Source organism: Clostridium sp. (assembly GCF_029267215.1).
Taxonomy (GTDB): Bacteria; Bacillota; Clostridia; order Clostridiales; family Clostridiaceae; genus Sarcina.
Genome location: NZ_JARIDH010000081.1, coordinates 1 through 104335 on the forward strand (window position 1 = coordinate 1; position 104335 = coordinate 104335).

Here is a 104335-nt window from a genome sequence, read left to right on the forward strand (position 1 = left end):
AGAGGGAGGAGGTGTAAATGATGAGAAAATATGAAACTATATTCGTAGCTCACCCATCATTAGACGAGGAAGCTGTTAAAGCTTTAATCGAAAAATTCAAGGGTGTTATAGAAAACGGAAATGGTACTGTTGACAACGTTGATTTCTGGGGTAAGAGAAAATTAGCTTACGAAATCGCTAAAGTTAACGAAGGTTTCTATACTTTAATAAACTTCACTGCTAACACAGAATTACCAAAAGAGTTAGACAGAGTATTCGGAATAACTGACGGAATAATCAGACACATCATCGTTAAAGAAGAGCAATAAGAGGTGATCGTAAATGAATAAAGTAGTTTTAATTGGTAGACTAACAAAAGATCCAGAGCTTAGATTTGCGGCAGGAAGTGGAACAGCAGTTGCTAGATTCACATTAGCTGTAAACAGACAATTCAAAAAAGATGAGACTGATTTTATCAGTTGTATCGCTTTTGGAAAGACTGGTGAAACTATCGCTCAGTATATAACTAAAGGTAGACAATTAGCTATCTCAGGAAATATTAGAACTGGTAGTTATGAAGCTCAAGATGGAACTAGAAGATATACTACTGATGTAGTTGTTGAAAGTTTCGACTTTATCGATTCAGGAAATGGTGGAGCAAGAGGAAACTCAGGTTTTAACCAAGGAAATGATTTCGGTGGTTCTTTCGGAATGCCAGATAATTCATTTAGTGATTCATCATTCAATGGTAATGATGATATGACACCAATTGATGATGGAGATATTCCATTCTAATTCATAATTTAGGTAAGGAGGGAAATAGTGATGAGTAACGTAAAAAGAGGCGGAAAATTCAGAAGAGCAAGAAAAAAAGTTTGCATATTCTGTGTTGATAAAGCTGAATCAATAGATTACAAAGATGTAGCTAAATTAAAGAAGTACATCACAGAAAGAGGTAAAATATTACCAAGAAGAATTTCTGGAACTTGCGCTAAGCATCAAAGACAATTAACAGATGCTATCAAGAGATCAAGAAATATCGCATTATTACCATTCACAACTGAGTAATGGTTGCAAAACCCCTGATATTTTCAGGGGTTTTTTTTATATAGTCATTATTATATAAATTCATTTTATTGCATATGGGTATGAAAATAAATAAAATAAAAGTATATAATTAAAGGGTATAATTGGGAGGGGAGACTATGAGGAAAGATAATTTTAATATCATGGGGGATATAAAGATTATTGAAGAAATAAAAGCTCAAGTTATCTGTATATTAGGCGAGTTATTTACGCTTTTAACAAGAGGAAGTAATGTTGCAAAAGATGCTATAGTAAATTGTATAGCATCCCTAATGATTTTACTATACATTTTAGCTGATAAATTAGGACATTCTGCTGTAGAAGTAGATGAGACTATAAAAAAAAGTTTAAAAATTGGTATAGTTGAAGAAGATAAACTAGAGAAACAAGGAGGTAATTTAACTAAGTTATTTAACCATTTAAAAGAAAGAAGATAGATTTTGGAGGAATATATGGAACATAAATTAAAAAGTAAGTCTATAGTTGAAGCTGGTATTATGGCTGCTGTTATTTTTATTTTAATGATGCTTACTACCTTACCTGGAATAGGACTATTAATTTCTTTTGCCGTTCCAATCCCAGTAGCTATTCTATACTTAAAATATAATCTTAAGACATCTATATGTTCTGTTATTGTTGGTGGAATCATAGTAGGACTTTTTATGGGGCTTATTTATGGAGTTCAGGTAATAATAACTAATGGTATTATAGGTACTGTTTTAGGAATATGTGTTAAGAAAGGTTTTACGGGAATAAGGTCATTAGTTTATTTGTTTTTAGCTAACATAATTGGTACAATTGTTGAATTAAGTTTATTATTTTCTGTGTTCACAGGAATCACTTTTAATGATTCAATAAATCAAATAGTAGAAGTTTTTCATGAATCAGCTAATATTACAGAGAAGTTGGTTGGAAATATGCCTAATGCTAATACTCAGATGTTAGAACTTATGAAAAGTATTGATGCTGAAGCTATTATGACTATGGTACCATTAGCAGTTACAATGTTTATAGTTATTAGAGCTTTACTAAACTTTTTTGTTGGAAAAGCAATATTAAAAAAGATGGGATTTAAACTAAATAGTTTACCTCCATTTTCAAATTGGTTTTTTAACCCAATAATAGTAACAGCGGTTGTATTAGTAAATATGGGAGTAATTTTTTTAACAGTAAAAGGATTTATATCTAATAAAGGTTTTGTTTATACAACTCAGAATATCTTAATATTAATGCTACTTATACAAGGGGCATCTGTATTATCAAATACATTAAAAAATAACTTTAAAATGAATGGAGTAATAGTTGGATTTATCATTGCATTTTTAGTTACATCATCTATGGCATTGGGAATTGCATTATTAGGATTGATTGATGTTATTTTTGATATTAGAGGAGTTGATCCAGATAGCTTTGGAACGTATTTGAAAGGAAAAATAAAATCAAAGTTAGGATAACTAATGAATATATAAGGAGCTGTTAAAATGAAGTCAATATTAGGATGTTGTAATAAAATTTTAGCTTGCTTTTTAGTTATAATTTTATTATGCTTAGTTCTTTGGAACTTAAATTTAAGAATTTTAGCTCTAATAGTACCTTTTTTATATATAATTTATTTAATATATAAAATATTTAATTTCTTAAAAGACGAGAAAAAAGAAGAAAATAAAATAGATAAATTATATAAAGAGATTGATGAAAGAATTAAAAACAATGTATTTAATTTAATTTTCCCAATAACAATATTAAATTCGACTGGAGAAATTATTTGGTATAATAATAAATTTGCTAAACTTACAAATACTGAAGAACCTTTAGAAAATAATTTAGTTTCAGTCATAAAAGGTATAGCTCTAGATAAAGTAATTAGAACTGGAAAAGAAAATTCTCAAAATATTAAAATAAAAGGATGTATTTATGAAGTTTATAGTGAAACCATAAACTTAGATGATAATGAAGAAAAATATTTCTTAGTTTATTTTAATGATGTAACATATTTAAAGAAGGCTACTAAAGAAAGTACAATGCTTTTAGAAGTTGATAACTTTAGTGAAGTTTTAAAAACAATCAAAGATGATACAAAACCATTACTTATAGCAGAAATTGAAAGAACCATAAAAAATTATGGTAATTCTTTAAATGCCATGATAAAAAAATATGACAATAGTAAATATATTTTATCTGTAGACGATGCAATTATAAGTAAGGAAATTTCTAAAAAGTTTGATATACTAGATACTATAAGAGAAATTAATTTAGGAAATGAAATTGAAGTTACTTTAAGTATTGGTGTTGGAAGAGGTGGGGAAACACCTTCTGAAAATCAAGGATATGCAACTAAGGCTAAAGAACTAGCTTTAGGAAGAGGTGGAGACCAAGCTGTTGTTAAATCAGGAAAAAATATTGAATTCTTTGGTGGAAATGCTAAGGAACTTGAGAAAAGAACAAGAGTTAAGGCAAGGGTTGTAGCTCATGTTTTAAAAGAATTAATTTATGAAAGTAGCACAGTTTATATAATGGGACATAGAAATCCAGATATGGATTGCTTTGGAGCTTCATTTGGTCTTGCATCAGTAGTGAAGAAGTTAGGAAAAAATGTTAATATAGTATTAGAAAAAGATACTAATGCTATAGAATTTTTCTTGGATAGAGTTAAGGAAAAAGAAGAATATAGTAACTTATTCATATCTACTGAAGATGCAAAGAAAAATATAGATGATAATACTTTATTAATAGTATTAGATGTTAATAGTGCAAACTATATTTTAGATAGAGAGCTTACTGAAATGATTGAGAGATTAGTTGTAATTGATCATCATAGAAGAAGTCCTGAGGAAATAAAAGGAGCATTATTAAACTATATAGAAGTATATGCATCATCAACATCAGAGCTTGTAACTGAAATGGTTCAATACATGCTAGATAAACCTAAACTTAATAGAATTGAAGCTGAGGGACTTTTAGCTGGTATTTATATAGATACTAAAAACTTCTCATTTAAAACAGGAGTAAGAACCTTTGAAGCTGCTTCATTCCTAAGAAGATTAGGCGCAGATACAGTAGAGATTAAAAAGATATTTAGTAATAACTTAGAAAATTATATAGCAAAAGCAGAGGTAATAAAATCTGCAAAGGTAGAAAATAATATTGCAATAGCTGTTTGTCCAGACACAATTACAGATAATATAGTGGCTGCACAGGCTGCAGATGAATTACTTAGTATCACAGGAATTCAAGCTTCATTTGTATTAATAAAGATTGGAAATGATATTGTAATAAGTGCAAGGTCATTAGGTGATATTAATGTACAGCTAGTATTAGAAGAATTAGGTGGTGGTGGTCATATGACTATGGCTGGTGCTAAACTTAAGAATTCAACTGTGGAAGAGGCTATAGAAAAAATAAAAGAAGCTATTGTTAAAAATTCAAGGGAAGGTGAATAAAATGAAAGTAATATTACTTCAAGACGTTAAAAAATTAGGTAAAAAAGGCGATGTTATAAATGCATCAGATGGATACGCAAGAAACTTTTTATTTCCAAAGAAATTAGCTCAGGAAGCTACAGATAACAATCTTCATATTTTAAATAATAAAAAAGAAAATGAGAGAAGACAAAAATTAGCTGAGTTAGAAGCTGCTCAAGCTTTAGCTGCAAGTTTAAAAGATAAAGTTATAAAAATAGATGGTAAAGCTGGAGAGAATGGAAAGTTATTTGGAGCTATAACAAGCAAAGATGTAGCTGGACTTATCAAAAAACAATTCAATGTAGAAGTTGATAAAAAGAAAATAGTTATGGAAACAATAAAAATTGCAGGAACTTACAACATAGAAGTTAAACTATATCCAGAAGTTTCAACAAAAATGAAGGTTATGGTTGTTCCTGTTCAATAAGAGGAGGATTCTATTTTGAAATCAATTAGAGAATTAGAGGTTCTACAAGATGTTATGAATAGTGAGCTTGGAGTAGAATCTCAAGTTGAAGCACTAAAAGGAATAATAAACAATATATTAGACGAAGGTGCATTCAGAGCTAGAGTAATAAGATTTAAAATTCAAGAATATATAAATTCAGAAAATCCATATGAAAGACTTTATGGATTAAGTAAAATAGTTTCAGAAGGAAAGGGATTAAGTGAAATTCCAACAGATGAAAATATTAATGAAGCCTTAGAAGATGTTTGTGCTATGATATCAGATGCTATTGCTAGAAGATATGTTCAAAATAAAATTGAAAAAGAAGTTGAACAATTCTTAATGGAAAAGCAAGAGAAATATGTAGATGAACTTAGAGTTAATATCATGAAAAAGAAAAAAGGTCCTGAGAATGCTAAGACAGAAAAGAAACTTGAGGAACTTCAAAATTTAGATAATAGAGTTCCAAATAAGAATATAATGTCTTTACTAAGACCAGATTCTTTTGATGAAGTTGTTGGTCAAGAGAGAGCAATAAAATCATTGCTTTCAAAACTTGCTTCACCATACCCTCAACATATTATTCTTTATGGCCCACCAGGGGTTGGTAAAACAACTGCTGCTAGAATAGCCTTAGAAACTGCTAAGAAATTAAAGTCTACTCCATTTAATGATGAATCAAAATTTATAGAAGTAAATGGAACAACTTTAAGATGGGATCCAAGAGAAATAACAAATCCACTTCTAGGCTCAGTTCATGATCCTATCTACCAAGGTAGTAAGAGAGATTTAGCTGAAATAGGAGTGCCTGAACCAAAACCAGGTTTAGTAACAGAGGCTCATGGAGGAATATTATTCATTGATGAGATTGGTGAGTTAGATGAAATTCTTCAAAATAAACTTTTAAAAGTTTTAGAAGATAAGAGAGTTGAATTCTCATCATCATACTACGATCCAGATGATGAAAATACTCCTAAATATATAAAATATCTTTTTGATAATGGGGCACCAGCAGATTTTGTTTTAATTGGAGCCACAACAAGAGAACCAGGAGAAATAAATCCTGCTTTACGTTCAAGATGTACAGAGGTTTATTTTGAACCACTATCATCAAGAGATATTGAAAAGATAGTTTTAAATGCAGCTAAGAAGCTTAATGTTAAACTTGAAGAGGGACTAGAGAAAAAGATAGCTTCATACACAATAGAAGGTAGAAGAGCTGTTAACATATTAGCTGATGCATATGGTCATGCTATATATGGATTAGAAGGTGAAATTCCAGAAGACTTAGAAATAACTTCAAAAGATTTAAATGAAGTTATAAGTATAGGAAGATTTACTCCATATGAAATTTTAGAAGACTTAGATACTAAGGAAGTAGGACACGTTTATGGACTTGGAGTTTCAGGATTTTTAGGTTCAACAATAGAAATTGAAGCAACTGCTTTCAAAGCTAAGAAAAAGGGTGCTGGAAGAATAAGATTCAACGATACAGCAGGTTCTATGGCTAAGGATTCAGTATTTAATGCTGCATCAGTAATAAGAAAACTTACTGATAAAGATATACATGATTATGATATACATGTTAATGTAATTGGTGGTGGAAAGATAGATGGACCATCTGCTGGGGCTGCCATAACAATATGTATAATGAGTGCTTTATTAGAGAAGCCAATAAGACAAGATTTAGCTATAACTGGAGAAATTTCTTTAAGAGGAAAGATTAAACCAGTTGGAGGTATATTTGAAAAAATATATGGAGCTAGAAGAAAAGGAATTAAGTTAGTAACTATTCCTATGGATAATAAAAATGATATTCCTAATGGATTAGAAGATATAGAAGTTAAAGCAATTAGTTCAATAGAAGAGCTTATGGACATAGCATTTAACTAATACAAATAAATTGAAAACCTAGAGTTATTCTCTGGGTTTTTTTATTTAAGCTTATATAAAATATATTTATACAATTTATATAGAGTAAAAAATAATATAATTCTCTAAAATTACATGGTATAATTAAAAACTATATGTTTTTAATTGGATTTAAGGTATTATATATATTGTGTTTATAAATAAATTTATATATAGCTCTAAAATTCAAATGCATAAACAAATTGTATAAAGTGAATTGTTTGGGTTATATTGGATAGTAACGATTAATTTATAGTTAAATATTTAAAAAAAGTAAGATGGTTTATTAGGTTAGTTAAATCTTATAAACTTTTAATAATATTAGAAATTTATTTTGGGGGAAAGGAGGAAAATAAGGATTAATGGAAGCACCAGTAATGAAGAGTTTGCCACAAAGTATAGAAGCAGAGCAATCTGTTTTAGGGGCAATGATAATAGATAGAACTACCATAGCCCAGGCTGCTGAGGTTTTAAATAAGGATTCATTTTATAGAGATGCTCACAAAGTGATATTTCAAAGCATAATAGAAATGTATCAAAGAGATCAGGCTGTAGACCAATTAACTTTACTAGAGTATTTAAAATCTACTGATAGACTTGAAAAAGCAGGCGGTATAAGTTATGTAACAGAGATAAGTGCATCTGTATTAAGTACAGTTAATATAAAATCATACATAAAAATAGTTGAAGAAAAAGCTACTCTTAGAAGACTTATAAAATCTTCTACTGAAATAATAGAAAGTTGTTATAACAATCAAGATGATGTTTCAAAAGTTGTAGATTCAGCAGAAAAGAAAATATTTGATTTAGCTGAGAAGAGAACATCAAGTGATTTTGAACCTTTAAGAGATGTTCTTGAAAGAGGTTTTGAACAAATAGAAGCTATATTTAATAACCAAGGAGAGGTTAGTGGAGTTTCTTCTGGATTTAAAGATTTAGATGAGATGACAACAGGATTTCAAAAGGGTGATATGATTCTTATAGCTGCTAGACCATCAATGGGAAAAACAACATTTGCTCTTAATATAGCTGAGCATGCTGCATTAAGAGAAGGAAAGAGTGTAGTTATATTCTCATTAGAGATGTCTAAAGAACAATTAGCTTATAAGTTATTATGTTCAGAAGCTAATGTTGAGATGCAAAATCTTAGAACTGGTAAGTTAAGCGATGAGGATTGGGACAATATAGCAAGAGCATCAGCACCACTTGCTTCATCAAAGATTTATATAGACGATACTGCTGGGGTTTCTATAATGGAGATGAGATCAAAATGTAGAAGACTTAAAATGGAGCATGGAATAGACCTTATACTTATTGACTATCTTCAACTCATGAGTGGTAGTGGAGAAAGTAGACAACAAGAGGTTTCTGAAATATCAAGAAATATCAAAGCTATAGCTAAGGAAATGGAGTGTCCTGTTATAGCCTTATCACAGCTTTCTCGTGCGCCAGAGCAGAGAGCAGATCATAGACCTATGTTATCAGACCTTAGAGAATCAGGTTCAATAGAACAGGATGCTGACCTTGTTATGTTTTTATACAGAGATGAGTATTATAACAAGGAAACAGAAGATAAGAACGTAGGAGAATGTATAATAGCTAAACAAAGAAACGGTGCTGTTGGTACTGTTAAGCTTTCATGGCTTGGACAATACAGTAAGTTTGCAGATTACGAAGCTATTCATAAAGATGCTTAATATAAAGGATGTATTTTGTTTTAGATAATTTAGAATAAAATACATCCTTTTTTATAAGGTTCTTTTTTAAAACTAGTGTTGATTTTAGCTAGTTTTTCAGACTTACTTAATTTCACAGAAAGTTTAAATTAACATTACCTTAAAATATAATATTTTATAAAATAAAAGAAGATATTAAAAAGTTTATAAATTAAGTTTCCAAAAATATTATTTTGAGTTTTTATTAAAAGGTATATAATAATAACAATATTATTTTTGTTTTAACTTAATTTCATATTTAAGAACTAATAAAATTTTTTATTTGGGAGAGGAGAGATATACATGAATAAAAAATTAGGATTCATAGGTTGTGGAAATATGGGAAGTGCAATGGTTGGAGGAATAATAAATTCTGGACTTCTTAAAAAAGAAAATATAATAGCTTCATGTTCAAGAGAAGAAAGTGCAAAGAAAATAAGTGAAAAATTAGGAATAAAAACAACTCTTAATAATAAAGAGGTATGTAAGGAAAGTGATATAATATTCCTTGCTGTTAAGCCATATATGTATGAGAAAATTATAAAAGAAATAAAAGATGAAATTGGGTTAGATAAGATTGTTGTAACAATAGCTGCTGGAATAAATTTAAAAGATGTTGAAAAATGGTTTGATAAGAAGACTAAGATAATTAAAACAATGCCTAATACACCAGCATTGGTTGGAGAAGCAATGAGTGCTATTTGTCCAAATGAACTAGTTTCAAAAGAGGAATTAAAAGAGGTTATGAGTATATTCGATGCTTTTGGAAAATGTGAAGTATTGTCAGAGAAAGACTTTCATGGATTTATAGCCCTTTGTGGTTCATCACCTGCATATGTTTATATGTTTATAGAGGCAATGGCTGATGCAGCTGTTAGAGAAGGTATAACTAGAGATAAAGCTTATAAATTAGCTGCGCAATCTGTTTTAGGTTCAGCAAAGATGGTTTTAGAAACTGGAGAACATCCTGCTAAATTAAAAGATAATGTTTGTTCACCAGGTGGAACTACTATTGAAGCTGTTTTAGAACTAGAAGAAAAAGGCTTTAGAAATTCAATTATAAGTGCAATGAAGAGTTGTGCAAAAAAATCTAAAAAAATGTAATTTTATATATTGACAAAATAATAAAAAGAACATATACTTTAAGTATGATAATCATTATCAATTACGAAGTGATTATTACTCAGAACTGATTAAAAACAAACAAACATAACAAACATAATAAAAACTCCTAAGAAAACTTCTAGTATTAACTAGAAGTTTTTTATTTACTTATATTTCCTACCTTAAATTTTACCCTATAAAAATATTAATAATTACTTTGAATAAATTAAATTTTTAAGAATATAAATTTACTAATATAGAATTTTATAACTAAAGATGAAATAAAGTGTATGATAACTAAAACTATTGCAATGGTTAATCAAAATTTTAAAATTTAAATACAAATGGTAATAATAACGTTAACTTTTATAAAGATAATTTACTAGTTTAGTAAATAAATTATTAAAAATAAGGTTAAGGGGGATTATATATGCCAATAGTACATTTTAGAGTTGATGGAAGATTGATTCATGGGCAAGTTGCCTTAGCTTGGTCTAAGATGACAAATCCAAATCATATTATAGTTGCTAATGATATGGTTGCAAAAGATCCAAATCAACAAGCTATTTTAAAATTAGCTGCTCCAAAGCAGGTAAGATTATCAATGCAACCTGTTGATAAGGTTATTGCATACTTAAATAGAGGGCTTGCTCCTAATGAAAAGGTCTTTTTATTAGTAAAAGATGTAGTAGATGCTAATAGAATCTATGAAGGTGGTTTCAATTATATGGACCTAAATATAGGCAATATGACATATAAACCAAATTCTAAAAAATTAAGTGAAAAGCTATTTGTAACAGAACCAGAATTTGAGGCTTTAAAAAGTTTATTAGCTAAAAATGTTAATTGCTATTTTCAAATGATTCCAGCAGATGGGAAACAAGATATCAGACCTTTGGTAGAAAATTTAAAATAAGCAATTTATTTTTTTAGAGTAAAATTAAATATTTTAGGAGGATATGTTTATGCAAGAAATAGGAATTATTCAAGTTTTATTATTATCTGTATGGGCTTTCCTAAGTATAAATGAAATGTTAGGTACTTATCTTGGTCTATGGCACAGACCATTAATAGCTGGTGTTGGAGCAGGTATTATCTTAGGAGATATTAATACTGGTTTATTCATTGGTGCGACATTAGAAATGATGTCATTAGGTGTTCATTCATATGGTGGGGCTGTTGTACCAGACTATACAACTGGGGCTATCCTTGGTGTTACTTTTGGACACTTAACAGGAAGTTATGAAAGTGGTATTGCATTGGGAGTTCCAATAGCTTTATTAGGATCTTATCTAGATGTTTTAGCAAGATTATCTACTGGAATATGTGCTCATAAAGCCGATGGACATGCTGCTAATGGAAACTTAAAAGGTATGTGGAGATGGCACTTATTTGGATCAGTTCCATGGGGATTATCAAGAGCTATACCTGTTTTCGTAGGTGCTTATTTTGGATCAGAAGTTGCAACTGCATTTATTGAAAAGGTTCCTGTTTGGTTAACTGATGGATTTGCTGCCGCAGGACGTGCAATGCCTGCATTAGGAGTGGCTATTTTATTAAACTATTTACCAATAACTAAGCAATGGTATTTTGCTATAATGGGATTTATTTTAGTATGTTTCTTAAAGTTACCAATGATTGCTGTTGGATTAGTAGGTCTTATAACTGCTATTATTTACGTTGAATTATACAATAAAAATGATGGACCTTCATCATCAAATAATGATGAAGATTTTGAACAGATAGGAGGCGAATTCTAATGGAATCTAAAATAACTAAAAAGGATTTATGGCAAGTCTTTTTAAACCATTTATTATTACAAATTTCTTGGTCATATGAAAGAATGCAAGCTTTAGGATTTGCTATATCTATATCACCTATTTTAAAAAAAGTTTATAAAGATGATCCAGAAGGAATGAAGAAGGCATTAACTAGACATATGGAATTCTTCAATACTTGTCCTAACTATGGTGCGACAGTTATATTAGGCATAGTTGCTGCATTAGAGGAACAAAAAGCTGACCCAGATCTTATAAGAGGTATTAAAACTGGTATGATGGGACCTTTGGCTGGTATTGGTGATAGTATGATGTTTGCTATCTTAGGACCATTATTAATATCTATCCCAGCTTCTATGGCTTTAGCTGAAGATTTTACAGGGGCATTAATTGCTCTTGTTATAACACAAATAATATTCATTGGTTGGAACTTTTTTATAAAGTGGAAACTTATAACTTTAGGTTATCAAAAAGGTGCTGATTTAGCTTCAAGCTCAGCTGGAATGATGGAAAAAATAACTTTTGGTGCTGGAATCTTAGGATTAATAGTTGTTGGAGGAATGGTTGGTTCAATCATAAATATTACAACTCCAATCCAAGCTAATTTTGGAGGATACGAGTTTGTTCTTCAAACAACTTTAGACAGTTTATTCCCTAAATTACTTTCAGTTTTAGCTGTTTCAGGAGTATTTTATTTATTAAGAAATAAGAAATGGAGTCCAGTTAAAATCGTTATTTGTATGTTTGTATTATTTACTGCTTTAGGTGCTTTAGGAATAGTTGCATAGTAAGTTAATTAATTATTAATTATAGAATATATAATAGCGAGGATTATCTAAAGCTTAGTTAAACTTTGAATTTATGAGTTTCCATCTTTAATTAGATGGGAACTCTATTAATAAAGAGAGTTTTTGGAGGAAAAATTTAATGATAGGTGTAATATTAGTAACTCACGGTGGAATGGCTAGTGGAATATTTGATGCAGTAGAAATGATATGTGGGGAACAAGAAAAGTTTGAAGTAGTTTCATTGCAAAGAGGACAAGATGCTGAAAGCTTAGGGAAAGAGGTATCAGAAAAAATAGAAAAAATGAATGATGGAGATGGAGTGGTAATTCTTGTTGATTTACTAGGAGCAACTCCAATGAATCAATCAGCTTTAAATTTATTTAAATGGGATAATGTAGAAGTTATTACTGGTGTTAATCTTCCAATGGTTGTAACTGCAACAATGGAAAGGGATTCTTTTAATGATATAAAAGAATTAGTTGATAAAATTAAAAGTGATGGAAAAGAAAGTATTTGTAGTGTAAGAGAAGTATTAAACTTATAGGAAAGTGGGGATACTGATGAAAGGCTTTATGATTGTTTTATTAGTGTTATTATCTGTATTTTTAGTTTGGTATATAGTTAGTTTCAGAGGAGTTAATAAGGATAAAGCAAGGCTAATAGAACAACAAACAAATCTTGTAGTGGGATCTAATGTTGTTTTGAGTAGTGGAATTTATGGTAAAATTTCAAAAGTTAATAAAGAAACTGTAGAGGTAGTAGTTGATAAATCTAAAAATATTGTCTTAACTGTTGAAAGATTTTGTATCTCTAAAGTTTTATAAATTTGAAAATAAATTAATTTTAATATAACCCACAGTATTACTATGCTGTGGGTTAATATTTTATAAAGAAAAATATTGAAAATAAAGTAAAAATATGATAACACTATAAGCGTAGTATATTAGGATGTAGAGGTGACGGAATGTTTAAGAGAAGCAGAGGTATAGCGCTTTATCATCAATTAGAAACTGAATTAATAGACCTTATAAATAAGGGAGATATTAAAGAAAATGACAAATTACCATCTGAAAGAGAAATATGTAATCAATATAATGTAAGTAGAACAACAGCTAGACAAGCTATTGGAGAATTAGAGAGAAAAGAATATGTTTATAAGATTCATGGCAAAGGTACATTTGTATCACCAAAAGTTTATAAACAACAGTTATTAAAATTTTATAGCTTTACAGAGGAAATGAAGAAGCTTGGCAAGAAGCCATCTTCAGAAATTTTAGGATTTGAGTTAATAAAAGCTAATGAGAAAATAGCCATTAAATTAGGAATTAATAAAGACGAAAATATATATAAAATTTTAAGACTTAGAATAGCTGACGGTATTCCTATGATGCTTGAATTTACTTATTTACCTGAATATAGATTTTTAAAATTACAAGATAAGATGCTTAGAGAAAGACCTATGTATGATATATTTAGAGAAAAGTATAATGTAAGTATTACAAAGGCTAAGGAAAGTTTTAAGCCCGTATTAATAAATAAAAATGATGCTAAAATACTTAACGTAAAAGATGGAACAGCAGCTATGAAGATTGAAAGAATTACATATGAAGATGAAAATATTATAGAGTATACAGTAAGCATTTCAAGAGGAGATAAATTTGAATATAATGTTGTTTTAGAAGAATATTAGTATTTTATATTAATAAAAAATAGCAAAAGGCTAAGTTAGAATATAGCCTTTTGCTATTTTAATTTTATAATGAATTGAATTTTCTTCAATGGAATGGTGAGTTGCATAATTGTAATTTTCTATGAAATCTTTAACTCTATATTTAAAATCTATTGTCTTAATTCCAGGATAACCACCAAATTGATTAACTTGAGTTGCTGTTGATTCTATAAGTAAGAATTCATCATTATATAAAGTATTTTTCATAGCTACTTCTGTAATATAATTGTTAGAAGAACAAACTGAATATATATCAGTTGGTATTCAAGCTTTTTGCTTTTTTATAATTTATTTTATTGGGTGTTGTAATAAATTAAAACCTGCTTAATTATAAAATGAATTAAGCTTTACCATTGCTACCACAAAGTAGAATTTTATGTCTAACAATTTTTTTCATTGCTTCTTTTCCAGGAGTCATATACTTTCTTGGATCATTAGCTTTTGGATTTTCATTGAAATATTTTTTTACTGCATCAGAGAATGGAATTTTTAAATCAGTGGCTACATTGACCTTACAAATACCAAGATTTATAGCTTTTTTTACTAATTCATCTGGTACATCAGAAGCGCCATGTAAAACTAGAGGAACTGATACCTTTTCTCTTATTTTAACTAATCTATCAAAATCTAATTTAGGAGTTCCTTTATATAATCCATGGGCAGTTCCAATTGCTATTGCAAGTGAATCTACACCTGTTCTTTCAACGAATTCTTTGGCTGAGTCAGGATCAGTATAAGCTCCTTCACTTTCATCAACAACTAAATGATCCTCAACACCAATAAGTTTACCAAGTTCAGCCTCAACAGTGGCATCATATCTGTGAGCAAAATCTACAACTTTTTTTACTATATTTACATTTTCATCAAATGAATGATGAGAAGCATCTATCATACAAGATTTAAATCCAGTTAGTATATGATTATTTATAAGTTCAGTATCTTCAAAATGATCTAAATGAATTGCTATTGGAATATCATATTTTTCTGCAGCAACCTCAGCCATAGAAACAATGTAGTCTGGACCAGCATAATCTATTGTCCCAGGAGTACCTGCAATTATAACAGGAGATTTTAATTCATAGGCAGTTTCAACAACTACTTGAAAAGTCTCTAAGTTGTGTATGTTGAAAGCAGGAATTGCATATCCTCCTTTTTGAGCTCTTAAAAGCATATCCCTAGTAGATTTAATTTTATTCATAAAAACACCTCTCAAAATAATCAAAATTAATAGTTTTTCACTTTTATACCTATTTACTTTTTTATTATTTATACTCGTGTATTGTTACACCTTGAACAACTCTATTAACTGTTCCATCAGGTCTTGGATTATCAGGAGAAATTCCAAGTCTTAATGAGTTGAAGAAGGAAATCATTTGTCCAAAAATTATATAATTAAATGCTGAGAATGTATCATTTAAATCAGAGCCATTAGAAGTTATATACTTATGAGAAATTTCTTTTAAATCTTCTTTGTTAGCATAGCTTAAAACAGCAATTTTTTGATTTCCTTCATCACTATAAACTTCTTTTATAAGATCATAGTCATAAAGTGCAGTATATTCATTTGATGAACATAAGAATATAACTAAAGTATTATCATTTATTATTGATTTAGGACCATGTCTAAAGCCTAGTATTGATTCACAAACAGTAACTTGTTTTCCAGAAGTTAGTTCTAAATTTTTTAGTGCCATCTCATGACAAAGACCTTTCAATGAGCCAGAACCTATATAAACAATTCTTTCAGCTTCTAAATCAGAAATTGCTTTTGCATCTTTCCATTGATTATCAAGAGAAGATTGTCCTTTTTGAATTAATTCATCAACTATTTCTTTATTCTTTTCTAAATTATCTATATCAAAAAGAAGTAGAGTGGCTAATGTCATGCAAGTAAATGAACTTGTCATAGCAAAACTCTTATCATTTGATTTTTCAGGCATTAATAAAACCAAGTTACTTTCTTTTTCTTGTGATTTTTTAGCAAGCTGACCATCTTTATTACAAGTAACAACTATGTGAGCTAAGTTAGGAACTTTCTTTTCAAATAAATCATAAGTTCCAACACTTTCTGGACTGTTTCCAGATCTAGCATAGGAAACTAAGATGGTAGCACAGTTTTCATCTATATATTCATCAGGATTGGATACAAAGTCGGTTGTTGCAATAGCTTCAACTCTTTTTCCAAGTTCTTTTGATAGGTAAAGATATATAGTATCTCCAACATAAGCAGATGTACCAGCACCAGTCAAAATTATTCTTACATTTTCTTTAGCAAGATTCTTATTTAAGAAGTTTTTTATTAAATTTTTATTATTTTCTATTATTTCTAAAGTTTCTTTCCAAAGCTTTGGTTGTTGATATATTTCAGAAGCAGTATATATTGCTTTTAAATTTTTTAAAGATTCTTCTGTAAAACCAAAAATTTTATTCATAAATTCTCACCTCTAATTATCATGTCATCATTACCAGTTAATAAAAAATATGCTGTTAGTAATGATGTTATTACAAGTTAATAATATAATAAAAATGGAATTAATGTCAATAATTTACTTTAAAGCGTGTGAGTTTATTAAATTGCAATAAAAAGAAGTTACTAAAAATCAGTAAAACCAATAATTTAAAAATAATAACTAATGATTTATACTAAAATTTATAGTAACTTCTAATTTTTAATTAATAATATTAATCTTCTTTTCCAAAAACTTTTTCCTTTAATTCAAGACCAGTTTTAGTTATTGCTAATCCACCTAAAGCTGTTTCTCTAAGTGTGGCAGGCAGTGATTTACCTACTCTATACATAGCTTCCACAGTGTCATCAAATGGTATCTTACTATGAATGCCAGCCATGACTAAATCAGCCGTAGTTAAGGCACTTACAGCCCCAGCGAAATTTCTTTTTGCACAAGGTACCTCAACTAATCCTGCAATTGGATCACAAACAAGGCCTAATATATTTTTTAGTACTATTGCACCGGCATCTAAGGCCATATCAGGAGTACCACCCATCATTTCAACAGTGGCAGCGGCACCCATTGCAGCGGCTGATCCACATTCTGCTTGACATCCACCCTCAGCACCAGCCAAAGTGGCATTTTGAGCGATAATCATACCTACTGATGAAGAAGCTAATAATCCCATGATAAGTTCATCATCACTTAGATTTAATTTCTCACCAACTGTTAAAATAACAGCAGGTAATATTCCACAAGAACCAGCAGTAGGAGAAGCGACTATTCTTCCCATGGATGCATTAACTTCTGAACATGATAATGCTTTAGCCATTGCACCTACCATAACGTCCCCAGTTAATGTTTTTCCATTATTTAAATATTTTCTTAATCTATAAGCATCTCCGCCTATTAATCCACTAACAGAGTGAACTTCTTTTTCTTGTCCTTCCTTAGCTGCTTCTTTCATAACATGAAGAACTTTTTCCATACCTTTAATAACTTCTTCTCTAGTACAATTTTTATTTTCCATTTCATGTTGTATAGCATACTCAGCTAAGGAAAAATTATTATCTTTACATATTTGCAATAATTCAGCACCATTTCTAGCAATCATATTATATATCCTCCTTTACTGGATTTATAACAACTATTTTTTCAACGGATTCAACTTTTTTTATCTCATCTACAAGGTTTTTAGTAAGAGGATTATCTAATTCAAATACCATTCTTGCGGCTTTACCTCTTTCTGTTCTAAATACTTTCATGAAAGCTATATTTATATTATGTTCATAGACAATGGCAGTTACTTTTGAAACAGCACCAGGAACATCTTTATGAGAAATTATTAATGTTGGATATTCACCAGTAAACTCAACAACACTTCCATTTACCTCAGTAATTTTAATACTTCCACCACCAATTGATGAACCAACTATTTCATGGAATACTCCATCTATATCTTCAATTATAAATTTAACTGTATTAGGATGTGCATCTCCTAGATTAGCTTCTTTAAATTGTATTTCAATGTTGTTTTTCTTAGCTATTTCTAAAGAATTTCTAAGTCTTGTATCAGAAGGTTCCATGCCTAATATGCCTGCAACTAAGGCCTTGTCAGTACCATGTCCTTTATATGTTTTTGCAAATGAACCATGAAGTAAAAATGTAACTTTCTTTATTTGTTTACCACATATTGCTCTAGCAACTTTTCCAAGTCTTGCAGCGCCTGCAGTATGAGAGCTTGAAGGACCAATCATTATTGGACCAAGAATATCGAAAACACCATATGTATTCATTTTTATTCTCCTTTGATATTTAATAAAAATTAAGATAAATAGATTTTTTTATGTACGTGTTTTATTGCTTATAGTATAACATTTTTTTCTTACTTACTTAAAAATTTTCATTAAAAAATACGTAGATTAAATAATAATATTTTTTAAAATTTATATATAATATGAAAATAATTTTTGTTAAAATCTTATTTTATTGTTAAGAATAAAGAATGAGTAGTTAAATTAGAAAATGTTAAGAATTTTGACGAAGAAATATTATTTAATTAAACATTTTATAATTAAATTAAATAAAACGAATTTAAAAATGAAAAAAATGTTATAATATTCGTTTTTATTACCTTGACCTTAAGGTTTTACTTTGATAATATGGTATAGGACAATGAAATTTATAGTAAAAACACTTATAAATACGAATATTAGTCCTTTAATAAATGTATATTAGCCGTTAAAGCGGTAATAAAAGAATGTTAATGTTCTTTTTATGAGGAGGAAATTATAATGTCAGCATTTGTTGTATTAGGAGCTCAATGGGGAGACGAAGGAAAAGGAAAAATGACAGACTACTTAGCAGAAGAGGCAGATGTAGTTGTTAGATTCCAAGGAGGAAATAACGCTGGACATACAGTTGAAGTTGAAGATAAACAATACAAATTACACTTAATACCTTCAGGAATATTACATGATGAAAAATTAAACGTAATAGGAAATGGTGTTGTAGTAGATCCTAAAGCACTATTTACAGAGATAGATTATTTAGAAGATTTAGGAGTAAAAGTAACTCCAGAAAAATTAATAGTTAGTGATAGAGCACATCTTATAATGCCTTATCATATAACTTTAGATAAATTAAAAGAAAAAGCTAGAGGAAAAAATGATATTGGAACTACTTGCAAAGGTATAGGACCATGTTATACAGATAAATTTGAGAGATCAGGAATAAGAGTTTGTGACCTTATGCATAAAGATTCTTTCGCAGAAAAATTAAGAATAAACATAGAAATGAAAAATGGATACATTAAATTATTAGGTGGAGAAGAGTTAAACTTTGATGAAATCTATAATGAGTACATGGCTTTTGCTGAAAGATTAAGACCATACGTTAAAGATACTTCAGTTGAAGTATATAATGCTATACAAGCTGATAAGAATGTATTATTTGAAGGTGCTCAAGGAATGCTTCTTGATATAGATTATGGTACTTATCCATATGTTACTTCATCAAACACAACTTCATGTGGGGTTCCAAGTGGAGCTGGTATAGGACCAAATATGGTGACTAATGCTGTGGGTATAGCTAAAGCTTACACAACTAGAGTAGGTAAAGGACCATTCCCAACTGAGTTAGAAAATGAAACTGGTGAGTGGATAAGAGAAAAAGGTCACGAATATGGAGTAACTACTGGAAGATCAAGAAGATGTGGTTGGTTAGACATAGTTATATTAAAAACTACAACAAGAGTATGTGGTTTAACTTCATTAGTAGTAACTAAAATAGATACATTAGCTGGCTTAGATAAAATACAAATGTGTGTTGGATATGAGTTAGATGGAAAAGTTATAGATTACTTCCCAGCTAGTTTAGAAGATTTAGCTAAGTGTAAACCAATATACGAAGAGTTCGAAGGATGGGGAGAAGAAGTTGCTGATGCAAGAAGCTACGAAGAACTTCCAGAGAACGCTAAGAAATATCTAAGAAGAATAGAAGAATTAACAGGAACTAAGGTTTCAATAGTTGGTGTTGGACCAAAGAGAAACCAAACAATAAGAGTAACAAAAGAAATCTAATACTTAACATATATACCTATAAAATAGCTTGAGATTTAATCTTAAGCTATTTTTCATATTTAAAGTATAATAAATATAAATTAGTGAGAAAATTTCTTATATAAGATTTTATTGTAAATAGATTTTAAAGCATTTTTAATGATTAAGTTTTATTTAAAAGTTATTTCTAAGTTAGTTAAAATAATTTTATTTTAAGTGATTTTTAGTATAGTTTAAATTGGTTAAAACAATTTAGTTTTAAAATAAATAATTAGGTTATATTTAAAGGAGAAAAATTATGGGATATATTATGGATTTGAGGAAAGAGTTACCTAATCCACATAGACCTCTTATAATGTGTTCAGCTGGCGTTATAATAATAGATAATTTAGGAAGAGTATTATTACAGCAAAGAACAGATAATAATATGTGGGGACTTCCTGGTGGAAGCTTGGAACTAGGAGAAAGTTTTCAAGAAGCAGCTATAAGAGAGGTTTATGAGGAAGTAGGTTTTAAAATTAGCACATTAGATTTATTTAACGTTTATTCTGGTGTGAATTGCTACAACAAATATCCAAATGGTGATGAAATATATAATGCTTCTTCAATATTTGTTACTTCAAATTATGAAGGAGAGATGGTTCTTCAAGAAGAGGAGAGCATGAGTGCAAAATTTTTTTATAAGCATGAAATTCCTAATTTAGAAAATATTAATCCACCGGATAGAGTTGTTATTAAGGATATAATAGAAAATTTAGAAATAAATAAGTATTTATAATAAGGTTTATTTTACCATAATTAATTCAGAGTTAAATACTTGAGTTTAAAAATTAATCAGCGTATAATTAAAAATATAAAATTTAATCTAAGTATAGTTTAAGAGAGGTGTAGTTAAAATGATAACTAAAGACATGACAATCGGAGAAATAATAAGAAAAATACCAACAGCTACTGAGGTTTTAATGAGCTTTGGAATGGGTTGTGTTGGTTGTCCATCAGCTCAAGCTGAAACGTTAGAAGAGGCTGCAATGGTTCATGGAATAAACTTAGATGACTTGATAGCAGCAATAAACAATATAGAATACTAATTTATTTAATTATATTAAAGTACGAAGAATTCTTGATGAAGGCTTCGTACTTTTTTTGTTTGATAAAAATAGTCTCTGTTTTAAAATATCATTGATTTTATATAGAACAGTAGTATCACTTTAATAAACTATTAAAACAGAAGCAAAAAATAAAATTTTAAAAAATTAAAAAATAATTCAAATAACTATTGCTAAACAATAATAATTATTATATAATAATATCATAAGGTTGAGGAAAATAAAAAATCAACTAATAAATGACTAGAGATTAAGACTTTAAAAGATTATATAAATTAAAATTAGATAAAGAAATTGTTTGTTTGTAGGAGGAATATATTATGAAAAAATTTGTTTGTACAGTATGTGGATATGTTTATGAAGGAGAAAAAGCACCAGAAAAATGCCCAGTATGTGGTGTTGGAGCTGATAAATTCATGGAACAAAGTGGAGAATTAAACTTTGCTGATGAGCACAGAATTGGAGTAGCTAAAGGTGTTGATGAGAGAATAATCGAAGGATTACAAGCTAATTTTGCTGGAGAGTGTACAGAAGTAGGAATGTACTTAGCAATGTCAAGACAAGCTGATAGAGAAGGATTCCCAGAAGTTGCAGAAGCATATAAAAGAATAGCATTTGAAGAAGCAGAGCACGCTGCTAAATTTGCTGAAATGTTAGGAGAAGTTGTGGAAGCTGATACAAAAGCTAACTTACAAGCTAGAGTAAATGCAGAGCACGGAGCTTGCCAAGGTAAAAAAGATTTAGCTACTTTAGCTAAACAATTAAATTTAGATGCAATCCATGACACAGTTCATGAAATGTGTAAAGACGAAGCTAGACATGGAAAAGCTTTTGAAGGATTATTAAAAAGATATTTTAATTAAGATTAAATAAAAAAGTGGTTAGGAAAAATTCCTAACCACTTTTTTTATTTTCATATATTTGTTGAAACAAATTGGCTTTTTATGATTATTATTAAACTTTCAATGAAACTCTAAAATATTTATTTTCTTTTAGAAAATCTAAACAAAATATAAATTAAAAATCGATTAAAATATTCGCAACAATTTTTTTGGTAAAACTATATATGTTAAAAAGAAATATAAACACAAAAAAAGACTGTGAAAATTAATTTGAATATTTGTATATGTTTTTAATGAAAAAGATTTCAAAAGAATATTCTATTAATCAAATAATCTATATTAAATTCAAGAAAATCTTAATTATAACATATTAATAAGGAAAAATAAATTAACAAATTGTTAATAATAAATATAAATATTGAATATTTTTTGAGTTAATGTTAATATTTAGGAGTGGAAACGATTTTAAAACTAAAATTAATATTTTTAAAGTAATAAAAAGGAGAAATGAAATGAAAATATTTATTGATACTGCTAATGTAGAAGATATAAGAAAAGCTAGTGAATTAGGTGTCATATGTGGAGTTACAACAAACCCTTCATTAATAGCTAGAGAAGGAAGAGATATAAAAGAAGTTATAGAAGAGATTTGTAGTATAGTTGATGGACCTATCAGTGCAGAAGTTATGGCTTTAGAATGTGATGAAATGGTTAGAGAAGGAAGAGAGTTAGCTAAAATCCACAAGAATATAGTTATAAAAATACCTATGTGTGAAGAAGGATTAAAAGCTGTAAAAATATTAGCTAAAGAGGGAATAAGAACTAATGTTACTTTAATATTCTCACCATTACAAGCTTTATTAGCAGCAAGAGCTGGAGCATCATTTGTAAGTCCATTCTTAGGAAGACTTGATGATATAGGAAATCCAGGAATAGAAATAGTAAGTCAAATAGCTGAAATGTTTAATATACATGGAATAGATACTGAAATAATCTCAGCAAGTGTTAGAAATCCAATGCATGTTTTAGACTCAGCTATGGCAGGATCACACATTGCAACAATACCTTACAATGTTATTGTTCAAATGGTTAAGCATCCTTTAACTGATGCTGGAATGAAGAAATTTATTGAAGATTACAACAAAGTATTCAATAAATAAGAAATTTTATTTTTAAAATACAGGTGTAAATTTAGTTTATAAAGTATTAATACTTTTATAAAATATGATAATACAATTAATTTTATTTATCATATTATAAAATTAAAAACAGTCAACAATTAACCCTTAAAAGAATTATCTTTTTTAGATAATTCTTTTTTTATTTTTATATGTATGCTGAAAAAATACTACATTAATTAATACTTATAAATATTTAGAATATATTATGATTTTTAAGAATAATATTACTAAATAAAAAACAGTTACATTATAAAAATAAAGGTATATAAATATATTTTTATAATAATTTAATTTTAATTAGGTATTGTAAATAAAATGCATAATAAGGTATGAAATATACATGTTTTTTATTTATATTAAAAGATAAAATTATAAATGTAAACATTGTCATAAGTATGGGGGAAAAAATGAGAAGAAAATCTATGAACAAGAAAATTTCTGCAATAATAGCAGCTTCTTTTATTGGAGGACAATTACCAATTTCAGTACTAGCTACATCTGTTACTGAGGATAGCATTGAAACTAGCAATGAAGAGAGAATTGAAGATAGTGTTGAAAATAGTACTGAAGAAAACTCTGAAACTAATAGTGAGGAAAATTCTGAAAATAATAAATCAGAAGAAGATGATAAAGATTTAGAAGAAAATTTAACTAATAAGGATGAAGATTCAGAGATTTATATTCAAAATTATGATAGACTAGAAGGAATTACTTGGACAAAATTATCAGGTTCAGGAAATACTGAAGTTATTGATGGATTTTTATCAGTTACAAATAATGGTGACTATAGAATTGTTGAAGACCAATCACCAAACATAAAAAATGGTCAATTAGAAAGCAGATTTATAGTTGGAGGGTCTCAAACAGGAATAATATTCAGAGCAAATGAATCAAATTATGGAATGATTAACTATAATTCAGGCAAGGGTTGGGTTATAGAAAATAAAAGTAAGTGGGAAGATATTTCAGGACCAACCTTAAATAAGGGTGATGAGGTAATAGTTAAGGCCACATTTGTAGACAAAAAATTAACTGTTAATGTTTCTGTAAATAATGGAGAATTTGAAACTATATATGATAAAGAATCAGATTTAATTCCTTTACAAGCTGGTAAAGTTGGATATAGAGGTTGGGGTGCTTCTAAAACTACAAAATTTGATTATATTAAATATTCTTCTATTAGTGTAGAAAATGGGCCTATAGTTTCAATAAATGAAGTTAATGTAGAAACTTATCCAAGAGTTAAGCCTAATTTGCCATCAAGTGTTACAGTAAATTATGAAAATGGTATGTCTAGTATTAAAGAAGTTTCTTGGAATTATATACCTAAAGAAAATTATTCAAAACCAGGCACATTTAAGGTAGAAGGAATTGTTGAAGGAACAGATATAAAAGCTGTAGCTAATGTAACCACAAAATCTGATTTATCACATTATGAAATTAATTTTGATACAGAAGAAACAAGGGGAGATTGGCAATTTACAAAAGGTAGTGGCTCTCCTAGTTATGAAAATGGAAAATTAAATTTACCTATGAATGGGATATCTACGGTTGTTGATATGAATTCACCAGATTTAAAGAATTTTACTTATGAAACAGATTTTTCTGTTGATAATGATGAAGGAAGAATAGGATTGTTATTTAGATATGTTTCAGAAAGTGAATGGGCAGCTATATGCTATGATAAAAATTCTTGGGTATGGAAAACTGGTGATGGTAAATATGGTGCATTTCCAGGAACATTTAAAATAGAAAAAGGTAAAAATTATAGAATAAAGCTTAAAGTAGAAGATACTAATATTACTATGTGGATTGATGACGAAAAAATAGGACAGACTTCAGTAGGAAATTTACCAGATGTAAGAGGAAAAATTGGATTAACTGGATGGTATAGTAATAAAAATGTTACTTTAGACAATATTATTGTTGAAGAATTAGGTGAAATAATAGCGCCAGAAACAGGAACATTAGAAGAACAAAGTATAGAGTCAAATTTTATGAAGGTTGTTTTAGACAACAGATTTCCAACTGTTATTAGATATGAGTGGAAAGGAACTGAAGATATTTTATTGGGGGCAGAGGTAGATGATTTACAAGCTCAATATATGGTTGAAATTAACGGTGAAAAAAGAATTCCAAAAGTAACTAGTGAATTTAATAATAATGAAGGAATATATACATTAAATTTTGAAGATATAGGAATGATTATTACGTTAAAAATAACTGTTAATGAAAATAAATTAAGAATGGAAGTTACAGATATTAAAGAAGGTGATGTTAAACTTCAAACTTTAAATTTTCCAAATCATAGTTTAGCCTCAGTAAGCAGTTTGAATAATGGTAAAATAGCATCTGTTTTAACAACTGGTGATTGGAATAATATACAGGAAGAATTTATAGATGTTGCTAAGGAAAGACCTGGAGTTAAGGGGAAAACTTATGCCTTTATAAATGATGATAAGTTTGCTGTTACAATAAATAATAATACTATTGAAGGAGGAAATAGAGTTGTATTAACAACTGAAAATGATGTTCTTCCAGACAATACTAATTATAAAAAAGTTGGAATTTCTAATGGTACTTGGACTTATAAAGAGATACTTCAAGAGGCTACAGAGCAAGGAAGTAAGCTATATCAAGGTGAAAAGCCATGGTCAGAAGTGATTATAGCAAGAGATGAAAATGAAGATGGACAAATAGATTGGCAAGATGGAGCTATTCAGTATAGAAAAAATATGAAAATCCCAGTAGGTGGAGATGAAATAAAAAATCAAATGTCATATATTGATTTTAATATTGGATATACTCAAAATCCATTTTTAAGATCATTAGATACAATTAAAAAACTTTCAAATTATACAGATGGATTTGGACAACTAGTTCTTCATAAAGGATATCAAGCAGAAGGACATGATGACTCTCATCCAGATTATGGTGGACATATTGGTATTAGACAAGGAGGTAAGGAAGATTTTAATACTTTGATAAAACAAGGTAAGGAATATAATGCTAAAATAGGTGTCCATGTAAATGCAACTGAATATACAATGGATGCATTTCAATATCCAACTAAATTAGTTAATGAAAAACATCCAGGATGGGGATGGTTAGATCAAGCTTATTATGTTGATCAAAGAGGAGATATAACTAGTGGTGAATTATTTAGAAGACTTGATATGTTGATGGAAGATGCTCCAGATTTAGGATGGATTTATGTTGATGTTTACACAGGTAATGGATGGAATGCTCATCAATTAGGAGAAAAGATAAATGATTATGGAATTATGATTGCAACTGAAATGAATGGTCCTTTAGAACAGCATGTTCCATGGACTCATTGGGGGGGAGACCCTGCATATCCTAATAAGGGAAATGCAAGCAAAATAATGAGATTTATGAAAAATGATACTCAAGATTCATTCTTAGCAGATTCATTAGTTAAAGGTAATAAACATTTATTATCAGGTGGATGGGGAACTAGACATGATATAGAAGGAGATTATGGAATAGGAGTATTCTATAATCAAGTATTACCTACTAAATATTTGCAACATTTCCCAATAATTAAGATGAGTGAAAATGAAGTATTATTTGAAAATGGTGTTAAGGCTGTTAGAGAAAATTCTAATATAAATTATTATAGAAATGATAGATTGGTTGCTACTACTCCAGAAAATTCAATTGGAGAGACTGGTATAGGGGATACTCAATTATTTTTACCATGGAATCCAGTTGATGAGGCAAACAGTGATAAGATATATCATTGGAATCCACTTGGAACTAATTCAAAATGGACTCTTCCAGAAGGATGGAATTCTAATAAAAAAGTTTATTTATATGAATTATCAGATTTGGGAAGAACTTTGGTCAAGGAAGTAAAAGTTATAAATGGAAAGGTTAATTTAGACGTAAAACAAAACACTCCATATATAATTACTAAGGAAAAAGTTGAAGAGAAGAGGATTAGCGATTGGGGGGATGGATCAGAAATAAAAGATCCAGGATTTGACTCTCAAACTTTTGATAAGTGGAATAAGGAATCTACTGCTGAAAATACAGAGCATATAACTATTGAAAATGAAAATATTGAAAAAAGATTAGGAAATGATGTTCTTAAAATAAGTGGAAATAAAGGTGCTGATGCTAAAATTTCTCAAAATATAAGTGGGTTAAAAGAAGGATTAACTTATTCTGTATCTGCCTGGGTTAAAAATGATAATAATAGAGAGGTTACATTGGGAGTTAATCTTGATGGACAAGATTTTACTAATGTGATAACAAGTGGTGGAAAAGTAAGACAAGGAGAAGGTGTTAAGTATTATGGAGATACTTTTGTTAGAATGGAAGTAGAATTTACTGTACCTAAAGGAGTAAATTCAGCTAATATTTATTTAAAAGCTTCAGAAGGAGAGTCTGACTCAGTTGTATTAGTTGATGATTTTAGAATTTGGGATCATCCAGGACATACTAATAGAGATGGATATGTATTTTATGAAGACTTTGAAAATGTAGATGAAGGTATATCACCATTTTATTTATCTCCAGGAAGAGGAACTTCAAATAGAACTCATTTAGCTGAAAAAGATATATCTATAAATGGAAATCAAAGAATGAACTGGGTACTTGATGGAAGATTTTCATTAAAATCTAATCAACAACCAAATGAAACTGGTGAAATGTTAACCACAGATGTTTCATCATTCAAATTAGAGCCTAATAAAACTTATGAACTTGGATTCTTATATTCATTAGAAAATGAATCTCCAGGATACACTGTTAATATTAAGACTAGAAATGGAGATAAGATTTTAAATATTCCTTTAGAAGCTACTGGTTCAAATTATGAACAAAATATTTTCACTAAAACTAAATCTGTAACTCATGAGTTTTCAACTGGAGAACTTGACGGAGATTATTATATTACTTTAGAAAAAGGTGAGGGATTTAAAGAGGTAATATTAGATAATATCTATGTTAAAGAAATTGATAAGTCAGTTGAATCAGCAGAATTAGCTTATGTAAATTTAAATGTAGTTAAAAATCATTTAGAAGTTGGACAAAGAGTACCATTTTCTATAGAGGCATTGATGAATAATGGTGAAAAGGTTAATTTAGAAGAAGCTGAAATTGAATATGAAATTTCAAACCCAGATGTTTTAAGTATTGAAAATAAAATGATGACTGGAATTTCTGATGGGGTTACAGATGTTAAAGTTAATATTACACTAAATGGAAAGAAAATTTCTTCAAATATAGTTAAAATTGTAGTTGGAAAAGTTTCTTCAAATGAAGGTAGTTCATCACCTTCAGTTATAAATAGTATTCCAGAAATAAATGCTAAAGATGTTGAATTAAAAATTGGAGATAAGTTTGATCCAATGGAAGGGGTAACAGCAGAGGATAAGGAAGATGGAGATATAACAAAAAATATTGAGGTTATAGAAAATAATGTAGATACAGAAAAAGCTGGAGATTATAATGTAGTTTACAAAGTAACAGATAGTAATGGGGCATCAAGCACTAAGAAGATAAATGTTAAAGTGAATGAAAAAGAAACAACTCCTTTAGAAGAGATTAAGGTAACTGGTATAAAGTTAAATAAAAACAATTTAAATCTTAAAAAAGGTGAAAAATATACTTTAAAAGCTGAAATAAGTCCAAAGGATGCAACAAATAAGGAGGTTATATGGATATCAAGTAATCCAAATGTTGTATCAGTTGATGAGAATGGAAATATAGAGGCTAAATCAGTAGGAGAAGCTGAAATAACAGTAACAATTAAAGATGGAGGCTTTAAAGACACATGCAAAGTTATTGTTACTAAGAGTCAGTCACAATCTGGTGTGTTACCTAGCACTGGTTCATTGATAGGAAGAATAGCCATGTCAATAATAGGTGCTATAGTTGCTGGAATAGGTGTGGCGGTTGTTTTTTACAAAAAAAAAGATAATTAAAAAATAGAATATAAATTATAGAAATATTTTGTTATAATTTATTTTGTAGAACTCATTAAATTGAGTTCTATTTTTTTTAAAATTATAAATTTAGCATTTTTAAATTAGTGATAGGGTATAATTTAGATTTTTTAATAATTTTTATAATCTTATGTTATAGTTAAAATAAAATGTTAAAATAAAAGAAAGTCATTATATAAAGATATTATTTTATAACTTATAGTTAAAATAAAAGGGAATGATAGGTAACTAGTTAATTTTTAGAGTTAACTTAATAAGTTTAACTAAATGAAAAGATTATTAGTTATTTTTAGTTTTTACAAATAAAAATAGAATTTAGAAATTTAAATATATAAGTGTAGAATATATAGCATGATAAAATTTATTTTTTTAGATTATTATAGATATGGATAAATAAATTTGAAAGTGGGGTGAAAAACCGTTGTCAATTTAAAAAGAGAAATAATATTATAAAACTTGAAAAGTAAATAAGTTTATTTTACAGAAGATTAGGGAATATAATAAGAATTTAAACAAGATTTATAAAGTTTTGGCAACGGGTTAAATTATGATAGTTGTTTTAAAACCTAAAACCAAGGAAGAGGAGATTATTAGATTGATAAATAAAATAGAGGCACTTGGAGTAGAAGCTAAAAATATCTCAGGAAAAGATACATGTGTAATTGGGTTAGTAGGTGATACTAGTAAAATAGAAACATCTAAGTTAGAAGGAAATAATAATGTAGAAAAAATAATACATGTACAAGAGCCTTTTAAGAAAGCTAATAGATTATTCCATCCAGACAATACAATAGTTGATGTAAGAGGAAATAAGATTGGTGGAAATAAAATTACTTTGATTGCAGGGCCATGCTCTGTTGAGAGTGAGAAGCAGATTACTGAGATTGCTACTGAAGTTAAAAATTTAGGTGCAGGATTTTTAAGAGGAGGGGCATTTAAACCAAGAACTTCTCCCTATAGTTTCCAAGGTTTAGAACTTGAAGGATTAGAATTACTTAAAATTGCAAGAGAAAAAACAGGACTTCCTATTGTTACTGAAATAATGTCAACTAGTATGATAGATAAATTTATTGAGGATGTTGATATTATACAAGTTGGTGCAAGAAATATGCAAAATTTTGATCTTTTAAAAGAGCTTGGTAAAACAAATAAACCAATTCTTTTAAAAAGAGGATTATCAGCAACAATCGAAGAGTTAATAATGTCAGCAGAATACATAATGGCCGGTGGAAATGAGAATATTATTCTTTGTGAAAGAGGAATAAGAACCTTTGAAACATATACTAGAAATACATTAGATTTAAGCGCAATTCCAGTTATTAAAAAACTAAGTCATTTACCAGTAATAGTTGATCCAAGTCATGCAGCAGGAAAAGCATGGATGGTAGAACCTTTGTCAAAAGCTGCCATAGCAGTGGGTGCAGATGGATTAATAATAGAGGTTCACAATGACCCTGCTAATGCTTTATGCGATGGGCAGCAGTCTATTACGCCTGAAAACTATGGAAATCTTTTGAAGGACTTAAAAAATATAGCTAATGCTATTGGTAGAGAATTATAAAATTTTTGAAGATTATTTCTTAGATTTTAGTCATGGGATTAAATGAGTTAAGTCCTTTCTTCTTTTAGGTTGTATTATTTTTAGAAGAAAGGGCTTAAGCTATTTTTAAAAGTTTTGGGAGTGAGAAAAATGAAAGTTTTAAGAGTTAATTTAGATGAGAAAAGTTATGATATAGTTATTCAAAAAGAGTTGAAGGAATATTTTGGAGAATATATAAAAACAGTCTTTCATGGAAAAAAAGTAGCTATAATAACAGATGACAATTTAAATGACATATATGGAAGTTTCATAAAAGAAAATTTAGAAAATGAGGGGCTTTTGGTTAAGATTATTTCTCTAAAACCAGGAGAAAAGAGTAAGTCCTTTGATACATTGCCTAGATTATATAATGAACTTCTAGATTTTAAGTTAACAAGAAGTGATTTAATAGTAGTCTTTGGTGGAGGCGTTGTAGGTGATTTAGGTGGATTTGTTGCATCAACATTTTTAAGGGGAATAGATTTTATACAAATTCCAACCTCATTACTTGCTCAGGTTGATTCAAGTGTTGGAGGAAAGGTCGCAGTTGATTTAGAAAGAGGAAAAAATTTAGTTGGAAGTTTTTATCACCCTAAAATAGTTTTAATAGATCCTAATTTATTAGGCACACTTGGTGAGAAATATTTTAATGATGGCCTTGGAGAAGTAATAAAATATGGATGTATAAAAAGCAAAACTTTGTTTGAAAAGTTAGAAAGTTTTAAAAATAAAGAAGAGCTAAAAGAGAATATAGGAGAAATAATATATGAGTGCTGCAATATAAAAAGAGAAGTTGTTGAAAATGATGAAAAAGATTTAGGAGAAAGAATGGTTCTAAATTTTGGACACACTTTAGGCCATGCCATAGAACAGCTTTATAACTATGAAACTTATTCACATGGGGAAGCAGTTGCTATAGGAATGAATATGATAACAAAAATTTCTGAAAGTAAGGGGCTAACTAAAGAAGGAACTTCAAAAAGAATTGAAAACTTATTAAAAAAATATGGATTAGAAATAGAGGTTAATCTTAAAGACAGAAGCTTATTAGAGAATGCTATTAAATTAGATAAGAAAAACTTAAATGGAGATTTAAAAGTTATATTGCTAAAGGATATAGGAGAAAGCTATATACATAACACAACAATAGACTTTTTTAAGTAAATATGTTTATTAAGATGGTCATAAAGTTTATCTAAAATCAACAATAGTTTAAAATAGAGCCTAAATATATAATTCTAAGTCATGCTTATTAAGATGTGCTTTGGGTTATATATTTAAAATAAAAGATAATTAATAGGTTTAAATAAATATTAAGTTTTTAGTGAATAACTAGGTTTATTTGTAAGGAAAAGATGATTTAGAATAGTAAGTTTTAAGGAGGGATTGTAGGGTGAAAAAGATTAAGATAACTCCTAGTAAAATAGGAGGAGATATTAAAATACCTCCTTCAAAGAGTATGGCACATAGAGCCATTATTTGTGCAGCTTTGAGCAATGGAGAAAGTAGAATTAGAAATATAGATTTTTCAGATGATATTATTGCAACCTTGGAGGGAATGAAAGCTTTAGGGGCAAAGATTAGAGTTGAAAAAGAGGAACTTATTATAAATGGGGAAAATATTTTTAGAGATTCTAAAGAGAAGAAGATTGATTGTAATGAATCAGGTTCTACCTTAAGATTTTTAGTTCCTATTTCTTTAATTAAAAATAACAAGGTTAATTTTATTGGAAGAGGAAATCTAGGTAAAAGACCTTTAAATACTTATTATGATATATTTGATAAACAGGGAATAAAGTATTCTTATAAAGAAGGAATCATGGATTTAAAGATAGATGGAGAATTAAATGGGGGAGAGTTTAAGGTTAAGGGAAATATAAGCTCTCAATTTATAAGTGGATTATTATTTACTCTTCCATTATTAAAAGAGGATTCTAAAATAATTATAACAACTGAAATGGAATCTAAGGGATACATAGATTTAACCTTAAGTATGATGGATAAGTTTGGTGTTAAGGTTTTAAATAATAATTATAAAGAATTTATTATAAAGGGAAATCAAGAATATAAGCCTAGAGATTATAAGGTTGAGGGAGATTATTCTCAAGCAGCTTTTTATTTTTCAGCAGGTGCCTTAGGTAATCCTGTTACATGTTTAGACTTAGATTTAAATTCTTATCAGGGAGATAAGGAATGTATTGAAATTTTAGAGAGAATGGGTTGTGAAGTTTTAATAAATTCTTTTAAGTCAGATAAAGAGGTTTGTGAAAATGAATTTTTAAAAAAAGAAAATATATTATATGGGTGTAGTTATACAATAAATAATGACTTTATAGATGAAAATACTTCATTAGAAAAAGTTAAAAAAGAGATTACTAATTTAAATGAAATAAAAAGAGAAAAAATAAAAATTATAGGAAATAATCTTAAAAGCACAGTTATAGATGCATCTCAATGTCCAGATATAATACCAGTATTAACAGTAGTTGCCGCCTTAAGTTCTGGGGAAACTAGGATTATAAATGGGGAAAGACTTAGAATAAAGGAATGTGATAGATTACATGCTATTAAAACAGAGCTTAATAAATTAGGTGCAAATATAAAAGAACTTAAGGATGGATTAATTATAAATGGAGTTAAAGAATTTCATGGAGGAGAGGTTTATAGTCATAAAGATCATAGGATTGCTATGAGCTTAGCTATTGCTTCAACTAGATGTAATGGAGAGGTTACTATTTATGAACCAGACTGTGTAAAAAAATCATATCCAAGTTTCTGGGAAGATTTTAAGTTTTTAGGTGGTAAGTTTATTTAGAAAGGTGGAAAGATTATGAGTGGAGTATGGGGGAACAAGATAAAATTATCCATATTTGGTGAGTCTCATGGAGAAGGTATTGGTATTGTGGTTGATGGAATAGAACCTGGAATAAGTATCAATATGGAGAATATAGAAAAGGATATGGAGAGAAGGGCACCTGGAAGAAATAATTTATCTACTCAGAGAAAAGAGAAAGATAAGCCAGAGGTTTTAAGTGGAATTTTCAATGGATTTTCAACAGGTGCCCCTATTTCTATGATTATAAGAAATAATGATAATAAATCTAGAGATTATTCTAAGATAAAGGATGTAATAAGACCTGGTCATGCTGATTTCCCAGGGTATGTTAGATATAAAGGGTTTAATGATTATAGAGGAGGGGGACATTTTTCAGGAAGAATTACTGCCCCTTTAGTCTTTGCTGGTGCTTTGGCAAAGGAAATATTAAAGGGGAAAGGAATTTTTGTTGGCTCTCACATTAAACAGGTTGGAAAAGTTAAGGATTCTTCTTTTGATTATCTTAATTTAAATAAAGATGATTTAGAGAATTTATTAAAAAAAGAACTTCCATTAATAGATGATTCAAAAATTGAAGTGGTTAAGGAAGAAATAATTTCACATAAAATGGATGGTGATTCTATTGGAGGAATAGTTGAGTGTGGAGTAGTTGGCTTAAAAGCTGGAATTGGTAATCCATTTTTTGATTCATTAGAGAGTACAATTTCTCACTTAGCTTTTTCTGTGCCTGCAGTTAAAGGAATAGAGTTTGGAAAGGGTTTTGACTTTGCTAATATGAAAGGTTCTGAAGCAAATGATGAATATTATTTAGAAGAGGGAAATATAAAAACATACTCAAACAATAATGGAGGAATAACTGGGGGAATTTCAAATGGAATGCCTCTTATATTTAGAGTTGTTATAAAACCAACTCCATCAATTTTAAAGGAGCAGAGAACTGTTAATATAAATAAAATGGAAAATGAAATATTAAGTGTAAAGGGAAGACATGATCCATGCATAGTTCAAAGAGCATTAGTTGTTATTGAGGCCATCGCAGCACTTTCTATTTTAGAGCTTATAAATTATTAGTATTTAAATTTAAAGTTTTGATTTAAGGAAATATTGATTTTAACTATCTTTTACGACCTGCTTAATTTTGCAGAGAGTTTCTATCTAAAATCAAAACTAGTTTAAAATTTATTAAGTAAGGAAAGAGGTGAATTTGTGAGTGATAAGTTAATTCAGTGTAGAAATAGAATTGATGAAATAGATAAGGAGCTTATGAAACTTTTTGAAGAGAGAATGAAGGTTGTTTTAGATGTTGCTCAGTATAAGAAAGAGAATAACATGCCTATTTTTCATAAGGAGAGAGAAAATCAAGTTATAGAAAAAAATTTAAATAGGATTGAAAATAAAGAATTACTTCCATATGCTGAAGAAATGTTACATATATTGATGGATATAAGTAAAAAGTATCAGCATAATAAGATTAAAATTATGGAAAATACTTTAGATAAATAAAGAATAGATTTAGAAAAAGAAGTTACATAAATTTTTTAATAGTTAAAAGGAAAAGACACTTAGCTAAAAAGCTAAGTGTCTCAAATGAATTTGTGTATTTAATTATATTTAAACAATAAAACTTAAAATAATTATTAATCTTTTGACAGGGGATGTTAAAAGATTAGTTAGGTCAATTAATTTATAAGTTTTGCCTATTAATTAAAACATAGAAATATGAAAAAATTATGGATTTTTATTTTTAGAGGTGTAAAAATATGAAGATTTTTGGGTTAATTGGAGAAAAATTAGGACATAGCATGTCACCTTATATACATAATAAGATTTTTAATCATAATAAAATAAATGGAGTTTATAATTTATTTTCTGTAAGTCAAAAAAATAAAAATAATATAGTTGAAAGTTTAAAAAACTTAGGTATAAGTGGATGTAATGTTACTATTCCATATAAGGAAGTTGTAATGGAACAATTAGATTTTATTTCAGAAGAGGCAAAAAAAATTGGATCAGTAAATACAATATTGCTTAGTGATGGAAAAGCTTATGGATATAATACTGATTATTATGGATTTGGAAAAATGTTAGAGAGAAAAGATGTAAAAACACATGGAAATAGCTTTTTTGTATTAGGAGCAGGGGGAGCTTCTAGAAGTGTTTTAAAATACTTAGAAGATAATGGAGCAAAAAAAATAGTATTAGTATCTAGAGATAAGGAAAAAGCTAAAAGAAGATTTAAAAATTTCAATGTTGATTTTATGGGTTATGATGAATTAAATAGTATTGAAAAAGAATTTGCAATTATTAATACAACACCTTGTGGAATGTATCCTAATGTTGATACAATGGCTATTTCAAGAGAGGTTTTGAAAAAATTTAATGTGGCAATAGACATTGTATATAATCCACTAGAAACAAAGTTTTTAAAGAATGGAAAAGAATTAGGTCTTAAAACTGTTAATGGGTTATTTATGCTTGTTGGGCAAGGAGTAAAGGCCAATGAAATATGGAATGGAATAAAAGTTGAAAAGTCAACAGAGGAAGAAATATATAATGAATTAAAAAAGAGATTTTAATTAATAGCTTTGTTTTAAACAAGTGTTGATTTTAGATAGAATTTTACGCCCCTCTTAATAAGCAGTTTAAATTTTCATTCTCTTAAAATAGAACCTAATTAATAAGATAATATAAAATATATGGAAAATAGGAGTTGTTAGATATGAAGAAAAAAGGTGTGCTTTTAATTGGAATGCCAGGAGCTGGCAAAACAACTGTGGGAAGAATTCTTGCTAAGGCTTTAGGAATGAATTTTGTTGATATAGATGAGTTTATAGAAAAAAGTACAGGAAAAGAGATTAAGGAAATTTTTTCTCAGGGAGAAGAGGGGTTTAGAGATCTTGAAAGTAAGAGTTGTGAGCTTTTATCTGGGTTAAAAAATGTTGTTATATCTTCTGGTGGTGGAGTGGTTAAAAGAGAAGAAAACATTGAATACTTTAATGAATTCATAAAGGTTTTCTTAAATAGACCATTAGATTTAATAATGGAGGATATAAACACAGAAACTAGACCTCTTTTATGGGCTGGAAAAGAGAGACTTACTAATTTGTTTAGAGAGAGAATTGATTTATATAAAAAGTATTGTGATATAGAAGTTATAAATGATGGTTCTATTGAAGAAGTTGTAAAAAATATTGCATATGAAATAAAAATTTTTTCAGAAAAAAATAATAATATGTAATTTAAGAAAGCTATTTAAATGGAAGGATGTGAGGGATAGTAAACATTCAAATTATATTTTAAAAATATTATTTAAATGTTTAACTAATAATACTATGAAAATAATGGTTATAAATGGACCAAATTTAAATCTTTTAGGAATAAGAGAAAAAAATATATATGGGGCAAAAGACTTTAATTATATTATTAATTATATAGAAGAAGAGGGGAGAAAGTTAGGTTTAGAAATTGATTGTTTTCAAAGCAATATAGAAGGAGAAATAATTAATTTTATTCATAAGGCATATTTTGAAAAGTATGATGGAATTATAATAAATCCAGGGGCATACACTCACTATAGCATAGCAATTTATGATGCTTTAAAAGGTGTTGAAATTCCAACTGTTGAAGTGCATTTAAGCAATATCCATAAGAGAGAAGAATTTAGACATAAGTCAGTTACAGCAGCTGCTTGTATAGGACAAATAAGTGGATTTGGTGAGTATGGATATATAATGGGATTAAATGCATTGATTAATCATTTATAATTAATATTTTGATGAAATATCAAATATAATAAAAACTTCTCTCTTTAAATAAACTATTTTTTAAAGAGAGAAGTTAAGTCAATTAAAATTTAAATTTTTTAACTTTTCCTTTTCTATATTATTTAAAACCTTAATTAGGTTATATAGGTCATATTTGACTCCTAAATATGTAAATTTAAAAATCTTAGTTGAAATACTACATGGAAGTACATCATCAATATTTGACACTATTAAATCATATTCATTTAAATTCTTCTCAGAAAAAATTTCAGTTTGGACATTAAATTTTTTAATTAAGATGCTATTGAAATCCTTAAGTAGAATTTTTAGTATGGAACTTTCTGTTTTAGATAAAATACCTATTTTTATTGTGTATTTACTTTCTTCATTTATGTAAGATAAATTTAATACCATTAATAATTTAAAATATTTGAAATTTAAATTATTTAATGGAAAACATGATTTTATTTCTTTAAATAAATAAAGTATAAATTGTTCTTTTAAAAAGCTTAAATGGTTATTTAAATAAAAATTCTTAGTGTTTTGATCAATAGAATAAAACACTCCTTTAAAGTAAAATTTTTTATTGCAATAAGACAAAATATTACTTTTAATAACATTATCGAATTCAAAATCTTTATTTGAAAATAAAGACTTCATTTTTAATAAAATAAATTTATGTAAATCAAAAGGAAGTGTTGTATTTATTTTATTTTCAATTTCTAAAATACCAAAAGTTTTTAAAAAGCACATAGTTGCATAAGCTAAATATTTTTTATTGTCTGGAAATTTTGAATAAAATAATTCAAGATCTTTGAAAATTGTGTCATTTTTAAATTTATCTAAATTTTCTTTAGTAAAACTATCTGAAAAATTTTCTTTAATAAATTTATATCTTTGCTTTATAATAATTTTTGACCAAACACAAAGACTTAATTTTTGAGTATAATCAAATTCTATAGAAGAAGATTCTTCTAAAAATTTTACAATATCTTTATCATAAAAATTTTGCATATCCTCTTTTTTTGTCCTAACATTTATAAATAAAGAATGATAAAAATATGCATTTTGAAGAGGTGAACCAATTAACTCAAATTTTTTTATTGTTAAATCAAATGAACTTAATAGTTTGTTACATTCATTAATTTTTCTATTAAGAGTTGATAAGCTTATATTTAAAGCATCACATAATTTAAAACTAGTTAGATTTTTGTTTTGGTAAAGAATACATAGTAATTGATACTTTAATGAATTTTCTATATATATAGAAACAAAATTATCTAAGCTTATATTATTAATATATTTTAAAAGTATATTTTCATTATTTACATAAATATGAACATCATTATTATAGTGATTTAAAAACATTAAATTTATATTTTTTATGTAAACTTTTAATGTTGGAAAAGAAATTTTAAGCTCTTCACAAAGCTTGTATTTTGAAAAGACACCATTATTAATATAGAGCTTTTTCAAAATTTCAATTTCAATTTTTTCTGATGATTCAAGTAAATTTTCTTTAAACATAACACTCTCCATTTAAAAAAATAAATTTAAAATATAAGGTAAATTAATTTTATGTATTTTTAGAAATTTTGAATATTAATGTTAATTAGTTAATTAAAGAATATACAAATTAAAATTTAAGATTAACAGTTTTTAATAAAACTTAAACATTGATGTTTTCTTATTATCTTATAAATTATAAAGTTTTTCAATATATATTTAAAAATTTTTTTAACATTAATTTTCTTAAATGAAAAGTAAATTTTTGAAATATCAAAATTACAAAAAAAAACATCGAAATCACAAAAAATATTGTTTGCTTTAAAATTAATTTATATAATGTTATAAAAATATAAGGTTAAAATTTTATTAATAAGAATGAAAAGTAAATTAGTTAATTCTAAATACTATATAAAAATTAATGTAAGCATTTTATTAATATTTAATTTAAAAATTGATGAAAATAGAAATATTTTAATAAAAAATGTACGTATTAGTTAACATTAAAAAAGAGGTTAAAATATATAATTTGATATAGTTTAATTAAATATGGAATAAGTGAACATAAGAAAAATATTGTATGTATGAAAAAATATAAAATAAATTAATTTAAATTATAAAAAAAATAAGGATTTGAAAGGGCTTGTATAAGTCCTTTTTTTTTTATTTAATTTATATAAAAACAATTGGAAATTTTTGAGATGGTTTAATTGATTATAAAAGTTTATTAAAAAATTAGAACAAATTAGAATTTATGAGTGGTATTATATAATTATAAAATATAAATTTAAAATTTAATATTATTTTAAGGGTGAATGAAGATGAGTATATTTAATATTGCCATATGTGAAGATGAAAGTATTCAAATTGAAAAAATATATGAAATATTAAAAAAATTTGAATTGAATGAAGGTATTAAGTTAAATATTGATACTTTCTCTTCAGGAGAAGAATTTATTGAAAATAATTTTGAAAAATATGATATAGTTTTTTTAGATATAAAAATGAAAGAATTAACAGGTATAGAAATATCTAAAATTATAAGAAAAAGTAATGAAAAAATAAAAATTATATTTATAACAGCATTAGAGCATTATTGGCCAGAGGGGTATACTGTAAATGCGTATAGATATATTATAAAGCCTATAAAAGAGAATGAATTATATAACATAATAAAGGATTTAATAAAAATAATCAATAAAAATAAAGAGTTTATATTATTAAAAAAAGATGATGTTTTAGAAAAGGTATTAATTAATGATATTAAATATTTAGGTATAGAAAATAGAAAAGTATTAGTACATACAATTAATGGAGTATATTCTACATATATTCCTTTAGGAAAATGGGAAAGCGAACTTTATGGGCATGATTTTTATAAACCTCATAATAGTTATTTAGTTAATTTTAAATATATTAAACAAATAAATAAAAATCATGTAGTACTAACTGATGGTGAATTAGTATATGTTTCTCAACGTAAATATAAGGAGTTTAAGGATAACTTTATAAAATATGTAAATGGAATTCGTTAACCATATATTTAAATAAGAGGATTTAGATATGAATAATGTAAAAAAAAGATTTAAGATTTATCTAAGTGTTTTGGTATTATGCATAATCTCAATAGGGGTTTTAATGTATAAATATTTTTTAGATAATAAAAGGGATTATAAAGAACGATTAAAAGATGTTAATGAAATTGTTATTGACACTCAAAAGAAAAGGATTAAAGAAATTGTAGATAATACAATAAATAATATTGAATTAGATCAAGAAAGAGTCATAAGTACAAAAGAGAAAGAGATTGAGGGTATTTTACTTCTTTTTGATAATTTAGGTAAAGACTTAAGCACAAAAAAGATAGTTAATATAGTTCAAAAAATTGGAAATAAATTTGATGAAAATTCAAAAATAAGATTAATTGTATGGAATGTAGATAAAAAGAAGATAGAATACTCAAATGATAAAAATATAGATACTAACAATATAGATAAAGAAGATGTTTTAAGATATACAAAAGATAACTATGAATTAAGAAAAATTAAAAATATAGGAAGTTCTAAAATATTAATTTTGGGAGTGAGTAAAAAAGACATAGATGATAAAGTAAAGCAAATTTCTATTAAGCGGATAAGAGAATCTAAATTAGATGATTGTGGATATATATGGATTAATGAAATAGTAAATTATAATGGAGGAGAAAATTATGCTAAAAGATTAGTTAATCCAAATTTAAAAGATAGAGAAGGCGAATTTTTATCAACAAATCTTAAAGATTGTGATGGAAGAAGACCTTATTTAAAAGAACTAGATGATATAAAGGAAAAAGGTGAATCATATAATGAATATAATTTTAAGAAGCCAAACTCAAATGAGATAGGTTTAAAATTAAGCTATGCTAAACTTTATAAAAAGTATAATTGGATAATAGCAACTGGAGTATATTTAGATGATTTACAAAGTTATAATAAAAAATACAACAAAGAATTTCAAGAAAAGTTTAAAAAACAAGAGGTAGTAAGAATGATTAATATTTTACTATTATTTATTTATGCTATTATTACAGGTGGAATAATTTTCAATTATACTACAATGAAAAAAAAGATAATAATTAAAGAAAAAAATAGGTTGTTAAAATCTCATTATGATATACTCTCTCATAAGAATGATGAGGCTAATAAAATAATTCATGATATCAAAAATCACTTAACAACTATGTATGCATTAGCAAAAGAAGATAACAATAACTTAGTAGAATATTTAAATAGTGTAGATAAAGATATACATAAATATGGAAATAAAGTTATAACTGGAAATAAAATTGTGGATATTGTTTTAAATGAAAATATGGAATTGATGAAAAAAAAGAATATAAATTTCATACATAGTATTGAAAAAATAAATTTAGATTTTATAGAAAATAAAGATTTAGTAGGTATTTTAAGTAATTTATTTAATAATGCAATTGAAAGTGTAGAAAAGTGTAATGAAAAAGAAGTAGAATTTATATTATATAGTTTTAATAATGGCTATGTAATTATTAAAATGGTTAACACTTGTGAAAAGGAGCCTGTTGTTAAAGGTGGTAAACTAGTTACAACAAAAGCAAAGAAAGATCATCATGGATATGGTGTTGGAATAGTAGAATCAATAATAAAAAAATACAACGGCGATTTAGAATGGGAATATAATAAAGAAAATGAGCTTTTTAGTATTTTAATAATGATTCCTATTAAAGAGGATTAGTTAATGCCCCATTGTAATTTTTATAGAAGAACTCAAAAAAGAGTTCTTCTTTTTTTATCAGAAATTTAACTTTATGTTACATCATTTTTTTGTTTTTTTTAGAAAAATGTTGACAAAAAATTTTGTTGCAAAAATATATAATGAAAATATAAAATAGTGTACTTTATAAATTTATAAAAAATGTATCAAAGAAGGGCGGAATTTATATGAGTAAATTAAAAAACAAAATAGCTAAGACAATAACGGCCACTGTAACAACGACTGTAATAGCTACAGGTGTATATGCTCCTTTTAGCAGTTTAACACAAGTTTCAGCAGCTCAGTTAAGATTAACAGATGAAGAAATTATGAACATTCAAAAAGATAGAGAGATAACAGAAATAATAAATAGTAAAGAATATAAAGAGTTGGTGAAGAGTATAAATCTTGCTGAAAGAATATCTGGGTCAAAGGATGCTGATTCTATATACACAAAAGATTCATTGAAAAAGTTAAGGGATGAAATTAAGAATTCAAAAAAAGTAGTAGATGAAAAGCAAAATTTAACAAAAGAATTAGTTCAAAAAACAAGAGATAAGTTAGATTTAGCTATAGTTAATATGATTAAATTAAAAGATCTTAAACCTGAAATAAAGAAACCAGAGGTAAATAAACCTGAAACAAAGAAACCAGAGGTAAATAAACCTGAAATAAAGAAGCCTGAGGTAAATAAACCTGAAACAAAGAAACCAGAGGTAAATAAGCCTGAAATAAAGAAGCCAGAGGTAAATAAGCCTGAAATAAAGAAACCAGAGGTAAATAAGCCTGAAATAAAGAAGCCAGAGGTAAATAAGCCTGAAATAAAGAAGCCAGAGGTAAATAAACCTGAAATAAAGAAGCCAGAGGTAAATAAGCCTGAAATAAAGAAACCAGAGGTAAATAAACCTGAAATAAAGAAACCAGAGGTAAATAAACCTGAAATAAAGAAGCCAGAGGTAAATAAACCTGAAACAAAGAAACCAGAGGTAAACAAACCTGAAATAAAGAAGCCAGAGGTAAATAAACCTGAAACAAAGAAACCAGAGGTAAACAAACCTGAAACAAAGAAACCAGAGGTAAAGAAAGTTGATAAAAGTGAAAGAGCAATTCCTAAAACTGGGGATTCAGGGGTATTAGGATTTGCAACTTTAGGATTTACGAGTTTGTTAGGACTTGTTTTAAATAAATTTAAATTTAGAAAAAATAACTTTTAATATTTATAGTTAAAGTTTATTTTTGTAAATATTTAAAAAGCTCAAAAGTTTTTTAATTTTAATAAAAAAAAGATAAGTCAACTTTGTTTTATGTATGATACTATTAAATTAGCTACTTAAATGTGGCTAAAAACACTTCAAATTATGTATATTTTTTAATTAACTAACTAACTAACAATTAAAATTTTCATTACCTAAAAGATTAAAAAGCAGATAGTTCAAAATCAAGTCAAAGTCAAAATTAAGTTTAGAGTGTCTGAAAATAGACACTCTTTTCTTTTTAAACAAAATAAAATTATGTGATAAAAATTTAATAAAAACTATTTGTAATAAATTTACATTAAATTAATAGAAATAAAAGGAAAAAACTTAAAGAAAAAGGTATTATTGTATTGTAAGAGTTTATTCAGGAATTTAACTATGAAAAGAGAAATTTATTTATATGATTAAAAAAGGGGAATTGAAATTTATGGAGGATAGAATAGAAAACTTACAAACAATAATAAAGAAGATTCTAGCCACTACAGATGAACAGATTAACGGGGATTTAAAGGAATCCTTAAGATTTAGAATGTCAGTAGCAGAGAATATGCGTGGTGAGGTTAGACATTTAAAATGCTTAAGGGAGTTAGCAGAAAATAAGCTACAGGAATTTTTCTTGAAGGAGGATTTCCCTAAAAATTATAATAATTTCTTAAGAGTTTGGGGTGAACTTAGAGAGAAAGCTAAAGATTTTTGCAATGATCCTAAGTATGATTATACTGAAGAAAGATATAAGTATGAGTTTATATATTATGAGGTTTACTGTAATGTATATTTAAGGTATTCTTTAGGGGTACTTTTTAATGGATATAATCAGCTTATAATTGATGAATTAAAAAATTATAATTATTTAGAGATAATTCAAATGTATAGATATTATCTTCATAAAATAACTCTTAGAAAATTAGAGAAGAGTTTTAAATTAGAAAAAGTAAATATTTAGTATGATTTTTTAATAGAGTTTTTTCAGAGCTTATAAGTAAATTTATAAATAAGTTAGTTATTTAATTTCACCAACAAATTTATAAGTTTGATTAAGGGGGTGAGAAAACTCTTTTTTACTATTCCATAATTTTATAGGTTTAATTAGTAATTGATTTGTACCAAGTTCTATAGTTAAAATAAAAGATTTTTACTCAGGATTAAAATTTACAATAAAAAGTAGGTTTAAAATTATTAAATTAGATTAAATAAAGATTTTAACTAAACACTATATTTAAAAAATGGTAAAATAATGTTATTATTTTATTAACAAAATTATCTAAATAGAAAGAGGGGATTGAGAATATATGAGGATTGAAGCCAAAGAAATAAGTAAGTCATTTGGAGATGTTAAGGCTTTGCAAAGTTTAAGCTTTACAATTGAAAAAGGAAAGGCTTTAGGATTACTTGGGAGAAATGGTGCTGGAAAAACAACAGCTATAAGACTTCTACTTGGTATAATTCCAAGTGATACAGGAAAAGTTTTAGTAGATAATAAAAAACTAAATTTTGAGGATAAGTCTTTTGGATATTTACCAGAGGAAAGAGGGCTTTATCTTAAATACAAAGTTAAAAACCAACTTATGTACTTTGCATCTCTTTATGGAATTAAGAGAAAGGATGCTTTAAAAAGTATTGAGTATTGGCTTGAAAAATTTGAGATAAGCGAGTATTTAAATAAAAAGGTTGAAACTTTATCAAAGGGGAATAAACAAAAAATTCAACTTATAATCGCACTTATGCATGATCCAGAAGTAATAATTTTAGATGAGCCATTTAGTGGACTAGATCCAGTAAATGTGGAACTTTTCAAAAGTGTAATTAGAGAACTTCTTCAGCAAGGAAAAACTTTGATTTTTAGTAGTCATAGAATGTCTGATGTAGAAGAGTTTTGTGATGATATTATAATGCTTAAAAAGGGTGAAACAATTCTTCAAGGAAATCTTAATAAGATAAAAGAAGAGTATGGAATTAAAGGACTTGTTGTTGAAGGAAAAGAAGAGGTTAAAACATTCTTAGAGAGTGAAGGATTTACTCCTTTTGAATTTAAGAAGGGGAGTTATAGAATAGATCTTAAGGATTTAGAAAAAGCTAAGGAACTTCTAAGAAAAATCACCAATTCTAATATGGATATAATAGGTTTTTACTTTGAAAGGCCTTCATTAAATGATATCTTTATAGAAAGGTTAGGTGATTAATATGAAGAAGTTTTGGAGTATTTTTGCTTTTACTTATAAAGAATTTATAAAGAATAAAGGACTTATAATTTCCACAATAATTACATTAGTTTTAATGCTTGGATTTTTTAATGCTAACAAGATAATTGGATTATTTAAAGGAAATTCTTCTAAGGACTTAATTATGGTAAGTACACAAGCTAGAGAAGAGGTTTTAAATAAGGATGTATTAAGTAGATTAAATGATCATGGCTTTGAAATTCAATTAACTAATAATGAGGATGAAGCTTATAAGATTAAAAAGGAAATTAAAAATGGAGATTCAAAATATAAAGCTTTGCTTGAGATAACAGAAGGAAAAGAATTAACAGGAAAACTTTTTGTAAATGAAATACCTAAAGAATCTTTAACTAAGAAGATTAATACAATTTTAAACGATGCTAAATTTACCTTTACTATGCATAAATATAATTTAACTAAAGATGAGTATGAAAATATAATGAGTCCTGCTAAATTAGAGATTATTCAAAGTGGTAATGCATCTCATGAAAGAATGATCTTAGTTTATGCTCTTGTATTTGGAATATATATGATAACTCTTACTTTTGGAAGTATGGTTGCAAATTCAGTTGTAGAAGAGAAAAGTAATAGAATAATGGAAACATTAATAACAATGGCTAAACCTATGGAATTATTCTTTGGAAAAGTATTAGGAGTTTGTGCAGTTGGACTTACTCAAATTGCTATTTTTTTAGGATTTGGCTTTATAATGCTTAAGACATCTGGAATAAGTTTAGAAGCAATAAGTTCATTAAACTTAAATGCAGGAATAATATTTTCTTTTATTTTTTACTTTATTTTAGGATATTTAACATTTTCAATGCTTTATGCAGCAGTTGCCTCCCTTGCAACAAGTTCGCAGGATGTAAACTCATCAATGGGGGCAATAACATTTATTTTTGTAGGAGTTTTCATGCTTGCAATGAATTGTATGTTTAATATTGAATCAACCTTAGCAAAAGTATTTAGCTATGTTCCATTTGCTTCCCCTTTAATAATGTTTGAGAGAATAGTATTATCTAAGGTTACATTTATGGAAATATTAATAACTACCATAATAAACGTAGGTTTCATATTAATAGTTGGATATTTCAGTAGTAAATTATACAAAAAAGGATCTTTACACTATGGTAAAAAAGCTTCTTTAATTAAGATGATTAGAGGAAAAGAGTAAATTGTGATGAAATTTTGGTGTTTGTAAAATAATAGTAAGTGTGGTATTATTCATCAATAAGAAATATTATGGGAGTGATTTTTATGTGTACAAGCTTAACATTAGAAACAAAAGATGGATTTCACTTATTTGGAAGGAATATGGATTTAGAATATTCATTTAATCAGTCAATAATATATATACCAAGAAATTATAAAGCTATTAATAAAGGGGATAATAATAGGGAAACAAAGACTAAGTATGCAATATTAGGAATGGGTACAACTTTTAATAATTATCCTACCTTTGCAGATGCTATGAATGAAAAAGGGGTAGCCTGTGCAGGGTTAAACTTTCCAGGATATGCTAAATATTCAGAGGAAATAGTAGAAGGAAAAAATAATGTTCCAGTATATGATTTTCCACTTTGGATATTAGCTAATTTTAGCAGCTTAGAAGAGGTTAAAAAAGAATTAGAAAATACAGTTATAGTTGATATACCAATAGATAAAAAGATACAAAATACAACTATGCATTGGATGGTAACAGACAAAACAGGTAAATCAATAGTAATTGAGAATACAATAGATGGCTTAAAGGTATTTGATAATAAGGTGGGTGTTTTGACAAATTCACCATCTTTTGATTGGCATATGACAAATTTACGTCAGTATATATCAATGAATAATAATCATGTTAGTTCAAATAAAGTTGGAGAGGAAGAATTAACAGCTTTAGGAGTAGGAACTGGATTAATTGGTTTTCCAGGAGATTTTACACCAGCTTCTAGATTTGTGAGAACAGTTTATTTAAGAAATGCCATGATGACAAATGCAAAAGAAACAGCTGATATAATGGGCTTTTTCCACATACTAAATAATGTGGCCATGGTAAAAGGTTCTGTAATGACTAAGGATAATAAAATTGATATGACACAATATACAAGTTGTATGGATTTGGAAAATAAAGTTTATTATTATAACACTTATGATAGCAGTCAATTAAATGCAATAGATATGAAAAAAGAAGATTTAAATGGAAAAGAAATAAAGATTTTTAAATATAACACAACTTTAAAAATAAATTATGAAAATTAGTGTAGTATTATAATTCAATGTGAAATTAAATCTTGTTTTAAAACTTTGAGTAAATATTTTCTATATGAAACTAGAAAATCATATTAATTTAGCATTAATTTTAAATAAAAATATTGAAAATATTAAAAGTTGAGTATATAATATAAAAAAATGAAAACAAATTAAAAACTATGAAAAGAAATAGTAGATTAAGTGGACTTTTCAGAGAGCTAATGGTTTTGGTGTGAATTTAGTAGGAAAGCTTAGTTGAAGCAGTCTTGGAGTTTCTTGTTGAGAACTAAAAGTTTAAATAATTTTAATAGCTAATTTTACTTAATATTAGTTTTAATAAATACTATTTAAAAATTTTTAAGAAAAATGATTTATAACTTTTAATTAGATTAAGACGAGTTCCTCCCGTTATAGAGGATGGAAATTAATTGAGATATTAGTAATCAATATTTAGAATAATATTTTTTGTGTTGCTAATAATATTAATAGATTTCCAACTGAGGTGAGTAAACATAAGTTTTTACTTATTAGGGTGGTACCGCGAAGTAGTTCCTTCGTCCCTTTTTGGGATGATGGAACTTTTTTTATTTAAATTTAAGATTCTTTTTTAAGATGGTCCAAAAGTTCTATCTAAAATCAACACTAGTTAAAACAGAGATAAATTTAATTGACTAATAAATTATTATTATATGGGGATAGGAAATATCCTATAAGCTTTGGTAAACTTAAACATTAGTTATATTAACTAAGAAGCACCAACTTCTGTAAGTGGTGAGTAGTTCACAATACAAATAAATTTCTATAAAAATAAGAAATAACAAGGGGGCAGATTTGTCATGGAAGAAATTTTAGAAATATTAGAAAAAAACAGTAGATATAGTGATGAAGAAATAGCTGTTATGACAGGTAAAAAGGTTGAGGAAGTTAGAGAGGCTATAAGAGATTATGAAGAGAAGAGTATTATTGCAGGATATACTACACTTATAAATTGGGAGAATACGGGAAAGGAAACAGTTACGGCCTTAATAGAAGTTAAAATTACTCCTCAAAGAGGGGTTGGATTTGATAAGGTTGCTGAAAGAATATATAAGTTTCCACAGGTTAAAGCATGTTATTTAATGTCATCTGGTGGTTTTGATTTAACAGTTATTGTCGAAGGAAAAACAATGAAAGAGGTTGCTATGTTTGTTTCTGATAGACTTGCAATACAAGAATATGTGAAAGGAACAGCCACACATTTTGTATTAAAAAAATACAAAGATCATGGAACTATATTCAGAGAGAAAAAAACAGATGATAGGGAGATGTTATTTATATGATGCTAGAAAATATGATATTAGATAATGTGAAAAATATGCCACCATCAGGTATTAGAAAATATTTTGACTTAATAAATGAGATGGAAGGTGTTATTTCTTTAGGGGTTGGGGAGCCTGATTTTATTACTCCTTGGAATGTGAGAGAAGCTGGAATATATTCCTTAGAACAAGGACATACTCATTATTCATCAAATGCAGGTTTTATTGAATTAAGAGAAGAAATTTCAAAGTATTTAAACAGAAGATTTGATTTGAAATATAATCCAAAGGATGAAATTTTAGTTACTGTTGGAGGAAGTGAAGGAATAGACTTGGCTTTAAGAGCCTTAGTTGGTCCTGGTGATGAGGTTATAATTCCAGAGCCAAGTTTTGTAGCATATAAAGGGTGTACAGCATTTACTGGGGCAACTTCAAAAATAATAAATTTAAGAGCTGAGGATGATTTTAAACTTACACCAGAGCTTTTAGAAGAGGCAATCACAGAGAAAACTAAGGTTGTAATAATTCCTTTTCCTAATAATCCAACTGGTGCAATTATGAATAGAGAAGAACTTAGAAAAATTGTGGATGTTTTAAAGGAGAGGGATATAATAATACTTTCTGATGAAATATATGCAGAATTATCTTATGGAGAAGAACATGTTTCTATTGCAAGTTTTGAGGAAGTAAAAGAAAAAACCATAGTTATAAATGGATTTTCTAAATCTTATGCTATGACAGGATGGAGACTTGGATATGTTTGTGCCCATAAAATATTAATAGATGCCATGAAGAAAATACATCAATATGGAATAATGTGTTCTCCAACAATAGCTCAATATGCTGCAATTGAAGCCTTAAAAAATGGAGATGAAAGTGTTTCTGAAATGGCAAGAGAATATAATAGAAGAAGAAGAGTATTAGTTGAAGGATTTAGAAATATGGGATTAGAATGTTTTGAGCCATTAGGTGCTTTGTATGTTTTCCCTTGTATAAAATCAACAGGAATGTCTTCTGATGAGTTTTGTGAAAAACTTCTTCTTGAAGAAAAAGTACTAGCTGTTCCAGGGAATGCCTTTGGTCAGTGTGGAGAAGGATTTATAAGAGCTTGTTATGCAGCATCAATGGAAGATATATTAGAATCAATAAAGAGAATAAGAAGGTTTGTAGAAAAAAATAAAGTTTTATAAAGTTATTTTAGTTTAAAAACAAAAGGGAAATATCAAAAGATGCTTCCCTTTTATAAGTTTATACAAAGAACTTTTCCATGAAGAGCTTCTAAAAGCTTCTTTTTATTTGAATAGCTAAGTTTAAAATAAAGTGTAGTTTTCTTTGTATATATTGTTGTATGATATTTATTTTTTGTTTTTCTGATTTCTATTTTACTTATATCTTTAAAAAAATAAGTATTATAACCAAAGATTATTGCATCATCTACTACATATAAACAAATAAATTTATATGATATAAATATTAAAATTAAGAAATATAAAAGTGGTACAAATTTATGTAGAAAAGATTCATGTTTCAAAAAAGCCATGGCAGAAGAAGCAAGTATTAGTAATGATAATAAGAACATTATGATTGATATCAAACTTACTATTCTTAATGTTTTAACTTTTTTTCCTTCCTTAAATCTTTTTGTTCTATATAGAAGTATTAAATTTATTAATACATAAATTCCTAAAATGATAAGTGCCAAAAAAATCACCCTTATAATTATATTTTATATAAAGTTTACAACAATTTTTTTGCCTAGTCAAAGAGAAAATTTAAATAAGATTTTATTTATGAGAATTTGAATTTAGGTTACCCTAAACACTTTATTAAAATATAGATTTTTTAAATATTTATATAAACTTCTTGTAGTTTTATAAAGATATTTGATATATTAGCTTACTATAAACAAATTATTAGAAATAATATTTGTGAATAATTTGTTTGTTAATAATTGTTAATTTGAAAAGAGAATTTATCAGTTTTATAAAGTTTACAAAAAAATGCAAAGGGTTATAATAGTTTTAAATATTATAAAGCAAAGTGTTCAAATTTAAAGAATATTAAAGTTAATTGAAAGGTTTTATAAATAATTAAAAGTAATGAAAGATTATGACCTTTTAATATGGTATTTTATACTGGATAACTTTGGGTTATAGATGTAAAATTAAATTGTAATGGGGGGAATTAATTATGAAAGACTTAAGAATAAGAAGATTTGAAAATAAAGATGCGAAAGATGTTTCAAATATAATATGTAGAAATTTTTTAGAAGTTAATATAAAAGATTATTCTGAAGAAAAAATGAAAAAGCTATCAGAAGAATTTACAGAAGATAAAATTTTAGCTCGTTCTGAAATTTCCCATATGTATGTTGCTACAGTAAGGAATGAAGTTGTTGGTTGTGGTGCTATTTCAAGTTATTTTGGAAAAGAAGATGAGAGTATTTTGTTAAATATTTTTGTAAAACCAGAATTTCAAGGAAAAGGTGTAGGGAAAAAAATTATTGAAGCTTTAGAAAAGGATGAATTCTTTTTAAGAGCTAGAAGAATAGAAATACCAGCATCAATTACTGCTTGTGAATTTTATAAAAAGCTAGGTTACAGTCATAAGTATAATCTTAAAGAATTAGACAAAGAAGGAAACTATAGATTAGAGAAGTTTAGATATAGACTTCAATACGATCAAAATTATAGATAATAATATTAAGGTAAAGGTTATAAGTCATTAATTTGATTTATAACCTTTATTTTTAACTAAATTTTATGAAACTCTTAATATTGAGTAAATCATGAATGTACAGTTAAATATTAAATTTTAACATATTATTTTGTGAAAAATCACTATATAGAGAAAATAAAGCTTCAGATAAACATTAAATATTAACATATATTTTTTATACAAACTTCGCTATAATATATTTGATACGGTTTTTTAAAAAGACTTTGTTTTAAGGGAGTTTTGATTTTAGATTTAAAGTCAAAATTAGCTTAAAAGAGAGGCAAAAAATTCATATATGAGTTTTATAAAATAAAGTAAGTTTGTGGTGAAAATATTAAAAGCTTTTACATATAGATTTATAAAAAATAAGCTATTATAAGCTATATAACTAATATAATGGATAATTTCAAAATCACATAAATAATAAATAAAAATCACATAAATAATAAATAGGATAATGAGGTGCAAAAAGTAGTATGATAAAACTTTATTATGAAGATCAATACATAAAAGAGTTTCAATGTGAAATACTTGAGGTAAAAGAAGTAGATTTAAAATATCATGTTCTTTTAAATCAAACAGCCTTTTTTCCAGGGGGTGGAGGCCAACTTGGAGATAGAGGAGAAATAGGTGGAATAAAAGTTTTAGATGTTTATGAAGAGGGTGGAAATGTCTATCACGTTTTAGAAAAGGAACCTAAAAAACTTAAGAATATTAAAGGGGTTTTAGACTGGGAAAGAAGATTAGATGGTATGCAACAACATTTAGGACAACATCTTCTTTCAGGTTGTTTTTATGATTTATTTGGAGCAAATACCTGTGGCATTCATTTAGGAGAAAAAATAAGTACAGTTGACATTATAGGATTTTTAGATGAAAAGACCATAAGAGAGGCTGAAAAGGAAGCTAACAGATTAATATTTGAAAGTTTAGAAGTTAAAAGTTATGCTCCTTCTAAGAAAGATTTAAAAAAGATAAAAACAAGAAGAGATTTACCTAAAACTAATGAAGAAATTAGAATAGTTGAAATAGTAGGTTTAGATATAAATGCATGCTGTGGAGTACATCCTAAAAATACTAGAGATCTTCAGGTAATTAAAATAAGAAGATGGGAAAAACACAAAAATGCTACAAGAATAGAGTTTGTAGCTGGTAGAAGAGCTGTTTTAGATTTATTCTTAAAGGATAATATATTTGAAAGTATATGTAAGATTTTAAAGTCTGGAGAAGGAGATGCCTTAAATGCTGTTAAGAATATTTTAGATAATAACAAATCTCTTTCAGAGGAAAATAGAAAGATAAAAGCAGAGATTGGTGATTATAAAATAAAAGATATGATAAATAACTCTGAAACCATAAAAGATTTAACTTTAGTTAAGGAAGTCTTTGAAGAGGGAGATATTAAGCATATAGGAAAATTAGCAAATAAAATTACTGAAGATTATAATGCCATTGTATTGTTTGGGGTTAAAAACGAAGGAAGAGTTAACTTAATATTTAACTGTTCAAAAGGAATAAAGAAAGTCAATATGGGAGAGTTATTAAAGGATTCCATAACATTAATTGATGGAAAAGGTGGAGGAAGTCCATTTTTAGCTCAAGGTGGAGGAAAGAATAATGGAAACACCGAGGTTGCTATTGACTACGCAATAAATAAGTTAAGAGGTATTTTATAAGGAAAATATTCTAAAGCCTAATAAAAAGGAGCTTACTATAAGATAAATTCTTATTTAGATTAATATTAGGATATTTAAAAGGAAGATGACATATGAGTAATAAGTTTTTAAGTATAATAATTCCTGCATATAATTCAGAGAAGTATATAGAAAAAAACTTAATGTTTTTAGAAAGACAAACTTCAAAGAATTTTGAGGTTATAGTTGTTGATGATGGATCAACAGACAATACTTTTGAAGTGAGTAAAACTTGCTTAGAAAAATTTAATATTGACCATAAAGTTATAAGGTGTGAGCAAAATAAAGGGCAAAGCACTGCAAGAAATATAGGAATAAATCATTCAAAAGGAGAATATCTTTTATTTTTGGATTCAGATGATTTTGCTGAAAATAATCTAGTTCAAATTTTAGAGGCGTCATTGGAAGATAAGCCTGATATAATATTTTTTGATCATAAAAGAATAAAAGAAGATGACAGTATAAACTTTAAAAAAGAGCAAAACTTTGAATTTGGTAAGCTTAAAAAAGGAATTGATGTTTTCTATGGTTATAAAAATAACAATATAAGACTTTGGACTGGAAGTTTAATATATAATAAAAAGTTTTTAAAAGAAAGAAACTTAAAATTTTTAGAAGGGGCTCATGGAGCTGAGGACTTAAACTTTATTTTTAAAGCCTTATTAAGTTCTAATAAGGTTAAAGGATTAGAAGAATGTCTTGTTTTTTATTATCAGAGAAAGGATTCTCTTACAAATAAACCTGATATCTATAAAAATATAACTGTTGTAAAATCCATGGAGGATCTTATAGCTTTTATAAAAGAGAAAAATTTAGAGGAAAATCTTAAATATATAGTAGAAAAGGAATTTATGGTTGAACATATAATGTATCAAATTTTAGGGTATTTAAAAAGTGATACAAAAGAAGACACATTAAAAGTCTTAAAAGACAATAAGGTAAGAAGATATTTAAAAAAAGCTACTTCAAATACTAATAGATATGGTAGAAGTATGTATATGTATGCAAAGCTTTCGGGATATTCTCCTAAACTATTTGTTAAAATCTATTTAAAAAAGACTGGTAAATAAAAAATAGGTATTTAAAACCATATAAATATGTTAACAAAGGTTAAAGTCTAGTATACTGACTAAAATAATTATAGTTACGGGGGATAGAGTATGTTTTTTAATGATAAGAAATTAAAAGGTGCATTGATTGTTGTTACCTATGGAATTGTTCTTGGATTTATACTTATGAAATATTCAACTGTATTTGGGGGAGTTGGATATGTAACAAGTTTAATCAAGCCTCTTATTTTAGGGATAGCAATAGCCTTTATTTTAAATATTCCTATGAAATTTTTTGAGAGAACTTTATTAAAAAAATTAGATCATAGCAAGAAATCATGGGTTAGAAGTTTAAAAAGACCTCTTGCTATTACCATAACAATTGTAGTTGTTTTTGGAGTTATAAGCACAATAATTTTATTTGTAGTTCCACAACTTACATCAAGCATAATAAAGCTTACAGAAAGTGTACCAGATTATTTAAAAACTTTTGAGATTACCATGAGTAAATTTGCAGGGTCAACAGTTTTACTAAGTAAAGTTTGGAATCAAATAATGAATGCATGGCAAGAAATATTAAAAACATTCACCCATTTATTTGGTGGATTAGCTTCCTATGTTCTTAGTTTAACAATGGGAATTACATCAGCAATAATTGACTTTTGTTTAGCTTTTGTTTTAGCTATTTACATGCTTTCTAGTAAAGAAAAATTAACATGCCAAGTTAAAAAGGTTATATATGCCTTTTTAAGAAAAGATATGGCTGACAAAATAATGAATGTTGGAAATTTAGTTAATAGAGTATTCTCAGGATTTATTATTGGTCAATGTACAGAGGCTCTTATAATAGGAAGCTTATGCTTTTTAGGGCTTTTAATATTAGGAATGCCATATGCTTTTTTAATAAGTATATTAGTGGGAACAACAAGTTTAATTCCTATTTTAGGGGCATTCATAGGAACAATTCCATCTTTCTTTTTAATACTAATAATAAATCCAATAAAAGCATTTTGGTTTGTTGTATTTATTTTTATACTTCAAAGAATTGAAGGAGATTTAATTTATCCAAGAGTTGTTGGTGGTTCAGTTGGATTATCATCATTATGGGTAATGCTTGCAATTATGATTGGAGGTAGTGCCTTTGGATTTATTGGAATGTTAGTAGGTGTTCCAACTGCTGCTGTTTTATACTTCGTCTTTGGAGATATTACAAATAGTAGACTAAGAAAAAAAGGTATATCAGTTAAAGAGTAAATTATATTTAAAATGAACTGAACCAAATTAAGAATAGTTTAGTTTTTAAAGCCACACACCTAAATTCAATTGGTGTGTGGTTATTTAGTTTACTTTGAAATATTTATTTGGCTTGTTATTATGCAAAAAATTATTTATTACTATTATTTTGTTTTAGTATACTGTTGATTTTATCTATACTTTCAAGTCTACTATTATAAATAAAAATAGACAAGTTATATAAATAAATAGTAATATAGAAATAATTAAATATATCAGTATATATATAATTGGGAAAAACATAGGGATTTTATGTTTTTTTATACTTAGGAGGGGTGTACATATATGATAAAATTTATAGCAACAGACATGGATGGGACTTTATTAAATAGTAAGAAAGAATTAAGTCCAGAGTTTTATGATGTCTTTGAAGAATTAAAAAAGAGAGAGATACTTTTTGCAGCAGCAAGTGGAAGACAATACTACACTTTAGCTGATGAATTTAAAGATATAAAAGAGGACATGCTATTTATAGCTGAAAATGGAACTTTTGTTGTTTACAAAGGAAAAGAGCTTGTGGTTAATGGACTAGATAGAGATCTTGCAAATGAGCTTATAAGAATAGGAAGAACCATAGATAATACAAATGTTGTTTTATGTGGAAAGAATTCAGCTTATGTTGAGAGTGATGATGAGAAATTTTTAAGTGAAGTTAGAAAGTATTATCACAGATGTGAAATTGTAGATAACTTAGAAAATGTAGATGATACAGTTTTAAAGGTAACTATGTGTGATTTTAATGGAGCAGAGAAAAATAGTTATAAGTATTTTGAAAAATATAAGGATGAACTTCAAGTTGCAATAGCTGGAGATATTTGGCTTGATATAACTTCAGGTGGAGTAAATAAAGGAGTTGCAATTAAAGAAATTCAAGAACTTTTAGGCATTGATTTTAAAGAAACTATGGTTTTTGGTGACTATTTAAATGATTTAGAAATGATGGATAGTGCACACCATAGTTATGCCATGGAAAATGCCCATGAAGATATAAAGAAAGCTGCAAGATTCATGACAAAGAGTAATGATGAAGATGGTGTTATGTTTAAAATTAAAGAAGTTATAGGATTATAATTTATATAATCATGTTTAATTTAGTTTCATCACTTTAAGTAAAGATAATATAAAAGATTATATAAAATTTACTTAAGGTGGTGATTTTTTATTAAGAAAAATTATTTAGATAAGTTAACTTAGTGTGTTTAGAGTATATTGAGCTATTTGTTTTTGGAGGTAATGGTTAAGTGAAAATTAAAAAAATAAATATTCTAAGATTTATTTTGATAATAACTTCGTTAATTTATATTTTTTATTTAATTTCACGACAAGTATTATCAACTTATGGATTAGAGTTTAGACAGGATTTTAAAGATTTTATTACCTTAGATAAACTTATATTTATAGTGGTTTGGGGACTAATAGCTATTAAAAAAATTTGGAAGAATAGAGATAAAAAAATATTAAATAAGATTTTTTATACATTTTTATGTTTTTTAAATTTTTTTGGTATAGTAGTTGTTATTGTTCTTATTCCATATGCTTTGGATGAAAATAGAGAAGATTTAGCATATAGAGATGGGAATTTAGTGTTAGCTGTATCTACCTCTTCAATTCATCACTCATGGGTAAACTTTTATGAGCCTGTGAATGCTATTGTTAAGAAAAAGCTTAATATTAAGGAAATACTTGATGCAGATTATTATTATAGAGAATCTAAATTTTTAGAAAATCCAGATTTTGATATAAGTGAAGAATTTAATTTTAGAGTTTTAAATCCATGGAGTGCAAAGAAAAAATTTAGTCATAAAGTATTTAAGTATTTAGGAGACAAAACTTATGATTTTGGTGATATAGTAATTAAATTTAATAAAAGAGAAACATGGGTTAAAGAAGCTTTTATAAAAAGAAAGATAGTTAATTATAATGGTGTAAATATAATAGGTGAAAATATTAATACTATTAAAGAAAATATAAGCAAATTACAAAAAAGCAATAATGATATTATTATATACAAGGAATTTTTAGATGAAAAAGGTAACAGGAATGTTGAACTTATTAATAAGTATAGATATACCGCTAAGGATGAGTATAGCCTACGTTATTATAACACTACTTTAATTCTTGATAATAATGGAATAGTTACTTCAGTTAAATATTTAAATGATTTTTGGGAAGATTTAGATTAGGAGTTATAGACTTATTAAATAAAATTGAGAGTGTGGTGAGAAATAGTTGTCAATTCAAAAAGAGAAAAAATATGATAAAACTTGTGGTAAGTATGGAACTATCAAAAAAAGGTTTAAAGTTAAAGATTTTTTTAGATTTTTGGAAATGGTGAGTTGAAATGAAGGACAGATTAACAGTTGGTGAGTTTGCAAAGCTTAAAAATATTACGGCTGAAACTTTAAGGTATTATGATAGAGTTGGACTTTTTAAACCAGAGACAATTGATGAAAACACAGGATATAGATATTATTCCATAAGGCAATATGAAAAATTAGGAACTATTTTAGAACTTCGTCAGTTGGGAATGAGTATTGATGAAATTAAAAAATACTTTGATAATAGGAATTTAAATCAATCTATTACCCTTTTAAAGGAGAAGTATGAGGAACTTAAGGAAAAAATAAAGGAGTTAGAAGCTTTAGAGAAAAGTACAAAGGAAAAAATAAAGCATTTAGAATTTGTTTCTAAGGTGAATGAATCTGATGAAATAATAATAAAAGAAATTGAAGAGAGATATATTATTACTTTTGACAGAGTTGGAAGAAATGATGTGGAGTTAAGTTATTTATGTTTAGGCTTAGAAAATGAACTTAATGAAATTGCACCAATAGTTGGAACTAATAGATATGGAGCAATAATAGAGCCAAGTTGTAATGATGAGGATATAAATACTTGTAAATCCTTTAAAGTTTTTATTTTTCTTAAGAGTAAAGAAAATATAAATAAAGAAAAACTAAAAATAATAAAGGGTGGAAAGTATGTCTGTATGTATTATAAAGGGATTATTTATGATGTTAAACAAAAATTAGATAAGATGTTTGAATTTATAAATAAAAATGGCTATGAAATTTGTGGAGATATAATACAAATTATACAAATAGATATAAGTGTAACTGATAGAAGTGAAGAGGAATTATTTGAAATACAAATTCCTATAAAATAAACCTTGACATTTGTGTTACACAAAGGTTTAAAATAGTCTTCGGCAAAAAGATTTAAATTTGAGGGAGGCTATAATTTATGAAAAACAATATATTAGGAACAGAAAAAATGTCTAGTTTATTTATTAAGTTTATGATACCAGCAGTAATTTCTATGGTTATAGCTGGAACACAAACAATAATAGATGGTATATTTTTAGGAAATTTTGTTGGGCCAGATGCAATGGCCAGTGTAAATATTGTACAACCATTCATGCAAATTTTAACTGGGTGTGGATTTATAATAAGTATTGGTTCTTTAAGTTTTATAGGGAGAAGTTTAGGAGAAGGAAAGAAGGAAGAGGCTCAAAATATTTTTAGAACTTCTTTTTTAGTCATTATACTAATTTCTATTCTTATAATGTTATTTGGAGAATTATTTAATAATGGAATAGCCATAGCTTTAGGGGCAAATGAGGAATTATTATCAGGAGTTAAAAGTTATATAAGAATAATTTCAATGTTCTCCCCTTTTATAGGATTAATGTTTTTGTTTGGATTTGTAAATAGAGTAGTTGGAAGACCAGACTTATATTTAAAAGGGATGATTTTAAGTGTCTGTGTTAATGTGGTTTTAGATTATTTACTTATAAAAGAATTTGGACTTGGGGTTAAGGGGGCAGCCTTTGCAACAGGTTTAGCTTATACCTCAGCTCTTTTAATAGTTATAAAACCGATGATTAATAAAAGAAACACTATAAATATATTTAAAGGTAAATTTAATAAAAAATTTATATGGCCAGTTATATATAATGGATCAGCAGAGGGAGTAGTTTCTCTTGCTTCTGCCATAACCTCCTATGTGTTTAATATGACATTTATGAAAATAGCTGGGGCAGATGGAGTGGCTGCATTTACAACAATAAATTATATAGGGCAGTTTGGTACACTTATAATGTTTGGAATATCAGATGGAATAGTTCCAATAGTAAGTTTCAATCATGGATATAGAAAAAGTGAAAGAGTTAATAAGGCCTTAAATGTGGCAATAAAATTAAACTTAGTAGTTGGAATAATATTATTTTTAACATTATTTATCTTTGGAAAAGAACTTATAGTTATGTTTGCAGGTGAAAATAAAGAAATACTTAAATTAGCAGTGGATGGTTCAAAAATATATGCAATATCATTTTTATTATGTGGATTTAATATAATAAAAGCTGGATATTTCACAGCAGTAGGTAATTCAATGGCAGCCGTAATCATAGCAGCCTCTAGAGGAATAATATTTATATTACTAGGAATGGCAATTTTACCAAGCTTAATTGGAATATCAGGAGTTTGGTTAACAGTTCCTTTCTCAGAAATAATGACAGTTTTAATTAGCGTAGGCTTAACTAAGCTAAGTAATAGAAATTTAGCTTTAGAAATGGTAGCTTAATATAGAATAATAGCTAAAGCAAAGAAAAAATAACTTCGCTTCTTAAAGCTATTATTATTCAATATTCAATGAAACTCTAAACTACTTATTAAGATGGTTAAAAAGTTTTATCTAAAATAAACACTAGTTTAAAAGAGATATATGTATAAAAAGAGTTGTATCAGTCATGAGTATTGATACAACTTTTTTATGTTTATAATATTTTTATGGTGAAATATTACTTAAGTTTATTTGATAAAAATATGATGATATACTAAAATTAGTTGTTAACTAAAGTTTTGATTAATAAAAAACTAAGCATGATAAGGTGGTATGGCTTTATGAAAAAATGTTTTTACTGTGGAAAAGATTTAGAGAAAGAACCAAAAGAAAATTATGTTGATAATAAGGTAGGATATTTTTGTAATGATGATCATTTCTATAAATACCTAGATTCATTATCAAAGGAAGAATACATAGAAGTACAAAATTCTTTTTGTGTATGTAGTGATGATTAATTTTGAAAATTGATTCTGTTTTAATATAATGTTTATTTTAAGTATCAGCAAGATAAAGTTAATTTTATAGAGAATTTATATTGAAAACAGAGCCTAAAATTTTAATAATAGAAATATAAATTATAAGAATAAACCTTCTTCACATTTATTGTGTAAGAAGGTTTTTATTTTTTATATTTAAAATATAATATGTATATTTTCTATTAACAAACATTATTGGTATAATATGATTATAAAAATAGATAAAAATTAGTTTAAAGTTTCTATATATTTTAAATGAGTTATTAAAAATGGGAATTTTAAACAGGTTATAGGGAGAGAGTTTTTAATAATGACTTATCAAAGTGAACATGAATTAGAAGAATTATTAATTAATCAATTAGTTAATCAAGGATATGAAAGAGTTACTATAACTGATGAAGTAGTTTTAGAGTCAAACTTTAGAAAAGTTTTATTTCAGTTTAACAAGGAAAAGTTAGAGGGAGTAGATTTTACTGATAAAGAGTTTGAGAGAATACTTATTCATTTAAAAAAGAAGAGTGTTTTTAATAGTGCTAAGATTTTTAGGGACAAGTTTATTCTTGAGAGAGAAGATGGAAATAAGGTTTATATAGAATTTTTTGATAGCAAGGACTGGCATAAAAACATATTCCAAGTTACTAATCAGGTAACTATGGAGAGCAAGTATGTTAACAGGTATGATGTTACTATTCTTATTAATGGATTACCTATGGTTCAAATAGAGTTAAAGAGAAGAGGGAAGGATTTTAAGGAAGCTTTTAACCAAATAGAAAGATATAGAAGACATTCTTTTAAAGGTTTATATAGATACATACAATGTTTTGTTGTTAGTAATGGTGTTGATACTAAGTATTATTCTAATAGTGATAAGGAGATTAAACTTGATTTTACTTTTTTCTGGAGTGATGAAGAAAATAAGAGAATAACTAATCTTAGAGATTTTGCAGAGTCATTCTTAGATAAACATATGTTAAATAAGATTATAGCTAAATATATGATTATTAATGAGAGTGAAAAAAATCTTATGATTATGAGACCTTATCAGATATATGCAGTTGAAGCCTTAATGAAAAGGGCTAAAGAAACTAATAATAACGGATTTATTTGGCATACTACAGGGTCTGGAAAGACTTTAACTTCTTTTAAGGCAAGTCAGCTTTTAGCAGATGAAAAAGACATTAAAAAGGTATTTTTCTTAATAGATAGAAAGGACTTAGATACTCAAACTGTTGAGGAATTTAATAAGTTTGAAAAGGACTGTGTTGATACAACTGATAATGTGAGAACTTTAATAAAGCAGATAGAGGATATAAACACAAGACTTATCGTAACAACAATACAAAAGTTAGCTAGACTTTTAAAATCAGAGAAGTATGCACATAGAATGGATAAATATAGAGAAGAAAAAGTTGTATTTATAATAGATGAATGTCATAGATCTCAATTTGGAGAAATGCATACAGCTATAAATAAGCACTTTTCAAAGGCTCAATACTTTGGATTTACAGGAACACCAAGACTTAAAGAGAATAAGAGCCAGGATGGAAGAACTACAGCAGATATTTTTGATAAATGCTTACATAATTACTTAATAAAAGATGCAATTAACGACCATAATGTACTTGGATTCTCTGTTGAATATATTAAAACATTTGATGGACAAGTTAATGAGTATGACGATGAATATATAAAAGCTATAAATAAAGAAGAAGTCTTTATGAATGATGAACGTATAGAGAATATTGCTAAAGATATAATAAAAAATCATGATAAAAAAACATCAGGAAGAAAGTTTTGTTCTCTTTTAACAGTTAAAAATATTTCAATGCTTGTAAAATATTATGATACTTTTAAATCTTTGGATCATGATTTAAAGATTGCAGCAGTTTTTGCCTATGATGATAATGAAAATTTAGATGGTAAATGTGAGCATTCAAGAGAAAGTCTTGAAAGAATTATAAGTGATTATAACAATATGTTTAAGGAAGAGGATTTAAACTTCTCAACTGATACTTTCCCAGAATATTTCAAGAGTTTATCTAAAAAACTTAAAAATGCAGAGATTGACATAGTTATAGTTGTAAATATGTTTTTAACAGGATTTGATAGTAAGCCACTTAATACTCTTTATGTAGATAAAAATTTAAAATATCATGGACTTGTGCAGGCTTATTCAAGAACTAACAGAGTATTAGATGCTACAAAGCCTTATGGTAATATAGTTTGTTATAGAAATTTAAAGAAGGAAACAGATGAGGCTATATGCCTTTTCTCAAAAACAGACAGCACAGATGTGGTATTAATGGAGAGCTTTGACCATTATTTAAATCTTTTTAAAGAAAAGCTTAATAGATTATATGAGGTGGCACCAACAATAGAATATATTGATTGTATGCAAGATGAAGTTGAGAAAAAAGATTTCGTGGAAGCATTTAGAGAGTTAACAAAGCAATTAACAAAGCTTAAAACCTTTGTTAAATTTGAATTTGATGAAAAAGAGTTAGGAATATCAGAGCAAAAATATGAAGATTATAAGAGTAAATACTTTACTATATATGAAGGGGTAAAAAATAGTGAAAAGACTTCTATATTAGTAGATATAGACTTTGGTATAGAGCTTATGCATACAGATAAAATAAATGTTAACTATATACTAAACCTAATAAGAAATATAGATTTTGACACAAAGGATAAAACTATAAGTGATGTGGAGAAAATCAAAAAATTATTAGATAATGCTGATAATGAGAATTTAAGACTTAAGTCAGATTTAATTAGAGAGTTTTTAGATAAGGTAATTCCTAATGCCACAAAAGAGGATTCAATAGATGAGATGTTTAATAACTTTTTGGAAACAAAAAGAGTGGATGAGATAGAAACTTTTTCAGAGGAAGTGGAACTTGATAAGTCTAAGATGAAGGAATATGTTTCAGAATATGAGTTTTCAGGAAGAATTGATGGTTCTGAAATAAAGGATAATTTAAAAGGAGGTCTTTTAAAGAAGAAAAGACTTTCAGAAAAGATAAAAAGCTTTATTGTAGACCATGTAAGGAAATTTAACTTTTAATATTTTATAACTTGCTATGTTTTAAGTTAAAATTGACAAAAGTTTAAAGTATAGCTTAGGTATTAAAATTATATTGGGTTTAAAAGTAATTTGAAGTAGAGAATTTATTAAGTATAATATTATGTGTAATATATATAAATAACTATATTTATATATTAGATTTAAACTTAAGAGTTTAAAAAATAGATATTAATAATGTAGTTTTAACATTGCACAAAATATATAGTAAAAAGTTAAATAGAAAGTAGGAAAAATAATGAGTACATCTGAAATACAAAAAGAGCAACAGAGTAATTTGCAAAGTAATTTATGGAATATAGCCAATGATTTAAGAGGAAATATGGATGCTAGTGAGTTTAAAAACTATATATTAGGTCTTATATTCTATAGATATCTTTCAGAGAATGTGGAAAGCAGAGCGAATAGGCTTTTAGAAGAAGATGGTATGAAGTATGAAGAGGCTTGGGAAGAGGAAGAACTTAGGGAAGCACTTCAAGAAGAACTAGTAAATGATATAGGATATTTTATTGAGCCTAAATTCTTATTCCATAATCTTTTAGCTAAAATAGAAACGGGTGATTTTGATATAGAAATTTTAGAGGAGGCTATAAACAATATAACTGAATCTACTTTAGGGCAAGAGAGTGAAGAGGACTTTGACCATTTATTTGATGATATGGATTTAAAATCAACTAAGCTTGGTAAGGATGTTAAAAGTAGAAGTGAGCTAATAGCTAAGGTTATGGGAAAAATAGCTAAAATAGATTTTAGATTTGATGATAGTGAAATAGATATACTTGGAGATGCCTATGAATATCTTATAGGACAATTCGCAGCTAATGCAGGAAAAAAAGCAGGGGAATTCTACACACCTCAACAAGTTTCTAAGATATTAGCTAAAATAGTTACAATGGGAAAAACTGACCTTAAAAATGTATATGACCCAACTTGTGGCTCAGGCTCATTATTACTTCGTGTTTCAAGAGAAGCAAAGGTTAGAATGTTTTATGGCCAAGAGAAAACTTCAACAACATATAACCTAGCAAGAATGAATATGCTTCTTCATGGAGTTAAATATAGTGATTTCAATATTAAAAATGATGATACCTTAGAAAATCCACAACATGGAGATTTAAAATTTGAAGCAATAGTTGCCAATCCACCTTACTCAGCAAAATGGAGTGGAAATGAAAAATTTTTAGATGATGAAAGATTTTCAGCTTATGGAAAATTAGCACCAAAATCTAAGGCAGACTTTGCTTTTATTCAACATATGATACACCACTTAGATGAAAATGGAACAATGGCAGTTGTACTTCCTCATGGAGTATTATTCAGAGGGGCAGCAGAGGGAGTCATAAGAAAATATCTTATAGAACAAAGAAATCTTTTAGATGCAGTAATAGGACTTCCTGCAAATATATTCTTTGGAACATCAATCCCAACTGTAATACTTGTATTTAAAAAGCATAGAAAAAATGCAGAAAATATAATATTTATAGACGCATCAAATGAATTTGAAAAAGGTAAAAATCAGAATGTATTAAGAGATAGTGATGTAGAAAAAATAATAGAAACATATAAAAATAGAGAAAACATAGACAAATATGCCTATGTAGCTTCCATGGAAGAAATAAAAGAAAATGACTACAACCTAAATATACCAAGATATGTAGATACCTTTGAAGAAGAAGAAGAGATAGATATAAAAGCAGTTCAAAAAAATATAAAAGAACTTGACAAAGAAATAGAAGAACTAAAGAAAAGTCTAGAAGAAGACTTAAAAGAATTAGGTCTTTAAGGAGGTACAGGGATGAATAAAAATGTACCAAAGTTAAGATTTAAGGGATTTGAAGATGAGTGGAAAGATATAAGTTTAGGAAATTTATTAGAGTTTAAAAATGGAGTTAATGCAGATAAAGAAGCATATGGAGAAGGGATTAAGTTTATAAATGTCTTAGACATATTAAATAATAACTTTATAACTTATGAAAATATAATAGGACGCGTTGATATAGATAAGGATGTCTTAGAAAAATATTCTGTTAATTATGGTGACATAGTGTTTCAAAGAAGTTCAGAAACTAGAGAAGAAGTTGGAACCGCTAACGTATATTTAGATGAACAACAAGCGACTTTTGGTGGATTTGTAATAAGAGGAAAAAAAATTGGAGAATATAATCCGATGTTTATGAATGGTCTTTTAAAATCAAGCTATGCAAGAAAAGAAATAGTAACTAAAGCGGGCGGAAGTACAAGATATAACGTCGGTCAAGATATACTATCATCTGTAAATATAAAATTACCATCATTACAAGAACAAGAAAAAATAGCAAATTTTTTAAGTAAAGTAGATAGCATAATAGAAAAACAAGAAAAGAAAGTAGAATATTGGAACTCTTATAAAAAAGGAATGATTCAGAAAATCTTTAAACAAGAAATAAGATTTAAAGATGATAATGGGCTAGATTATCCAGAATGGGAAGAGAAGAAACTAGGCGAAATAACAGATATAGGAACTGGAAGTAATGACTTACAAGATAAAGATAATAATGGTTTATATCCTTTTTTCGTGCGTTCAAAAAATATTGAAAGAATAAATCAATATACATTTGATGGAGAGGCTATTTTAATTCCTGGTGATGGAAATATAGGACAGATATATCATTACATAAATGGTAAATTTGCATATCACCAAAGAGTATATAAAATAAGTGGTTTTAAAAAAGGAGTTTTAGGAAAATATATTTATTTTTATATGAGCAAATTCTTTTTAAAAGAAGCTTTAAAAAACTCTGTTAAAGCTACAGTAGACTCTTTAAGATTACCAACATTAACAGGAATGTTAATTAAATTACCAGTATTAGAAGAACAAGAAAAAATAGCTAATTTCTTATCAAATATAGATAATATAATAGAAAAAGAAAATAAAAAATTAGAAGAATTAAGACAATTGAAAAAAGGGTTATTACAACAAATGTTTATATAATATTTTGGAAAAAATTATCTTTACTTTAATTGAATGGTAAGGAGGATTTTTTTTGTATACTTTTTTATAGTACGTAAATGATTTATGGTAAAATTATCTTATAACAATAAATTTATATGAGAGGGAGATAATATGGCAAATATTCAAAAACAATTATTAGATTTTCATGATGAAATTAAATTAGGCAAATACGAAGAGAATGCAACTTTAAGAGAAAAAAGAGACATTATAACTAACAAAGTTAAAGATGGGTTGGTAAAACATTTTGAAGATAAAAATGAAGTTATTCCTAAGATAGAGTTCCTAGATCAAGGAAGTTATGCAATTGATACTGGTATAGCTCCTAAAGATGGTGATTATGATATAGATGAAGGTATTATAATAAATTTAAATAAAGAAGACTATGATGATTCTACATATTTTAAAAAGGTTGTTAGAGATATAATGAAAACTCACACTAAAAAAGAACCAAAAATAAAAAATCCTTGTGTTACTATAAGTTATACAAAAGATGATGAACCTCAATATCATGTTGATTTACCTATTTATTTAAAATCAAGTGAAGATGATAATCTATACTTAGCATGGGGGAAAGAGTTTGCTTTAAGTGAAAATAAAAAATGGCAGATATCTGATCCTAAAGGATTAAATAATCATATAAAAAATTCTTTTTCAGGTGATGATAAAAAACAATTTAAAAGAGTAGTTAGATATTTGAAAAAATGGAAAGATGTTAAGTTTTCATCAGAAACTAGTGATGGGACACCACCTAGTATAGGGTTAACAATTATAGCAGCAGATAAATTTGAAGCTGTAAAAGAAATTAATGCTTTGACAGGAGATGAAGAATATAATGATTTAAGTGCAATGAAGATGTTAGTAGATAAAATAAAAGATTTATTTGAATATAAATTTTGTATAGATGAGTTAGAGTTTCTTTATACAATAAAATATGATTTACCTGTAGAAAATAAAGGAAATGTATTTTCTAAAATGACAAATAAGAAAATGAATTCATTTCATGAAAAAATTATAAAATTACAAGAAGCATTACAGTATGCAATAGATGAAACAGACCCACATAAAGCGTGTAAAGAATTGGCTAAATATTTTGGAGATAAACTACCTATTCCAGAGGCTGTAGAAGATAGATATATGACTGTAGGCGCAAGTAGTGCACCAGCATCAAATTTTGCTTAGGAGTGATTTTTATTATTTATAGTATATTAAAAAACAAACCATATATTAAAAATTTAATGAATGAAAACATAAATATTTACAAGATGGATTTTGTTTTAAGAAATGGAATTACAATTCCTTTGATTATGAACATAAATAAAAAAAGGTTTCCATTTGAATTACCTGAAATATATATTGATAAATCAAAGCAAGAATATATACCGAATATTCCACACATAACATCAAATGGTTATATATGCTATTTAGATAAAGAAGGCATAATATGGAGTGATGATTCTAATAAAGTTTTTGATTTTGTTTTTAGTAGAATAGAATCAGTGCTTTTACAAAATGAAAGTATTGAAGGAATACATAGAGAATTTCAATATTATTTTTTTCAGACTCCTAATAGAGATATTATGCTATCTGAAATTAGTGAATGCGATATTACTAAAAAAGTTAAAATAGCAATGGATTCTAGTAGTAAATTAAAAATAGTGTTTGATGATAACAAAATAGATAGAAGTATTTATAAGAAACTTCAGATTATTAATGCAATATATATACCTTTTGATAAGTGCTTAGATATTTACGTTCCAAATAAAACTAAATTTTGGACTAGCAGTGAAATTAATGGATTAATAAATAGATGTGTTTCAGAAGAGAATATTAAAAGAATTAAAGATTTAACAAAAGAAAATATCAAAAATTACTATATCCTTGATATATTATTAGCTGATGGACAAAAAATACTAGTTGGATTAATGTATGAAAAAGATAATGTTTTAGATAAGGGAGATATACCTATATTAGAGAATACAAAAGAGTGGAATATAGTACCTATTTTTATAGAAAGAATAGATGATAAAAAAAGCTTGATTAGAGGTGGAGCTATAACAACTGGGAAAGATTTTAGAATATTGATTATAGGATGTGGATCAATAGGAAGTAATTTAATATTTCAATTAGCTCAAACTGGATTTAAAAATTTAACTATAGTAGATTATGATCAAATAAGTGAGGATAATATATATAGACATTTTTTGGGAAAAGTAAGAAATAAAAAAGAAAAAGATAAAGCTTTACTCATGAAGGAAGAGATAGAAAGCAAATATGATGAAATGAATATTAATGCTATTAATGATGATATATTTAATTTGATAGAAAGTAACAAATTAAAACTAAGCGAATATTCATTGGTTATATCGGCTTTAGGAGATGTAAATAAAGAAAGATTATTAAATAAATACTTAATAAAAGCAAGTATTCCAACTATATACACTTGGGTAGAGGCATATGGTATTGGTGGACATGCTATTTTTATTAATAATCAAGAAAAAGGATGCTATAATTGTTTAATCACAGATGACTTAGGATGCAAAGTTAATTTTGCAGCAAAAAGTGACAGACCTTTTGTAAAAAACTTTGGAGGTTGTTTAGGAACATTTACACCATATGGTAGTATGGATGCAATGCAAACAGCAATAATTGCATCAAGAGTTGCCTATAATTATTTAATAAAAGATATAAAATATAATAGAGTTATATCTTGGAAGGGAAATAATGAAATTTTTGTGGAAAATGGATATAAAGTCAATGAAGCTTTTAATAATTTTAATAAAGGTTTTGGAGAAAGAGAAGATATAGATTTTCAGGGATGTGGTTATTGTAATGATTAGTTTTACTTATAAAGATAAGAATTTTGAAATTACAAAAGATGTAATAGAGACCTTGGTTTCTTATAAGCAAATTAAAAAGCGTTATGAAGCTGGTGGTATGCTTATTGCCTCTATTAACAGGATTGACTATAAAATTGAGATAAATGATTGTACAACTCCTTTAGAAGAAGATAAAAGAAGCTTTTTAGGGTTTAAAAGATCAGAAAAACACAATGAAATACTTAATAAAAAGTGGAAAGAAAGTAATTACAAGAAGTTGTACATAGGAGAGTGGCATACACATCCACAAAACATACCTAGCCCATCATTTCAGGATAAAGTGTCTTGGAAAAAGTTAATTACTAGAAGTGTTACAGATAGTGAATATTTGTTGTTTATAATAGTAGGAATAAAATCCCTTGAAATATGGGTTGGGGATAAAAATATAAAGAGTATAGAGAGAGGTGCTAGTTATAAATACTAAAATATTAGAAAAATTAATTGAAATGTGCACTTTAATAGTAAATAATCCATGGAAGAGTATTATTTTACTATTAATATTAATACTAATTGCTTTTATAATAACTATCATTACGTATAGAAAATCAAAGAAGATACAAAAAGCTATAAATTTTGTAACTAGCTTGTTTTTCCCTTTAATAAAAAAGGATGTTGTTATAATGGCTACATTTTCAAAGCATCAAGCTGTTTTTAAAAATGTTTTAGATGAGTATTCTTTAGTTGGCTATAAAAAGTATGAATTGAATTATATAAAAGAATTTAAAAAAGAATCTGAAATTGACGAAGTAACTTTACAGAAAATAATTGATAATCAAAATAAAGTTATGAACAAAATAAAAAAGGGTATAAAAAATAATGATTCTCTTATATATTTAGGATTTCCACATGTACCAATAGCATTTTTAGACGGTAAAAATTTTTCAGAAACAGATAATGCTATTTTATATGAATATAAAGGGTCATTAACTAATAGTTCTGATAAGAAATTTTTTGAGCTGAAAAAAATTTATAATAGTGAGATTAAATTTACTAGCAATTATAAGGAAATTAATGTGGTTGAAGATGAAGTCATTCTAAAAATAGAACAATCGTTTCTAATTAATGATATTGAAATTAGAGATATATTAGGTGATTTACCTATAATATATTTAAGAAATAATGAGATAGAAAGGTGGACAATAGAAAGCTATTCTGATGTAGATATAATAGTAAAGGAATTTTATGAAATATTAAAGTTCTGCAATAATGAAGGAATAAAGAAGATACATTTATTCTTAACAACACCTGTTTCATTGACATTTTCACTAGGAAGAATTATAGAGCATTACCATCCAAACATAATAGTTTATAATTATAATAATAATAAATTTGATTGGTGTGTAGATTGTTCTAAAAGTAAAGTTGAAAAATTATTATAAAATAGGTAGTTTTTTAATTGAGGATCTGGATAAAAAGAAATTAGTAAGGTTAAATTAGATAATTAAAAAATAGAAGTTCAATATCTAGAAGAATATATTTTAATTATTTTATACTATATATAGTTTACTAGAAAAAGAAAAATTAGAAGAATTAAAACAGTTGAAAAATAGATTATTACAACAAATATATAAGAGCTGAAAGCAACCTTTTACTATTATAGAAACTTTCTATAATAGTAAAAGGTTGCTTTTTTAGCATCTTCATAAATTTCATAGCTGTTTCTATAAATTTCTTCTTTCTTTAAAACAGTATGAAATGATTCTATACAAGCATTGTCATAGGGAAAACCTTTTTGACTAAATGATTGTATTATATTAAATTCATTACATATATTTTTCATATCAGTACTCGTATATTGTGAGCATAAATCACTATGAAATATTATTTTATTATTATTACCTATGTATTGAAAATAACAAGAATTTTTAAGTGTTGCAATAACATGATTATTTGTCATATTTTTACCTAAGGAGTATCCCACTATTTTCTTAGAGTGTAAATTAAGTACAGAAGCTAAGTGGCACCAACAATCTTTTTGAGTTTTTATATAATTTATGTCTCATGACAATTTCTCATTTATGTTAGTTGTTGTAAAATAACGTTTCAAAATGTTCTACAAAACTTCTTTAGGCTTTTTTCTAGATGTCGGTCTGTATCTTTTTATTATTATAGATTTTATTCCTAATTCTTTAATCAATCTTTGAGTTCTTTTTATAGATATATTAAATATATTTTTAGAAAGAATTATCTTTATTTTTGGAATGACTTATCTATACTTACTTTATTTATAATACTTTAATATAGCAGTTTTAAGCTTTTCATTCTCAATTTCTCTATCTGATTTTTAGGATTTATCTTACTATAATATGTACTACGTGGAACAACTAAAACAGAGCACCACATCTTTTTAACACCATAAGTTTTTCTATTTTCTTCTTTCATCCTAGCCATTTCTTTCTTTAATCTTGCTATTTATTTCAAAGTTATAATCTCATCTTCAGATACTTTTATTTCTTTGTTAGTTTTTATCCAGCCATTTATAGTTGATTTTGCTATGCCATATTCACTACTTATTTCTGAAATTGTCATTCCAGACTTATATAAATCCGATATCATTTCCTTATAATATTCTATATATTTTTTTAACTCTACCCATAGTAGAAACACATCCCTTCTCTAACTAAATATTATTTTACCTAGTTCTAAAAAACGTGTCCATTATTTTATACTAACACCATTCTGTTGAAAAGTTGGAAAAAGATTTAGAAAAAATCTTAAATTTATATTAATTGGGTTTAGAGTATAAGTTTAGAAGGTTTAGAGTATATTTTTAACTATTATAAATAGGTAAAATAGTATTTTAGTTATAGGATTCGTGAACTAGTTATAATTAGTGACTGGTTTAAAACCAGAGAAAATATAGTGGTATCAATGGGTGTGCTTAGTATGACATATTTTGCCTATTTCTATATATAAGGAAAAATAAAAAAATAATTAAAAAAATGATTAATTTATTAAATACTATATATATAAGTGAAATTATAGTAAAGTCCATCACTAACTGACACAAGCTAGTTATATCAAGGCTTTCAGCAATGACTGCTTTTTGAAAAGTAGTCATTAATAAGAGTGGAAATCCTGTTTGAATTTTAAATATTAACTTTTTATTATTAAATGGGTGAAAAAAGTAAATTAATATTTTAAATAGATGTAATATAAAATTAAGTGATTATAAATTATATTTTAAAGCAGACTATTCAGAATTACATTAAGTTTAAAATTTTTAGCTAATAGTAGAAAGAAGTCTAGATGAGCTTAAAAAATTAAGTTCATCTAGACTTCTTATTATATTAAGGTTTCTATATTTTATTTTTGTATAAATAAATGATTTAAAGCTTCTACATAATACAAAGGAATGTATTCCTAATCTTTCAGCGGCCTCACAATTTACAGGGTTATCATCAATGAAAATAGCTTCCTTTGGAGAAATGTTAAGTTCTTTAAGTGAGAGTCTATACATAACATCATTTGGTTTTGATAGTCCTTTTTGAGAGGAAATTATAAAGCTATCAAAATATTTTCTAAAGTTTTTATTTATAAATATCCCTTCTAAAGAAGGCCAAGCATCTGAAATTATTCCAAGTTTATAGTTTTTACTTAGTTTTGGAACAATATTTAGTGCATCATCAAAAAATGTGTATTTTTCATAATTATATACATAGTCTTTAGTTATATTTTCTAAATCTTTATCATTTAAGTTTAACTCAGGAAGAGTTTCAGAAAAAATTTTGTAGAATTTTAAAAAATGCATATATTCTTCAGTTTCAGTTTTAATAAATTTTTGGGAATTTATATATTCATAAGCTTTAGAAAATGCTAATTTTCTTTTGGAAGATTTTATTGAGTTAAAAATTTTCTTATCTACAAAATCAAAAAACTTAGGACTTATAAACCAATGTCCACTTTTAGAGTAGTTTAAAACTTTTCCTGAATCAAATAAAATTGCTTTAATATTATCTTTATTAAAATTTATTTTTAATTTACTCATAATAACACCATCCTTATAAGAAACTAACTTTTTAATTGTGTTAATTATAATTTTTAAAATGGGGGTTAAGCATAGGAATTTCTTAACAACTATGATGTTATGGTAATACATAGCTTTATTTATTACAATAGTTATATAGAAATATAAAATTTACTTGAAAAATAAATAATATATAGTTGAATTAAATTCAAGTTTTTATGTTAGATTATGTTTTAAGAGAGCGTGTTGATTTTATTTATTCCATAAGCCATACTTAATTTTTAATAGAGTTTCTATTGAATATTTAAAAATAAAGGCTAGTTTAAAAGAGAGATTTACATTAAGTTTAGGAAGGTGTAATTTTGAGTAAAAAATTAGATAACTTAAATAAAATAGATGATGAAATAAAGAATAAAATAGATGAATTAAAATATAAAGAAGAGAATCATAAAGAGTATATAAATCAAGTTAAATGTATAAAAAATAGCCTTTACAACAAGGCTTCAAAGACTTTTGTATATAATCTAAAAAAACTTATAGGATTAGAAGGAACTCAAAAGAAGTTAGCTAAAAAGATTGGGGTATCAGAAGATTTGCTCTCAAAATATAAATCTGGCGAGGCCTTTCCATCAATAGAAACCTTAATTTATATTTGCAGAGTATATAATATAAGCTTAGATAAGTTTTTAAGTAGAGAATTAAAGGCTGTAGATATTGAAATTTTAGAAAATAATAAGGAATTAAATGATGAAATATTTGAAGAAAAATATTATACATATTTCCTAGTAACTAATATAGGAAAAGAAGGGGCTATTCATGAGGGAAGAATAACTTTTAAGTATGATGAAGTGACTTTTGAAATTTTGGGAAAGGGAAAAGTGGTGAAGTCTTTTAAAGGAAAATATAATATTTCAGAAAAACTTATATTTTTCAATCTACAAAGTGGACATGATGGTATAGCTTATATAAATATGATAAAGCCAAATTTAAATAAAAATAAGTACATTGGTGGAATTGCCTTAATGATGTTACCATCAGATGCAAATAGTAAGCCTTGTGTCCAAAAAATATTAATTAGTAAAAAGTCAATTGATAGAGAAGAATATAAGTATGAGTTAAGAGAATTTTTAAGTTTTAAAGAGAAGAAAATAGAAGCAGGAAACTTAAAAATATCTCCCTGGGAAGATGAAGAGGTTTATGATTTCATAAGCAAGTTTTAATTGTATTTATAAAAATAAGTGACTTTAAGGATTATATAAGTTGATAGATAGCTATTATATGTTGCTTTGTATAATAAAATATATATAAATGTTCATTAAACAATTTAAGAAATCATATAAATTATAGAAGAAATATAATTATAACTTTTGGAAGGAAAGAAGTTATGAAAAAAGTATATATTTTGGGGCTTTTATGTATGTTACCTTTTACTATTTTAGGTTGTGGACCAAATCAATTTAAAAATGAAGTGAATAAACAGGTTGTGGATGAAAAGCCAAGTGAAACTAAAGAAAATGAAGATTCTAAAGAATTAGATGAGTATAAAGATTATGAAGAAGTAGATTATATTGAGTGGAAAGTTGCTGGGAATTTAGAAGCACAAAAGGGACAAGATAAGAATATAGGAACAGCTGGATTACTTCAAGGAAAGGCTAATGACTATATAGTTGTTGGTGGAGGAGCTAATTTTCCAGAAAAATCTGTTTTAGAGGGAGGGCCTAAGAAACACTATCCTGATATTTATGTTCTTGAAGAGGAGGATGGAATATTAAAACAAGTAAATCATACAACTTTAGATTATGAAATTGGATATGGAAGTTCAATTTCAGATGAGGATGGAATTTATTATATTGGAGGAAGTCCAGATAAGGAAGCTGGAAACAATGTAACCCTTATAATTGTTGATGATAAAGGGAATGTTAAAGTAGATCAAAAAGGAGATTTGCCTTTTACATTTAGTGATGGATTTGCAGTTAAGAAAAATAATTTTATTTATTTAGGACTTGGAAAACAGGATGGTAAGGCAAGTAATAAGATTTATAAATTTGATTTAGACACTAAAAAAACTGAGGAATTAGCACCTATGCCAGGTGAACCAACTAGAAACCAAGCTGTGGCTCAGCTTTTAGGTGATGATATATATGTGTTTAGTGGTGGAGATAAGATAGCATATACTGATGGATATAAATATAATATAAAAGATAATACATGGACTCAGGTTTCTGATGTTTTTGTTAATGGAGAAAAAATTTCATTATTAGGAGCAAGTTCCGTAAAATTAAATGAAGAAGAAATGCTTGTAATAGGTGGATTTAATAAGGAAGTTTATGATTATGCAGTTAAAAATTTAGGAGAATTAAAGGATGAAGCTTTAGAAGATTTTAGAGGTAAATATTTTAGAGCAGACCCTGAAGAATTTAAATGGAATAAAAATGTATTAATTTATAATGCTAAGGAAAATAAATGGAGAAGCGTGGGAGAAATTCCTTTCAATGCTCCATGTGGAGAAGCTTTAATCTTAGATGGTGACAATATTTTCTCAATAAATGGAGAAATTAAACCAGGTGTTAGAACAAGTAGAATGTATTCTGGAGAAATTGAGTACAAATAATTTTTAAAAGTATTATAAAGTGAAGGGAGTGTGATATAATAGTATAAAAAATTTAACATATTTGGAGTAGAAAATTATGTCATTAGAAAATACCTTTGAAAAAGAACTTATTAAAAGATGTGAAATAGCAGAAAAAGAGTGTGGATGCATTCAAAAAAGACTTTTATTAAATATCGAAAAGTTTGGAGCTTTAAGAACTGTTCAAGAGATTTTACGTAAGGGCAGAGTTTCAGATGGCTTTGATAAATTACAAAAAGCAAATCGTCTTGATCTTACAATGGAAGCTCTTATTATTGATAGCAAATACAATGAACTTTTCACAGATGAAGAAGTAAATGCTTGTCATGAGCTACTTTGTGAATATGGATATTATAGATAAAATTTTAGAGTGGTCTGTATCAAGATAACTTTTTATAAAACTTACAAATCTATAGATTATCTTCATATTATTTGTAAGTTTTATTATATTTTAATACAGACCTCTCTTTTCTATAAATTATGAACTATTGATAATATATGAGGAAATTACAATAGTAATTTATATATTAATTTTATATGAATTATTAACTGTTAATAAGGTATTATAAAGGATATTTCTAAGAATTAGCTAAAGTGCTTTAATTTTAATAATTGTTATTTATATAGATTTTATAAAATTAAAGTGTTTATATTAATTTGTTAATATTATTAAATTTCAGGATGATTGTTAAGTGATTAACAAATATAATTAAGATTTTTATTAATAGCATAAATTTTTCCAGTTTATAATATTTAAATATCAAAATTAATTTATTATACTAAAGAATATTTTAAAAAATATAGTGTATACGTTTACTAAAAGAGTTATAATTAACTTGTAATAATTAATTAGTTATTGTAAGGGGATGATTTTAGTGATAACATTTCTAATTTCACTGGTATTATTAGTTGTTGGATATTTTACTTATGGTAAATTTGTAGACAAGGCTTTTGGTACAAATGACTCTATAGAAACACCAGCAGAGACAATGGGGGATGGTGTTGACTATGTTCCTATGAGTTGGCCAAGAATTTTCTTAATTCAATTTCTTAATATTGCAGGACTTGGACCTATATTTGGTGCCATAGCAGGGGCATTGTGGGGACCAGTTGCTTTTATATGGATTGTTTTAGGATGTATTTTTGCAGGGGCTGTACATGATTATTTTACGGGAGTATTATCTATAAGAAATAAAGGAGTTTCAGTTTCAGAACTTGTAGGAAAATATTTAGGTGAAATACCAAGAAAAATTATGGTTGTATTTTCAGTAGCCTTACTTATTTTAGTTGGTGTAGTATTTCTAACTGGACCTGCGGATCTTTTAAAAAGTTTAACAGGTATTGATAGAAATATTTTCATAGTTATTATAATAATTTATTATATATCAGCTACTGTATTGCCAGTAGATAAAGTCATAGGAAAAATTTATCCTATATTTGGTCTTTGTCTTATAATCATGGCTATTGGAATAGGAGGAGGAATATTAATGGAAGGATATAATATTCCAGAGCTTAAATTAGCTAACTTCCATCCGAGTGGAGTTCCAATATTTCCATACTTATTTATAACAATTGCTTGTGGTGCCATATCTGGATTCCATGCTACACAATCACCAATCATGGCTAGATGTGTGAAAAAAGAATCAGAGGCAAGAAAGGTATTTTATGGCGCAATGATTGCAGAGGGTATTATTGCCTTAGTATGGGCTGCTGCTGCCATGTGTTTCTTTGGAGATACTGCTGGTTTACAAGTGGCATTAAAAGATGGTCCGGCCACAGTAGTAAATGTGATTTCAAATACTTTGATGGGAAAATTTGGAGCTATATTAGCCATATTAGGAGTTGTAGCTTGTCCTATATCATCAGGTGATACAGCATTTAGAAGTGCAAGACTTACAATCGCTGATACATTTAAAATAAAACAAGATAAGATTTCATATAGATTTTATATTGCAATACCAATATTTATAATAGGTATAGCTTTAACATTTATTGATTTTAGCATAATATGGAGATATTTCTCATGGTCAAACCAAACATTAGCAATGATAATGCTTTGGGCAGCTACATCATATATGGTACAAGCTGATAAAAATTACTGGATTACATTAATTCCATCATTATTCATGTCCTCTGTTGTAACTTCATATATACTTCAAGCACCAGAAGGATTTAGATTAAATCCTATGTTTTCAAATATAATAAGCGTAGTATTCTCAGCAGTACTTTTTGTAATATTTATGAGATATGCTAAGAGTCAAAAAAATTGTGAAGATAAAATTCCTGAATTAGATTAAATAAAAGGCTTTAAAATTTATTTTTACAATTCAAAAATTTATAGATTAATGGCGTAAAACCTCGTGGCTTTATGCCAGAGGTGGTTCAAAAAGTACTAAGCATCAAAAACCTTAACCTTTTATGAGTTAGGGGCTTTGTATTAAAAATTAGACTCTGTTTTAAACTAGTGTTGATTTTAGATAGAACTTTATGACCATCTTAATAAGCAGTTTAGAGTTTCATTGAATATGGAAGAATAATAGCGTTAAGAAGCGAAGTTGTTTGACCAGCGGGAGTTTCTTCGCTTTAGCTATTATTCTGGAATATTCAATAGAAACTCTCTGCGAAATTAAGTAGGTCTTAAGGAATATCTAAAATCAATATGCTATTAAAATAGAGACAATAAAAGTTTTCAAATAATGAATTTACTTTGAAAAATTATAGAAATTAAGGCTATATTGAAAACATTTTATTTTCAATATAGCCTTTAATATTTAGAGATGGTAAAGTAAATATACAAAGGGTTTATTTAATAACTAAGTCTTAGATAAGAGGAGTAATTTATATAACATTTAGATGAAAATATGGAGGGGAATAATTTTGGCATATATTGATATGAAAAATATATTTAAGAGATATAAGGTTGGAGAGAATGAAGTTATTGCCAATAATGGAGTTAGTTTTTCTATAGAAAAAGGGGAGTTTGTTGTTATTTTAGGACCTAGTGGAGCTGGTAAATCAACTATTCTTAATATTTTAGGGGGAATGGATAGTTGTGATGAGGGAAAAATAATAATTGACGGAACTGATATTTCTAAGTTTAATAATAGGGAATTAACTAAGTATAGAAGATTTGATGTGGGATTTGTATTTCAATTTTATAACTTAGTCCAAAATCTAACTGCAAAAGAAAATGTGGAGCTTGCAACACAAATTTCTAAGAATGGATTAGATGTGGACAAGACCTTAGAATTAGTTGGGCTTAGTCATAGAAAGGATAATTTTCCTTCTCAATTATCAGGAGGAGAACAACAAAGAGTTTCTATTGCTAGGGCATTAGCTAAAAATCCTAAGTTATTACTTTGTGATGAACCAACAGGAGCTTTAGATTATAGTACAGGCAAACAAATATTAAAGATTTTACAGGATTCTTGTCGAAAACTTGGTAAAACAGTTGTAGTAATAACTCATAATTCAGCCCTTGCTCCTATGGCAGACAAAGTTATTAAGATTAATGATGGTAAGGTAAAAAGCATTGAGAAAAATAAAGAGCCAGTTTTAGTTGAAGAAATTCAATGGTAGGGGTGAGTTATTTAAAATGAAAACATATAAAAAGTCTATAATAAGAGAAATTCTTTCATCTAAGGCAAGATTTTTTTCTGTAATTATAATCATCTTTTTAGGAGTTGCTTTTTATTCAGGAATAAAATCAGCTAGTCCAGATATGAATAAGACAATAAATACTTTCTATGAGAATCAAAATTTAATGGATAGTAAGATTGTTTCAACTATGGGACTTTTGGATAAGGATTTAGATTTATTAAAGAATAATGATAAGATACTAGATTATTATGGAACACATACAATAGATGCTAACCTTAGCAATATAAGTAATGTTGTTAGATTTATGGAGTATGATAAGAAGAATAACTTAAATAAGTTAATCGTATTAGAGGGTAAATTACCAGAAAAAAGTGGAGAAATTGCTTTAGATGAAAGGGCCTTTAAACTTAATAAGAATCTTAAAATTGGTGATGAGTTTGTAATTGATACTGATGAAGATACTATGAAGAATTTTAAAGAAAGTAAGTTTAAGATTGTTGGAATGGTAAAAAGTCCTCTGTATATTGAGAAAGAAGGAAGAGGAGTAACCAAAGTTGGAAAAGGAACTATTGATTACTTTGGAGTTTTAAATAGTGAAGATATAAATATGGAGCCTTATACAGAAATCTATGTTAGATTTAAAAATACACAGGGATTTAATGCCTATGGTGATGAGTATAAGGGGTTAATGGAGGAAAATAATAAATATCTTGAAAATTTATATTCAAAAAGGGCAGTTGAAAGAGGAGAAGAAGTAAGAGCAGAGGTTAAAAATAAGTTTAATTCTGCTTATGAGGAGTTAAATTCAAATGAACAATTAATTTTACATAAGGAAAAAGAATTAGAGAATGGAAAAAAAGAGCTAGAAGTAGGAAAAAGTCAGTACCTTCAAAGTAAAGCTGAATATGATAAGAAAATAAAAGAAGGAAATGAAAAGTTTTTATTAGGTGAAAAGAAAATAGAAGAAGGGCAAGCAGAGCTTAATAAGCAAAAAGTAGCTTTTGAAGAGGGACAAAATCAGATAGATAAAGCAAAAGAAAGTATTGATAAAGTAAGAGAAGAATTCTTAAATCAAGGAATTAACCCAGATGAAAGTACTTATGAATTGCAAAATAAGATAGAGGGGCTTAAAAATTTATCAGAAACAATGAAGCCTCTTTCTAATGATATAAAAACCACTGTTAAATCCCTTTCTGAAAATGAGGAGATATCTTCTCATAAAATACAAACTTGGAAAGAGATAATTTCTAAATTAGGATTAAGTGAATTAAATAAAGAAATAAGTGAATTAGAGAGTGATCCTAAGAATAAAGAATTAGCTTTAAGCATATCAAATTCTTTAGAGGAGAAAGGTAAAAGTATTAATGAAAATTATTCAAGCTTAGAATTTTTATTAGTTGGAATTACTAAGTATCAAGAAGGAAAAGAGAAGTATGAGAAAAATCTAAAGGTATTTAATAGTGGAAAGAGTAAGCTAGAACAGGGAGAAAGTGAGTTAGCTAATAAAAAAGAAGAGCTAGCTAAGGGTAAAAAAGCCTTTGAAGAAGGAAAAGTTACAGGAGAGAAAGAACTTAGCAAGGCTAAAGCTAAGCTTGATGAATCAGAAAAGAGCATAGCTTATGGTGAAAAATCTATAGTTGAAAATAAGAAAAAGCTTAAAGATGGAAAAAAAGAAATTGAGGAAAAGGAAAAATCAACTTTAGATGATTTAGGAAAGAGTAAGTATATTATTTTTAATAGAACTGATAATCCAGGATACTCAGGATACAAAGATTCAATAGATAGTTTAAATAGTATAGCCTCTGTATTACCAGTATTTTTCTTCCTAGTGGCAATATTAATTTGCTTAACAACCATGACTAGAATGGTTGAAGAGAAAAGGACAGAAATTGGCACCATGAAAGCTTTAGGATATGATAACTTTAGAATATCTTTAAAGTTTGTTGTATATGCTTTATTAGGAAGTTTAGTAGGATGTATCTTTGGAATTTTAGTTGGAAGTAATATTATACCAAATATCATAAGTAATGCTTACACCAGCGTATATGAAATTCCTAAGCTTGAAACATACTATTATAAAAGCTATATAATTCAATCCTTAGTAATTTCAATTCTGTGTACAGTTGGAGCAGCCTTATTTGTAATAAGAGTTGAGCTTAAAAATAAGCCTTCTAATCTTATGAGACCAAAGGCACCAAAGAGTGGTAAAAAAATATTGTTAGAAAGAATATCTCCATTATGGAAGAGATTAAACTTTAATCAGAAGGTAACATTTAGAAACCTATTTAGATATAAGCAGCGTATGTTTATGACTATCTTTGGAATAGCAGGATCTATGGCACTACTTCTTACTGGATTTGGACTTAAGGATTCAAATAATAAAATGGTTCAAAAACAGTTTAATAAGATATGGAAGTATGAAGCAATGGTTGTCTTTGGAGATAATTCAAGTAAAGAAGATATTAAAAAATACAAGGAAACCTTAAAATCATTGCCTGCCTATGAAAATAACTTAGAAATTCACCAAGAATCAGTAACTCTAAGTAAAAAAGGAATGAACAAACAAACTGTTACTCTTTATGTGCCAGAAAATAAAGAAATTTTAAATCAGTTCATAGTTTTAAATGATAGAATTTCAGGAGAAAAATATAATATTCCAAAAGAGGGTGTTATTATAAATGAAAAATTAGCAAAGCTTTTAGGAGTTTCTATTGGTGATAACATAATATTTAAGGATGAAGAGGAAAATCCTCATGAAGTCAAGGTGGAAAATATAGGAGAAAACTATATTATGCATTCAATATATATGTCTCCATCATACTATGAAAAAGTATTTGGAAAGAAACCAGTTTATAACACAGATCTTCTAAACTTTAATAAGGAAAAGATGAATGAAGATGAAATAACATCAAAACTTATGGAATGTAAAAATGTAATAAATGTAGCCATGACATCAAAAATACAAAAAACAACAGAAGAATCAGCAGCAAATATGAACGTAGTAATGATAGTAATAATCTTATCAGCAGGGGCCCTAGCCTTTGTAGTATTATACAACCTAAACAACATAAATATATCAGAACGTATAAGAGAATTATCAACAATAAAAGTACTAGGATTCTTTGATGATGAAGTTACAATGTATATACTAAGAGAAAATATAATATTAACATTACTTGGAATAGGGGTAGGAGGAATAATAGGAAGAATGCTACATACCTTTATAATAAGAACATCAGAAACAGACACAATGATGATGTATCCTAATATATCACTAAGTAGTTATGTAATATCAGCCCTAATAACTATCTTCTTCTCAGTAGTAGTTATGATTCTTATGCATATTAAACTAAGAAAGGTTAATATGATTGATGCCTTAAAATCAAATGAATAGAAGTCATAAAAAATTAACAATAAAAAATAGGAGCTTTTTTAGTTAATATATTTTTGTTTGAAAATCATTTTAAATAAGTTTATAACAAGTTAATCTTTTTTATCTTGAAAAAAAACAAAATAAGAGTATAATATAATTAATAATTATTATTAATTAATTTTTTTTATTTGATTTTTATGGAGGTAATAAATTATGTTAGATCAAAAGACAATGGATATAATAAAGAGTACAGTACCAGTTTTAAAATCTCATGGATTAGAGATAACTAAAACTTTCTATAAAAATATGTTTGAACAAAACCCAGAAGTTAAGCAATTATTTAATATGGATAAGCAAGAATCAGGAGAACAACCAAAAGCTTTAGCAATGGCTATATTATCAGTTGCTCAAAATATAGACAACCTAGAGGCTATAAAACCAGTAGTAGATAGAATAGGGGTTATACATTGTAATTCAAAGGTTCAATCAGAACATTACCTAATAGTAGGGAAACACCTATTAGGAGCAATAAAAGAAGTTTTAGGTGATGATGCAACTGAAGATGTAATAGATGCTTGGGCTAAAACTTATGGTGTTATAGCTGAAATATTTATAAATAATGAAAAAGAAATTTATGTTTCAAATTAAAAGCAATGTGAAAAAGATGAGTTATTTTTATAACCCATCTTTTTTTATAAATAAAAATCTATTTATTTGCAAAATGAAATTAAACTAAATATGATTATAAAAACCGTATTAAATAAAATTTATTAGAATTTATTAATTTTATCAAAGATTTAATTAATAAATTTAAGAATGATAGATGACCTTTATGTGCTATAATATCTTGTAATAATTAGTTTTTAAATAATAATTAAATACTAATCCAATTTAATATTGAAATTTATGAGTAAAATTTTTATATATTAATAAGTAATTATCTACAATTCAGTATAATTTTAAATTTTGTATTGAAAAAAGGAGAGTTTAAATGAATAAAATGTTAAGATTAAAGAAAGGTGATACTATAGGTATTTTTTCACCATCATCACCTATAACTTATGTATGTCCTAAAAGATTTGAAAGGGCAAAGAAATATTTAGAGGATAAAGGTTTTAAGATATTAGAGGGGAACTTAACAGGAAAGCATGATTTTTATAGATCAGGGAGTATTAAGGAAAGAGCAGAGGAGTTAAATAGTTTAATTAGAAATCCTGAGGTAAAGTGTATTATGTCTACAATTGGAGGTATGAATTCAAATTCAATTCTTCCATATATAGATTATGATGCATTTAAGAAAAATCCCAAAATAATAATAGGGTATTCTGATGTTACAGCTATTTTACTTGCAATATATGCTGAAACTGGCATAAGCACTTATTATGGACCAGCCTTAGTAGCTTCTTTTGGAGAGTTACCACCCTTTGTTGATTGTACATATAAATATTTTAAGGATATTTTAATAGATGAACCAAAGTTTCCTTATGTATTTGAAACTCCTAAATATTGGACAGATGAATATATTAATTGGGAGACACAAGATAGAAGTAAGGAAAAAAGAGATAATAAGTGGATTACAGTATATGAAGGTATTACTAAAGGAAGAGTAATAGGTGGAAATTTAAATACTATGCAAGGAATATGGGGAAGTAAGTACATGCCTGAAATAAAAGAGGGAGATATACTTTTCATAGAGGATTCTTTAAAAGATGCAGCAACAATAGAAAGAAGTTTTTCTCTTTTAAAACTTAATGGAGTTTTTGATAAGATTTCAGGAATAATCCTTGGAAAACATGAATTATTTGACGACCAAAAAACAGGAAGAAAACCCTATGAAATATTGTTAGAGGTATTAGGAGATAAAAAGTTACCATTTATTGCAGATTTTGATTGTTGCCATACACATCCAATGATAACTCTACCAATAGGATGTGAAATAGAACTTGATGCCACTAATAAAAATATAAGAATTCTAGAGATATAGAATTTTAAAGTTTTGAATGTATCCTAAATAAGTTTAAATTTTAGGCTCTGCTTTAAACTAGTGTTGATTTTAGATATAACTTTAAGAACATCTTAATGAATAGCTAAAATCAACACTTTCTTAAAATAGAGCTAAATTTTAATATCAAGTATAGTTACATAAATCTATTATGAAATAATTTATGTTTAAATTTAAATCTATATTATTTTTCAGATAAATTATTGTTCATCTTTTTTAATAGTCTTAGAAATTCTTTTTTCAAAGCAATTTATTCCTGTTTCTTCATATATTTTTTCTATACCAGATAAAGTTTCAAATCCTCATACTGTTATAATAGGAATATTAACTAATTTTTTTATTTCTTTTTCAAAATTTATGAAATAACCTTCTTTTTCTATTAGATGACCATCAAATTCTTGTCTAACCATACTTTTTGCTTTCACATGAACGTTACCTGATATCTCTAAGGCATAAACACCTATCTTCTCTAACATTATACATATTTTTTTAGTATCTTCAAATGTTAATCCACCATCAAAAAACTCTGTAGCAGTAAGTTTTACTATTATAGGAAAGTCATCACCTACATTTTTTCTGACTTCTGTACAAATCTCTTTTAAAAATCTAAATCTATTTTCAAAACTTCCACCATATTCATCTGTTCTTCTATTATAATAAGGACTTAAAAACTGATTGATTAAGTATGTATGTGCCTCTGTCAAAGTATTTTAAAAAATAGTCCATATATAACTTTCTAAATATTATTTGTTATTTTCTTCATAGTAATACTTATATATTTATATAATTTACTGAATATTATTTATATAAGAGAGTGTGGATATTTCATATGCTTTTATAAATTAAGTGGGTATGGAAATAAGGGGAGTAAGGAGGAGTTTTATGGAAGAGAAAAGATGTCCAGTGACTGGGAGAACAAGTAAAGAAATGTTTAGTGGTGGAACAACTAATGAGTATTGGTGGCCAAAACAACTTAGACTTAATATTCTTCGTCAAAATTCAGAGCTAAGTAACCCTATGAATAAGGATTTTAATTATGCTGAAGAGTTTAAAAAGTTAAATTATTATGGATTAAAGAAGGGTTTGTATAAGCTTATGACAGATTCTAAGGAGTGGTGGCCAGCTGACTATGGCCATTATGGACCATTTTTTATTCGTATGGCTTGGCATAGTGCTGGAACTTATAGAATTAGTGATGGAAGAGGGGGAGGAGGACTTGGACTTCAACGTTTTCCACCACTTAATAGTTGGCCAGACAATGTAAATTTAGATAAAGCTCGTCGTTTACTTTGGCCAATTAAAAAGAAATATGGAAACAAAATATCTTGGGCTGATCTTATTATATTAACAGGTAATTGTGCATTAGAATCTATGGGATTAAAGACAATTGGTTTTGGTGGTGGAAGAGAGGATGTTTGGGAACCACAGCAAGATATTTACTGGGGTAGTGAAAAAGAATGGCTTGGAAATGATGGACGTAATAAAGAAGAAAAAGAGCTTGAAAATCCTCTTGCTGCTGTACAAATGGGTTTAATTTATGTAAATCCAGAAGGACCTAATGGAAAACCAGATCCTAAGGCCTCTGTTTTTGAGGTGAGAGAAACATTTTCTCGCATGGCAATGAATGATGAGGAAACTGTTGCCTTAATAGCTGGTGGTCATACCTTTGGTAAATGTCATGGGGCCGCATCACCTTCTTATCTTGGACCAGAGCCAGAAGCTGCCCCTATTGAAGAACAGGGGTTAGGATGGAAAAATAGCTATAAAATGGGTAAAGGATCAGATACTATAGGGAGTGGCATTGAAGGAGCTTGGAAAGCAGAACCTATAAAATGGACAATGGGATATTTAAAGACCTTATTTAAGTATCAGTGGGAATTAGTTAAGAGTCCAGCTGGGGCATATCAATGGCTAGCTAAAGATGTAGATGAAGAGGATATGGTGGTTGATGCTTATGATCCATCAAAAAAACATAGACCTATGATGACTACAGCAGATTTAGCCCTTATTAATGATCCTATTTATAAGAAGATTGCAGAAAATTATTTAGAAAATCCAAAAAAATTTGAAGAGGATTTTGCAAAGGCTTGGTTTAAGTTAACTCACAGAGATATGGGGCCAATAGATAGATATCTTGGGCCAGAGGTTCCAAAAGAAAGGTTTATTTGGCAAGACCCACTACCAGAAGTTAATTATAAATTGATTAATAAAAAGAATATACAAGAACTTAAGAAAAAGATTTTGGATTCAGGTTTAGGAATAGGAGACCTTGTTGAAACAGCTTGGAAATCCTCATCAATATTTCGTAATTCAGATAAGCGTGGAGGAGCAAATGGAGCAAGAATACGCTTAGAACCTCAAAAAGAGTGGGAAGTTAATGAACCTGAAAACCTTAGTAAAGTATTAGAGAAATTAGAAAAAATTCAAGTTAATTTTAATAACTCACATTCAAAGGGAAAAAAGGTTTCTTTAGCTGATATTATTGTTTTAGGTGGATGTGTTGGAGTTGAGCAAGCCATAAAAAAAGCAGGATATAATATTGAGGTTCCTTTTACTCCAGGAAGAAGTGATGCAACACAAGAGGATACAGATATAAATTCATTTAGTGTTCTCGAACCTAAGGGAGATGGCTTTAGAAATTATATAAAAGAGGGATATGAAAAAGTATCAGATGAAATGTTAATTGATAAGGCTCAATTATTAGGTTTAACTATTCCAGAAATGACAGTATTAATTGGGGGTATGAGAGTATTAAACACTAATTATAAAAAATCAAAGTATGGAGTGTTTACAAAGAGAAAAGAACATCTTACAAATGATTTCTTTGTAAATCTTCTTGATATGAATACAGCTTGGAAAAAATACTTAGAAGATAAGGAAATATATATAGGTTTTGATAGGGAAACAGGAAAGACAAAATGGACAGCAACAAAGGTTGATCTTATATTTGGATCAAATTCCCAACTTCGTGCAATTGCTGAGGTTTATGCATCCAGGGGAAATAAAGAAAAGTTCATAAAAGATTTTGTATATGCATGGAATAAGGTAATGAATGAGGACCGTTTTGATATTAAAAATCACAAGTAATAATTATAATAAGTAATAAATAGTATGCAATAAAGGGGCTTTATAAAAATATAATAATAAAACTTACAAATATATTCCTAGAATTACTAGATTTCGATAAGAATTTATAATCATTACTATTAAAATATCACTAAAGCTTAGAAACTTGCTATGCTTTAAGCAATCTAAGCTTTTTAAGGTGATATTTTTTACGTAATAATTTAAATTCTAAAGCTCATCTAGATATTCTCTTCATATTATTTGTAAGTTTTATGAAAAGTTATTTTTATACATGCCCTTTATTATTTTTACTATTAATACTATTATAGCTGTTATTAGAATTGAGCTTATAATTGATGCAATAATAGAACTTATGGATATAGATACCATATTGAGTATAAATATGGTTAAAGAAAATATAAATATTATTAATATATATAGGTTATTTTTAAAAAAAGCCATAATAATTACTCCTCATATTTTACATAATTATATTATATTACAAATTTAAGTAAAATATGTATTAAAATATTAGTAATAAATTAAGTATATAGTAAAGCTATTGAAAAAGAAAAAATTCACGATGTAGAGAAAAAAATTTATGCTTTTTATTTTTGTCTTTTATTATTCAGACTCTAAACTTTTTCTATATTGATTTGGGGACATTCCTATTTCTTTTTTAAAGAGAGTATAGAAATAAGAAGTATTATTTAAGCCAATTAAATCACCAATTTCACTAATAGATAAATCAGTAGTTTTTAATAGTTTTAATGAGGTATAAATTCTTTTTTTGTTAATGAAAGTAATAATATTTGTTCCTAATTCTTTCTTAAATAAGCGAGTTAGATAATCTGGTGATAAGCCTATTTCAGAGGCAATTTTTTTTACTGTAAGATTAGATGAAAGATTTAAATTAATAAATTCAAGAGTTAGTTTTACAATAGGTGAATATTTTGAAAGTGAATGTTCCTTAGTAAGAATACAATAAGAACGTATCATTTGAAGAGGAATGTCATTAAGAACTTCAAATGACAATGCTTTTTCTATTTTTATTGCCCATTTTGCTGATAATTCATCTAAATATATTGGGTGAACCCCACCTAAATATGAAGCTCTACGAAATAGGGTATTAGTGCTAAGCAAAAGGTTTTTTGTGTTTCTTATGGAGTCATTAATCCTTATAATCTCTAAACATTTTAAATCATATTTTTCAAAGAAAGATTGAGCAAGCATCACATCCCCTTTTGTAATATAAGACAATAATTTTTCCTCATCAGCATATCTATTTTCAATAGTTTTATACATAGAACTACGATTTATATTTTCTACAAACAATTCATAACTAGAATTTTCCTTTGGAAGAATACTTAAATCTAAAGTATCAACCTTAGGGGAAAGAGGAGTTTCTGTAATATATTCATTTATAGTTGATAAAATTTCAAATAGGGTTGAGGCATCAATATAGGGTAAACTTTGATAATATGATTTAAATTTATTAGTATGATTTAAGTTAAGTTTTAAATTATTTATAATAGAAAAAATTAAATTATCAGGTAGTGGATTTTCTAAAAAAGGCCCTATTAAAAGATGGTTATCCTCTTCTTTAGAGAGGCACAAGGCATAATATTGAGTGTTAAATGGAGTTATAATATTAGTTATTGATGAGTTTTTACATTTTTTAGAATACTGTTTTAAGCATTCATAAAGATGAAAATTTATCATAGAAGAAAAATCGGAGCTTTCTTCAAAATTAAAGGATTCTAACTTTATTTCTTTTATGTAATTAACCTTAACTGGAATACATTTAGAAAGTAACTTTTGTATAAAATTTAAAACATCTAATTTCATAATTGAATCTCCTTATATAAGAAAAATTTAGCAATATAATCTATAAAAAGCTCTGTTTTTAACAAGTATTGATTTTAGATAGAACTTTATGACCATCTTAATAAGCAGTTTAGAGTTTCATTGAATATGGAAGAATAATAGCATTAAGAAGCGAAGTTGTTTGACCAAAGGGAGTTTCTTCGCTTTAGCTATTATTCTGGAATATTCAATAGAAACTCTCTGCGCAATTAAGTAGGTCTGAAGAGATAGCTAAAATCAAAACTTTCTTAAAACAGAACCTTATAAAAAAATACAAAAATCGCGGATATGTAAATATTATAGACGGATATATGAATAAATAAAAGTTTTTTTTAGTTATAATTAAAATATATATGAAAACGATATTTGAATTTGTATTTATATGAATTTAGGGGGAGGAAAACATGAGAAAAATATATAATTTTAATAAAAAATGGGCTTTTTCAAAGGAAGCTACAGAAGTACCAAGTGTTATGCCAGAGAGATGGTATTTTGTTACATTGCCTCACACTTGGAATGATATAGATGGACAAGATGGTGGAAATGATCTTTATAGAGGTACAGCTTATTATGCGAAGGAATTAGAAAGAGCAGAGTTACCAAAGGGAGATAAATATTATTTAGAATTTTTAGGAGCAAATTCTTCAGCAATTTTATATGTTAATGGAAAGAAATTAGCACAGCATCATGGAGGATATTCTACATGGAGAGTAGATATTACTGATGTTTTAGAAGATAAAAACCTAGTAGTAGTTGAAGTTGATAATTCTAAAAATGATAGAGTATATCCACAACATGCAGATTTTACTTTCTACGGAGGAATTTATCGTGATGTAAATATTATTGCAGTTAATAATTCACACTTTGATTTAGAATATTATGGCTCTCCAGCTATTATGGTAACTCCAGAAATAGTAGGAAAAGATGCTAAGGTTTCTGTGGAAGTCTTTGTTAAAAATATTAAGGAAAATCAAAAGTTAGAATATATATTAAAGGATGCAGATGGAAATGTAATTTTACAAAAAGAAACAGATGCAAAGGAAACAAAGGTTATATTTGAGGTTGAAAATGTTCACTTATGGCATGGTAAAAAGGATCCATATTTATATAGTGCTGAAGTATATTTAAAAGAAGAGGAAATTTTAGATAATGTTAGCACTAGATTTGGATGTCGTACTTTTAAAATTGATCCTGAGCTTGGATTTATATTAAATGGAGAGGAATATCCTTTAAGAGGAGTATCTCGTCATCAAGATAGATGGGGAATAGGAAATGCATTACTTCCTGAACATCATGAAGAAGATATGGATATGATATGTGAAATGGGAGCAACAACAATCCGTCTTGCTCATTATCAGCATGATCAATATTTCTATGATCTATGTGATGAAAAAGGTATGGTTGTTTGGGCAGAGATTCCTTATATTTCTATGCATATGCCAAAGGGTAGAGAAAACACAATATCACAAATGAAAGAATTAGTTGTTCAAAACTATAATCATCCATCAATTGTTGTTTGGGGATTATCTAATGAAATAACAATGCAAGGACCTTCTGATGAAGATTTAAGAGAAAATCATGTTATTTTAAATGATTTAGTACATGAAATGGATAAAACAAGACTTACAACAATGGCTTGTGTATCTATGTGTAAAATAGATGATCCATATGTTCAAATTCCAGATACAGTATCTTATAATCATTATTTTGGATGGTATGGGGGAGATACATCTGAAAATGGGCCTTGGTTTGATAATTTCCATGAAAAGTATCCAAATATTCCAATAGGATGTAGTGAATATGGTTGTGAAGCATTAAATTGGCATACATCTAACCCAGAACAAGGGGATTATACAGAGGAATACCAAGCTTATTATCATGAGGAATTAATAAAACAATTATTTAATAGAAAATATTTATGGGCAACACATGTATGGAATATGTTTGATTTTGGGGCAGATTCACGTAATGAAGGTGGAGAAAATGGACAAAACCATAAAGGATTAGTTACTTTTGATCGTAAATATAAAAAGGATTCATTTTATGCTTATAAAGCTTGGTTATCAGATGAACCATTTGTTCATATTTGTGGAAAGAGATATGTTGATAGGGTAGAAGAAACTACAAAGGTTACTGTTTATTCAAACCAACCTGAAGTAGAGTTATTTTCAAATGGAAAGAGTCTTGGAAAGCAAAGTTCTCCTGAACATTTCTTTTATTTTGAAGTTCCTAATAATGGAGAAACTACTTTAGTGGCTATGGCTGGACAATGTAAAGATGAGAGTTTTATTCGTAAAGTAGAGACTTTTAATGAGGAATATCGTTTAAAAGAGAATGGGGCAATTTTAAACTGGTTTGATATAACTACACCAGAGGGATATTTCTCCATTAACGATAAAATATCTGAAATTATGGATTCAGAAGAAGCAAATAAGATTTTCATGGACTTTATTTCTCCTTTAGTAGGACTTATGATGGGAGGAGAAAAGAAAGTAACTGGTATTTCAGAAGATATGATAAAAATGCTTAGAGGATTCACAGTTATTAGATTTTCAACTCTTCTTGGGGCTGCTGAAGTAAGTCTTACAAAGGAACAATTACTTGACTTAAATTCAAAATTTAATAAAGTTAAAAAGAACAAATAGAAATAAGCAAACAATATGATTTAAATAAGCAAAAATTTTATAGGGGCTATATAAAAATATATTATGCTTTAAGATAGTATTGATTTTAAAACAGACTAATAAAATAAAAATGGGCATGTATCAAAATAAGTTTTGTTATTATATTTTGATACAGCCCCTTTTGTTTATAGAATATGATTAAAATTCTTTGAGAAAAGTTATATGTTTACTTATTTTGTTAATTATATATAATAATTGAAAACAAATTCAAATAATATTGAAATTAAAATACTAATATGCTAGTATACAAGTATAAAATGATAAGTTTATATATTAGGCTCTGTTTTAAATCAACACCCTTTTAAAACAGAACAATATATTAAAATAATTAACAGTAGGTGGAGAAATGATGAGTAATATATTACATGAATTTAAAAAGCAAAAGGATTTTCTTATATGCATAGATTCTGATGGATGTGCAATAGATACTATGGACATAAAACATATAAAATGTTTTGGACCATGTATGATAAGAGAGTGGAATCTTGATGAATGGAAAGAAAGTATATTATATAGATGGAATGAAGTTAATCTTTACACATTAACAAGAGGAATAAACAGATTTAAAGGGTTAGCATTAGCACTTATAGAAGTTAATGAAAAACATAAGGAAATTGAAGGCTTAGATGAGTTTGTAAGATGGACTGAAGAAACTAAAGAACTTTCAAATGAATCTTTAGAGTGTGAAATAGAAAAAACTAATAATATATGTCTAAAAAAAGCTTTAGAGTGGTCAAAGGAGGTAAATAAGTCAATTGATTTATTAGAAGATGATGAAAAACTTCCATTTGAAGGGGTAAAGGAAGCCATATTAGAAGCTAAAAATAAAGCAGATATAGCCATAGTATCTTCTGCAAATGAGAAAGCTGTTTTAGATGAGTGGAGTAAACATAATCTTTTAGAGAATGTTGATATAGTTTTAACTCAAAATATTGGCTCTAAGGCTTATTGCATAGGAAAACTTATTGAAAAAGGATATAATAGAAAAAATGTATTAATGGTTGGTGATGCTTTAGGAGACCTTAAGTCAGCTAAGGAAAATGAAGTTTTATTCTATCCAATAATGGTTAGAAAGGAAAAGGAATCATGGAATAGATTTTCAAAGGAAGCTTTACACAAGTTCTTTAATAATTTATATGGAGAAGAATATCAAGAAAAAGTTATAGATGAATTTAAGTCTAATTTATCTAAGAAAAATCTATAAAAATTAAATAAAGGTGGAGTTTTTATATGGGGAATTTAGGATTTAAAAGCAAAAAAGTATTAGGCTTTGGGGAAATAATGCTAAGGCTTACCCCTCCTAATAAACAAAAGATAATGCAATCAAATTCTTTTGAGGCTGTTTATTCTGGAGGAGAGGCTAATGTAATAGCAAGCCTTGCTATATTAGGACATGATACTAAATTTATAACAAAACTTCCAGATAATTATTTAGGAAAGAAAGTAATAAGTAAATTTAGAGGGTATAATGTAGATGTGGATGATGTTGTTTTAGGGGAAGGTAGATTAGGTGTTTATTACTGTGAAGTTGGACATGGACTTAGAAGTACTGAGGTTATTTATGATAGAAAATATTCAGCAATATCCTTGGCAGAAAAGGATGAATTTAATATAAAAGATATGTTAAAAGGTGTTGGATTAGTTCATTTATCAGGAATAACTCCAGCTTTAAGCAATAATTTAAAAGAATTAATTATAGATATTGTAAAAGAATGTAAAGAGCAGAGCATATTAGTTTCTTATGACTCAAATTATAGATCTAAGTTATGGTCAATAGAAGAGGCTAAAGAGGTATTAGAAGAAATTTTACCATACATAGATTTTGCTTTTTTAGGCTATTTAGATATGGTAAATATATTAAAATTTGATGATAATGATTTAGAATTCAATGAGAAATTAAGATGTCATTATAAAAATTTATTTGAAAAATATCCTAATTTAAAATATGCTGCATGTACTAAAAGAACTGTAAATTCAATAAATAATAATACTTTACAAGGGTATTTATATGATGGTAATGAACTTTTTGAATCAAATTCATATACCTTTGATATATTAGATAGAGTTGGTGGAGGAGATGCTTTCACAGCAGGTATATTGCATGGAATTTTAAATGAAATGGACAATAAAAGAATTATAGAGTTTGGAACTTGTGCAAGTTCTTTAAAGCATTCAATAATAGGTGATATAAATATTGTTGATGAAGAAACTATTAATTCATTTATAGATAATGGGATATGTAATGTAAAGAGATAAGTTGATATTTTAAATTAGTTATTATGGTCATAGGTTCATAATAAATTATGTCATGCAAAAGGGATAAACTTTTAAAACTATTTTTAGGACTTAGATAATAGGTTGTGGAATGTAAGGACATATAGGCATAATATATAGTTTTTATAATTTTTTTGTGATATAATTTGACATACTAGTGTACTAGATAGATATGAGAAAATCTAAACATTATTTTATAGTTTGAGGGTGTAAACCTCAGGGGCTTATGTCAGAGGTTTTAAGCCCATTGCTTTGGTTTTTTATCATGTATCCAAAGTATTTCAAAATGACAGTTTTAGTTAGATAAAGATTTAGCTTTTTAATAGCATGACTTTTAAAGATTTCAAGAAAATCAAAGATGTTAAAAGGTTTAAAAAAGTCTTAAAGAAAAATAAAAAGTTAGTGACAAATATGCAATGAATAAAATAATGGAAGGTGGTGAATATCGTTGTCAATGAAGAGTTATATATGTTTATAGAGTTTGGCAACGGAAAAAATGATTCTTTATGAAAAAATAGACAAAGAAACTAGTAAAGACTATGCTTATAGAGTATTAAAAGATAATATTATGTGCTTAGAATTAAAACCAGGTGAATTATTAAGTGAGTCTGATTTAGCTAAAAAATTAAGCATATCAAGAACCCCTATAAGGGAAGTATTAATAAGACTTAAGGCTGAAAATTTAATAGAAGTTAAGCCTCAAGCTGGAACTTATGTTTCTTTAATAGATTTAAAACTAATAGAAGAAGCTATTTTTATTAGATATAATCTAGAAAAAGAAGCACTTAAAGAGGCTTGTGAAAACTTTTCTGAAAATACATTTATGGAGATGGAAACCTGTTTGTTTGCTCAGAATTTAATAACTCAAAAAAAGGAAAATTTACTTGAGTTCCATAATTTAGATAAAGAGTTCCATAAATTATTGTTTGTTGGAATAAATAAACCTAATGTATGGGAATCTATTTGTAATATAAGTACACATTACAATAGAATGAGATTGCTTGCAGAAAAGAAATTAAAAAAAGAATTTCTAATAGACCAACATAAAACCTATTTAGATATTATAAAAAATAAAGATGTGGATAATATTGAAGAGGTTGTCTCAAAACATATTAAGGATCCTGTTAAACAATGGGAAAAATTAATAAAAGAAGATGAAGAAATAATAAGTTATATAGTTTAATATTATGATTAAAAAAAGAAACAATATACACAAATAATTTAGAATTTATTTATGTATATTGTTTCTTTTTTGTTTTAAAATAACAAGTAAATATATAAATGGTTTAAAAGTAATTAAAAGGTAAATTATTTACAATATGTTAATTAAAATGTTTACATAAAAGTGTTGAAGTTGATATATTAATATGCTAGTATACAAGTATAGCGATTGAAAGGGGAATTAAAATGAAATTACCATTTAACATTGATTTAAAAGATAAGGTTTGTGTTGTAACAGGGGGAACAGGAGTACTTTGTGGAGCTATGGCAGATGCCCTTGCAAAGTGTGGAGCAAAAGTTGCTATCTTAGCTTTAGGACAAGAGCCTTGTGATAAAAAGGCAAAAGAGATAAATGAAAAAGGCGGAATAGCAATTGGAATTGATTCTAATGTTTTAGATAAAGAAAGTTTAAGAAAAGCCCATGAAGTGATTCTTAAAGAGTTTGGCAAAGTTGACATATTAATAAATGGAGCAGGTGGAAATCATCCAAAAGGAACTACTACTAAGGAATATTTAGATATGGAAGATTTAAATAATGAGGATTTAACTACATTCTTTGACTTAGATCCTAAAGGAGTAGAGTTTGTATTTAATTTAAATTTCTTAGGAACATTGCTTCCATCACAAGAATTTAGTAAGGATATGATTGGTAGAGAAGGAACTACAATAATTAACATATCATCAATGAATGCATTTACACCACTTACTAAAATACCAGCATATTCAGGAGCAAAAGCTGCAGTAAGCAACTTCACAAAATGGCTTGCAGTACATATGTCACATGTTGGTGTAAGAGTAAATGCAATAGCACCAGGATTTTTCGTTACAGCTCAAAATGAAAAATTATTATTTAATGAAGATGGAACACCAACTCCTAGAACTGAAAAAATATTAAATAGTACACCTATGAAAAGATTTGGTGAAGCTGATGAATTAATAGGAACATTATTATATTTAGTATCTGAAGAAGCATCAGGCTTTGTAAATGGAGTAGTTATTCCAGTAGATGGAGCATTTTCAGCTTATTCAGGGGTATAGGGAGGAAAAAATAATGGTTTTAAATGAATTAAAAGCAAATGGAATAGTAGCTGTAGTTAGAGGAAAAAGTCATGAAGAAGCTAGAGGTTACATGGATGCTTGTTTAAAAGGTGGAATTAAATCATTAGAACTTACTTACACAATACCAAATGTATGTGAACTTATAAAGGAATATAGTTCAAATGAAGAGGCTTTAGTTGGAGTTGGAAGTGTTTTAAATGGTAAAATGGCTTCTGATGCTATTTTAGCAGGAGCAAAATATGTTGTAAGTCCAGGATATAGCGAAGAAGTAAATAAGGTTTGTAAAGAGATGGAGGTTCTTTATTTACCAGGATGTATGACAGTAAGCGAGATAATGAAAGCTATTGATACTGACAATAAAATGATTAAGTTATTCCCAGCAGAAGTGTTTGGAGCAAAATATATAAAGGCAATAAAGGCACCAATTCCTAATGTTGAAATAATGCCAACAGGTGGAGTTTCAGTAGATAATATTGAGGAATGGTTTGAAAATGGAGTTTCTTGTGTAGGAGTTGGAGGATCTTTATTTAAGGGTTCACTTGAAGATATAGAAAACACTGCTAGAACTTTTGTAGAGAAAATAGAAAAAATTAAAGCTAAAACTTTAGTTTGTGTGAAATAGAAAAAGTTTTGGTTTAAAAATTTTTGAGAAAACTAGTATACTAGTATTTTAATTTCTTTTAAGTAAATTTTAAAAATAGTAATTAAGGAGGAAAAACTATGGAAATGACATTCAGATGGTATGGAAAAGATGATCCAGTTAAAATTGAATACATCAAGCAAATACCAGGAATGAAAGGAATAGTTACGGCTATATATGATATTCCAGTTGGAGAAGTTTGGCCGTTAGATAGAATTTTAGAATTAAAGAGAGAAATAGAAAGTCATGGATTAAAGCTTTCTGTAATAGAAAGTGTACCAGTACATGAGGATATAAAACTTGGTTTACCAAGTAGAGATAAGTATATAGATAATTATATACAAACAATTAGAAACTTAGCAGAGGCTGGTGTAGATACTATATGTTATAACTTTATGCCAGTATTTGATTGGACAAGATCTGATTTAAATTATGAGTTAGAAGATGGTTCAACTTGTTTAATATATGATGAAGAGCAAGTTAAAAAGATGGATCCTGCTTTAGGTGAATTAGAATTACCAGGTTGGGACACTTCTTATGGAGAAGGCGGTCTTAAAGGATTATTAGAACAATATAAAGATATAGATTCAGAGGTATTATGGAGCAATTTAAATTACTTTATCCAAAGAATAATGAAGGTTGCAGATGAAGTGAGAATGAAAATGGCAATACATCCAGATGATCCACCATGGGGAATATTTGGACTTCCAAGAATCATAACTAATTTTGAAAACTTAAAGAGATTTATAGATTTATATGATAGTCCTTATCATGGAATTACATTATGTACAGGCTCTTTAGGATGTACAAAAGTTAATGATATGGTTGAAATGATTAATTACTTTGGTAAAGAAAGAAACAGAATACACTTTGCTCATCTTAGAAACGTAAAAATAACAGGAGATAGTAGTTTTAATGAAGTAGCTCATTTATCAGAGTCAGGATCTTTAGACTTTTATGAAATTGTTAAAGCTTACTGTGATTATGATTTTCAAGGTCCTTACAGACCAGATCATGGAAGAATGATATGGGGAGAAACTGGTAGACCAGGATATGGATTATATGATAGAGCTTTAGGTGCAGTTTATATTAATGGCTTAATAGAAGCAATTAAAAAGAGTAAGAATAATTAATTTCAAGGAGAGAAAATATGAAGAAATTTATGGATAAAGACTTTTTATTAGAAAATGAAGTATCAAAAGTTTTATACCATAATTACGCTTCAAAAGTGCCAGTTTATGATTATCACTGTCACTTGGTTCCTATGGAAATAGCCACAAATCATGAGTTTAAAAACTTAACAGAAATGTGGCTATACCATGACCACTATAAGTGGAGAGCTATGAGAAGCTTTGGTATAGATGAAAAATATATAACTGGAGATGCCAGTGATTATGATAAGTTTTATCAGTTTGCTAAAATGATGCCTTATTTAATAGGAAATCCTATTTATCATTGGTCACATCTAGAACTTAAAAGATTTTTTGGTATTGATGAAATATTAAGTGAAAAGACAGCTGAGATTATTTGGAATAAAGCTAATAAATCAATAAAAGAAAATAAATTAACCTCAAAGAAATTAATTGAAATGTCAAATGTAGTTTATATTGGAACTACTGATGATCCTATAGATGATTTAAAATATCATAAACAAATAAAAGAGGATAAAACATTTAAATGTTCAGTTAATCCAAGCTTTAGACCAGAAAAAGCAATGAAGATAAAAAATGATGGATTTGTAGAATACATAAATAAATTATCAGAAGTAAGTAATATCTCTATTAAATCCTTTTATGATTTAATTAAGGCTTTAGAAGTTAGATTAGATTATTTTTATGAAAATGGATGTATGATTACTGATCATAGCTTAGAAAGAGTTGTTTTTTATAATTATTCATGTGAAGAAATTAACAATATATTTACTAAAGCATTAAATAATCATCATATAACGGATGAAGAGGCTTCAAAATATTCAATTGCATTATTAATTGCTCTTGGAAAAATGTATTCAGAAAGAAAAATGGTAATGCAACTTCACATAGGTGCCTTAAGAAATAACAATACAAGAATGTTTAATAAAGTGGGAGCAGATGCAGGCTTTGATAGTATTGATGATGGAGAAATAGCATATTCACTTTCAAAAATATTAAATGAGTTAGACAGAGAAGATAAACTTCCAAAGACAATTTTATATTGTTTAAATCCTAAAGATAATGAAGTTATTGGAACTATGATTGGTAATTTTCAAAATGGAGAGGTAGCTGGAAAAATTCAATTTGGATCAGGTTGGTGGTTTAATGACCAAAAAGATGGAATGGAAAGACAAATGATGGCCTTATCTCAGTTAGGTCTTATAAGTCAATTTGTGGGAATGGTAACTGATTCAAGAAGTTTTCTATCATATACAAGACATGAATATTTTAGAAGAATATTATGCAATTATTTAGGAAATTTAGTTGAAAGTGGACAATATCCTTATGATGAAGAAATATTAGGGGAAATAACACAAAATATATGTTATTGGAATTGTGAAAGATATTTTAAAAAGATATTTTGATATACACCCATGCAAATAATGGTGTAAACGTATTTATATATTTTATATTAAATAAAATAGGGGGAAAAGGGATATGCTTCTTAACTTAATAAATAAAAAAGAAAAACAAGTTAAAGAATTTAATATGGGTGATAAGATAGGATATGCATTGGGAGATGTAGGATGTGGAACATTCTTTCAATTTGTAACAACATATTTAATGGTTTTTTATACTGATGTATTAGGAATAAGTGCAGCGGCTGTAGGAACTCTTTTTATAGTAGCTAGAATATGGGATGCAATAAATGATCCTATAATGGGTGTTATTGTAGATAAAACTGGGACAAGTGAATATGGTAAATTTAGACCTTATTTAATTAGATTTGGTATTCCAATGCTTTTAGTAGGAATACTTGTATTTACTAAAATACCAGGATTACCTGAAAATATGAAATTACCTTATGCATATATAACATATATTTTATTTGGTATGTTATATACGGCTGTTAATATTCCATATGGTTCATTATCATCAGTTATGACAAGAAATCCAGAGGAAAGAACAGCATTATCTACTTTCAGAAGCATAGGTGGAATGATCTCAGGAATAATAGTAATGCTTTTTGTTCCAGGTTTAATTTATAAGGACAATGTAGCAACAGCAAATGGATTTTTAAAATGTGCTATTTTATTTGCCATAATATGTTCAATATGCTTTGTATATACATTTAGATTAACTAGAGAAAGAATAGTTACTGAAAAAAATTCTGAAAATAAATCAAATGTTAAGAATTCATTAAAGACATTATTGAAAAATAGAGCCTTTGTAGGAATTTCATTATCATCATTTGCTATGTGTGCAAGTATGTTTATTACAATTGGATTAAATGCATATTTATTTAAAGAGTATTTTAAGAATACAAATTTAATTGCAGTTAGTGGAATGGCTTCAATGTTACCTGCATTAATTGTTATTCCATTCATAGGAAAATTAGTTAAGAAATTTGGTAAAAAAGAAGTGGCCTGTGCTGGAACTTTGTTATCTGCTTTGGTTTATGGATTTTTATTCATTTCTCCAATAACTAATCCATATGTTTATATTGGATTTACAATGACTGCAGGAATAGGAAATGGTATTGTAAGTGCTTTAACATGGGCATTGATTGCAGATGCTATTGATTATCAAGAATATATTAGTGGTGAAAGAAATGAAGGAACAGTATATTCAACATATTCATTATTTAGAAAATTATCTCAAGCTATTTCAGGTGGGATTGGAGGATTTGCTCTTGGACTTTTAGGATATGAGGCAGGAGCAGTGCAACAAGCTGAATCAGTTGGAGTTGGAATTAAAAATATAATTTGTGGAACTAACTTTGTTGGATTAACAATATCATTATTATCACTTATGTTTATATTTAACTTATCTAAAAAGAAAGTTGAAGAAGTTAATGAAACTTTAAATAGCAGAAAAGTAAATGTAGTTTAAAAATAAATTTAAAAAATTTAAATAAGTTGATGTATTACATATATAAATGTAATATATCAACTTATTAATAAATATTGGAGGAAATAGTAATGACAAATTTAAAAGTTAAACCATATAATTTAGATGATGAAGCTATAAGATGGGTAGAAGATACAATTTCAAATATGTCTATAGAAGAAAAAATTGGACAATTATTTGTTAATATGGGGGCTAGCCGTGAAGAAGAATATTTAAAGAGTGTTTTAGATAATTATCATATAGGAGCCGTTCGTTATAACCCTGCTAAGGCAGAAGAAGTATATGACCAAAATAGAATTTTACAAGAAAACAGTAAGATACCTTTATTAATTGCAGCTAATACAGAGGCTGGTGGAAATGGAGCTTGTACAGATGGAACTTATGTTGGTAACCAAGTTAAAATAGGAGCAACAAATGATCCAAAGTATGCTTATGAAATGGGGCGTATTTCAGGAGTTGAGGCAGCTTCCATAGGATGTAACTGGAGCTTTGCCCCTGTTGTTGATATAAATATGAACTGGAGAAATCCTATAATATCAAGTCGTTGTTATTCTCAATATGCAGATGAGGTATTAAATTTTTCATTAGAATATATGAGAGGAATAATGGAAAGTGGAATTATGCCAGCTGCTAAGCATTTCCCAGGAGATGGTGTGGATGAAAGAGATCAACACTTATCCTTTGCTCCAAATACTTTATCTACTAAAGAATGGGATGAAACTTTTGGAAAAGTTTATTCAGGATTAATAGAGGCTGGTCTTCCGTCAATAATGGCTGGACATATTGCTTTACCACAATACGTAAAAGAATTTAATAAGGAAGCTACAATTGAAGAATTAAATATGCCTGCGACATTAAGTAAATACATAATAACAGACTTACTTAAAGGTAAAATGAATTTTAATGGATTAGTAGTAACAGATGCTTCTCATATGGTTGCTATGACTTCAGCTATGAAACGTAGTGAAATGATACCACAGGCAATTTCAGCAGGATGTGATTTATTCTTATTCTTTAATGATCCAGATGAAGATTTTAAATGGATGATGGAAGGATATGAAAAAGGAATTATAACAGAAGAAAGACTTCATGATGCATTAAGAAGAATTTTAGGGTTAAAAGCTAAGCTTGGATTACATAAAAAAGCTAAAACTGAAATAATGCAGCCAAAAGAAGAAGCAATGGCTAAAATAGGAATGGAAGAAAATAAAAAACCAGCATTAGAAATTGCTGATAATGGAATAACATTAGTAAAGAATAAACAAGATATATTCCCAATTTCTCCAGAAAAAACAAAGAGAGTATTATTAGTAAATGCTAAAGGGCATGATGGAGGATTTGGTAAGCTTATTACAGCTATGATGGGAGCTGGAAAAAGCCCAGTTCAAGTTGTTAAAGAATTATTAGAAAAGGAAGGCTTTCAGGTTGAAATTTACGAATCAGCAATAGAAAAAGCATTAAAATTACCACCAGAAGAAATGAAAAAAGAGCTTATGAATGCTTATGCTGGTAAAAGACCATTGTCAGAGTTAACTTCTAAGTATGATTTAATAATAAATTTTGCAGATGTAAATCCAAGTACAGATCAACGTCTTCAATGGTTAGCTAGTAAAGGAACTCCAGATATTCCATTTTATGTACATGAAATACCTACAATATTTGTTTCATTACAATGCCCATTCCATTTAGCTGATGTTCCTCAAGTTAGAACTTATATAAATGCTTATGATTCTAAAGAGTTTACTCTTAAAATCTTAGTTGAAAAAATGATGGGACGTTCAGAATTTAAAGGAATAAATTCTGTAGATGCATTCTGTGGATTAGAAGATACTAGATATTAATCAAAGTTAAAGTTTGGTTTTGTTTTAAGAGAGTGTTGATTTTAGCTATCCCTTAAGACCTACTTAATTGCGCAGAGAGTTTCTATTGAATATTCCAGAATAATAGCTAAAGCGAAGAAACTCCCGTTGGTCAAACAACTTCGCTTCTTAACGCTATTATTCTTCCATATTCAATGAAACTC

86 protein-coding genes and 1 pseudogene are annotated in these 104335 nt (G+C 27.3%); 74 read left to right on the forward strand and 13 right to left on the reverse strand.

Going from position 1 to position 104335, the window contains the following annotated elements; all coding sequences use genetic code 11:
• Positions 1-20: 20 nt before the first annotated feature.
• The 16 genes from rpsF to Q1K13_RS12425 all read left to right on the forward strand — a co-directional run bounded on the left by rpsF (position 21) and on the right by Q1K13_RS12425 (position 13960).
• Positions 21-308 carry a 30S ribosomal protein S6 gene (gene rpsF / locus Q1K13_RS12350; RefSeq protein WP_300351415.1) on the forward strand — a complete coding sequence of 96 codons (288 nt, stop codon included), beginning with the start codon at positions 21-23 and terminating at the stop codon, positions 306-308.
• Between the two features lie 13 nt (positions 309-321).
• A complete protein-coding gene (locus Q1K13_RS12355) occupies positions 322-774 on the forward strand; it encodes a single-stranded DNA-binding protein (protein WP_300351417.1) in 453 nt (150 codons plus the stop codon).
• 30 nt (positions 775-804) lie between these two features.
• Complete coding sequence (gene rpsR / locus Q1K13_RS12360; RefSeq protein ID WP_003451020.1) at positions 805-1047, forward strand: 30S ribosomal protein S18; 243 nt, start codon at positions 805-807, stop codon at positions 1045-1047.
• A gap of 137 nt (positions 1048-1184) precedes the next feature.
• On the forward strand, positions 1185-1502 hold the full coding sequence (locus Q1K13_RS12365; RefSeq protein ID WP_300351419.1) for a MazG-like family protein: 318 nt from the start codon (positions 1185-1187) through the stop codon (positions 1500-1502).
• A gap of 15 nt (positions 1503-1517) precedes the next feature.
• Positions 1518-2519 (forward strand): DUF2232 domain-containing protein, encoded by a 1002-nt coding sequence (locus Q1K13_RS12370; protein ID WP_300351421.1) that lies wholly within the window; start codon positions 1518-1520, stop codon positions 2517-2519.
• Between the two features lie 27 nt (positions 2520-2546).
• Positions 2547-4505, forward strand: a complete 1959-nt coding sequence (locus Q1K13_RS12375) for a DHH family phosphoesterase (RefSeq protein ID WP_300351424.1) — start codon at positions 2547-2549, stop codon at positions 4503-4505.
• Between the two features lies 1 nt (position 4506).
• Complete coding sequence (gene rplI / locus Q1K13_RS12380; protein ID WP_300351428.1) at positions 4507-4953, forward strand: 50S ribosomal protein L9; 447 nt, start codon at positions 4507-4509, stop codon at positions 4951-4953.
• Positions 4954-4968: 15 nt separating this feature from the next.
• Positions 4969-6867, forward strand: a complete 1899-nt coding sequence (lonC, locus tag Q1K13_RS12385; RefSeq protein ID WP_300351430.1) for a Lon family ATP-dependent protease — start codon at positions 4969-4971, stop codon at positions 6865-6867.
• A gap of 380 nt (positions 6868-7247) precedes the next feature.
• Positions 7248-8582: a replicative DNA helicase gene (locus Q1K13_RS12390; protein ID WP_300351432.1), complete on the forward strand. Its 1335-nt coding sequence runs from the start codon at positions 7248-7250 to the stop codon at positions 8580-8582.
• Between the two features lie 321 nt (positions 8583-8903).
• Positions 8904-9704: a pyrroline-5-carboxylate reductase gene (gene proC, locus Q1K13_RS12395; RefSeq protein WP_300351435.1), complete on the forward strand. Its 801-nt coding sequence runs from the start codon at positions 8904-8906 to the stop codon at positions 9702-9704.
• A gap of 430 nt (positions 9705-10134) precedes the next feature.
• Complete coding sequence (locus Q1K13_RS12400) at positions 10135-10620, forward strand: PTS sugar transporter subunit IIB (protein ID WP_300351438.1); 486 nt, start codon at positions 10135-10137, stop codon at positions 10618-10620.
• A 49-nt stretch (positions 10621-10669) separates the two neighbouring features.
• A complete protein-coding gene (locus tag Q1K13_RS12405; protein WP_300351441.1) occupies positions 10670-11464 on the forward strand; it encodes a PTS mannose/fructose/sorbose/N-acetylgalactosamine transporter subunit IIC in 795 nt (264 codons plus the stop codon).
• Entirely contained in the window at positions 11464-12270 is an 807-nt protein-coding gene (locus Q1K13_RS12410; RefSeq protein WP_300351443.1) for a PTS system mannose/fructose/sorbose family transporter subunit IID, read from the forward strand. Before Q1K13_RS12405 ends, Q1K13_RS12410 begins: the two co-directional genes overlap by 1 nt.
• Before the next feature lie 139 nt (positions 12271-12409).
• Positions 12410-12814: a PTS sugar transporter subunit IIA gene (locus tag Q1K13_RS12415; RefSeq protein ID WP_300351446.1), complete on the forward strand. Its 405-nt coding sequence runs from the start codon at positions 12410-12412 to the stop codon at positions 12812-12814.
• Between the two features lie 16 nt (positions 12815-12830).
• Positions 12831-13094, forward strand: a complete 264-nt coding sequence (locus tag Q1K13_RS12420) for a preprotein translocase subunit YajC (RefSeq protein ID WP_300351449.1) — start codon at positions 12831-12833, stop codon at positions 13092-13094.
• 140 nt (positions 13095-13234) lie between these two features.
• The gene (locus Q1K13_RS12425; RefSeq protein ID WP_300351452.1) at positions 13235-13960 is read left to right on the forward strand and encodes a GntR family transcriptional regulator; all 726 of its coding nucleotides are present in this window, start codon (positions 13235-13237) and stop codon (positions 13958-13960) included.
• Between the two features lie 30 nt (positions 13961-13990).
• Here the strand turns inward: Q1K13_RS12425 and Q1K13_RS12430 are convergent, their stop codons facing one another.
• From Q1K13_RS12430 to sdaAB, 5 genes are all read right to left on the reverse strand, one after another.
• Positions 13991-14263, reverse strand: a complete 273-nt coding sequence (locus Q1K13_RS12430; protein ID WP_366522633.1) for a class II D-tagatose-bisphosphate aldolase non-catalytic subunit — start codon at positions 14261-14263, stop codon at positions 13991-13993.
• A gap of 76 nt (positions 14264-14339) precedes the next feature.
• Complete coding sequence (locus Q1K13_RS12435; protein WP_300351455.1) at positions 14340-15197, reverse strand: tagatose bisphosphate family class II aldolase; 858 nt, start codon at positions 15195-15197, stop codon at positions 14340-14342.
• 64 nt (positions 15198-15261) lie between these two features.
• Entirely contained in the window at positions 15262-16431 is a 1170-nt protein-coding gene (locus Q1K13_RS12440) for an SIS domain-containing protein (protein ID WP_300351458.1), read from the reverse strand.
• Positions 16432-16681: 250 nt separating this feature from the next.
• The gene (sdaAA, locus tag Q1K13_RS12445; RefSeq protein WP_300351461.1) at positions 16682-17563 is read right to left on the reverse strand and encodes an L-serine ammonia-lyase, iron-sulfur-dependent, subunit alpha; all 882 of its coding nucleotides are present in this window, start codon (positions 17561-17563) and stop codon (positions 16682-16684) included.
• 1 nt (position 17564) lies between these two features.
• A complete protein-coding gene (gene sdaAB / locus Q1K13_RS12450) occupies positions 17565-18245 on the reverse strand; it encodes an L-serine ammonia-lyase, iron-sulfur-dependent subunit beta (RefSeq protein ID WP_300351464.1) in 681 nt (226 codons plus the stop codon).
• Between the two features lie 498 nt (positions 18246-18743).
• Between sdaAB and Q1K13_RS12455 the strand changes: the two genes are divergently transcribed.
• The 14 genes and pseudogenes from Q1K13_RS12455 to aroQ all read left to right on the forward strand — a co-directional run bounded on the left by Q1K13_RS12455 (position 18744) and on the right by aroQ (position 37292).
• Positions 18744-20030, forward strand: a complete 1287-nt coding sequence (locus Q1K13_RS12455; RefSeq protein ID WP_300351467.1) for an adenylosuccinate synthase — start codon at positions 18744-18746, stop codon at positions 20028-20030.
• Between the two features lie 277 nt (positions 20031-20307).
• Positions 20308-20787 (forward strand): NUDIX hydrolase, encoded by a 480-nt coding sequence (locus tag Q1K13_RS12460; RefSeq protein WP_300351469.1) that lies wholly within the window; start codon positions 20308-20310, stop codon positions 20785-20787.
• Positions 20788-20905: 118 nt separating this feature from the next.
• Positions 20906-21097, forward strand: a complete 192-nt coding sequence (locus tag Q1K13_RS12465; RefSeq protein ID WP_300351472.1) for a DUF1858 domain-containing protein — start codon at positions 20906-20908, stop codon at positions 21095-21097.
• A gap of 338 nt (positions 21098-21435) precedes the next feature.
• Complete coding sequence (locus Q1K13_RS12470; RefSeq protein ID WP_300351475.1) at positions 21436-21978, forward strand: rubredoxin-like domain-containing protein; 543 nt, start codon at positions 21436-21438, stop codon at positions 21976-21978.
• A gap of 491 nt (positions 21979-22469) precedes the next feature.
• A complete protein-coding gene (gene fsa, locus Q1K13_RS12475) occupies positions 22470-23117 on the forward strand; it encodes a fructose-6-phosphate aldolase (protein ID WP_300351478.1) in 648 nt (215 codons plus the stop codon).
• A 428-nt stretch (positions 23118-23545) separates the two neighbouring features.
• Positions 23546-29092, forward strand: a complete 5547-nt coding sequence (locus Q1K13_RS12480) for an endo-alpha-N-acetylgalactosaminidase family protein (protein ID WP_300351481.1) — start codon at positions 23546-23548, stop codon at positions 29090-29092.
• A 568-nt stretch (positions 29093-29660) separates the two neighbouring features.
• Positions 29661-30674, forward strand: coding sequence for a 3-deoxy-7-phosphoheptulonate synthase (gene aroF, locus Q1K13_RS12485; RefSeq protein ID WP_300351484.1), 1014 nt, complete (start codon positions 29661-29663; stop codon positions 30672-30674).
• 129 nt (positions 30675-30803) lie between these two features.
• Positions 30804-31856: a 3-dehydroquinate synthase gene (aroB, locus tag Q1K13_RS12490; RefSeq protein ID WP_300351487.1), complete on the forward strand. Its 1053-nt coding sequence runs from the start codon at positions 30804-30806 to the stop codon at positions 31854-31856.
• A gap of 229 nt (positions 31857-32085) precedes the next feature.
• Positions 32086-33480: pseudogene (gene aroA / locus Q1K13_RS12495) on the forward strand (3-phosphoshikimate 1-carboxyvinyltransferase); the annotation flags it as partial.
• 42 nt (positions 33481-33522) lie between these two features.
• The gene (gene aroC, locus Q1K13_RS12500; RefSeq protein WP_300351492.1) at positions 33523-34599 is read left to right on the forward strand and encodes a chorismate synthase; all 1077 of its coding nucleotides are present in this window, start codon (positions 33523-33525) and stop codon (positions 34597-34599) included.
• A 135-nt stretch (positions 34600-34734) separates the two neighbouring features.
• On the forward strand, positions 34735-35031 hold the full coding sequence (locus Q1K13_RS12505; RefSeq protein WP_300351495.1) for a chorismate mutase: 297 nt from the start codon (positions 34735-34737) through the stop codon (positions 35029-35031).
• Between the two features lie 257 nt (positions 35032-35288).
• Positions 35289-36104 carry a shikimate dehydrogenase gene (gene aroE / locus Q1K13_RS12510; protein ID WP_300351498.1) on the forward strand — a complete coding sequence of 272 codons (816 nt, stop codon included), beginning with the start codon at positions 35289-35291 and terminating at the stop codon, positions 36102-36104.
• 143 nt (positions 36105-36247) lie between these two features.
• Complete coding sequence (locus Q1K13_RS12515) at positions 36248-36766, forward strand: shikimate kinase (protein ID WP_300351500.1); 519 nt, start codon at positions 36248-36250, stop codon at positions 36764-36766.
• Between the two features lie 94 nt (positions 36767-36860).
• Positions 36861-37292, forward strand: coding sequence for a type II 3-dehydroquinate dehydratase (gene aroQ, locus Q1K13_RS12520; RefSeq protein ID WP_300351627.1), 432 nt, complete (start codon positions 36861-36863; stop codon positions 37290-37292).
• A gap of 78 nt (positions 37293-37370) precedes the next feature.
• On the opposite strand, the gene Q1K13_RS12525 is transcribed toward aroQ, so the two are convergent.
• Positions 37371-38819 carry an AcpB/EbpR/MafR family transcriptional regulator gene (locus Q1K13_RS12525; RefSeq protein ID WP_300351503.1) on the reverse strand — a complete coding sequence of 483 codons (1449 nt, stop codon included), beginning with the start codon at positions 38817-38819 and terminating at the stop codon, positions 37371-37373.
• Positions 38820-39619: 800 nt separating this feature from the next.
• Between Q1K13_RS12525 and Q1K13_RS12530 the strand changes: the two genes are divergently transcribed.
• The 9 genes from Q1K13_RS12530 to Q1K13_RS12570 all read left to right on the forward strand — a co-directional run bounded on the left by Q1K13_RS12530 (position 39620) and on the right by Q1K13_RS12570 (position 50269).
• Positions 39620-40333, forward strand: coding sequence for a LytR/AlgR family response regulator transcription factor (locus Q1K13_RS12530; protein ID WP_300351505.1), 714 nt, complete (start codon positions 39620-39622; stop codon positions 40331-40333).
• A 28-nt stretch (positions 40334-40361) separates the two neighbouring features.
• Positions 40362-42047, forward strand: coding sequence for a cache domain-containing protein (locus Q1K13_RS12535; protein WP_300351508.1), 1686 nt, complete (start codon positions 40362-40364; stop codon positions 42045-42047).
• 206 nt (positions 42048-42253) lie between these two features.
• Positions 42254-43279 (forward strand): LPXTG cell wall anchor domain-containing protein, encoded by a 1026-nt coding sequence (locus Q1K13_RS12540; protein WP_300351510.1) that lies wholly within the window; start codon positions 42254-42256, stop codon positions 43277-43279.
• Positions 43280-43748: 469 nt separating this feature from the next.
• Positions 43749-44264, forward strand: a complete 516-nt coding sequence (locus Q1K13_RS12545) for a hypothetical protein (protein WP_300351512.1) — start codon at positions 43749-43751, stop codon at positions 44262-44264.
• 346 nt (positions 44265-44610) lie between these two features.
• Positions 44611-45501 carry an ABC transporter ATP-binding protein gene (locus Q1K13_RS12550; protein WP_300351515.1) on the forward strand — a complete coding sequence of 297 codons (891 nt, stop codon included), beginning with the start codon at positions 44611-44613 and terminating at the stop codon, positions 45499-45501.
• A gap of 1 nt (position 45502) precedes the next feature.
• The gene (locus Q1K13_RS12555; protein ID WP_300351518.1) at positions 45503-46714 is read left to right on the forward strand and encodes an ABC transporter permease; all 1212 of its coding nucleotides are present in this window, start codon (positions 45503-45505) and stop codon (positions 46712-46714) included.
• An 83-nt stretch (positions 46715-46797) separates the two neighbouring features.
• On the forward strand, positions 46798-47790 hold the full coding sequence (gene bsh / locus Q1K13_RS12560) for a choloylglycine hydrolase (RefSeq protein WP_300351520.1): 993 nt from the start codon (positions 46798-46800) through the stop codon (positions 47788-47790).
• An 827-nt stretch (positions 47791-48617) separates the two neighbouring features.
• Positions 48618-49100: an Lrp/AsnC family transcriptional regulator gene (locus tag Q1K13_RS12565; protein ID WP_300351522.1), complete on the forward strand. Its 483-nt coding sequence runs from the start codon at positions 48618-48620 to the stop codon at positions 49098-49100.
• Positions 49097-50269: an aminotransferase class I/II-fold pyridoxal phosphate-dependent enzyme gene (locus Q1K13_RS12570; RefSeq protein WP_300351525.1), complete on the forward strand. Its 1173-nt coding sequence runs from the start codon at positions 49097-49099 to the stop codon at positions 50267-50269. The genes Q1K13_RS12565 and Q1K13_RS12570 overlap by 4 nt, the downstream gene beginning before the upstream one ends.
• A gap of 50 nt (positions 50270-50319) precedes the next feature.
• Here Q1K13_RS12570 and Q1K13_RS12575 read toward each other — a convergent pair whose 3' ends face one another.
• Positions 50320-50790 (reverse strand): hypothetical protein, encoded by a 471-nt coding sequence (locus Q1K13_RS12575; RefSeq protein WP_300351528.1) that lies wholly within the window; start codon positions 50788-50790, stop codon positions 50320-50322.
• 479 nt (positions 50791-51269) lie between these two features.
• Between Q1K13_RS12575 and Q1K13_RS12580 the strand changes: the two genes are divergently transcribed.
• The 16 genes from Q1K13_RS12580 to Q1K13_RS12655 all read left to right on the forward strand — a co-directional run bounded on the left by Q1K13_RS12580 (position 51270) and on the right by Q1K13_RS12655 (position 71267).
• Positions 51270-51776 (forward strand): GNAT family N-acetyltransferase, encoded by a 507-nt coding sequence (locus tag Q1K13_RS12580; protein WP_300351530.1) that lies wholly within the window; start codon positions 51270-51272, stop codon positions 51774-51776.
• A gap of 497 nt (positions 51777-52273) precedes the next feature.
• Positions 52274-53473: an alanyl-tRNA editing protein gene (locus Q1K13_RS12585; RefSeq protein WP_300351533.1), complete on the forward strand. Its 1200-nt coding sequence runs from the start codon at positions 52274-52276 to the stop codon at positions 53471-53473.
• Positions 53474-53565: 92 nt separating this feature from the next.
• Positions 53566-54561: a glycosyltransferase family 2 protein gene (locus Q1K13_RS12590; protein ID WP_300351536.1), complete on the forward strand. Its 996-nt coding sequence runs from the start codon at positions 53566-53568 to the stop codon at positions 54559-54561.
• Between the two features lie 90 nt (positions 54562-54651).
• Entirely contained in the window at positions 54652-55794 is a 1143-nt protein-coding gene (locus tag Q1K13_RS12595) for an AI-2E family transporter (RefSeq protein WP_300351538.1), read from the forward strand.
• Between the two features lie 324 nt (positions 55795-56118).
• Positions 56119-56904, forward strand: a complete 786-nt coding sequence (locus Q1K13_RS12600) for an HAD family hydrolase (RefSeq protein ID WP_300351540.1) — start codon at positions 56119-56121, stop codon at positions 56902-56904.
• A 170-nt stretch (positions 56905-57074) separates the two neighbouring features.
• On the forward strand, positions 57075-58016 hold the full coding sequence (locus Q1K13_RS12605; RefSeq protein ID WP_300351542.1) for a nitroreductase family protein: 942 nt from the start codon (positions 57075-57077) through the stop codon (positions 58014-58016).
• Between the two features lie 158 nt (positions 58017-58174).
• Positions 58175-58999 carry a MerR family transcriptional regulator gene (locus Q1K13_RS12610; RefSeq protein ID WP_300351543.1) on the forward strand — a complete coding sequence of 275 codons (825 nt, stop codon included), beginning with the start codon at positions 58175-58177 and terminating at the stop codon, positions 58997-58999.
• A gap of 77 nt (positions 59000-59076) precedes the next feature.
• A complete protein-coding gene (locus Q1K13_RS12615) occupies positions 59077-60417 on the forward strand; it encodes an MATE family efflux transporter (RefSeq protein ID WP_300351545.1) in 1341 nt (446 codons plus the stop codon).
• Positions 60418-60737: 320 nt separating this feature from the next.
• Positions 60738-60914, forward strand: a complete 177-nt coding sequence (locus tag Q1K13_RS12620) for a hypothetical protein (protein ID WP_300351548.1) — start codon at positions 60738-60740, stop codon at positions 60912-60914.
• Positions 60915-61245: 331 nt separating this feature from the next.
• Entirely contained in the window at positions 61246-64002 is a 2757-nt protein-coding gene (locus Q1K13_RS12625) for a type I restriction endonuclease subunit R (RefSeq protein WP_300351550.1), read from the forward strand.
• Between the two features lie 256 nt (positions 64003-64258).
• Positions 64259-65803, forward strand: coding sequence for a type I restriction-modification system subunit M (locus tag Q1K13_RS12630; protein ID WP_300351553.1), 1545 nt, complete (start codon positions 64259-64261; stop codon positions 65801-65803).
• Between the two features lie 12 nt (positions 65804-65815).
• Positions 65816-66991: a restriction endonuclease subunit S gene (locus Q1K13_RS12635; RefSeq protein ID WP_300351556.1), complete on the forward strand. Its 1176-nt coding sequence runs from the start codon at positions 65816-65818 to the stop codon at positions 66989-66991.
• Positions 66992-67123: 132 nt separating this feature from the next.
• A complete protein-coding gene (locus Q1K13_RS12640) occupies positions 67124-68191 on the forward strand; it encodes a cyclic GMP-AMP synthase DncV-like nucleotidyltransferase (protein ID WP_300351559.1) in 1068 nt (355 codons plus the stop codon).
• Positions 68192-68274: 83 nt separating this feature from the next.
• The gene (locus Q1K13_RS12645; protein WP_300351562.1) at positions 68275-69849 is read left to right on the forward strand and encodes a ThiF family adenylyltransferase; all 1575 of its coding nucleotides are present in this window, start codon (positions 68275-68277) and stop codon (positions 69847-69849) included.
• On the forward strand, positions 69842-70312 hold the full coding sequence (locus Q1K13_RS12650) for a Mov34/MPN/PAD-1 family protein (protein WP_300351565.1): 471 nt from the start codon (positions 69842-69844) through the stop codon (positions 70310-70312). Before Q1K13_RS12645 ends, Q1K13_RS12650 begins: the two co-directional genes overlap by 8 nt.
• A gap of 196 nt (positions 70313-70508) precedes the next feature.
• Positions 70509-71267 (forward strand): SAVED domain-containing protein, encoded by a 759-nt coding sequence (locus Q1K13_RS12655; RefSeq protein ID WP_300351568.1) that lies wholly within the window; start codon positions 70509-70511, stop codon positions 71265-71267.
• A gap of 215 nt (positions 71268-71482) precedes the next feature.
• On the opposite strand, the gene Q1K13_RS12660 is transcribed toward Q1K13_RS12655, so the two are convergent.
• From Q1K13_RS12660 to Q1K13_RS12675, 4 genes are all read right to left on the reverse strand, one after another.
• Entirely contained in the window at positions 71483-71884 is a 402-nt protein-coding gene (locus tag Q1K13_RS12660) for a DDE-type integrase/transposase/recombinase (RefSeq protein WP_366522634.1), read from the reverse strand.
• A gap of 239 nt (positions 71885-72123) precedes the next feature.
• Positions 72124-72279 (reverse strand): hypothetical protein, encoded by a 156-nt coding sequence (locus tag Q1K13_RS12665; RefSeq protein ID WP_300351571.1) that lies wholly within the window; start codon positions 72277-72279, stop codon positions 72124-72126.
• A gap of 21 nt (positions 72280-72300) precedes the next feature.
• A complete protein-coding gene (locus Q1K13_RS12670) occupies positions 72301-72495 on the reverse strand; it encodes a helix-turn-helix domain-containing protein (RefSeq protein ID WP_300351573.1) in 195 nt (64 codons plus the stop codon).
• A gap of 616 nt (positions 72496-73111) precedes the next feature.
• Complete coding sequence (locus Q1K13_RS12675) at positions 73112-73876, reverse strand: HAD-IA family hydrolase (RefSeq protein WP_300351574.1); 765 nt, start codon at positions 73874-73876, stop codon at positions 73112-73114.
• Positions 73877-74259: 383 nt separating this feature from the next.
• Here Q1K13_RS12675 and Q1K13_RS12680 point away from each other — a divergent pair, with 383 nt between their 5' ends.
• The 8 genes from Q1K13_RS12680 to Q1K13_RS12715 all read left to right on the forward strand — a co-directional run bounded on the left by Q1K13_RS12680 (position 74260) and on the right by Q1K13_RS12715 (position 85441).
• Positions 74260-75075, forward strand: a complete 816-nt coding sequence (locus Q1K13_RS12680; protein WP_498038049.1) for a helix-turn-helix domain-containing protein — start codon at positions 74260-74262, stop codon at positions 75073-75075.
• Between the two features lie 164 nt (positions 75076-75239).
• A complete protein-coding gene (locus Q1K13_RS12685; RefSeq protein WP_300351576.1) occupies positions 75240-76466 on the forward strand; it encodes a cyclically-permuted mutarotase family protein in 1227 nt (408 codons plus the stop codon).
• Positions 76467-76542: 76 nt separating this feature from the next.
• The gene (locus Q1K13_RS12690; RefSeq protein ID WP_300351578.1) at positions 76543-76845 is read left to right on the forward strand and encodes a hypothetical protein; all 303 of its coding nucleotides are present in this window, start codon (positions 76543-76545) and stop codon (positions 76843-76845) included.
• Between the two features lie 514 nt (positions 76846-77359).
• On the forward strand, positions 77360-78781 hold the full coding sequence (locus Q1K13_RS12695; RefSeq protein WP_300351581.1) for a carbon starvation CstA family protein: 1422 nt from the start codon (positions 77360-77362) through the stop codon (positions 78779-78781).
• Positions 78782-79361: 580 nt separating this feature from the next.
• Entirely contained in the window at positions 79362-80063 is a 702-nt protein-coding gene (locus Q1K13_RS12700; RefSeq protein ID WP_300351583.1) for an ABC transporter ATP-binding protein, read from the forward strand.
• Positions 80064-80079: 16 nt separating this feature from the next.
• Positions 80080-83478: an FtsX-like permease family protein gene (locus tag Q1K13_RS12705; protein WP_300351585.1), complete on the forward strand. Its 3399-nt coding sequence runs from the start codon at positions 80080-80082 to the stop codon at positions 83476-83478.
• 192 nt (positions 83479-83670) lie between these two features.
• Positions 83671-84105, forward strand: a complete 435-nt coding sequence (locus Q1K13_RS12710; RefSeq protein WP_300351588.1) for a globin domain-containing protein — start codon at positions 83671-83673, stop codon at positions 84103-84105.
• A 343-nt stretch (positions 84106-84448) separates the two neighbouring features.
• Positions 84449-85441: a S66 family peptidase gene (locus Q1K13_RS12715; protein ID WP_300351591.1), complete on the forward strand. Its 993-nt coding sequence runs from the start codon at positions 84449-84451 to the stop codon at positions 85439-85441.
• A 320-nt stretch (positions 85442-85761) separates the two neighbouring features.
• Here Q1K13_RS12715 and Q1K13_RS12720 read toward each other — a convergent pair whose 3' ends face one another.
• Positions 85762-86163, reverse strand: a complete 402-nt coding sequence (locus Q1K13_RS12720; RefSeq protein WP_300351593.1) for an oxidoreductase — start codon at positions 86161-86163, stop codon at positions 85762-85764.
• A gap of 178 nt (positions 86164-86341) precedes the next feature.
• Between Q1K13_RS12720 and katG the strand changes: the two genes are divergently transcribed.
• On the forward strand, positions 86342-88546 hold the full coding sequence (gene katG, locus Q1K13_RS12725; protein WP_300351596.1) for a catalase/peroxidase HPI: 2205 nt from the start codon (positions 86342-86344) through the stop codon (positions 88544-88546).
• Between the two features lie 603 nt (positions 88547-89149).
• On the opposite strand, the gene Q1K13_RS12730 is transcribed toward katG, so the two are convergent.
• A complete protein-coding gene (locus tag Q1K13_RS12730) occupies positions 89150-90373 on the reverse strand; it encodes a helix-turn-helix domain-containing protein (protein ID WP_300351599.1) in 1224 nt (407 codons plus the stop codon).
• Positions 90374-90795: 422 nt separating this feature from the next.
• Here Q1K13_RS12730 and Q1K13_RS12735 point away from each other — a divergent pair, with 422 nt between their 5' ends.
• From Q1K13_RS12735 to Q1K13_RS12780, 10 genes are all read left to right on the forward strand, one after another.
• Positions 90796-93036, forward strand: a complete 2241-nt coding sequence (locus Q1K13_RS12735) for a glycoside hydrolase family 2 protein (protein WP_300351602.1) — start codon at positions 90796-90798, stop codon at positions 93034-93036.
• A gap of 388 nt (positions 93037-93424) precedes the next feature.
• Positions 93425-94279 carry an HAD family hydrolase gene (locus tag Q1K13_RS12740; protein WP_300351605.1) on the forward strand — a complete coding sequence of 285 codons (855 nt, stop codon included), beginning with the start codon at positions 93425-93427 and terminating at the stop codon, positions 94277-94279.
• A gap of 26 nt (positions 94280-94305) precedes the next feature.
• Positions 94306-95331: a sugar kinase gene (locus Q1K13_RS12745; protein WP_300351607.1), complete on the forward strand. Its 1026-nt coding sequence runs from the start codon at positions 94306-94308 to the stop codon at positions 95329-95331.
• Positions 95332-95845: 514 nt separating this feature from the next.
• Complete coding sequence (locus Q1K13_RS12750) at positions 95846-96532, forward strand: GntR family transcriptional regulator (RefSeq protein WP_300351632.1); 687 nt, start codon at positions 95846-95848, stop codon at positions 96530-96532.
• 224 nt (positions 96533-96756) lie between these two features.
• Positions 96757-97608 (forward strand): SDR family oxidoreductase, encoded by an 852-nt coding sequence (locus Q1K13_RS12755; protein ID WP_300351609.1) that lies wholly within the window; start codon positions 96757-96759, stop codon positions 97606-97608.
• Positions 97609-97621: 13 nt separating this feature from the next.
• On the forward strand, positions 97622-98251 hold the full coding sequence (gene eda / locus Q1K13_RS12760; RefSeq protein ID WP_300351611.1) for a bifunctional 4-hydroxy-2-oxoglutarate aldolase/2-dehydro-3-deoxy-phosphogluconate aldolase: 630 nt from the start codon (positions 97622-97624) through the stop codon (positions 98249-98251).
• A 98-nt stretch (positions 98252-98349) separates the two neighbouring features.
• Positions 98350-99402 carry a mannonate dehydratase gene (gene uxuA, locus Q1K13_RS12765; protein ID WP_300351614.1) on the forward strand — a complete coding sequence of 351 codons (1053 nt, stop codon included), beginning with the start codon at positions 98350-98352 and terminating at the stop codon, positions 99400-99402.
• A gap of 17 nt (positions 99403-99419) precedes the next feature.
• Positions 99420-100826: a glucuronate isomerase gene (gene uxaC / locus Q1K13_RS12770; RefSeq protein WP_300351617.1), complete on the forward strand. Its 1407-nt coding sequence runs from the start codon at positions 99420-99422 to the stop codon at positions 100824-100826.
• A gap of 73 nt (positions 100827-100899) precedes the next feature.
• A complete protein-coding gene (locus Q1K13_RS12775; protein WP_300351620.1) occupies positions 100900-102294 on the forward strand; it encodes an MFS transporter in 1395 nt (464 codons plus the stop codon).
• Positions 102295-102383: 89 nt separating this feature from the next.
• A complete protein-coding gene (locus tag Q1K13_RS12780) occupies positions 102384-104153 on the forward strand; it encodes a glycoside hydrolase family 3 protein (protein WP_300351622.1) in 1770 nt (589 codons plus the stop codon).
• The last annotated feature ends 182 nt before the right edge of the window (positions 104154-104335 follow it).

Coding starts and splice junctions, on each gene's coding strand:
- Q1K13_RS12550 (WP_300351515.1), top strand. CDS start 44,611: ATGAGGATTGAAGCCAAAGAAATAAGTAAGTCATTTGGAGATGTTAAG.
- aroE (WP_300351498.1), top strand. CDS start 35,289: ATGAAGATTTTTGGGTTAATTGGAGAAAAATTAGGACATAGCATGTCA.
- Q1K13_RS12755 (WP_300351609.1), top strand. CDS start 96,757: ATGAAATTACCATTTAACATTGATTTAAAAGATAAGGTTTGTGTTGTA.
- Q1K13_RS12370 (WP_300351421.1), top strand. CDS start 1,518: ATGGAACATAAATTAAAAAGTAAGTCTATAGTTGAAGCTGGTATTATG.
- Q1K13_RS12675 (WP_300351574.1), bottom strand. CDS start 73,876: ATGAGTAAATTAAAAATAAATTTTAATAAAGATAATATTAAAGCAATT.
- Q1K13_RS12365 (WP_300351419.1), top strand. CDS start 1,185: ATGAGGAAAGATAATTTTAATATCATGGGGGATATAAAGATTATTGAA.
- Q1K13_RS12375 (WP_300351424.1), top strand. CDS start 2,547: ATGAAGTCAATATTAGGATGTTGTAATAAAATTTTAGCTTGCTTTTTA.
- Q1K13_RS12440 (WP_300351458.1), bottom strand. CDS start 16,431: ATGAATAAAATTTTTGGTTTTACAGAAGAATCTTTAAAAAATTTAAAA.
- Q1K13_RS12780 (WP_300351622.1), top strand. CDS start 102,384: ATGACAAATTTAAAAGTTAAACCATATAATTTAGATGATGAAGCTATA.
- Q1K13_RS12620 (WP_300351548.1), top strand. CDS start 60,738: ATGAAAAAATGTTTTTACTGTGGAAAAGATTTAGAGAAAGAACCAAAA.
- Q1K13_RS12465 (WP_300351472.1), top strand. CDS start 20,906: ATGATAACTAAAGACATGACAATCGGAGAAATAATAAGAAAAATACCA.
- Q1K13_RS12555 (WP_300351518.1), top strand. CDS start 45,503: ATGAAGAAGTTTTGGAGTATTTTTGCTTTTACTTATAAAGAATTTATA.
- Q1K13_RS12480 (WP_300351481.1), top strand. CDS start 23,546: ATGAGAAGAAAATCTATGAACAAGAAAATTTCTGCAATAATAGCAGCT.
- Q1K13_RS12460 (WP_300351469.1), top strand. CDS start 20,308: ATGGGATATATTATGGATTTGAGGAAAGAGTTACCTAATCCACATAGA.
- sdaAB (WP_300351464.1), bottom strand. CDS start 18,245: ATGAATACATATGGTGTTTTCGATATTCTTGGTCCAATAATGATTGGT.
- Q1K13_RS12455 (WP_300351467.1), top strand. CDS start 18,744: ATGTCAGCATTTGTTGTATTAGGAGCTCAATGGGGAGACGAAGGAAAA.
- proC (WP_300351435.1), top strand. CDS start 8,904: ATGAATAAAAAATTAGGATTCATAGGTTGTGGAAATATGGGAAGTGCA.
- Q1K13_RS12665 (WP_300351571.1), bottom strand. CDS start 72,279: ATGGCTAGGATGAAAGAAGAAAATAGAAAAACTTATGGTGTTAAAAAG.
- Q1K13_RS12535 (WP_300351508.1), top strand. CDS start 40,362: ATGAATAATGTAAAAAAAAGATTTAAGATTTATCTAAGTGTTTTGGTA.
- fsa (WP_300351478.1), top strand. CDS start 22,470: ATGAAAATATTTATTGATACTGCTAATGTAGAAGATATAAGAAAAGCT.
- Q1K13_RS12405 (WP_300351441.1), top strand. CDS start 10,670: ATGCAAGAAATAGGAATTATTCAAGTTTTATTATTATCTGTATGGGCT.
- Q1K13_RS12750 (WP_300351632.1), top strand. CDS start 95,846: ATGATTCTTTATGAAAAAATAGACAAAGAAACTAGTAAAGACTATGCT.
- Q1K13_RS12415 (WP_300351446.1), top strand. CDS start 12,410: ATGATAGGTGTAATATTAGTAACTCACGGTGGAATGGCTAGTGGAATA.
- Q1K13_RS12530 (WP_300351505.1), top strand. CDS start 39,620: ATGAGTATATTTAATATTGCCATATGTGAAGATGAAAGTATTCAAATT.
- aroC (WP_300351492.1), top strand. CDS start 33,523: ATGAGTGGAGTATGGGGGAACAAGATAAAATTATCCATATTTGGTGAG.
- Q1K13_RS12600 (WP_300351540.1), top strand. CDS start 56,119: ATGATAAAATTTATAGCAACAGACATGGATGGGACTTTATTAAATAGT.
- uxaC (WP_300351617.1), top strand. CDS start 99,420: ATGAAGAAATTTATGGATAAAGACTTTTTATTAGAAAATGAAGTATCA.
- rpsF (WP_300351415.1), top strand. CDS start 21: ATGAGAAAATATGAAACTATATTCGTAGCTCACCCATCATTAGACGAG.
- Q1K13_RS12710 (WP_300351588.1), top strand. CDS start 83,671: ATGTTAGATCAAAAGACAATGGATATAATAAAGAGTACAGTACCAGTT.
- Q1K13_RS12745 (WP_300351607.1), top strand. CDS start 94,306: ATGGGGAATTTAGGATTTAAAAGCAAAAAAGTATTAGGCTTTGGGGAA.
- aroF (WP_300351484.1), top strand. CDS start 29,661: ATGATAGTTGTTTTAAAACCTAAAACCAAGGAAGAGGAGATTATTAGA.
- Q1K13_RS12775 (WP_300351620.1), top strand. CDS start 100,900: ATGCTTCTTAACTTAATAAATAAAAAAGAAAAACAAGTTAAAGAATTT.
- Q1K13_RS12580 (WP_300351530.1), top strand. CDS start 51,270: ATGAAAGACTTAAGAATAAGAAGATTTGAAAATAAAGATGCGAAAGAT.
- Q1K13_RS12570 (WP_300351525.1), top strand. CDS start 49,097: ATGATGCTAGAAAATATGATATTAGATAATGTGAAAAATATGCCACCA.
- Q1K13_RS12390 (WP_300351432.1), top strand. CDS start 7,248: ATGGAAGCACCAGTAATGAAGAGTTTGCCACAAAGTATAGAAGCAGAG.
- Q1K13_RS12740 (WP_300351605.1), top strand. CDS start 93,425: ATGAGTAATATATTACATGAATTTAAAAAGCAAAAGGATTTTCTTATA.
- Q1K13_RS12590 (WP_300351536.1), top strand. CDS start 53,566: ATGAGTAATAAGTTTTTAAGTATAATAATTCCTGCATATAATTCAGAG.
- Q1K13_RS12615 (WP_300351545.1), top strand. CDS start 59,077: ATGAAAAACAATATATTAGGAACAGAAAAAATGTCTAGTTTATTTATT.
- Q1K13_RS12355 (WP_300351417.1), top strand. CDS start 322: ATGAATAAAGTAGTTTTAATTGGTAGACTAACAAAAGATCCAGAGCTT.
- eda (WP_300351611.1), top strand. CDS start 97,622: ATGGTTTTAAATGAATTAAAAGCAAATGGAATAGTAGCTGTAGTTAGA.
- Q1K13_RS12435 (WP_300351455.1), bottom strand. CDS start 15,197: ATGAATAAAATTAAATCTACTAGGGATATGCTTTTAAGAGCTCAAAAA.
- Q1K13_RS12610 (WP_300351543.1), top strand. CDS start 58,175: ATGAAGGACAGATTAACAGTTGGTGAGTTTGCAAAGCTTAAAAATATT.
- Q1K13_RS12730 (WP_300351599.1), bottom strand. CDS start 90,373: ATGAAATTAGATGTTTTAAATTTTATACAAAAGTTACTTTCTAAATGT.
- Q1K13_RS12705 (WP_300351585.1), top strand. CDS start 80,080: ATGAAAACATATAAAAAGTCTATAATAAGAGAAATTCTTTCATCTAAG.
- Q1K13_RS12525 (WP_300351503.1), bottom strand. CDS start 38,819: ATGTTTAAAGAAAATTTACTTGAATCATCAGAAAAAATTGAAATTGAA.
- sdaAA (WP_300351461.1), bottom strand. CDS start 17,563: ATGATTGCTAGAAATGGTGCTGAATTATTGCAAATATGTAAAGATAAT.
- Q1K13_RS12425 (WP_300351452.1), top strand. CDS start 13,235: ATGTTTAAGAGAAGCAGAGGTATAGCGCTTTATCATCAATTAGAAACT.
- Q1K13_RS12640 (WP_300351559.1), top strand. CDS start 67,124: ATGGCAAATATTCAAAAACAATTATTAGATTTTCATGATGAAATTAAA.
- Q1K13_RS12630 (WP_300351553.1), top strand. CDS start 64,259: ATGAGTACATCTGAAATACAAAAAGAGCAACAGAGTAATTTGCAAAGT.
- rpsR (WP_003451020.1), top strand. CDS start 805: ATGAGTAACGTAAAAAGAGGCGGAAAATTCAGAAGAGCAAGAAAAAAA.
- aroQ (WP_300351627.1), top strand. CDS start 36,861: ATGAAAATAATGGTTATAAATGGACCAAATTTAAATCTTTTAGGAATA.
- Q1K13_RS12650 (WP_300351565.1), top strand. CDS start 69,842: ATGATTAGTTTTACTTATAAAGATAAGAATTTTGAAATTACAAAAGAT.
- Q1K13_RS12645 (WP_300351562.1), top strand. CDS start 68,275: ATGGATTTTGTTTTAAGAAATGGAATTACAATTCCTTTGATTATGAAC.
- Q1K13_RS12585 (WP_300351533.1), top strand. CDS start 52,274: ATGATAAAACTTTATTATGAAGATCAATACATAAAAGAGTTTCAATGT.
- Q1K13_RS12655 (WP_300351568.1), top strand. CDS start 70,509: ATGGCTACATTTTCAAAGCATCAAGCTGTTTTTAAAAATGTTTTAGAT.
- Q1K13_RS12715 (WP_300351591.1), top strand. CDS start 84,449: ATGAATAAAATGTTAAGATTAAAGAAAGGTGATACTATAGGTATTTTT.
- Q1K13_RS12690 (WP_300351578.1), top strand. CDS start 76,543: ATGTCATTAGAAAATACCTTTGAAAAAGAACTTATTAAAAGATGTGAA.
- Q1K13_RS12685 (WP_300351576.1), top strand. CDS start 75,240: ATGAAAAAAGTATATATTTTGGGGCTTTTATGTATGTTACCTTTTACT.
- katG (WP_300351596.1), top strand. CDS start 86,342: ATGGAAGAGAAAAGATGTCCAGTGACTGGGAGAACAAGTAAAGAAATG.
- Q1K13_RS12735 (WP_300351602.1), top strand. CDS start 90,796: ATGAGAAAAATATATAATTTTAATAAAAAATGGGCTTTTTCAAAGGAA.
- Q1K13_RS12420 (WP_300351449.1), top strand. CDS start 12,831: ATGAAAGGCTTTATGATTGTTTTATTAGTGTTATTATCTGTATTTTTA.
- Q1K13_RS12470 (WP_300351475.1), top strand. CDS start 21,436: ATGAAAAAATTTGTTTGTACAGTATGTGGATATGTTTATGAAGGAGAA.
- Q1K13_RS12565 (WP_300351522.1), top strand. CDS start 48,618: ATGGAAGAAATTTTAGAAATATTAGAAAAAAACAGTAGATATAGTGAT.
- Q1K13_RS12595 (WP_300351538.1), top strand. CDS start 54,652: ATGTTTTTTAATGATAAGAAATTAAAAGGTGCATTGATTGTTGTTACC.
- Q1K13_RS12540 (WP_300351510.1), top strand. CDS start 42,254: ATGAGTAAATTAAAAAACAAAATAGCTAAGACAATAACGGCCACTGTA.
- bsh (WP_300351520.1), top strand. CDS start 46,798: ATGTGTACAAGCTTAACATTAGAAACAAAAGATGGATTTCACTTATTT.
- Q1K13_RS12545 (WP_300351512.1), top strand. CDS start 43,749: ATGGAGGATAGAATAGAAAACTTACAAACAATAATAAAGAAGATTCTA.
- rplI (WP_300351428.1), top strand. CDS start 4,507: ATGAAAGTAATATTACTTCAAGACGTTAAAAAATTAGGTAAAAAAGGC.
- Q1K13_RS12400 (WP_300351438.1), top strand. CDS start 10,135: ATGCCAATAGTACATTTTAGAGTTGATGGAAGATTGATTCATGGGCAA.
- Q1K13_RS12635 (WP_300351556.1), top strand. CDS start 65,816: ATGAATAAAAATGTACCAAAGTTAAGATTTAAGGGATTTGAAGATGAG.
- uxuA (WP_300351614.1), top strand. CDS start 98,350: ATGGAAATGACATTCAGATGGTATGGAAAAGATGATCCAGTTAAAATT.
- Q1K13_RS12410 (WP_300351443.1), top strand. CDS start 11,464: ATGGAATCTAAAATAACTAAAAAGGATTTATGGCAAGTCTTTTTAAAC.
- Q1K13_RS12515 (WP_300351500.1), top strand. CDS start 36,248: ATGAAGAAAAAAGGTGTGCTTTTAATTGGAATGCCAGGAGCTGGCAAA.
- aroB (WP_300351487.1), top strand. CDS start 30,804: ATGAAAGTTTTAAGAGTTAATTTAGATGAGAAAAGTTATGATATAGTT.
- Q1K13_RS12625 (WP_300351550.1), top strand. CDS start 61,246: ATGACTTATCAAAGTGAACATGAATTAGAAGAATTATTAATTAATCAA.